Origin of the sequence: Corallococcus sp. AB038B (assembly GCF_003668955.1) — a bacterium.
Lineage (GTDB): Bacteria > Myxococcota > Myxococcia > Myxococcales > Myxococcaceae > Corallococcus > Corallococcus exiguus.
In genome coordinates, this window is the sequence record NZ_RAWO01000002.1 from 859,706 (window position 1) to 973,579 (window position 113,874).

Annotated in this window: 99 protein-coding genes (2 of these 99 only partly in view); 54 read left to right on the forward strand and 45 right to left on the reverse strand. The window is 68.7% G+C overall.

The features are described from left to right. The 4 genes from D7Y04_RS14550 to D7Y04_RS14565 form a co-directional block, all read left to right on the forward strand. Window positions 1-74: the final stretch of a serine/threonine-protein kinase gene (locus D7Y04_RS14550; RefSeq protein WP_368666418.1), read on the forward strand. The gene continues 1,768 nt to the left of window position 1, outside the view; only the last 74 of its 1,842 coding nucleotides appear in the window; the start codon falls outside the window, past its left edge; its stop codon occupies window positions 72-74. A gap of 27 nt (window positions 75-101) precedes the next feature. Continuing rightward, on the forward strand, window positions 102-1,025 hold the full coding sequence (locus tag D7Y04_RS14555; protein WP_120595521.1) for a DUF2381 family protein: 924 nt from the start codon (window positions 102-104) through the stop codon (window positions 1,023-1,025). 170 nt (window positions 1,026-1,195) lie between these two features. Continuing rightward, window positions 1,196-2,722 (forward strand): hypothetical protein, encoded by a 1,527-nt coding sequence (locus D7Y04_RS14560; protein WP_121759715.1) that lies wholly within the window; start codon window positions 1,196-1,198, stop codon window positions 2,720-2,722. An 82-nt stretch (window positions 2,723-2,804) separates the two neighbouring features. Then, window positions 2,805-3,341, forward strand: a complete 537-nt coding sequence (locus D7Y04_RS14565) for an AAA family ATPase (protein ID WP_121759716.1) — start codon at window positions 2,805-2,807, stop codon at window positions 3,339-3,341. A gap of 11 nt (window positions 3,342-3,352) precedes the next feature. Here D7Y04_RS14565 and D7Y04_RS14570 read toward each other — a convergent pair whose 3' ends face one another. Beyond that, window positions 3,353-4,603, reverse strand: a complete 1,251-nt coding sequence (locus D7Y04_RS14570; protein WP_233601417.1) for a hypothetical protein — start codon at window positions 4,601-4,603, stop codon at window positions 3,353-3,355. A gap of 343 nt (window positions 4,604-4,946) precedes the next feature. On the opposite strand from D7Y04_RS14570, the gene D7Y04_RS14575 reads away from it, so the two are divergent. Further along, window positions 4,947-11,297 (forward strand): RHS repeat-associated core domain-containing protein, encoded by a 6,351-nt coding sequence (locus D7Y04_RS14575; protein ID WP_158627522.1) that lies wholly within the window; start codon window positions 4,947-4,949, stop codon window positions 11,295-11,297. 82 nt (window positions 11,298-11,379) lie between these two features. On the opposite strand, the gene D7Y04_RS46760 is transcribed toward D7Y04_RS14575, so the two are convergent. Next, entirely contained in the window at window positions 11,380-11,586 is a 207-nt protein-coding gene (locus tag D7Y04_RS46760) for an RCC1 domain-containing protein (protein ID WP_121759905.1), read from the reverse strand. 46 nt (window positions 11,587-11,632) lie between these two features. On the opposite strand from D7Y04_RS46760, the gene D7Y04_RS14585 reads away from it, so the two are divergent. Further along, entirely contained in the window at window positions 11,633-12,157 is a 525-nt protein-coding gene (locus tag D7Y04_RS14585; protein ID WP_147477112.1) for a hypothetical protein, read from the forward strand. A gap of 2 nt (window positions 12,158-12,159) precedes the next feature. On the opposite strand, the gene D7Y04_RS14590 is transcribed toward D7Y04_RS14585, so the two are convergent. Together D7Y04_RS14590 and D7Y04_RS14595 are read right to left on the reverse strand one after the other, a co-directional pair. Next, window positions 12,160-13,752 (reverse strand): ADYC domain-containing protein, encoded by a 1,593-nt coding sequence (locus D7Y04_RS14590; RefSeq protein WP_147454523.1) that lies wholly within the window; start codon window positions 13,750-13,752, stop codon window positions 12,160-12,162. A gap of 204 nt (window positions 13,753-13,956) precedes the next feature. Then, window positions 13,957-14,604, reverse strand: a complete 648-nt coding sequence (locus D7Y04_RS14595; RefSeq protein WP_121759720.1) for a hypothetical protein — start codon at window positions 14,602-14,604, stop codon at window positions 13,957-13,959. Window positions 14,605-14,834: 230 nt separating this feature from the next. Here D7Y04_RS14595 and D7Y04_RS14600 point away from each other — a divergent pair, with 230 nt between their 5' ends. Together D7Y04_RS14600 and D7Y04_RS14605 are read left to right on the forward strand one after the other, a co-directional pair. Continuing rightward, window positions 14,835-15,590, forward strand: coding sequence for a hypothetical protein (locus tag D7Y04_RS14600; RefSeq protein ID WP_120595532.1), 756 nt, complete (start codon window positions 14,835-14,837; stop codon window positions 15,588-15,590). Then, window positions 15,587-17,047, forward strand: coding sequence for a putative metal-binding motif-containing protein (locus D7Y04_RS14605; RefSeq protein ID WP_121759721.1), 1,461 nt, complete (start codon window positions 15,587-15,589; stop codon window positions 17,045-17,047). The genes D7Y04_RS14600 and D7Y04_RS14605 overlap by 4 nt, the downstream gene beginning before the upstream one ends. A gap of 20 nt (window positions 17,048-17,067) precedes the next feature. Here D7Y04_RS14605 and D7Y04_RS14610 read toward each other — a convergent pair whose 3' ends face one another. Together D7Y04_RS14610 and D7Y04_RS14615 are read right to left on the reverse strand one after the other, a co-directional pair. Further along, window positions 17,068-17,346, reverse strand: a complete 279-nt coding sequence (locus tag D7Y04_RS14610; protein ID WP_121759722.1) for a hypothetical protein — start codon at window positions 17,344-17,346, stop codon at window positions 17,068-17,070. 168 nt (window positions 17,347-17,514) lie between these two features. Next, window positions 17,515-18,927 (reverse strand): hypothetical protein, encoded by a 1,413-nt coding sequence (locus tag D7Y04_RS14615; protein WP_121759723.1) that lies wholly within the window; start codon window positions 18,925-18,927, stop codon window positions 17,515-17,517. A 123-nt stretch (window positions 18,928-19,050) separates the two neighbouring features. On the opposite strand from D7Y04_RS14615, the gene D7Y04_RS14620 reads away from it, so the two are divergent. After that, window positions 19,051-20,430 carry a pyridoxal-dependent decarboxylase gene (locus D7Y04_RS14620; RefSeq protein ID WP_120595534.1) on the forward strand — a complete coding sequence of 460 codons (1,380 nt, stop codon included), beginning with the start codon at window positions 19,051-19,053 and terminating at the stop codon, window positions 20,428-20,430. A 50-nt stretch (window positions 20,431-20,480) separates the two neighbouring features. Here the strand turns inward: D7Y04_RS14620 and D7Y04_RS14625 are convergent, their stop codons facing one another. Next, the gene (locus tag D7Y04_RS14625; RefSeq protein WP_121759724.1) at window positions 20,481-20,903 is read right to left on the reverse strand and encodes a DUF3592 domain-containing protein; all 423 of its coding nucleotides are present in this window, start codon (window positions 20,901-20,903) and stop codon (window positions 20,481-20,483) included. Between the two features lie 118 nt (window positions 20,904-21,021). Here D7Y04_RS14625 and D7Y04_RS14630 point away from each other — a divergent pair, with 118 nt between their 5' ends. Beyond that, window positions 21,022-22,113 (forward strand): saccharopine dehydrogenase, encoded by a 1,092-nt coding sequence (locus tag D7Y04_RS14630; protein WP_121759725.1) that lies wholly within the window; start codon window positions 21,022-21,024, stop codon window positions 22,111-22,113. Between the two features lie 68 nt (window positions 22,114-22,181). Next, the gene (locus D7Y04_RS14635; protein ID WP_233601418.1) at window positions 22,182-22,787 is read left to right on the forward strand and encodes a TetR/AcrR family transcriptional regulator; all 606 of its coding nucleotides are present in this window, start codon (window positions 22,182-22,184) and stop codon (window positions 22,785-22,787) included. Here D7Y04_RS14635 and D7Y04_RS14640 read toward each other — a convergent pair. The 4 genes from D7Y04_RS14640 to D7Y04_RS14655 form a co-directional block, all read right to left on the reverse strand. Then, window positions 22,767-23,543 carry an SDR family NAD(P)-dependent oxidoreductase gene (locus D7Y04_RS14640; protein WP_121759727.1) on the reverse strand — a complete coding sequence of 259 codons (777 nt, stop codon included), beginning with the start codon at window positions 23,541-23,543 and terminating at the stop codon, window positions 22,767-22,769. The genes D7Y04_RS14635 and D7Y04_RS14640 overlap by 21 nt on opposite strands. Beyond that, window positions 23,543-24,214: an SDR family oxidoreductase gene (locus D7Y04_RS14645; protein ID WP_121759728.1), complete on the reverse strand. Its 672-nt coding sequence runs from the start codon at window positions 24,212-24,214 to the stop codon at window positions 23,543-23,545. Before D7Y04_RS14645 ends, D7Y04_RS14640 begins: the two co-directional genes overlap by 1 nt. Window positions 24,215-24,286: 72 nt before the next feature. Then, window positions 24,287-25,504, reverse strand: coding sequence for a cytochrome c family protein (locus D7Y04_RS14650; RefSeq protein ID WP_121759729.1), 1,218 nt, complete (start codon window positions 25,502-25,504; stop codon window positions 24,287-24,289). A 9-nt stretch (window positions 25,505-25,513) separates the two neighbouring features. After that, window positions 25,514-26,098, reverse strand: a complete 585-nt coding sequence (locus D7Y04_RS14655) for a hypothetical protein (RefSeq protein WP_121759730.1) — start codon at window positions 26,096-26,098, stop codon at window positions 25,514-25,516. 278 nt (window positions 26,099-26,376) lie between these two features. Here D7Y04_RS14655 and D7Y04_RS14660 point away from each other — a divergent pair, with 278 nt between their 5' ends. Continuing rightward, on the forward strand, window positions 26,377-27,981 hold the full coding sequence (locus D7Y04_RS14660; protein WP_233601419.1) for an alpha/beta-hydrolase family protein: 1,605 nt from the start codon (window positions 26,377-26,379) through the stop codon (window positions 27,979-27,981). A gap of 22 nt (window positions 27,982-28,003) precedes the next feature. Here D7Y04_RS14660 and D7Y04_RS14665 read toward each other — a convergent pair whose 3' ends face one another. After that, window positions 28,004-31,516: a hypothetical protein gene (locus D7Y04_RS14665; protein WP_121759732.1), complete on the reverse strand. Its 3,513-nt coding sequence runs from the start codon at window positions 31,514-31,516 to the stop codon at window positions 28,004-28,006. 501 nt (window positions 31,517-32,017) lie between these two features. On the opposite strand from D7Y04_RS14665, the gene D7Y04_RS14670 reads away from it, so the two are divergent. Together D7Y04_RS14670 and D7Y04_RS14675 are read left to right on the forward strand one after the other, a co-directional pair. Further along, window positions 32,018-34,096 carry a sodium-translocating pyrophosphatase gene (locus D7Y04_RS14670; protein ID WP_120594014.1) on the forward strand — a complete coding sequence of 693 codons (2,079 nt, stop codon included), beginning with the start codon at window positions 32,018-32,020 and terminating at the stop codon, window positions 34,094-34,096. 170 nt (window positions 34,097-34,266) lie between these two features. Further along, the gene (locus D7Y04_RS14675) at window positions 34,267-34,464 is read left to right on the forward strand and encodes a hypothetical protein (protein ID WP_120594015.1); all 198 of its coding nucleotides are present in this window, start codon (window positions 34,267-34,269) and stop codon (window positions 34,462-34,464) included. Window positions 34,465-34,519: 55 nt separating this feature from the next. Here D7Y04_RS14675 and D7Y04_RS14680 read toward each other — a convergent pair whose 3' ends face one another. Continuing rightward, window positions 34,520-36,049 (reverse strand): M28 family peptidase, encoded by a 1,530-nt coding sequence (locus D7Y04_RS14680; protein WP_121759733.1) that lies wholly within the window; start codon window positions 36,047-36,049, stop codon window positions 34,520-34,522. 61 nt (window positions 36,050-36,110) lie between these two features. Continuing rightward, entirely contained in the window at window positions 36,111-37,127 is a 1,017-nt protein-coding gene (locus D7Y04_RS14685; protein ID WP_121759734.1) for an alcohol dehydrogenase, read from the reverse strand. Window positions 37,128-37,311: 184 nt separating this feature from the next. On the opposite strand from D7Y04_RS14685, the gene D7Y04_RS14690 reads away from it, so the two are divergent. Next, window positions 37,312-38,196, forward strand: coding sequence for an NAD(P)-dependent oxidoreductase (locus tag D7Y04_RS14690; protein WP_121759735.1), 885 nt, complete (start codon window positions 37,312-37,314; stop codon window positions 38,194-38,196). On the opposite strand, the gene D7Y04_RS14695 is transcribed toward D7Y04_RS14690, so the two are convergent. From D7Y04_RS14695 to D7Y04_RS14720, 6 genes are all read right to left on the reverse strand, one after another. After that, window positions 38,193-38,975, reverse strand: a complete 783-nt coding sequence (locus D7Y04_RS14695; RefSeq protein ID WP_121759736.1) for a fatty acid desaturase — start codon at window positions 38,973-38,975, stop codon at window positions 38,193-38,195. The genes D7Y04_RS14690 and D7Y04_RS14695 overlap by 4 nt on opposite strands. A gap of 191 nt (window positions 38,976-39,166) precedes the next feature. Then, entirely contained in the window at window positions 39,167-40,045 is an 879-nt protein-coding gene (locus D7Y04_RS14700) for a flagellar motor protein MotB (protein ID WP_121759737.1), read from the reverse strand. A 145-nt stretch (window positions 40,046-40,190) separates the two neighbouring features. Continuing rightward, window positions 40,191-41,375, reverse strand: coding sequence for a right-handed parallel beta-helix repeat-containing protein (locus D7Y04_RS14705; protein ID WP_121759738.1), 1,185 nt, complete (start codon window positions 41,373-41,375; stop codon window positions 40,191-40,193). A gap of 117 nt (window positions 41,376-41,492) precedes the next feature. Continuing rightward, entirely contained in the window at window positions 41,493-42,674 is a 1,182-nt protein-coding gene (locus tag D7Y04_RS14710; RefSeq protein WP_121759739.1) for a right-handed parallel beta-helix repeat-containing protein, read from the reverse strand. Window positions 42,675-42,790: 116 nt separating this feature from the next. After that, window positions 42,791-43,972 carry a right-handed parallel beta-helix repeat-containing protein gene (locus D7Y04_RS14715; protein WP_121759740.1) on the reverse strand — a complete coding sequence of 394 codons (1,182 nt, stop codon included), beginning with the start codon at window positions 43,970-43,972 and terminating at the stop codon, window positions 42,791-42,793. A 114-nt stretch (window positions 43,973-44,086) separates the two neighbouring features. Continuing rightward, entirely contained in the window at window positions 44,087-45,235 is a 1,149-nt protein-coding gene (locus tag D7Y04_RS14720; protein ID WP_366934539.1) for a right-handed parallel beta-helix repeat-containing protein, read from the reverse strand. A gap of 379 nt (window positions 45,236-45,614) precedes the next feature. Here D7Y04_RS14720 and D7Y04_RS14725 point away from each other — a divergent pair, with 379 nt between their 5' ends. From D7Y04_RS14725 to D7Y04_RS14735, 3 genes are read left to right on the forward strand one after another with little or no spacing between them, the layout of a single operon-like run. Next, window positions 45,615-47,402 (forward strand): hypothetical protein, encoded by a 1,788-nt coding sequence (locus tag D7Y04_RS14725; RefSeq protein WP_233601420.1) that lies wholly within the window; start codon window positions 45,615-45,617, stop codon window positions 47,400-47,402. A 1-nt stretch (window position 47,403) separates the two neighbouring features. Continuing rightward, complete coding sequence (locus tag D7Y04_RS14730; RefSeq protein WP_120594023.1) at window positions 47,404-48,408, forward strand: hypothetical protein; 1,005 nt, start codon at window positions 47,404-47,406, stop codon at window positions 48,406-48,408. Between the two features lie 10 nt (window positions 48,409-48,418). Continuing rightward, window positions 48,419-50,011 carry a DUF1501 domain-containing protein gene (locus tag D7Y04_RS14735; protein ID WP_121759741.1) on the forward strand — a complete coding sequence of 531 codons (1,593 nt, stop codon included), beginning with the start codon at window positions 48,419-48,421 and terminating at the stop codon, window positions 50,009-50,011. Between the two features lies 1 nt (window position 50,012). Here D7Y04_RS14735 and D7Y04_RS14740 read toward each other — a convergent pair whose 3' ends face one another. After that, complete coding sequence (locus tag D7Y04_RS14740) at window positions 50,013-51,056, reverse strand: NAD(P)-dependent alcohol dehydrogenase (protein WP_121759742.1); 1,044 nt, start codon at window positions 51,054-51,056, stop codon at window positions 50,013-50,015. Between the two features lie 145 nt (window positions 51,057-51,201). Between D7Y04_RS14740 and D7Y04_RS14745 the strand changes: the two genes are divergently transcribed. Both D7Y04_RS14745 and D7Y04_RS14750 read left to right on the forward strand, forming a co-directional pair. Next, window positions 51,202-52,107, forward strand: a complete 906-nt coding sequence (locus D7Y04_RS14745) for a LysR family transcriptional regulator (protein ID WP_120594026.1) — start codon at window positions 51,202-51,204, stop codon at window positions 52,105-52,107. Between the two features lie 81 nt (window positions 52,108-52,188). After that, window positions 52,189-53,094 carry a LysR family transcriptional regulator gene (locus tag D7Y04_RS14750; protein WP_121759743.1) on the forward strand — a complete coding sequence of 302 codons (906 nt, stop codon included), beginning with the start codon at window positions 52,189-52,191 and terminating at the stop codon, window positions 53,092-53,094. Window positions 53,095-53,101: 7 nt separating this feature from the next. Here the strand turns inward: D7Y04_RS14750 and D7Y04_RS14755 are convergent, their stop codons facing one another. Continuing rightward, window positions 53,102-54,091, reverse strand: coding sequence for an aldo/keto reductase (locus D7Y04_RS14755; RefSeq protein ID WP_121759744.1), 990 nt, complete (start codon window positions 54,089-54,091; stop codon window positions 53,102-53,104). A gap of 292 nt (window positions 54,092-54,383) precedes the next feature. On the opposite strand from D7Y04_RS14755, the gene D7Y04_RS14760 reads away from it, so the two are divergent. Further along, window positions 54,384-54,680, forward strand: coding sequence for a hypothetical protein (locus D7Y04_RS14760; protein ID WP_121759745.1), 297 nt, complete (start codon window positions 54,384-54,386; stop codon window positions 54,678-54,680). A 46-nt stretch (window positions 54,681-54,726) separates the two neighbouring features. On the opposite strand, the gene D7Y04_RS14765 is transcribed toward D7Y04_RS14760, so the two are convergent. The 5 genes from D7Y04_RS14765 to D7Y04_RS44035 form a co-directional block, all read right to left on the reverse strand. After that, entirely contained in the window at window positions 54,727-55,410 is a 684-nt protein-coding gene (locus D7Y04_RS14765) for a tyrosine-protein phosphatase (protein ID WP_121759746.1), read from the reverse strand. A gap of 66 nt (window positions 55,411-55,476) precedes the next feature. Continuing rightward, entirely contained in the window at window positions 55,477-57,021 is a 1,545-nt protein-coding gene (locus D7Y04_RS14770) for a kelch repeat-containing protein (RefSeq protein ID WP_121759747.1), read from the reverse strand. Between the two features lie 137 nt (window positions 57,022-57,158). Then, window positions 57,159-57,779, reverse strand: a complete 621-nt coding sequence (locus D7Y04_RS14775) for a DUF1877 family protein (RefSeq protein WP_121759748.1) — start codon at window positions 57,777-57,779, stop codon at window positions 57,159-57,161. Between the two features lie 37 nt (window positions 57,780-57,816). After that, window positions 57,817-58,155 carry a hypothetical protein gene (locus D7Y04_RS14780; protein ID WP_121759749.1) on the reverse strand — a complete coding sequence of 113 codons (339 nt, stop codon included), beginning with the start codon at window positions 58,153-58,155 and terminating at the stop codon, window positions 57,817-57,819. 108 nt (window positions 58,156-58,263) lie between these two features. Then, window positions 58,264-58,704: a hypothetical protein gene (locus D7Y04_RS44035; RefSeq protein ID WP_147477113.1), complete on the reverse strand. Its 441-nt coding sequence runs from the start codon at window positions 58,702-58,704 to the stop codon at window positions 58,264-58,266. Between the two features lie 136 nt (window positions 58,705-58,840). On the opposite strand from D7Y04_RS44035, the gene D7Y04_RS14790 reads away from it, so the two are divergent. Continuing rightward, window positions 58,841-59,887 carry an alpha/beta hydrolase gene (locus D7Y04_RS14790; protein WP_120594035.1) on the forward strand — a complete coding sequence of 349 codons (1,047 nt, stop codon included), beginning with the start codon at window positions 58,841-58,843 and terminating at the stop codon, window positions 59,885-59,887. Here D7Y04_RS14790 and D7Y04_RS14795 read toward each other — a convergent pair whose 3' ends face one another. Together D7Y04_RS14795 and D7Y04_RS14800 are read right to left on the reverse strand one after the other, a co-directional pair. Then, window positions 59,888-60,310, reverse strand: coding sequence for a DUF4326 domain-containing protein (locus tag D7Y04_RS14795; protein WP_120594036.1), 423 nt, complete (start codon window positions 60,308-60,310; stop codon window positions 59,888-59,890). 71 nt (window positions 60,311-60,381) lie between these two features. Then, window positions 60,382-60,771 (reverse strand): hypothetical protein, encoded by a 390-nt coding sequence (locus D7Y04_RS14800; protein WP_120594037.1) that lies wholly within the window; start codon window positions 60,769-60,771, stop codon window positions 60,382-60,384. A gap of 219 nt (window positions 60,772-60,990) precedes the next feature. On the opposite strand from D7Y04_RS14800, the gene D7Y04_RS14805 reads away from it, so the two are divergent. From D7Y04_RS14805 to D7Y04_RS14820, 4 genes are all read left to right on the forward strand, one after another. Next, window positions 60,991-62,256 carry a CCA tRNA nucleotidyltransferase gene (locus D7Y04_RS14805; RefSeq protein ID WP_121759751.1) on the forward strand — a complete coding sequence of 422 codons (1,266 nt, stop codon included), beginning with the start codon at window positions 60,991-60,993 and terminating at the stop codon, window positions 62,254-62,256. A gap of 94 nt (window positions 62,257-62,350) precedes the next feature. Then, window positions 62,351-63,397 (forward strand): tRNA 2-thiouridine(34) synthase MnmA, encoded by a 1,047-nt coding sequence (gene mnmA, locus D7Y04_RS14810; protein ID WP_120594039.1) that lies wholly within the window; start codon window positions 62,351-62,353, stop codon window positions 63,395-63,397. Between the two features lie 186 nt (window positions 63,398-63,583). Next, on the forward strand, window positions 63,584-64,507 hold the full coding sequence (locus D7Y04_RS14815) for an SPOR domain-containing protein (RefSeq protein ID WP_121759752.1): 924 nt from the start codon (window positions 63,584-63,586) through the stop codon (window positions 64,505-64,507). Window positions 64,508-64,512: 5 nt separating this feature from the next. Then, window positions 64,513-64,899, forward strand: a complete 387-nt coding sequence (locus D7Y04_RS14820) for a cupin domain-containing protein (protein WP_223738386.1) — start codon at window positions 64,513-64,515, stop codon at window positions 64,897-64,899. Between the two features lie 57 nt (window positions 64,900-64,956). Here D7Y04_RS14820 and D7Y04_RS14825 read toward each other — a convergent pair whose 3' ends face one another. Beyond that, window positions 64,957-65,556: a hypothetical protein gene (locus D7Y04_RS14825; protein ID WP_121759753.1), complete on the reverse strand. Its 600-nt coding sequence runs from the start codon at window positions 65,554-65,556 to the stop codon at window positions 64,957-64,959. A 93-nt stretch (window positions 65,557-65,649) separates the two neighbouring features. Here D7Y04_RS14825 and D7Y04_RS14830 point away from each other — a divergent pair, with 93 nt between their 5' ends. From D7Y04_RS14830 to D7Y04_RS14870, 9 genes are all read left to right on the forward strand, one after another. Next, a complete protein-coding gene (locus D7Y04_RS14830) occupies window positions 65,650-65,832 on the forward strand; it encodes a ribbon-helix-helix domain-containing protein (RefSeq protein ID WP_120576540.1) in 183 nt (60 codons plus the stop codon). 24 nt (window positions 65,833-65,856) lie between these two features. Further along, entirely contained in the window at window positions 65,857-66,816 is a 960-nt protein-coding gene (locus D7Y04_RS14835) for a UDP-glucuronic acid decarboxylase family protein (RefSeq protein WP_120594056.1), read from the forward strand. Between the two features lie 71 nt (window positions 66,817-66,887). Further along, window positions 66,888-67,832 carry an NAD-dependent epimerase/dehydratase family protein gene (locus D7Y04_RS14840; protein WP_121759754.1) on the forward strand — a complete coding sequence of 315 codons (945 nt, stop codon included), beginning with the start codon at window positions 66,888-66,890 and terminating at the stop codon, window positions 67,830-67,832. Between the two features lie 162 nt (window positions 67,833-67,994). Continuing rightward, entirely contained in the window at window positions 67,995-69,806 is a 1,812-nt protein-coding gene (lepA, locus tag D7Y04_RS14845) for a translation elongation factor 4 (RefSeq protein ID WP_120594043.1), read from the forward strand. Window positions 69,807-69,850: 44 nt separating this feature from the next. Further along, on the forward strand, window positions 69,851-71,059 hold the full coding sequence (gene lepB, locus D7Y04_RS14850) for a signal peptidase I (RefSeq protein ID WP_233601421.1): 1,209 nt from the start codon (window positions 69,851-69,853) through the stop codon (window positions 71,057-71,059). A gap of 76 nt (window positions 71,060-71,135) precedes the next feature. Then, on the forward strand, window positions 71,136-72,029 hold the full coding sequence (locus D7Y04_RS14855) for an aspartate carbamoyltransferase catalytic subunit (protein WP_121759755.1): 894 nt from the start codon (window positions 71,136-71,138) through the stop codon (window positions 72,027-72,029). Continuing rightward, window positions 72,026-73,327: a dihydroorotase gene (locus D7Y04_RS14860; protein WP_199749666.1), complete on the forward strand. Its 1,302-nt coding sequence runs from the start codon at window positions 72,026-72,028 to the stop codon at window positions 73,325-73,327. Before D7Y04_RS14855 ends, D7Y04_RS14860 begins: the two co-directional genes overlap by 4 nt. Next, window positions 73,327-74,454 carry a glutamine-hydrolyzing carbamoyl-phosphate synthase small subunit gene (gene carA, locus D7Y04_RS14865; protein WP_121759756.1) on the forward strand — a complete coding sequence of 376 codons (1,128 nt, stop codon included), beginning with the start codon at window positions 73,327-73,329 and terminating at the stop codon, window positions 74,452-74,454. The genes D7Y04_RS14860 and carA overlap by 1 nt, the downstream gene beginning before the upstream one ends. 19 nt (window positions 74,455-74,473) lie before the next feature. Further along, window positions 74,474-75,139 carry a hypothetical protein gene (locus D7Y04_RS14870; protein ID WP_120594047.1) on the forward strand — a complete coding sequence of 222 codons (666 nt, stop codon included), beginning with the start codon at window positions 74,474-74,476 and terminating at the stop codon, window positions 75,137-75,139. A 34-nt stretch (window positions 75,140-75,173) separates the two neighbouring features. On the opposite strand, the gene pyk is transcribed toward D7Y04_RS14870, so the two are convergent. The 3 genes from pyk to D7Y04_RS45115 form a co-directional block, all read right to left on the reverse strand. Continuing rightward, the gene (gene pyk / locus D7Y04_RS14875) at window positions 75,174-76,574 is read right to left on the reverse strand and encodes a pyruvate kinase (protein WP_121759757.1); all 1,401 of its coding nucleotides are present in this window, start codon (window positions 76,572-76,574) and stop codon (window positions 75,174-75,176) included. Window positions 76,575-76,775: 201 nt separating this feature from the next. Further along, window positions 76,776-77,570 carry a bifunctional nuclease family protein gene (locus D7Y04_RS14880; RefSeq protein WP_199749667.1) on the reverse strand — a complete coding sequence of 265 codons (795 nt, stop codon included), beginning with the start codon at window positions 77,568-77,570 and terminating at the stop codon, window positions 76,776-76,778. A gap of 129 nt (window positions 77,571-77,699) precedes the next feature. After that, on the reverse strand, window positions 77,700-78,062 hold the full coding sequence (locus tag D7Y04_RS45115; protein ID WP_158620561.1) for a hypothetical protein: 363 nt from the start codon (window positions 78,060-78,062) through the stop codon (window positions 77,700-77,702). 95 nt (window positions 78,063-78,157) lie between these two features. Here D7Y04_RS45115 and D7Y04_RS14890 point away from each other — a divergent pair, with 95 nt between their 5' ends. After that, window positions 78,158-79,978, forward strand: coding sequence for a long-chain fatty acid--CoA ligase (locus tag D7Y04_RS14890; protein WP_172816954.1), 1,821 nt, complete (start codon window positions 78,158-78,160; stop codon window positions 79,976-79,978). 82 nt (window positions 79,979-80,060) lie between these two features. On the opposite strand, the gene D7Y04_RS14895 is transcribed toward D7Y04_RS14890, so the two are convergent. The 8 genes from D7Y04_RS14895 to aroF all read right to left on the reverse strand — a co-directional run bounded on the left by D7Y04_RS14895 (window position 80,061) and on the right by aroF (window position 88,239). Then, window positions 80,061-81,368, reverse strand: coding sequence for a citrate synthase (locus D7Y04_RS14895; RefSeq protein WP_120594050.1), 1,308 nt, complete (start codon window positions 81,366-81,368; stop codon window positions 80,061-80,063). Window positions 81,369-81,454: 86 nt separating this feature from the next. Next, on the reverse strand, window positions 81,455-82,750 hold the full coding sequence (locus D7Y04_RS14900; RefSeq protein ID WP_121759909.1) for a 3-phosphoshikimate 1-carboxyvinyltransferase: 1,296 nt from the start codon (window positions 82,748-82,750) through the stop codon (window positions 81,455-81,457). Beyond that, the gene (locus tag D7Y04_RS14905; RefSeq protein ID WP_120594051.1) at window positions 82,747-83,817 is read right to left on the reverse strand and encodes a 3-dehydroquinate synthase family protein; all 1,071 of its coding nucleotides are present in this window, start codon (window positions 83,815-83,817) and stop codon (window positions 82,747-82,749) included. The genes D7Y04_RS14900 and D7Y04_RS14905 overlap by 4 nt, the downstream gene beginning before the upstream one ends. Then, window positions 83,814-84,833 (reverse strand): chorismate synthase, encoded by a 1,020-nt coding sequence (aroC, locus tag D7Y04_RS14910; RefSeq protein ID WP_120576551.1) that lies wholly within the window; start codon window positions 84,831-84,833, stop codon window positions 83,814-83,816. Before aroC ends, D7Y04_RS14905 begins: the two co-directional genes overlap by 4 nt. Continuing rightward, entirely contained in the window at window positions 84,830-86,077 is a 1,248-nt protein-coding gene (locus tag D7Y04_RS14915) for a shikimate dehydrogenase (RefSeq protein WP_370457105.1), read from the reverse strand. The genes aroC and D7Y04_RS14915 overlap by 4 nt, the downstream gene beginning before the upstream one ends. Further along, a complete protein-coding gene (locus tag D7Y04_RS14920) occupies window positions 86,077-86,553 on the reverse strand; it encodes a shikimate kinase (protein WP_233601422.1) in 477 nt (158 codons plus the stop codon). Before D7Y04_RS14920 ends, D7Y04_RS14915 begins: the two co-directional genes overlap by 1 nt. Window positions 86,554-86,656: 103 nt before the next feature. Continuing rightward, window positions 86,657-87,346 carry a bifunctional demethylmenaquinone methyltransferase/2-methoxy-6-polyprenyl-1,4-benzoquinol methylase UbiE gene (gene ubiE / locus D7Y04_RS14925; RefSeq protein ID WP_121759760.1) on the reverse strand — a complete coding sequence of 230 codons (690 nt, stop codon included), beginning with the start codon at window positions 87,344-87,346 and terminating at the stop codon, window positions 86,657-86,659. Further along, window positions 87,343-88,239 (reverse strand): 3-deoxy-7-phosphoheptulonate synthase, encoded by an 897-nt coding sequence (gene aroF / locus D7Y04_RS14930; RefSeq protein WP_120594055.1) that lies wholly within the window; start codon window positions 88,237-88,239, stop codon window positions 87,343-87,345. The genes ubiE and aroF overlap by 4 nt, the downstream gene beginning before the upstream one ends. Window positions 88,240-88,386: 147 nt before the next feature. On the opposite strand from aroF, the gene D7Y04_RS14935 reads away from it, so the two are divergent. The 7 genes from D7Y04_RS14935 (at window position 88,387) to D7Y04_RS14965 (ending at window position 97,332) form a co-directional block, all read left to right on the forward strand. Continuing rightward, the gene (locus D7Y04_RS14935) at window positions 88,387-89,682 is read left to right on the forward strand and encodes an isochorismate synthase MenF (protein WP_121759761.1); all 1,296 of its coding nucleotides are present in this window, start codon (window positions 88,387-88,389) and stop codon (window positions 89,680-89,682) included. Further along, the gene (menD, locus tag D7Y04_RS14940; RefSeq protein WP_233601423.1) at window positions 89,679-91,451 is read left to right on the forward strand and encodes a 2-succinyl-5-enolpyruvyl-6-hydroxy-3-cyclohexene-1-carboxylic-acid synthase; all 1,773 of its coding nucleotides are present in this window, start codon (window positions 89,679-89,681) and stop codon (window positions 91,449-91,451) included. The genes D7Y04_RS14935 and menD overlap by 4 nt, the downstream gene beginning before the upstream one ends. Beyond that, entirely contained in the window at window positions 91,442-92,293 is an 852-nt protein-coding gene (menH, locus tag D7Y04_RS14945) for a 2-succinyl-6-hydroxy-2,4-cyclohexadiene-1-carboxylate synthase (protein ID WP_120596360.1), read from the forward strand. Before menD ends, menH begins: the two co-directional genes overlap by 10 nt. Continuing rightward, window positions 92,290-93,210, forward strand: coding sequence for a 1,4-dihydroxy-2-naphthoate polyprenyltransferase (locus D7Y04_RS14950; RefSeq protein ID WP_120596359.1), 921 nt, complete (start codon window positions 92,290-92,292; stop codon window positions 93,208-93,210). The genes menH and D7Y04_RS14950 overlap by 4 nt, the downstream gene beginning before the upstream one ends. A gap of 9 nt (window positions 93,211-93,219) precedes the next feature. Beyond that, window positions 93,220-94,374 (forward strand): o-succinylbenzoate synthase, encoded by a 1,155-nt coding sequence (menC, locus tag D7Y04_RS14955; RefSeq protein WP_121759762.1) that lies wholly within the window; start codon window positions 93,220-93,222, stop codon window positions 94,372-94,374. Window positions 94,375-94,437: 63 nt separating this feature from the next. Continuing rightward, complete coding sequence (gene menE, locus D7Y04_RS14960; protein ID WP_121759763.1) at window positions 94,438-95,901, forward strand: o-succinylbenzoate--CoA ligase; 1,464 nt, start codon at window positions 94,438-94,440, stop codon at window positions 95,899-95,901. Window positions 95,902-96,006: 105 nt separating this feature from the next. After that, on the forward strand, window positions 96,007-97,332 hold the full coding sequence (locus D7Y04_RS14965; protein ID WP_120596356.1) for a cytochrome P450: 1,326 nt from the start codon (window positions 96,007-96,009) through the stop codon (window positions 97,330-97,332). A gap of 69 nt (window positions 97,333-97,401) precedes the next feature. On the opposite strand, the gene D7Y04_RS14970 is transcribed toward D7Y04_RS14965, so the two are convergent. Next, window positions 97,402-97,602 (reverse strand): hypothetical protein, encoded by a 201-nt coding sequence (locus D7Y04_RS14970; RefSeq protein ID WP_014397314.1) that lies wholly within the window; start codon window positions 97,600-97,602, stop codon window positions 97,402-97,404. 107 nt (window positions 97,603-97,709) lie between these two features. Next, on the reverse strand, window positions 97,710-98,504 hold the full coding sequence (locus D7Y04_RS14975) for a class I SAM-dependent methyltransferase (RefSeq protein ID WP_126932977.1): 795 nt from the start codon (window positions 98,502-98,504) through the stop codon (window positions 97,710-97,712). A 456-nt stretch (window positions 98,505-98,960) separates the two neighbouring features. On the opposite strand from D7Y04_RS14975, the gene D7Y04_RS14980 reads away from it, so the two are divergent. Next, a complete protein-coding gene (locus D7Y04_RS14980) occupies window positions 98,961-100,601 on the forward strand; it encodes a bifunctional 3-(3-hydroxy-phenyl)propionate/3-hydroxycinnamic acid hydroxylase (RefSeq protein WP_121759764.1) in 1,641 nt (546 codons plus the stop codon). 6 nt (window positions 100,602-100,607) lie between these two features. Here the strand turns inward: D7Y04_RS14980 and D7Y04_RS14985 are convergent, their stop codons facing one another. Beyond that, window positions 100,608-101,351, reverse strand: a complete 744-nt coding sequence (locus D7Y04_RS14985; RefSeq protein ID WP_120576703.1) for a hypothetical protein — start codon at window positions 101,349-101,351, stop codon at window positions 100,608-100,610. Between the two features lie 11 nt (window positions 101,352-101,362). Further along, window positions 101,363-103,510 carry a hypothetical protein gene (locus D7Y04_RS14990; protein ID WP_171807723.1) on the reverse strand — a complete coding sequence of 716 codons (2,148 nt, stop codon included), beginning with the start codon at window positions 103,508-103,510 and terminating at the stop codon, window positions 101,363-101,365. Between the two features lie 402 nt (window positions 103,511-103,912). On the opposite strand from D7Y04_RS14990, the gene D7Y04_RS14995 reads away from it, so the two are divergent. The 10 genes from D7Y04_RS14995 to rlmN form a co-directional block, all read left to right on the forward strand. Continuing rightward, window positions 103,913-104,464 (forward strand): sensor histidine kinase, encoded by a 552-nt coding sequence (locus D7Y04_RS14995; RefSeq protein ID WP_120596353.1) that lies wholly within the window; start codon window positions 103,913-103,915, stop codon window positions 104,462-104,464. A gap of 181 nt (window positions 104,465-104,645) precedes the next feature. Beyond that, on the forward strand, window positions 104,646-105,941 hold the full coding sequence (icd, locus tag D7Y04_RS15000) for an NADP-dependent isocitrate dehydrogenase (protein WP_120596352.1): 1,296 nt from the start codon (window positions 104,646-104,648) through the stop codon (window positions 105,939-105,941). Between the two features lie 30 nt (window positions 105,942-105,971). Further along, window positions 105,972-106,913 (forward strand): malate dehydrogenase, encoded by a 942-nt coding sequence (gene mdh / locus D7Y04_RS15005; protein WP_120576707.1) that lies wholly within the window; start codon window positions 105,972-105,974, stop codon window positions 106,911-106,913. 229 nt (window positions 106,914-107,142) lie between these two features. Continuing rightward, window positions 107,143-109,020, forward strand: coding sequence for a succinate dehydrogenase flavoprotein subunit (gene sdhA / locus D7Y04_RS15010; protein WP_120596361.1), 1,878 nt, complete (start codon window positions 107,143-107,145; stop codon window positions 109,018-109,020). 95 nt (window positions 109,021-109,115) lie between these two features. Continuing rightward, window positions 109,116-109,922, forward strand: coding sequence for a succinate dehydrogenase iron-sulfur subunit (gene sdhB / locus D7Y04_RS15015; RefSeq protein WP_120576708.1), 807 nt, complete (start codon window positions 109,116-109,118; stop codon window positions 109,920-109,922). A gap of 262 nt (window positions 109,923-110,184) precedes the next feature. Further along, entirely contained in the window at window positions 110,185-111,345 is a 1,161-nt protein-coding gene (gene sucC / locus D7Y04_RS15020) for an ADP-forming succinate--CoA ligase subunit beta (protein WP_120596351.1), read from the forward strand. A 32-nt stretch (window positions 111,346-111,377) separates the two neighbouring features. After that, on the forward strand, window positions 111,378-112,274 hold the full coding sequence (sucD, locus tag D7Y04_RS15025) for a succinate--CoA ligase subunit alpha (protein WP_120576710.1): 897 nt from the start codon (window positions 111,378-111,380) through the stop codon (window positions 112,272-112,274). Between the two features lie 42 nt (window positions 112,275-112,316). Next, window positions 112,317-112,742, forward strand: coding sequence for a nucleoside-diphosphate kinase (gene ndk, locus D7Y04_RS15030; protein ID WP_120576711.1), 426 nt, complete (start codon window positions 112,317-112,319; stop codon window positions 112,740-112,742). 150 nt (window positions 112,743-112,892) lie between these two features. Continuing rightward, complete coding sequence (locus tag D7Y04_RS15035; protein ID WP_121759765.1) at window positions 112,893-113,708, forward strand: siderophore-interacting protein; 816 nt, start codon at window positions 112,893-112,895, stop codon at window positions 113,706-113,708. An 88-nt stretch (window positions 113,709-113,796) separates the two neighbouring features. Beyond that, window positions 113,797-113,874, forward strand: partial view of a 23S rRNA (adenine(2503)-C(2))-methyltransferase RlmN gene (rlmN, locus tag D7Y04_RS15040; protein WP_120596349.1) — the beginning only. Its footprint extends 1,053 nt past the window's final position; only the first 78 of its 1,131 coding nucleotides appear in the window; the start codon lies at window positions 113,797-113,799; the stop codon falls past the right edge of the window.

The window sequence follows — 113,874 nt, forward strand, 5'->3', positions numbered from 1 at the left end:
CTGGAGACGAATCATCAACCAGTGCTCGTATCTTCGGGCTCGCGACCCTGAAGGCGGTGAGCGAGTTCAAGTAGCCAGATGCTTCTGGGAGAAATCGCCGAGTGACCTCGTCCTCCATTGCCATTCTTCTGGGACTTCTGCTTGCAGGCGGAGCCGCGACCGCGCAATCCGAAGCCTTGGATTTCGGGCCCGTATCGCGCCGGATCGAGCTTTCCCCAGAGGAGGTCCAGGCCGCATCTGAGATTGTCATCAGCGCAGGGCTTTCAACGACGCTCCTCTTCGATGCCGGCTTGAGGCGCGAGGATGTCGAGTTGGAGGGGCGGGACCGCTTTGAACTGGTAGACCTGGGGCAGACCACGCTTCGTCTGGTGCCGTCCTCTCGCGTGACTGCCGCCGACACGTTTCGGCTGGTCGTGCACTTCAGGGACGGGGCTGCGCCAGTCAGCGCGTCCTTTCTTCTGCGAGTTCACCCCGTGAAGGCCCAGCCCCTCATCGAGATCTATCGGGGGAGGCGGACGGTCGCGACCTATCAGCAAGAGGTGCGGGAACTTCGGGCCGAGCTCACGCGCTTCAAGGAGGAGAACGCACGGGTGGTGGCGGAGCATGAAGCACCTGCCGGACTGGCGGGGCTCATCTCCACCACAGCCATGGATGAACACGGCGTGCTTGGAAGTAACGTGAGCGCCGCCGTCTCCCTGGATGCCGAGAAGTGGTTCACCTCATCCTTTGTCAGAACCTACCGCTCCACTGCGAGGGTCGCGGTGGAGACCCACCTGGCAGTAAAAGCCGGTGGTGCACCCTGGCGCGCGAAAGGGGCGATGCTTCGAAACAAGGCCGGAGCAGAGTTGAAGGTGCTTCGCATCTGGCAGGAGCAGCTCTTGCCAGACGAAGAGTTCAAGCGCCTTGTGGTCGAGGCAGTGGCCCCGGCGGCCTCCGTGCAAGGCCCTTTCTCACTCAAGCTGTGGGAGGCGGACGGACCACGGACCCTCACACTGCGGAACATCACGTTCCCTGAATGGCCCTGACGCCAGCGTCCACACGCGAAACACTGGGTCTATGTAGGTGAATGTCTGGCCTGGGCTCTCATGCCGCGGGCGCCGCAACCGGGGCGCGATGCAGGCGATAATCGCGGAAAACGAGGCGGAGCTTGCCTCGCCAACCAGCCGCCCCGAACAGGGGACGAGGGGGAACCCCCATGACGACGACCATCCAGCGCAACGCGCCCCGGCCCATCGAGACGAAGCCGGCGGAGCCCGTTGCGCCGCGGACCGCGACGCAGCCGCCCGCCCGGAATGAAGCGGTGCGTTCCGGAACGGGGACGGACGGGTTCCAGCCGACGGCGGGGACCGCGGGCACGCAGACGGCGAACCGCCTGGGCGCGACGCCCGCGGGGGCGGAGGAGGTGCGGACGACGAGCGCGACCCCAGTGGCGCCCGCGGCGCTGTCGCCCACGGAGCTGCGTTCGGCGCAGCAGGCCATCGCGAACTCCAGCGACGGCCGGGACGCCACCGCCGTGTCCGAGTGGCTGCGGAACAACCCGGACCCGGCCAAGCAGGCGGCGTTCATGGACATGATGTTCCAGTACGGCCCCGTGGCGGGCGGCATCCTGGACAGCGTGCAGCGGCTGCCGGAGGCGGACCGCACGCGGCTGTCCCAGGCGCTGGACAACGCCTACCGCTCCGGCGCGGTGTCTCCCCAGGAGCTGTCGGCGGCGGTGGCCACGTCCGGCCGCGGTGCGCTGCCCGGGGCGACGCACGAGGGACTGGCGGGCATCATCGCCGGCACGGGCAACCCGGACCTCATCGAGACGTATGCGAAGGCGGAGATGGACATCGTCCGCGCGAGCGGCGGGGATGATCAGCAGCGCAGCGCGGCGGTGGCCACGGCGCTGGGGGGCATGCCGCCGGACCGGCTCCAGTCGTTCCTGGCGACGAACCGGGAAGGCATGGCGGATGTCATCAAGAACATCAACGCCTCCGGCCCGGACGCGAGCTCCTCCCCCGCGCTGGGGCGCCTGCTGGACGCCGCCGGCCGCATCAACCCGCCCACGGCGGAGTCGGTGCAGGTGTTCACGGACTCCATCGACAAGCTGGGGGAGAACCGCGAGTCGCGCGCCGCCGCCGCCCGCTTCTTCACCCAGCATGGTGACGCGGTGCTGTCGTCGCTGCAGGACAGCTCGGGCTCCCTGGGGCTGGATGGCCAGAAGAAGATGTCCGAGTTCTTCGCCCGGGCGCTCTTCTCGCCGCCGCAGGACTTCGAGGGCAGCGACGCGTTCCGCACGAACGTCATGCAGCGCCTGGAGACGATGAACGCCGGGCTCGCGCAGCACGCCAACGAGAACCCGCCGTCGCAGGACGCGAAGCGCAGCGCGCGCCTCATGGGCAGCCTGGTGGGCTCGCTGGAGGGTGGCTTCCAGGTGTCCCTGGACGAACTGGGCAAGCGCAACGAGGCCGTGAAGGGCATGGTGGATCTGCTCTTCTCCGCCAAGGGGCTCCTGCCCAACCTGCCCATCCCCGGCGCGGGCAAGCTCAAGGACCTGACCATTGATCAGCTCCAGCGCTGGGTGACGTCCAGCCTCCAGGAGCGGGCCCAGCAGCCCTCGCAGGCCATCCCGTTCCACCGCACCTTCGGTGAACAGATCGCCAACCCGGACCTGCGCACCGACTATGATGCCGCCCGCGGCGACGCCTTCCTCAACCGCCAGCGCGGTCTGAGCCGGTAGCAGCGCGGTTGCTCCGGGGGGCGTGAAGGGGAGGGGCCGAGCGCCTCCTCCCCGTCAACGGAGGGCAAGGAGTCCGGCACGCATGCGCATCGCGATGAGTGGCACGCACCGCGTGGGCAAATCGACGCTCATTGAAGACCTGGGGGAAGAACTCCCGGAGTATCGGGTCGTCGACGAGCCGTACCACCTGCTCGAAGAAGAGGGTTACGAGTTCGCGTCTCCACCGTGCCTGGAGGACTTCCTCGAACAGCTCCGTCGCTCCCTGGATCTGCTCGAAGAAGAGGACACGCGAAACGTCCTGTTTGATCGCTGCCCCCTCGACTTTCTCGGGTACCTCCTGACGCACGAGGACTCCGATGCGTTCGACGTCGAGGAGTGGCTGACGCGGATCCGTTCCACCCTCAAGACCCTGGACTTCGTCGTCTTCGTCCCCATCGAGGAGCGCGATCGCATCCGCCTCCCCGCGCATGAAGATTCGAATCTGCGCAGGGAGGTGGACGAGAAGCTCGCCTGGCTATTGCTCGACGACCCTTATGACCTGGGAGTGGAGGTCCTCTCCGTCCACGGGGCTGGTGCCTCGCGGGTCTCCCAGGTCATCGAGCGCCTCAAGCGAGGCTGACGCCGTCTGGACTACCGGGCGGCGACCTGGTCCGCGGTGAGGCAGGGCTCCACCCGCTCCGGGACCACCAGGAAGGGCTCGCGGTCCAGCGTGCGGGACGTGCCCAGCGCGCTGTCGCCAATGGTGCCGCCACCGTCGAACATCAGCACCGACCAGTCGTTCTGCGACGCGGGGAACACCGTGGCGGTGCTGCCGTCGCGGTTGAGGTCCCGGGCGTAGGTGGCCGTCTGGATGGTGCCGTTGGCGTTCATGTCCAGGTTGGCGCTCGCGGTGCCAGCAACCTGGACGTTGACCATGCGCAACCCGCCAATCTTCGCCAGGTCCGTCTCCGTGGTGGGGGCCACGGGCGTGAACGCGGCGACCTCGTTGATGGTCGCCTCGCTGAAGGACGCCACTCGCACGCGCGAATAGTCGAACACGTTCGCCGCGCCGCTGATGGTGAAGCCATACACCTGATACTCGTAGTTCATGATGCTCAGGTAGTTGGGCTTGTAGTTGGCGTTGTCCGTGCCGCCGTGGCGCAGGCCGATGTTGTGCCCCAGCTCATGCATGATGGTGCCGGCCTGCTGCAGCTCCGTGCCGCCCGGCGTGGACCAGCCGCCCAGCGTCACCACGAAGTCGTGGGCCGGGATGCCTCGCGAGATGCCGCTGGAGGTGCCGCCGCTGTAGGTGTTGGCGAACAGCATGTAGTGGAAGAACGGCGCGCGAGCGGCGGCGAAGTACTTCGCCTTGATCTTGTCGAAGTCCGTCCACACCGGGTTCAGGTCCGTGTCCGCGTCCGCGGCCGCGATCTGCTGGTCCAATGCCAGATGCAGCGTGATGCCCGTACTGCCGTCCGGGTTGGACACGGGCGCGTTGGCGAACGCGGTGATGACCCGATTGAGCGCGCCCTGCGTGGGCTTGCGGTTGGCGTAGTAGTCCGCCTCGATGAAGATGTCCTTGCGGCGTGCGTTGGCGCCCAGCGTCGGCAGGTCCACTCCCCCGGAACCGAACAGCTCCGCGTAATCACTCAGACGGTCGCCGTCCGTATCGGTGCTCTGAGGGTTGGTGCCGTACTGCGCCTCCACCTTGTCGCAGACGCCGTCGCCGTCCGTGTCCACGTCGGAAGCCAGACACCCGGGCGCGGCCTGTGCGACCACGCCCTGGGACATCGCTGCCTCCGCTGGCAGCCCGTCCACCGACCCCTCCAAGCCTTCACCTCCACCACACCCGTTCACTCCCAGCAGGACCACGGATGCCGTCAGCCAGCGCTTCTGGAGCATGGACATAGCCTTCCCTTGGGGGCATGGACCGGCGTCAAGCCAGCCCGAACCGCCTTGGGATATTTACTAGATATTCTGCTTTTACGTCTATGTCCTGATGTCCTGTGCTGGGGTCTGGAGCTTTCTCTTCGGAGCGGACTCGCGGAGCGCCGTCACGCTCCCGTCACGCCACCGGGACTATCCAGGGGGCCTGCCAGGCCGGAGGCATGAATCATCGCTCCTCTCCACTCCCGGAACGTCCATGCCCCTGAGACGACGACTTCCTGTCGCGCATCGCGCGCGCATTCCCTTTCTTCCTTCCCCCGGAGCCTCACGTGGACGCAGATGGCGAGCTTCTCTCCTGGTGGGCGCGCTCGCGTCCCTTCCGCTGCTCCACTGTGCTCCCGCCCCCGCGAGCCCGCACCCGGTCGCGGCCCAGGCGGCCTCGCTGGGCCTTCCGTCCGATACGGTCCTGGCGACGGAGACGGTGAACGGGTTGGCCGTTGGGACACTCCCTGGAGAGGGGCTGGTCCGTCATAGCGGCACGGCGGCCTACTCCATCCCGTTGTGGGTGCCGGACGGCCGCGCGGGCATTCAGCCCGGCCTGGCGCTCCAGTACGACAGCGGCGTGGGCAACGGGGAACTGGGCGTGGGCTGGTCGCTGTCGGGCCTGTCGCGCATCACCCGCTGCCGCCGGACCACCCTCCACGAGGGCGCGGACCGGGAGATCCGGTTCGACAACGGCGACGCAGGCGACCGCTTCTGCCTGGATGGTCAGCGGCTGGTGCTGACGGGCGGGCCCACGGGGACCGCCAGCCCCTACGGCGGCCATCAGTCCGAGTACCGCACCGAGCAGGATGCCCACATCAAGGTCGTGTCCTTCAGCCCCGACGCGCGCGGCCCCACGTCCTTCAAGGTCTTCCTGAAGGACGGCCGCATCCTGACGATGGGCGGGGGCGTCAACGCCTCGCTGGAAGGCCCGCGCGCGAGTGTGACGCTGAGCTACCAGAGTCCCTCCGTGCCGCGCTTCTACACGACGGACTACAGCCAGCAGGTCCGCTGGGCGTGGGGCGTCTCGCGAGTGGAGGACCGCTCCGGGAACTACCTCCGGGTGGACTACCGCCTCCAATCCCATCCGAGCGATCCCTCCGCCATCGAACAGCTCCCGGACCGCATCGACTACACGGCCTCCACGGCGGATCCGCAGGGCACGACGACGCGGTCGGTCCGGTTCCAGTACGAGGCGCGGCCCGACCCGAGCGACGCCTTCGTCGGCGGGCTCAAGCAGAAGCACACCCAGCGGCTGAAGCGCATCGAGATGTGGGGCCCGAACCCGGCGACGCCGGGCCTGCTTCGCTCCTACACCCTGACCTATGGCCTGGCCACGCTCAGCCAGCGAAGCCGGCTGGACGCGGTGCAGGAGTGTGATGGCGCGGGCGTCTGTCTGCCTCGCACGCGCTTCACCTGGACCCCGGGGGACGCGACCTTCACGGAGATCGACACGAACATCGCCCACAGCGAGGGCCACCTGCTCACGGGCGACATCAACGGAGACGGGCGCGACGACCTCATCCAGGGCGCGTCGTTCTTCTTCCTGAGTACGGGGACCGGCATCGACGCCACGCCCCGCACCGTGAAGTACTACGACAGCCTTTGCCCCGACGGAGAGGAGCGGTACCTGGACATCGACGGGGATGACCGGCTGGAGCTGGTCATCACCGGGAAGAAGTTGTCATCGCTCGGCGGCTATCAGTACCGGAACTGTCTCTACCGTCCCACGGCCTCCGGTTCCCCCACGGCGTTCGAGTTCGTCGACGACCCGCAGGAGCCCTGGGTTCACCAGGCCCGTGGCCTGTACGTGCTCGACCTGAACGGCGACGGCTTCGCGGAGTGGGTTCGGGGCGTGGGTGTCTACGGGCAGGGTGGCACGCCGGGGCAGACGCTGGGCTACCGGTTGAACAACGCGGGCACGCTCGCCAGCTACGTGGCGACGACGCCGCGGCACGAGAACAACGTCCGGGGTTACGCCGTGGACGTGAACGGCAGCGGGAAGTCGAGCCTGCTGCTCCGCTCCACGGGCGTGGGCTTCCAGGCGTACGGGCTGGAAGGCACGACGAACACCGTGGTGACGCAGCCGCTGTCGCTCGCCCAGGACGACGGCAAGCAGTACTACTTCGCGGACGTCACGGGCGACGGCCTGATGGACGCCGTGGCCGCGCAGGTGGGGCAGGGGCAGCTGCGCGTCGCGGTGAACACGGGACATGGCTTCGCCGAACCGGTGGCCTGGAACGTGGGCGCCCAGAACCACACGGTGGGGACGCTCAACCTGGATGACTCGGGCGTCCGGGTCGTGGACTACAACGGCGATGGCCGGCATGACCTGCTGCTGATGGGCGGGAGCTCGGATCCGCTGGCGCCCGCGCTGCCGCGAAAGGTCACCGTGCTCGTGTCGACGGGCACGAGCTTCACGCAAGTCCGGCTGCCGTTCACGGTGGGCAGTCAGTTCCCCGGCACCGCCACCGAGCCCGCGGGTTGGGACTGGTCCAACGTGCTGGACGTGAACGGTGACGGACAGCTGGACTTCGTCCAGGTCGTCAACGGCACCCTCCACGTCTACCTGCGCCAGGGAACGCCCGGCGACCTGCTCACGCGCGTGGATGACGGCCTGGATGCGTTCGAGCGCTTCGAGTACGCGCCGCTGTCGGACGCCAGCGTCTACACCCCGGCGCAGAGCTGCGCGTATCCCACGCGGTGCGCACGCACGGGGCTGTGGCTGGTGCGGCTCCACGAACAGGACTCGGGGCTCACCCAGCCTCGCGCCATGAAGTTCACCTACCAGGATGGCCGCTTTGACCGGAAGGGACGCGGCTGGCTGGGGTTCGCCCGGCGCGTCGAGCAGGACCTGCTCCGCCTGTCGACCCGCACCGCGACGTACGACAACGTCACGCGCGAGGGCACGTTCTACGTGAAGGCCGGGCTCCCGCTGGAGCTGCGGACCGTGATCCCCCTGGAGGACGGCGGCACCTACGAAGTGGTGACCTCCAGCACCTACAAGGCGGACTCCCGTCACGGTGGCAAGGTGCTGGACGTGTACCCGGAGACGCTGGCCTGGCAAGAGAAGGAGGGGGGCTCTCTGCTGTTCCAGGGCCAGAAGACGCGGGCCCAGGATGCCTACGGCAACGTGACGAGCCTGGAGGAGCTCACGGACGAAGTTGTCAGCGGTGCCGCCAGTGGGAACCGCTACCGGATGCTCACGACCGCGCAGTTCGACACCTCCGAGTCGGACTGGCTCATCAGCCAGCAGCGGCGGCTCAGCCAGACCGACACCGTCCTGGACGGAGGGACGCGGACGCGGGTCGTCGAGCACGACTACTCCCCAGCAACGGGGCTGCTCCATCGGACGCGGGTGGAACCGACGGCGCCCGCGGGCGTCGTCGACGGTGGTTCGGAGATGCTGCTCACGACGACCTACGAGCGGGACGCGGGTTTCGGGCTCGTCTCCGCCGTGGTGTCGGAGGGCTCGGGCCAGGTCCGCACCGAGCGCATCGCCTATGACGACCTCGACCAGACGTACCCGAAGACATTCACCAATGCGCTGGGGCACACGCAGGAGGTCGCCCGTCATCCGGGGCTCGGGGTGGTGGGGGCCGTGCAGGATCCGAACGGGGTCCAGGTGAAGTACCGGTATGACGGGCTGGGCCGGCTGCGCTTCGAGGACTCGCCCGACTCCGCGGACGTGACGTACAGCCACCTGGCGGATGCGACAGGCCGGCCAAAGGTCTCCGCTTCCGTGAAGACGGGGCCCACCACGTCGCGGAGCGCGGAGCTCACCTACGACCGGCTGGGGCGGGAGGTGCTCCGCCGCTGGCAGGGATTCGACGGGGCGTATGTCGGCATGGAGCAGGTCTACGACGCGAAGGGGCGCCCGGTGTCCCGGGCCCTGCCGCACGTGGAGTCCGCGCCCGCGGCGTCGTTCATCAGCACGTACGACAACCTGGATCGTCCGCTGCGGGAGCAGCACCCGGACGGCACGTTCAAGGAGCGCAGGTTCTCTGGCCGCTACGTCACCAGCTTCGATGAAAAGCGGAACACCACGGTCCTCCAGTTTGACGACCTGAAGCGCGTGAGCGGCAGCGCCGACTTCGAGTTGGAGGGCGGCGGGCCCGGTGTCTACACGTATTACACCTACGGCCCCTTCGGAGTGACGACGGGTGTCCGGCAGCCTGGCGGCGTGAACATCACGTCCTTCGAATACGACGTGCGCGGACGCCGGATCCGCATGGTTGATCCGGACGCGGGCGATCGCCGGTTCAACTTCAACGCGTTTGGGGAGCTGAAGGACACGCGTGACGCGATGAGCGCGCTGACCACGTACACGCGAGATGCCCTGGGACGGATTACCCAGGTGGACAAGTCCGACGGCCGCTCCAACTTCACCTGGGACACCGCGCTCCATGGCATTGGCAAGGTGGCGGTGAGCACCAACGCCAGCCATTACGCGGTGGTCCGGATGGAGACGACGTTCGACGCGCTGTCCCGGCCGAAGCAGACCTCGTGGATCGCCAACAACCTGGGCTTCCTCGCGGACATCGACCGTGCGTACGACGCCTATGGCCGACTCCAGACCCTGACCTATCCCGCCGTGACAGGCAGGGCACGGCTCCAGGTGGAGCGCCTGTACAACGACCGGGGCTACCTCCGCGCAGTGCAGGACCCGGCCAACCAGCACGTCTACTGGGAGGCTCAGTCCTACAACGCCCATGGCCAGCTCACGGCCGAGCGGATGGGCAACACCGCGGAGACGGTTCGACAGTACGACCTTGACGGGAAGGTCCGCTCCATCCGGACCACCCTGGGACTGACGACACTCCAGGACCTGGCCTACACGTACGAGTCCAACGGCAACCTGTCCCAACGCGAGGACCTGTTGGCCCAGACGGTGGAGAACTTCACCTACGACCGGTTGGATCGACTGACGACCTGGAAGGTGGCGCAGGGCGGGAGCCTGTCCGAGCTGCGCTACCACCATGCACCGAACGGCAACCTCCTGGACCGGACGGTGGTGTCCGGTCCGGGCTCGACGGTGACGTATGGGTATGGTGCGGGAGCCGGGCCGCATGCCGTGACGAGCATGACCCAGGGAGGCGTGACGTCGTCGTACAGCTACGACGCCAACGGCCGGCAGCTCACGGGGGCGGGGCGGCAGGTGTCCTATACGTCGTTCGACCTTCCTTCCACCCTCACCGTGGGTGGCCAGCCGACGCTGTATTTCTACGACGCGAACCGGCAGCGGGTGGGCAGGTCCACGCAGGGCAGCACGACGGATCAGACGCTGTACGCGGGCGAGGTCTACGAGCAGCGGCGGAAGAGCTCCACCGTCGAACACGTCTTCAAGATCCACGGCGCGGACCGGCAGGTGGCGCAGGTGGTCTGGACGCAGAGTGGCGGCACCTTCCAGCCGGACCGGGAGCTGTTCCTGCATGTGGACCCGTTGGGCTCCACGGAGACCGTCACCAACGCGCAGGGGGCCGTGGAGGAGCGGATGAAGTTCGATCCCTTCGGGAGCCGCCGCTCACCGACGTCGCTCACCACGCCCATCTCGCCGCCCTTGGGTGCCGTGCACCTGGGCTTCACGGGGCACGAGCCGGACGCGGAGTCGGGGCTCATCAACATGAAGGGGCGCATGTATGACCCCGTGTTGGGCCGGTTCCTCAGCGCGGATCCGCACGTCACGTATCCGCGCTTCGGGCAGTCGTACAACCGGTACAGCTACGTCTTGAACAACCCGCTCGCGTTCGTGGATCCGACGGGGTTGGACTCGGCCGGACCGGGTGATGGCCCATCGGGCGGAGGAGATGGCTCGTCAGGCCCCGGTTCGTCCTCGGGAGGCGGGAGCTATTCGAGCGGCGGCCCGACCTATGGGCCGCAAGGCGATGGCTCCCGTGGGTGGGGAGAGACGTCAACCGTCACGGGGCCCAGCACCAGCTGCGGAGGGTGTGGGCGCGGGAGGGGCGCGGAGGCCGACTCGGACCCGACCGGCAAGGAGAGCTCCAGCGACGACAGCGGGGTGAACATGTCCGTGGAGCTCACGCCCGAGGAGGCCTGGTTGTTGAATGGGAGCGGGGGACCGATCCTCCCGGTGACCGCGAATCCTCGGGGGCCCACCCCGACAGCGTTCCGGCCGGACGTGACCCTGACGCAGTCCGAGCGGGTGGAGAGCTGGGCCTGGGCGTTCGAGATTGCCTTCTCCTGGGCAACGGGCACGGGGGCCCGGGAGCTTCATTTCGACGCGGACTCCGTCCCCGCGAAGGCCATGCGCTCCAGCATGTCCTATGTCAGCGCCCGCAATGAATGGATGGAGGCCGTGGACATGGCGGGAGGCAAGTATCATCCCATGCGGGTCCAGGGGAGCAATGACAGTCAGGGTGTGTTCGCGTTCGTCATTGGCCACTACCGCGCGACCTTCAGCCCGAACCCGGACGGGAAGACGATGACGGTCACGCTCTTCAACAGGTCTTCGTGGACGTCCTACCTGCACAAGGCCTTCAGTGGAGCCTTCGAACCGCCGAATGAGGCGCCGAGCTGGGATCGCAGTGAAAGCGAAGGCACCAACTGGAGCATCGAAGGGTATGAGCTCTGGGGGATGCCCTTCTCCAACGTCTACCAGACCTTCTCCTGGCAGGAGCCACTGCCACAGATGGGCGAACTCCCGTAGCGGGGTCATCCGCGGGACTGAGCCTCCATCGGGAGACCAGACGCGACCGCCTGGGCCTTGTCACGGGGCCCAGGCGGTCGTGTCAGTCCGGGCAGGGCAGTTGGACGCGCATGGGGCGCGCGCTGGAGTTCTTGCGCTTCGTGCCGAGCTGTCCTTCGGTGCCGCGGCCCCAGCACCAGGCGGAGCCTTCAGCAGGATCAGGGTCCCCAACAGGCCGCTCACGCAGGCTCTCGGCACGGATAAAACCTCTCGACGGTCCGCGCGTATGAACGGGCGGGGGTGACCCCAGGGTCTATCCCCCGAGCGTGTTGCTGTTCTCTTCAGAGGTCCCGGTCATGAGACGCAGGTGGATTCCCGCGGGCATCGCCACGATGGCCTTGCTCGGGGTGGGCTTGTCGGGCTGCTGTCCGGGGCCGCGCCAGTTCGGCGCGGGGCTTCAGTCCTTCGCGAAGGCGCGCGTGGACAATCGCATCCTCGCGGTCCTCCGCCTGGACCGCACGTTGATTGCCTTTCCTCCCGAACAGGATGAAGGGACGCGGGTCGCCAGTGGGAGTGTGTCGGTCATCGAGACTTCGCTGCAGGTGGAGTTCCCGTCCGGGCAGGAGCGTCAGAAGGGGCTGCGCGTGGCCGGGATCCTGATCCGGGACCGTGAGGGCTGGGTGGTGAGCCGGCAGTCATTCGAGCAGGAGCAGGTCGTGCAGGCACAGACCCTGCGCTCCCAGCTTGAACTCAAGGGACCGGAGGGCAATCCGTTGCCGCCGGGGGAATACACCGTGGAAGCCCTGCTCTTCAGCGAGCCGGAGAGCGAGCCGACCGTGGTTCAAGCCCGGTTCCGGCTCGCCTCCTGTGCGTTCTACTGAAATCAGAGGTCGCGGCCTGGCAGCTGTCCCACCGCGGGCAGGAAGCCCAGGTCCCGGACGTGGACGAACCCGGCCGGGGCCTGCGTGGACGTGGCGAAGACGCCCACCAGCTGCGCGTGCTTCCACAGCTTCAGCGGCCGCCGCTGCCCCGGGCTGTCGCTGTCCACGGCGCTGTACAGGAAGCCCTCGATGCCCTGGTCCCCGTTCACCATCTTGAGGGAGTAGCCGGAGGCGCCGTCGCAGGTGGACGTGTCGGTCAGCAGGTAGCGCCCATGGGTGTTGGCGCAGCGGTACAGCGGCTTGATGAGGGTCCCCATGCGCTTGCGGATGTTCGCGGGCAGCTTCGGGGTGAGCAGGGGCCCCTCCATGCGCAGCGCGCCGAACGACGTCGCATCCGCCACCCCGTTGCCATCCAGGTCCGGGGAGTACCCGGACACGTCCGCGCCACCGGGATGCTCCTGGAGGTCCACCGTCACCGCGGTCGTCGTCAGGTAGCCCGTCTCCCCGCTCTTGAATCCCACCAGCGCCCGGTCGATGAAGAGCGAGTAGGACACGAGCATCGTGGCCGTGCCCATGTTCGCCACGTTGAAGTCCTCGCAGGACCGCATCATCCGGCTGGGCTGCATGACCGCGCGGTTCACGCACGTGGCCTCCAGTGACAGCGTGTCCCAGCGCGCCTTGCCCAGACACAGGGGACGGACCTCGCCGCAGTCACTCATCTCCCAGATGGCTTCCAGCGCGTAGCCCTCGGTGCCCACCGTCTTGGGCAGGCGTCCGCCAGGGCTCATCGCCACCGCGGCTTGCGGCCCCCGGAAGGAGATGGGCGTCCCGTCCAGCGTGTTGCTGCGGCCCTCGCCGCAGTAGTCCGCCCGGGCCATGCGCGTGCACAGTTGGTGGTACGCGAGCGCCTGGCCCTCCGGGTACTCCGTGGCCCAGGGCGGATATCCCCAGTCGACGCACTTGGCGATGACGCCGCCTCCCACGAAGAACGGTTGGGACGCGGAGCCCTCGTTCTTCGGCGCGCACGCGAAGGTGAAGTAGTCCGGGTTGCGGATCAGGTCGCCGCCCGCGGACCAGGCGTGGGGCACGGGAATCGCGAAGCCGCTGCCGGTGGGGCACAGCGGCTCGGGCCGCTTGTCCTCCGTGGACGCCGTCACGCGGTACTCCCAGCGCGCCTTGCCCGCGTAGAGGTTTTCAGGAGTGCACTCAGCAGTGGGCGGCGTGATGTCCTCGTGACAGCGGGCCTCCGCGATGACGAGCTTCACCGTGCGGCCCTCGAACGGCGCCTGGAACGTCGTGTTCACCAGCGACGGACCCTCCAGGAACCGCGCTGTCACGGGAGGATTTCCGCCCGAGCAGCCCTGCGCCGTGATGACCCGGCCGTTCAACGTCAACGCCTTGGCCGGCGCGCACGTCACGCCAGCGGGGGGCTCTGGCACCTCCACGGTCGCCAGCGGGATGTTGATGGATTCGAAGCGCCCCGTGCCGTGCAGCTGCGTGCCCTGCGCGCTGTTGCTGGGCGGTGGCTCCGCGCTCGCGCCCGCGGCCGTCAACATCACCGCGCCCAACAACGCGCGCCTCCAGGTCTTCACCATGTGTCCGTCGCTCCCCGCGTTCATGCGGCTTCACGGCGACGCCCCAACGCGTCCCCCGCAATCACATGAACGCTGGAGTTGTCGGAAATTCGCGCTGGAAACACGGTTTCCTGGAGGTGTGCAAACCTTGCCGTGCATGCAAGGTTTGCACGGTCGCGTGCGCGCCCGGATGCGCAAACATTGCACATCCGGACGGCACTCACTTCAGCAGGGGTTGCCTTCGAGGACCTCCGCGCCCGCGCGCACGCGGATCCGGATCGAGCCGTTCTGCGTGGCGATGCCGGTCACCCGCACCTTGGTGTAGACCGAGCCCGAGCTGTCGGGGACGTAGAGGCGCAGCTTGCAGGAGCCCGGAAGCCCGAAGAACGGCGGGGTCCAGACGCCCGAGCCGCTCACCGTGCCAATCGTTTCCCACGCGGTGTTGACGATTCCCCAGGCGTTTGCGGAAGCGAAGAGGGCGTTGCAGGCGGCCTGGGTGGTGGGCGCCGTCGCCGGGACCGCCTCCACGAAGGCTCGGGACGGCCTGCCCCCGATGTTCGTTACGTCGACCACGAAGCGGTCCGTGCACGAAGGCTGGCCATACGTGGCGTCATTGGACGTCGCGTAGACGGGGACATAGCCCGTCTTGCGGCAGTTCCAGACGTAGGGAACCGTTTCGCCGTCCGGCTGCGCCAGCACGGTGCTGCTGGTCAGGCACGGGAGGACCGGGGGGAGGGTGATGCCCAGCGCCTCGCTGGTGCCGCCGACCTCCGCCTCCTGCCCTGGCAACGGGGGCTCTTCCTCCAGCGGACCGCCACAGGCGGTGACGAGCGAGGCGGCGAACAGGAGGGCGGCGGACGAGGTGAAGCGCATGGGACGACTCCGGAAGGGGCGAGGGAGAACAACGCGGTGTTGCACCCCGTGCTGTTACGTCCGGTACCGCGCATATTCCCCCACCATTTCCACGGCCTTTTCAGGCCCGGGCGTGAAGGGGCCACGCACCTGCCAGACAGGGGTTCCAGTACCAATGCCAAACACGCCGTGGAATCAAAACAGCACGGCACGACACTCCGGGCCTGGAGTCGGGTGTATCTTCCGTGCCCATGGACCTGCGAATCGTGCTCGGCGTCTCGTTGATGCTGGTGTCGCCCGCTTGGGGCCAGCCCGTGGTCTCCCCGGGCCCTGACTTCCAGGCCCGGATGTCCGCCGCGTCCCGGGCCTACGAGGAGCTCGACTACGAGCATTCGCTCGAGCAGCTCGACTCGGCGAAGGCCGTGGCGCGTGACGGTGGAGAGCGGGGCAGGGTGGCCATCCTCCGGGGCATCGTGCTCGCGGACCTGGGGCGTCGTCAGGAGTCACTGGCCGCCTTCAAGGAGGGATTGTCGCTGATGCCTGATGCGAGCCTTCCGGTGAAGGTGTCCCCCAAGGTGTCTCGTGACTTCGAGGAGGTGCGCCGGAATGTGCAGCGGGAGCTGGCGCGCAACCCCCGGCCGCCTCCGGACGCACCGGTCGCGTTAGCGGATGTGCAGCCGGAGCCCGCTCCGTCACCCGGGCTCGTGCCAGCACCGGCGCGGGAGGAGGTGCGCCGCACGCCGGTGCTTCCGCTGGCCTTGCTGGGTGGAGGCGTGGTGCTCGGGGGCATTGGGAGCTACGTGGGCCTCCAGTCGCGGAGCAACGTGAACGCCGCGCGCGAGGATGACTTCTACAGCGACCGGACGGCGCACCTGGACAGCGCGCGGGGACAGGCGCTCGCGGCCAACATCCTGCTGGGCGCGGCCGTCACCGCCGCGGCTGGCGCCGCCGTCACCTGGCTTCTCACTGGCGATTCGCCGTCGCCGCGGACGGAGGTCTCTCCATGAAGCGCGCCGTGGCCGTGGGACTCGGACTGCTCTGCATCACCTGCACGGTGCCGGACATCGATGAACTCGAAGCGGAGCGCCCCAGCGGATGCGACGCGAGCCATCCCTGCCATGTCCAGGTGCGGCTGACCTACGACGGCTTCCGTCCAGGCTGCGTCACGCTGCGAGTGGTGGACGCGGAGGACGCCTCCAGGACCTTCGAGCTATCGGTGCCCGAGGGAGCGGGCGAGACAGGCTTCGTTCGTCGCAGCGGGTGGAGCGACACGGCGAAGGTGACAGCCTCCGCCAGGGAGCGCTCGTGCGCGGGGCAGGAGGTAGCCACTGCTTCCTCGCAGGTGGAGGTTCCCGAGGGGGACACCGCCCGTGTCGAGCTGACGTTGAGTGCTCGGGATGATGACGGGGATGGCTACGTGAGCACCGCCACCCGGGGGACGGACTGTGACGACCACTCCGTCTCCATCTCACCGGGGGTGGAGGAGCGCTGCGACTTCCTGGACAACAACTGTGACGGCCGCCAGGACCCGGTGCCCGTCTGTGAAGGCGTCGACTGGAGGACGACCGAGCGCCTCCCGCTAGCGAGCTTCCGGGACGTGGCGCCCCATGTGCGCGGTCAGGCCTGGCTCGTGAGTGACAACAACGACGTGCTCGCCCACGTTCGCCGGCAGGCCGATGGTGGCTTTGACGTACAGCCTTTCACCGACTGCCACGGAGCCTGGTCCACCGCGTGGGCGCGGCCGAGCGATGGGCGTGTGTTCATGGGCTCCTGGATGGGGCAGCTCGCCACGCGGTCGCTTGTCTCCGAGGAGCCCTGCACGCTGACGTCCTTTGACGGGGGCGGAGCGGCCATCCAGGACCTGGTGGGCTTCGAGGCGGACGGAGGCACGACGCTCTACGCGGTGAGCGAGACCGGGGACATCCTCCGCTGGGACTATCCGGCGGAGCCCCAGCGGGTGGAGCACGTGGATGCGGACCTGCGCTCCATCCACGGCCTCGACTCTCGAACGCTCATCACCGTGGGCACCAACGGCAAAGGGCCCGTCGCCTACCACGTCAACGCGGATGGAGGTCCGTGGCTGCGGGAGCCGCTGCCACAGGCTGCTTCGGGGCAGGACGCCCTGCAAACGGTGCACGTGGTGGCGCCGGGCCTGGCCTACGCGGGCGGAGACCAGGGGCTGTTCCTGGAGCGTTCAGCGGGCACCTGGAGCACGAAGCCTCCGTATCCCATCTACGTGGATGGCGGCGTCGCGCCCGATCTGCTGGACGTGGTGTCCTTCGGACAGGGCGTCGTCTTCGCGCACCTGGACTCGGATGACCTCGTCCGCTTCGACGGAGTGGCGTGGCAGGACTTCCTCTTCGGCACCCAGGGCTTCACGACCCTCAAGGGGCTGACGTCGGACGAGCTGTGGAGCGCCACCTTCGATGGAACTGGGTTCTACTGGGGCCCCTGGGCGCCGTAGGCCATATCGAAGACACGCGTCTAGATATCGATGAACTCGCAGTCCTGTACGAGGACATTCATCATCAGCCCCTGCACCCGGCCACGCACTCCGATCTTCGTTCTTTTGGAGAGGACGAAGCACTGGATCTGCGGAACCTCGAACTGCTTCCCGGTCCCGAGGGTGACGTAGACGGAGTTGGTGATGTCCTTCTTCACGTCATCCACGATGCCAGCGGTCTGGATGGTTTGACCCTTGAAGTTCGAGTCCGCGCGAACCTCGTTGTCGGCGTACTCCGCAAGAAGGGTGCGACGCGGCACTGGGGAGCCACACTTCGGGCAAGCCGCTGCATTGCTGGCGACATCGTTTCCTCACTGCTTGCACTTCACCAAAGCCATCGAGGTCTCCCTCCAGAAGCCTGTCGGGTGCTGGTCCGACGCTGGATCAGGATTGGACGTTTGAATGTCCAACACAATCCCTCTCAAGGATTAGGTGGGTTCGTCTCGATGCGGCAGTGGCCTGCTGGGAACCAATGCCGGGCTGTCCTGGGCAGGCTGGACCGCGTCCGATGCTGCTTGAGGCTCAGTGGCCGCCACGCCTCCACGTTCGATACGCGTGGTCGTCTGGCCGTTTCCCTTGAGGGTGAAAACCACTTTGTCGCCTGAATTCAAGTCGCGGATGGTGCCCAGTCGCACCAGCGACCTGGCGGGTCGTCGGGTTTCACCACGGAGTGGCTCTTCGCCCGGAGCAGGTGGCCTGAGCCTGGCTGCGGGGCGGGTGGACGAAGCGCCGACAGCGTCCGCTAGCTCCAGCTCGGCCTTCCGGAGGCGTCGGTATCCATGGGGCGAGAAGGCATGAAAGATGGGGAACGAGGTCTGGAGACGGCTCGTGCCCGGAGGGTCGTTGAGCGTGTCCCGGAGCACGACCATCTTGCAGCGTCCAAAGGCGTCGTCGTGCCTGGCAGCCTTCAGCACCAAGTGTTCAACCCAGAAGGGGTTCGCGAAGCGGGAGAGTCCAACGACGAGAACGCCAGAATGCGTCCCATCGAATTGCGAGAGCCCTTTTCGGACGAGTCGGAGTACGCGCTGGGCCTTCTTCTCTTCCGAGAGATCGGGTAGCACCAGATCCGTCATCACTCCCTGTCCATCATGGGCTTCCGCGAGAATGCTGCCGTATCCCGCGACCTCGTACGTTCCCACGACAGGCGATGCCCGGATCCGGGAGGCGATGCGCCCAAATGCATCCGCGATGTCTCCCAGGCGCTGGCGGACGCCCTTCGGATCATCAAGCGCCTGTTCGGCAAAGGACTCCGAGCCACACAGCGTGAGCCTCAGTCCCGGAAGAGTCAGGTCCCGGCCAGAGAGCAGCCAATTCAAATCCTCCGCGATGCCATCGAGCGCCGAGCTGTTCAGCAGTTTCAGCTCCATGTCGAAGGTGACGCCGCGCCGGGTCACCTTGAAATCAGGCGTGCGCCGAGAAGAAGACTCCGGAACGCGCTGGACCGCGAACCCTGCGCCGAGGAGTGCCGCATGGACATGGACCTCGAATGCGGCTTCGTCATGTCCATCGCGAAGGCGCAGACGGTGGATGAGCCCTCGGTCCTCCCAGGGATTGGACTTCCTGGCAGCCAATCCCAACTCCAGCATCGGGGCGACGAGGGTCGGTGACCGCACCCCATCGAACAGAGCGATGACCCGCCCATACCCGGAACGACTGGCGTCATCGCGGATGACCCTGCAGGCTTCAGGCGAGAAAATGCGCCGCAGTCCTTCGACGGCCTGTCGCCGGATGTCCAAGGGCAGGCCCATCACCCGCCATTCTTCGAGCCACCCTCCATCGGACCTGAGGAACCAGGGCTCGATCGTCCAATCGCCATCGCTTTTCCACCGCTCAAAGCTCACTGGCCGTCTCCTCGCCTGGGCCTTGGACCGCACGGCATCCGTGACATCGGCCCCAGTCGAACCTATTCGACCTGTGGAGCGCCACCTTCGATGGAACTGGGTTCTACTGGGGCCCTGACGCCCATGAGTGACCTGTTCTCCCGTGACATCTCCCTGCTCCCGGACCTGCTCGAACAGGCCCGCGCGAGCGCCCTTGAGTTCCTCACCGCCCTGCCTGAGCGCCCCGCGGGCATTCGCCTCGCACCGCCCGCGCCGCTCGGGTTGCCCGAGGCGGGCCTTGGCGCCGGGGACGCGCTCGCGCTCTTCCGCCGCCGCTACGAGGCTGGGCTCTCCGGGTCCGCGGGGCCGCGCTACCTCGGCTTCGTCACCGGCGGTACCACGCCCGCGGCACTCGTGGGCGACTGGCTCGTTTCCGCGTACGACCAGAACCTGAGCAACGATGGCGACTCACTCGCCACCAGCGTGGAGCGCGAGGCGCTGGGACTCCTGCGCTCCCTCTTCGGCCTGCCGGAGTCATTCGAGGGTGCCTTCGTGAGCGGTGCGACGGCGGCGAACCTCGTCTCGCTGGCCACCGCGCGGCAGTGGGTGATGGAGCGGCTCGGCCATGACGTGAGCGAGGAGGGACTCTGGGGGCTTCCGCGGCCCGTGGTGCTGGGCGGCGCACCGCACGCGAGCGTGCTCAAGGCGCTCTCCATCCTCGGCATGGGGCGTCGCGTGGTGCAGGACGTCCCCTGCCTCCCGGGCCGGCCCGTCATGGACCCGGAGGCGCTCGAGTCGCGGCTCGCATCATTGGGCGGCGCACCAGCCATCGTGCTCGCGAGCGCTGGAGAGGTGAACACCGGGGACTTCGACGACCTGGAGTCGCTGGGGCAGTTGTGCCGGCGCCACGGGGCCTGGCTTCACGTGGACGGCGCTTTCGGCATCTTCGCGGCCTGCAGCCCGGCGCATGCGCACCTGCTGCGGGGGCTCGCGCACGCGGACTCGGTCGCGGCTGACGGTCACAAGTGGCTCAACGTCCCCTACGACTCCGGCATCGTCTTCACTCGCCACCTCGCGTTGCAGGAGCGCGTCTTCCGCGCGGTGGCCGCCTACCTGGGCCAGGGGCCGGATCTGCTGCACCGCACGCCTGAGAACTCGCGCCGCTTCCGGGCACTGCCCGCGTGGATGACGCTCATGGCCTACGGCCGCGACGGGCACCGCGCACTTGTCGAGCGCGGTTGCTCGCTCGCCCGTGGTTTGGGGGACGGACTCGCGTCGTCACCGCACTACGCGCTGCTTGCCCCTGTGACGCTGAACATCGTCTGCTTCGCGCTGCGCTCAGGGCATGCCGCGCGGCGCGACCGCCTCCTCGATGTGCTGCGGGCCGACGGACGCGTTCACTTCACGCCCACGCACTACGCCGGTCGCCCTGGCCTGCGTGCGGCCTTCTCCAACTGGCGGACAGCAGATGCGGACCTCTCCATCATCCTCGCGGCGCTAGAAGCCGCCGCCTCCAGGGTCTAGCCACGCCAGTCGACTTTCGCCAGGAGGTTCATGCGGGCGTGGATGCGGCACTACCGCTGGGTGAAGTAGGCGTGCAGCACGCTCAGGACGCCCATGATGGAGAAGCCCACCAGGGGAACCATCAGCAGCAGGTAGAGCCCTTGGGTGAAGCCCATGCCCACGGCCATGTGCTGTTCCGGAGCTTCCGCCAGGTAGAGGATGTCGACGGGAGAGCCCGGGGTCCGCTTGGAGGCCACCGAGGTCGCCTCATCGAACTTGCCGCTGAGCTCCGGGCCGTCCGGTGGACTGAAGGCATAGTAGACGGTGCTCGGCTTTCCCCGGCCCTCGTTGACCCTGACCACCTTGCCCTGGACGCGCAGCCCATGCTGCTCCAGCCGCACGGTCAGGCGGCGGTAGTGGGAAAGGACTCCCAGGAAGAGGGCGGGGCCTCCCGTGAAGACCGCCAGCAGGAAGAGCAGCATCGTCAAGCTCATGGTGTCCTCAGGATGGCGTGTGCTCGGAGGTCGAATCAACCACCGGCGCGAAATCGAATGTCGTGAAAAAATAGGTCACTTGACCTATATCCGTGGCCGGCCTTGAAAGGGAGTCGCCATGGAGTCGGACGGTCGTGTCGTGCTGGTGGGGGGCTATGGGGTGGTGGGGGCGCAGCTCGCCTTGTTGCTGAGGGAGCGTCACCCGGACCTGCCGCTGCTCATCGCGGGGCGCCGGGATGCGCCCGCCAGGGAGCTGGCTGCGCGGCTGGGGCGGGCCGAGGGCGTTGCTCTGGATGTCCGCTCGCCTCAGGCGTTGGCGGGACTGGGCGGGAAGCCCCGGGCCGTGCTGTCCCTGGTCAACGATCCGGAGGACACGCTGCTGCTGGCTGCGTCGCGCGCCGGGGTGCCCGTGCTGGACATCACCCGGTGGACGTCCCGGTTGAAGGCCACGGTGCTGCGGCTCTCCGGTGCGACGCCGGGCGCGCCGGTGTTGCTCGGGTCCGCTTGGATGGCGGGGCTGGTTCCTCGGCTCGTGGCGATGGCGGCGCGGACGGTGGGGCGCCTGGAGCGTGTGGAGGTGGCCATCCGCTTCGCGCTCGCGGATCAGGCTGGGCCGGACTCTTTGGAGTACATGGACCGGCTCGGCCTGTCCTTCGAGGTGACGGAGGACGGACAGGAGCGGCAGGTGCTTCCGCTGACGGACGGCCGGCGGGTGCGGTTCTCCGACGGACGCCACACCCGCGTCTTCCGGCTCGACACGCCCGAACAGGCGACGTTGCCCCGCGTGCTGGGCGCGCGGACGGTGACGACGCGGCTGGGCTTCGACTCGGGCTTCGCGACGTGGACGCTCGTCGCGCTCCAGCGGCTGGGGATCCTCCGGCTGCTCCAGCACCCTCGCTGGACGCCTCTGCGACGGACGCTGCTCACTGGCAGCAACACGGGGGGCGAAGCCGCGTGGGTGGCGGATGTGGAGGGCGAGCGGGGGCACGTCCGCATCGAAGTCGTGGATCCCCTGGGACAGGCCCACCTCACCGCCGTCGGAGCGTTGCTGGGCGCTGAGCGACTCCTGGGACTGGATGGCGCGCCGCCGCCACCGCCAGGCGTGTGGTTCCCGGAGCACGAGTCCCGGCCCGACGAGACGCTGGCCACCCTGCGGGCCTGCGGCGTCGAGGTCCGGATCGACGAGCGTCTGGCGCGCGAGGCGGCGTGATGGCCCGCCGCTCGAGCACGAAGGCTCCTGGGACACTTCCCTCGCCGAGCCCCCGGAAGGGAACCGCGGTGCATGCCAAGGGCACCGAGCGTGTGGAGCGCATCCTCGACGCGACCATGGAGGTCCTGGCCGGTGAGGGCTACGCGGGACTCAGTTTGCGAGTCGTGGCCCAGCGCGCGGGCGTGAGCCTGGGGAATCTCCAGTACTACTTCCCCACCAAACAGGACGTGGTGCGGGCACTGCTGGCGCGCTACCTGGAGCAAGCCCTCCAGCGGGTCCGCGAGCGGATGGCGGGTGGAGGCAGCGAACCGGCGCAGCGGCTCCGGCTCGCCGTGGACGCCATCCTGGAGGACCAGGACTCACCGCACGCCTGCCAGTTCTTCGCGGAGCTGTGGGCAATGGCCGCGAGGGACCCCATGGTCGCCGACGCCCTCACGGTCTTCTACGCCGGCTATCGCGCGGGCGTCGTGGAGCTGCTGCGGGAGCTGTCACCTGACCTCACCCCGGCACGCAGGGACCGGAGAGCGGCGCTGCTGGTCGCCCTCTTCGAAGGCCTGTCTCTCTTCCGGGGCGGCGGCAACCTGCGCGGCGCCTCGGTACCGGGGCTGGAGCAGGAGCTGCGTGTGCTGCTGGAGCAGGTGCTGCTTCCAGGCTCAGAACGACGGCAGGTCTGATGCCAGATGGGATGACAGCCCACCGTCCATCACCAGGGCACTCCCGTTGACGTAGCCGCCAGCGGGCCCCGCGAGGAACGCCACCAGACCCGCCACCTCTTCGGGCGTTCCGAAGCGCTTCGCCGGGATGCGCTCCTGCAATCGCTGGCGTGAGGCGGAGGGTGCCTTCGCCAGCATGTCCGTCTCGATGTAGCCGGGACAGACCGCGTTGCAGGTGATGCCGTAGGCTCCCCACTCCGCGGCGATGGCCTTCGAATAGCCCACGAGCGCGTGTTTCGTTGCCGCGTAGGTGGACGACTGGGCGCCACCGAAGAGACCCATGATGGACGCGACGTTCACGATGCGCCCATGGCCTTCCGCCTTCATTCGCGGCAGCGCCCACTGACACAGGTTGCGCACGCCCTCCACGTTCACGCCGAACAGCAGGTCCCACTCGGCGACGCTCACCTCGTCCGCGCGATGAAACGGCCCACCCAGGCCCGCGTTGTTCACGAGCACTTGGGGCACGCCCACCTTCGCTTCGAGCCGGCCGAGCGCTGACTCCACCTCGTCCCTGTTCGCGACGTCGCAGGCCAGCGGCCACGCGCGGCCTCCGGCCAGGAGCAGCTGCTGCTGGAGTTGCTCCAGCGCTGCGACATCGCGGGACACCAGGACCACCTCGAACCCGTTCCGGGACAGCAGGGTGGCGATGGCCGCTCCAATCCCTCGGCTCGCCCCGGTGACGACGGCGACAGGTGCCTTCGGCTGCGTCTCCATCAGAGGACCCCCTGAGGTGGGACGAGTCGCATCTCGTCGATCCGCACGTTCGGGGGCTTGATCGCGATCTCCCAGATGCACTGGGCCACGTCCTCCACGGCGAGCATGTCGGCCGGACTGAACTCCGGCCGCGACTTCCAGAAGGCGGTGTAGACGGCACCGAGCGACAGCAGGGTGGCGCGGATGCCGAACGCCTTGCCCTCCTCGTTCAGGACGCCAGTCAATCCACGGACGCCATGCTTCGTCGCGGCGTAGGCCCCGTTCATGGGCAGCGTGAGGTGGTCGCTCACGGACCCGATGTGGATGATCCGCCCACCGCCTCGGGGCTTCATCCGCCGGAAGGCCTCACGCGCGCACAGGAACGTGCCCGTGAGGTTCACGTCCATCATCCGGTTCCAGTCCTCGAGGGATGTCTCATGGAGCGGCGTGAAGACTCCGACGCCCGCGCAGTTGACCAGGACCTCGATGGGGCCCGTCTCTGCCTCCGCCCGCTTGAACAGCGCCACCACGGAGTCCTCGCGCGTGACATCCACGTGCAGGCAGTCCGGCGTCTCCGTCGTCACGTCACTCGCGGCGCACACCACGCGCAGGCCCTCCGCGCGCAGCTTGTGGACGACGGCGCGTCCGATGTCGCCCGTGCCTCCGATGACGATGACATTCCGAATGCTCAAGCGCCGTACCTCTCCCCCGGGTTCATCCCCATGGCCAGGGTAGTCCATGGAAAGCGAGCCAAGGGGGAATACTCAGAGGCGCGGTGCGAATTCGGGAATGGGCGGCAGGCCCAGGGGCATGCCCAGCACTCCCGGCTGGAAATGCCCGTCCAGCTCCCCCTGCCGTGCGAGCAGCGCGGCCACCAGTCGTGGCGTCCCGTCCTCCAGTCGATCCGGGAGCCCGCGAAACTGGCCGTCGCGTTGGATGCCCCGGACGATGCCGGCCCGCGTGGCCATGTCGAGCGAGGCGCCGTCGTAGCCGAACCCGCCCGTGTTCCCAGGCCCCTGATCTCCGGGCCGCCGCATGTCGGAGTGGCAGTGGAAGCAGAGGTGCCGTGAGAGCTTTTGCGCCACCTCCGGATAGTGGACCTCGCGCTCCAGCCTCCGGGGTTGGTAGCGGGGGACTGGCGCTGCCGCCACCTTCGGCAGGGGCTCGCGCAGGAAGGCCGCCAGATCCTCGACCTGCTTTGGCGTGAACGAGAAGGTGGGCATCTCCGTGTCAGGGAGGATGCGGTGCGGATCCGTCAGCCAGTTCCGCAGCTGCGCCAGGGACATGCGGTCGCGCACGTGGCGCAGATCCGGGGCCCGCCTCCGGGACGAGTCGCTGTGGAACTCCGGCGCGCCGTAGCGCAGGGACGCGAGCGGGAAGTCCCCCCGGTAGTGACAGCTCGCGCATGGGTGCGCCGCGTAGAGCGCCCGGCCCGCCTCCACATCACCTCGCGCGGGTTCCTCCGACTCCTGCTCGGTCACCGCGAAGTAGTCCGCGAGCAGCTCCGCATCCTTCGGGCCCACCTTCATCCGGGGCATGGTGGCGCCGTAGAGCGGCCTCACCACGTGCGGCGCCTGGAGCCAGGAGACGATCCACTCGCGCTTGACCCGCTGGCTCAGCGAGCCGAGGTCCGGGGTCCTCACCAGGTGGGTGATGTGTCTCTTCCATCGCTCGACCTCCGCCTGCTTGTACCAGAGGTCCATCCGTCCGGCGCTGATGGCCTGGTGGCACGTGACGCAGTTCTCGCTCAGACGCGCGGACATCGGTTCGAGCCCGGGGACGACGTGACAGCGATTGCACTGGAAATGCTCCACGGCCTCCCGTGGCGTCGCCGGTGAGGTCTTCGTGGGGGCGAGCACCCGCGTCGGCAGGCGCAGCGCCAGCACGTCCGCGTCACGGATGAGCACGGAGCCACCACCCGCCGCGGCCACGACGAGCGCGACGCCGGCCAGGGTGCCGAGGGGAGGGGCGCGCAATGCCACGAGGGTCGCTCAGTAATAGGAGGCGGGGGACCAGTAGCTGAGCCGCGTGTTGTGGCAGAGGAGCTCCGGGAAGATGAGGGACTCGCGGGCCATCCCCAACCCCAGCACCAGTACGGCCGACGTGAGCACCAGGCTCATGATGGCCTTGCGTCTTGTGCCACAAAACCGCCGCCGGCCCGGTCCATGGAAGTAGAGGGCTTGCAGGACGAAGAGCGCGATGGGGCTGGCCACCAGCACCACCAGGCCGGAAGGGCTGATCGCGCAATAGCCGAGAGCCTGATCACTGACGTCCATGAAACTCCCGCCCACCCAGGCCGCTCCCAGCAACAGGACGAGGGCGACGCCGAAGACGAGGAAGAAGTTCCGGCGCGCGGCCGTTGGCCGGGGCTGTCCCTCCGCGGTCGGTCCCCAGACGTTGTGGATGAAGACGCGGTTCATGACCACCGCGCCCGCGCTCCAGAAGAACAGCTCCGCCAAAAAGGGCAGATGGAAGTCCCTCGCCGCGGTGTCCATCGCGTTGATGCAGGCGAGCGCACGCAGCGGCCACAGGAACAGGGCACCGAACAGGATGGGAGCAAGGGCGCGGGGAAGCATCCGGTAAGGCTATCAGGCACTTCGCCGCGAGTGTGAGTGGGCCCACCTGGCGGCTGAACCCATTGGCAGTCGCGGAGCCGGCACGGCGTGCGCACGCTGCCGGGGAGCGGTCATGGGGCCTACCCTTTGGAGTGCGTTCTGGAGAGCCGGCGCACCTGCGGGGAGTTCGAATGGAGCACTTCCTCACCCACGCCGAGCAACCTGTCGCAGCGAGCCATGCCAGACGTGCCAGCAGGGCCTGGCCTCGCTGGCTCCGCTACACCTTGCCGGGGGCCTGGGTGGCGCTCCTCTTCGCTTGTCTGGCTTTCACTCCGTCCCTGCTGCCGCGCAGCGGGCCCTTCCAGGGATTCGTCAGCGGCCTCAGCGCGGCCATCGGTTATGGGCTCGGGTGCCTGGGTGCCTGGCTGTGGCGGGAGTTCGCGGACCGCCCCGCGAGGACGCCCCGTCGTCGCGCATGGCAGGGCTTCTTCATCGTGGCCGCCGTGGCGCTGGCGGGCGCGCTGGTGCTCGGCTGGCATTGGCAACAGCGCCTGCGGGAGCTCATGGGCATGCCCTCACCGGGCCGCGCGGGATATCTGCTCGCTCCCTTCGTCGCGGCGCTTTTCTTCTTCGTGATCATCGCCGTGGGGCGTGGCCTGCGGGGCGTGTCCCGCGCGTTGGCCACTCGGCTCGCACGACACATCGGGCCTCGCGCGGCCCGGGCGACGAGCGGACTGGCCGTGGTGGTGCTCACCGCGTTGGTGGCCAGCGGCTTGCTCTGGGACGGGCTCATCGCCGCGGCGGACCGAACCCTGGGGGTGCAGGACACGATGACCGACGAGGGCGTCGTCCAACCACGTACGGCGTTGCGCTCCGGCGGCGCGGGCTCGCGCATTCCGTGGGACTCCCTGGGAAGGGAAGGGCGCAACTTCATTGGACGTGGGCCTTCGGTTGAAGAACTCTCCCGCTTCCATGGCACGGCGGTGAAGGAACCCATTCGCGCGTACGCGGGCTACGCCTCCGCGCCGGATGCGGAGGCCCGCGCGGCGCTCGCGGTCGACGACCTGGAGCGGGCTGGCGGCTTCGACCGCGCGTACCTGCTGGTGGTGACGACCACGGGCAGTGGCTGGGTGGTGCCGGAGGCCGTGGACGCGTTCGAGTACATGACCGGCGGCGACTCCGCGATCGTCGCCATGCAGTACTCGCATCTGTGGTCGTGGCTCTCCGTCCTGGTGGATCAGGCGCGGGCGCGGGAATCAGGCCGGGCGCTCTTCGACGAAGTCCATGAGCGCTGGTCCAGGCTTCCTCCCGGCCAGCGCCCGAAGCTGCTCGTGTTCGGAGAGAGCCTGGGCTCCTACGGCGGGGAGACGGCGTTCAGCGGCGAGCGGGACCTGGCCAACCGCACCGACGGAGTGCTCTTCGTGGGGCCGCCGAACTTCAACACCCTGTATCGAGCGTTCACCGACCACCGGGATCCGGGCAGCCCCGAGGTGGAGCCCATCTATCGGCAGGGCCGCATCGTCCGCTTCAGCCGCCGGCCGGGGAAGAACATCCCTCCCGCGTCCGCGCCGTGGGGAGACTCGCGCGTGCTGTACCTGCTGCATCCCTCCGACCCCATCATCTGGTGGAGTCCCCGGCTCCTGGTGAAGCGGCCGGACTGGCTGCGCGAGCCGCGAGGCGATGACGTCCTGGGGCAGATGGTGTGGATCCCCTTCGTCACGTTCTGGCAGGTGACGGCGGACCTGCCCCTGGGCATGGAGGTGCCCGCGGGCCACGGTCACGTCTACACCGCCGAGCACGTGGACGGCTGGGCCGCGCTCCTGCGGCCCGAAGGCTGGAGCGCGGACCAGACGGCACGGCTGCGGGACCTCCTCCTCGCGCGGGATGCATCGAAGAACGACTGAGCGGAAGGAGGCCCCACCGCGCTCACGGCGCGTTGAGCCAGTCGAAGTGGTGATCCAGCGTGAAGGTGCCGTCCGGCTGGTCAATTCGCACGAGCAGCCAGGGCGGCACGGTTCCGCCCAGGACCGCCGGAACGTTCATCGGTTGGCGGCGTGGATCCTGATAGCGGTTGACGCCGCCCGCGGTGAGGGCGCCCATCCGCAAGCCCGGCAGCGGCGCGCTGGACGTGTGGCACGACTGACAGAAGGCGTTGCTGCTGGAGTCCGGGCGAGGCAGGTCCGCCTCCAGATGGGGCATGACCATCATCGACGGACGCAGGCAGCGCTCGCGCCACTGCTGCACGGAATGGGGGTTCTTGTGCACACGGTCGATGCACAGGTGCTCGCCCGACTGTGCCGGGTAGTCCAGCGGCTCCACGTAGGACTGCAGCCGCAGCTGCTCACACAGAACCCGGCCCGACGAGAGCGGGTATTGGTACGAACGTGAGCGCAGCGTCTCCAGCACCGGCGAGTACACCTCCGGAGGGCGGTAGGTCAGGTCCACGGTCGTTCCCAGCGCCTGATTGCACAGCAGCTCCTCCACCCAGGGCCGCACCGAATCCCCGGGGGAGAGCGCGTAGATGCGCAGCTCGTCCACCCAGCCATGGAAGGGCAGCCGCGTCTGGCCCCGGACGAAGTCGGGACCCGGGTCGCCGACCGTCATCCACGTCCAACCATTCATGGAGTTGTACATCGGGTCGAAGCCCACGTCGTAGGGCGCCACGGTCAGCGACGAGTGCGCCGTGCCGTTGATGTAGAACGTGAGCTTCCGCTGCCCGGCGAGGGTGTAGACCTTCATGCCGAAGTGAAAGTATTTGCCGGGCTGCACCAGCGAACCCAGGTTGACGGTGAACGTGGAGCCCGTCTGGCCGTTGTAGCCGGTGAGCTCGTGCCACGTGTTGGAGTAGCCGTCGACCGCCTGCACCAGGCCCACCCATGAGTTGTCGGAGAAGTAGAACAGCGTGCGAGGCACCGTGCGTGAGACGCCGCCGGGCCGGGGGACGAACGGCGCATCCATCCGGGAGTCCAGCCAGATGCCGAACAGCCAATCGCGGCGCGAGCCGTCCACCGGGTAGCCCATGTCCATGAAGTCGTTGCGGCCATCCAGCCAGACGCCCTTGCCGCTGACGCCGCCCAGGGCCACCGGTTCGATGCGCGCGCCGCCCCGCAGCCGCACGGAGCCCGGAGGCTGGGGCCCATCCGTGCCGAACAGCGGGCTGCCCGTGGCCGCGTTCTGCGCCAGCGGGTTGCGCATGAATTGGAAGTCCGCGATGTCGCCTCCGCGCACGTAGGCCCAGGCGTTGCGGGTGGGCATGAAGCCATCCTGCGGGAAGGTCTCCGCGCGCAGCGGGCCTTCCGGAGATACGTCCATGCGCATGGACGCGTTCATGTGCGCCACCACGAAGGCTCGCTTGTTGAGGTAGTCGTCGAAGGCCACCTCGGAGTTGCGCTGGGTGTTGGATTGGAAGTTCCACACCACGTCGAACGGGAGCGTGGGCCGCAAGGCATTGAAGGTGTTGAGCTGGTTCTCGAACGAGAACAGCTGCGAGCTGCCCTTGGGCGACAGCGACAGGTCCGCGCCCGCGTAGAGGCGCAGGGAATAGGTGCGCTGGTAGCGGTCCTCGCCGTTGCCCCCCAGGTCGGTGATGCTCATGCCGTTGTCCAGGATGACGGCCTTGCCGTGCGTCCAGGCCCCCAGCACGCTGATGGCCTGCGCCGGCGCGCGGTCCGGGTTGAAGCGGGCCCGGTCCGCGTCGGATGCGGGCGCGCTCCACAGCTGATCGAGGTAGGAGGCGGGCGCGGAGCGATCCTCCCTCACCACCTGTCGCGCGTAGTAGCCGTCATGGGGGTTGTTCTTCGCCGCGAAGAACAGGTTCTTGCCCTCGCGGTCCAGCCACGCGTACGCGCCCTGGTTGCGCACGCCGAAGGGGATGGGGTTGCCCATCGTGTCGCGGAAGTTGCGCGGCTGGCCGTTGATGACCTGCGAGCGGGCCAGCTCGTAGCGGGTGTTCACCGCCGGATCCATGGGCATCATGCTGATGGGCTTGAAGTGACTCCAGCTCGCGGCCTGGCAGATGGCGTCCGAGGACGCGTAGAAGAGGCCGCCCATGTTCAGGATGAGCATCCGGCCATCGCCGCTGGTCGCGGGTTCGAACATCGCCAGGTGCTTCTCATCCGGCCCACTTCCAATGATGCCGTTCCAGGTGGAGCCATTGCCGATGACGGCGTCCTCGTCGTCCTCCACCTTCAGGTCACCCGCGAAGCTCTGACGGTCGAAGAACTGGCACCACTTGGGGGCGCTGGCGGCGGTGTTGCGGACGTAGAAGGTGATGCCGAGGATCTTCTTGGGGACGTAGCACTGGAAGCTGGGGTTCTGCGTGAACAGCCGCCGCCAATCGATGGTGTCCGGCGTCCCGGGGACGCTGTACGCGGAGCCGGAGCTCATGTCGCCCCAGTTGGAGTCATGGATGTTGAAGGGCTGGTAGGGCGGCAGGTCCCAGGTGGGCAGGGACTTGACCTCGCCCTCGGGGTTGCGCGGGTAGACCCACAGGCCCCAGTTCGCGGTGCCTCCACCCACGTTGTCTCCCGCCATCGCGCGTTTGGCATTGCGCACGAACACGGTGAGCGCCGTGGAGCGCAGCTCCCAGCGCTTCCCGTCGGACGCGACCATGCCGTAGACGAGCGAGATGTCGTAGCAGTCACCGGAAACCCACGGAGAGGTGGCCTCGTAGCGGGCCCTGCACGCCAGCGGGTTGCGGCCGCGGCCCCCCGCGTTCAACGACGACACGGAGTCCTCGCACATCGTGCTGTGGAGCATGTCCGGAAAGTCGCCGTTGTTCTTCGCCGCGAGCCGGCTGTAGCCGGGCATCGGGTTGAAGGCGACGAAGGGATGGAGCCCCGGCTGCCAGCCAGGCTGCACGTAGGCGGTGCCCTTCTGCGCGAAGTCGTAGCGGAAGTCCTCGCCCAGCAGCTCCGGCCGGAAGGTGTAGAGGAGGGAGCCCTCCCCGCAGCCACGGCAGCCACCGCGCACGAAGAGGCGACCGTCGTTGCTGCCCCGGTTGAAGGGCAGCACCTGGATGGCCTGCGACGCGTTCGCGGACTCAGGCGTGCGCGGCGTGTTCCAGCCGTTGTCGTATTCGAACGGCGGAAAGGGCTGCATCACGTTGGTGAGCGCCGAGGGCCGCACGGACAGCGGCGTGGTGCTGGACGCGCGATAGGGACGCCACGCCGCCGACAGCTCACGGAAGATGCTGGGCCGCTGGGGGTTCTCCGCGTTGTAACAGTTGTCGATGCGGCTGTAGTCGTTGGAACACGCGGCGGTGCCCACGAAGGCCACTTCGCGGAACTGCGTCGGCGGATCCAGCCGGGCTTCGGACGTGGCGAGCGACGAGGGTGGCGACGGCTCCGCGGCAGGCAATGAATCACATGCCACGTTGATGCAGAGCAGGGCCAGGGCGCTGGCCCGCCAGGGAATTCGCGACGCGGGGTGAGGATGCATGAGACGCGGTGTTGCTGTCTCACGCAGCCTTCCGTCAACTGGGGCTACTGCGACTGCGTCGACGACGCGGCCGGGGCGGGGACGCACTTTCCGCCGTGCCTGGCGGGTCGAAGCCCGCGCCCCAGGCCAGCAGCCGCGCCCGCCGGACAACCCGAGGAGCCCCAAGGGAATGCCCATGGCCGCGGCTTCGGGCACACCCACCCGGTGAAAGGACTGCGGCCCCCGGCATGGTGAAGGAGCGCTCCGACCCTCACGGGGGCCCTTGGATTGCGGTGAATCACCAGTGAATCCGGGTACTTCGATTCACTCGACGGGCCCCGGCGGACCCCCTGGGTGCCCGGGGGGCCCTCCCGCGTCAAGGACCCCGGTGGGGGCGACTGCTCCGAGGAGGCTCCCCGCTCGGCCTGAAATCACGTATAGGCCTCCGCACATTTCGCGCGGCACGCGAGCGATCCGCAGGGTGAGCGGTCAGGAACCCCCGGGACTGCTCTGGAGGAACGGATGGAGTTGTCGAGTCTCGAATCGGATTTCTGGGCGATCGCACCGAGCGTCATCGGCGCCGTCGGTCTGCTCTTCGCTGCGTTCTTCTACTTCCGCGTCAAGGGTCTCCCCGAAGGTGACGCGACGATGAACCGCATCGCGGGCTACATCCGCGAAGGCGCGATGGCGTTCCTCGTCCGCGAATACAAGGTGCTCGCGGTCTACTGCGTGGTCGTCGCCATCGTCATCGGTCTGGCGCTGGGCCCGATCGCCAGCGCGAGCTTCGTGGCGGGCGCGTTCCTGTCGCTGCTCGCGGGCTACATCGGCATGAAGGCCGCGACGTTCGCGAACGTGCGCACCGCGCAGGCCGCGCGCACCGGCTCCAAGCCGAACGCGCTGCTCGTCGCCCTGGATGGCGGCGCCGTGATGGGCCTCGCCGTCGCCGGCCTGGGCCTCATCGGCATGGGCGTCGTCTACTACGCGTTCCGCTCCAGCCCGGAGCTGTCCCCCGTCCTCCACTCGTTCGCCGTGGGCGCCAGCTCGATCGCGCTCTTCGCGCGCGTGGGCGGCGGCATCTACACCAAGGCCGCGGACGTGGGCTCCGACATCGCCGGCAAGGTCATTGAGAACATCCCCGAGGACGACCCGCGCAACCCCGGCGTCATCGCCGACAACGTGGGTGACAACGTGGGCGACGTGGCCGGCATGGGCGCGGACATCTACGAGTCCATGGTGGCCGCCATCGTCGCCGCCATGGCCATCGCGCTGACCGCCAACGCGACGGAGCTCTCCCGCCTCGTGGTGGACACGAACGCGACGGGCAACGCGAAGCTCGCCGGCGTCATCCTCCCGCTGGTGCTGTCCGCCATCGGCCTGGTGGTCAGCCTGCTGAGCATCTTCATCGCCCGTGCGCTCAAGCACATGAACCCCGCGCAGGTCCTGCGCAGCGCGCTGATCATGCCCCCGGTCATCCTGGTGGGCCTGTCGTTCGTGCTGATGAACGTGTTCGGCCTGTCCCAGAACATCACCATCGCGCTGGCGGCGGGTGCCTTCGGCGGCGCCATCATCGGCCTCGTCACGGACTACTACACGTCGTCCACGCCGGTGCAGCGCATCGCGGAGTCCTCCATCACGGGCGCGGGCACCAACCTCATCCGCGGCCTCGCCGTCGGCATGGAGAGCGTGGGCATCTCCATGGCCACCATCGCCCTGGTGGCCTACATCGCGGACCGCGCGCTCGGCCTGTACGGCATCGCGCTGTCGGCGGTGGGCATGCTGGGCGGTACGGCCGTCGTGATGACGGTGGACGCGTACGGCCCCATCTCCGACAACGCGGGCGGCATCTCCGAGATGTCCGGCCTGGGCCCGGAAGTGCGCGCCATCACCGACGAACTGGACGCGGTGGGCAACACCACGGCCGCCATCGGAAAGGGCTTCGCCATCGGCTCGGCGACCCTCACGGTCATCGCGCTGTTCTCCGCGTTCAACCTGGAGGTCAACCACACGCGCGTCGCCAACGGCCTGGCGGAGATGAACCTGGAGTTGACCAACCCGAACGTCATCGTGGGCATGCTGCTGGGCTCCATCCTCCCGTTCCTGGTGGGCGCATCCACCATGCTCGCCGTGGGCCGCGCCGCCGGCGCCATCGTGGAGGAGATTGGCCGCCAGTTCCGTGAGATCCCCGGCCTGATGGAGCTCAAGGCCGAGCCGGAACCCAAGAAGATCGTCGACATCGCCACCCGGAGCGCGCTGCGCGAGATGATCTTCCCGGGCCTCATCGCCATCGTCGCCCCGCCGCTGGTGGGTTACCTGCTGGGCCCTGGCGCGCTGGCGGGCCTGCTGGCCGGTGCGCTCGTCGTCGGCGCCACCATGGCCCTCTACATGGCCAACGCGGGCGGTGCGTGGGACAACGCCAAGAAGTTCATCGAGAAGGGCAAGCTGCCGGGTCACGCCAAGGGCTCGGCCGTCCACAAGGCCGCCGTCGTCGGCGACATGGTGGGCGACCCCTTCAAGGACACCTCCGGCCCGGGCGTGGCCATCCTCATCAAGGTCATGAGCGTCGTGTCGCTGCTCGTGGCCTCGCTCATCGCGCTGCGCTGAGTTGAGCTGTCCCTGGGGTGCGGCCACCCGGCTTCGGGCGCCGCACCCTGGGTGTAGGAGACCAGACACCCGGCCAGGCAATGTCGGCCGCGTCAGAGGGCAGTGGGCGAGCGCGTGCTTACACTTCGTTGTGTGTACCGCTCGCTGTTCTCCTGACGATGAGGTGTCCCATGGTCCTGGAGTTCTCCCAGCAGCAGATTCACCTGCTCGACGTCGTGCTGGCCGAAAGTGCCGATGCGCTGCGGGATGAAATTGTCCGCACCGACAAGCTCGAGCTGCGTGAGGAGCTGAAGAGCAGGCTCGACCAGCTCCTGGTCATCCAGCGCCAGGTGGAGGCCCGGATGCATCAGGAGCAGCCGGCCCTCTGAGCCTGGCCGTCGCGGTCCCCAGGTGAGCGGCATGGGGCCCGGATGGCTGCCTTCTTCAGCGCGGTGCCGGGGCGGGCTTCCCTTCGAGCGGATGTCCCCGGGTTCCGGTGGTCCATTCCTCCCAGACGTTGAACGACTTCATCTGCTGGCCCAGGTCGGTGTCGCGCACGAGCGCCTCCACCTCCGCGCGGCTCTGCCGGGGCAGCTTCTCCTCCATGGTGGCGAAACCCCACGCGAGCGCGCCCACCACGGCCGCGTTGGCGCGCAGCGTGCGCGCGTCGCACTGTTCGAACTCATCCGAGCGTGCGTGGTAGTTGGGCCCGTACGTGGCGGGCTCCTGGTTGGCGATGAGGTTCGCCACGCCGTGCATCATGAAGTCGAAGTTGTCGGTGCCCACCACCGGCACGTCCACCTGCGTGAAGGGCCCCAGGCCCGCCACCGGCTTCAGGGCCTGATCCACCAGCGGGACCAGCGCGGGCCGGCCGTTCGTGTAGAAGCCGGTGATGCGCCCGCAGCCGATGTCCACCGACAGCGCCAGGGTGTGTCGATCCAACTCCGCCGCGTGCGTGCGCGCATAGCCGGCCGAGCCGTACATGCCCTGCTCCTCGCCGTTCCACAGCGCGAAGCGCAGGGTGCGCGCGGGCTTCAAGCCCAGGCGCTGCATCTGCCGGGCGAGATCGATCAGCATCGAGACGTTGGCGCCGTTGTCCAGCGCGCCGCCGCCCAGGTCCCAGCTGTCCAGGTGCGCCCCCAGCACGACGACCTCCTCGGGGTGCGTGGTGCCGCGAATCTCGCCGATGACGTTGCGTGATTCGTAGGGGCCGCCCGTCCGCAGGTCCAGCACCGCGGTGAGGTTCAGCACCTTGCCGGCGCGCAAGAGCCGCAGCGCGCGCTTCGCGCCGTCGCGCTCCATCACCATCATGGGACGGGTGTTCCTGGGGCCCACGGAGACGCCATGCCGGTAGAGCTGGTTGCCGGGCCGGCTGCCCATGTAGACGACGCCGGCCACGCCCGCTGCGAACGCGCGGGACTCGATGCCATCCGCCAGGTCGTACTCACGGAAGAGCCCGTCGACGTCCTTGAGTTCGTCCGTCTCCACCAGCAGGTAAGCGCCGCGCGCCTGGGTGCCCACGCGCTTGAAGTCCACCTCGGTGCCTCGGCCCACGTCCAGCAGCGGCGCGGTGAGGCCTCCCTTGGGCGTGGCGGTGGAGAAGGGCATCGCGGCCACGCGTGGGGCGAAGCGCACGTCCTGGCCCTGCACGGACGCGCTGGCGGAGCGCTCCAGCCACAGCGCCGGCATGCGGAAGGGCTCCGCGCGTGCCGTCACGCCCGCGGCGCGGAAGCGCTCCAACGCCCATGACACGGAGCGCTGGTTGGCTTCGGAGCCCGTGGCCCTCCCGCCCACTTCATCCACCAGCGAGCGCAGGTCCTCGATCATGGGCGTTGCCCCCAGCACGCTCCCCATGAGCAGCGCGGCTTCGCGCTCACGCACGGAGGGCGGGGCCTCCTCGGCCCTGGATGGAGCCGGGAGGGCCAGGGCGAGGGACAGCGCCGCGAGGCGGAGGAGCGGACGGGAAGGGGACATGCGGAGGGCACCGGGGAAGAGGATGGCGCCAGCATCCCCACCCCGGCGGCTCCCCGGCAAGTCAGCGCATCTTGAGCACCACCCGGAAGCGGGCCTTGTTGCTCATCATCCGCTCGTAGGCCTCCGCGGCGCGGTCCAGGGGGAACACCTCGTTGCGCGAGCGCACGCCAGCGAGCGCGCTGAAGGCCATGGCCTCCTGCGAGTCCTGGGGAACGCCGCTGGGCCAGCCCTGGATGCGGATGCGCTTCATGATCAGTGGCAGGCTGTTGACGGGGATGGGCTCCGAGCCCGCGCCCAGCAGCAGCAGGGTGCCGTTGCGTCCCAGGCCACCGACCAGCTCGCCCGCGAGGCTGCTGCTCGACGCGGTCATCATGATGACGCGCGCGCCCCCGAGCTTCTGGAGGGCCTCCGCGGCAGGGCCCTTCTCCGTGTCGATGTATTCGTGCGCGCCCAGCTCCATGGCCAGGGCCTTCTTGTCCGCGCCGCGCGAGATGGCGGCGGTCCGGTAGCCGAACTTGCTGGCGTATTGGACGGCCAGGTGGCCCAGCCCGCCAATGCCTTGCACCGCCACCAGGTCCCCCGGCCGCGCGCCCATGTTGCGCAGGGAGTTGTACGTGGTGACGCCCGCGCAGAGCAGGGGCGCGGCATCCTCGGAGCTCATCCCCTCCGGGACCCGGGCCAGAGCCTCCTGGGGCGCGACCAGATACTCCGCATAGCCACCGTCGTAGCTGATGCCGCAGATCTGCTGCTTCTCGCAGGTGACGAAGTCGCCGCTGCGGCACGCGACACACTGGCCGCAATGGCCCCCGTGCCAGCCCACACCGACGTGCTGTCCTTCCTTCCAGGCCGTGACACCAGGGCCCACCCCGTCGATGCGGCCCACCACCTCGTGGCCCGGCACCCGGGGGTACTGGATGGGCATCCAGCCTTCCTTGGTGACGGCATCGCTGTGGCAGACGCCACACGCCTCCACCGCGATCCGGACCTGCCCGGGACCGGGCTCGGGGATCGTGCGCTCCACGATTTCGAGCGTGCCGCCCCCCTTCTGCACCTGCACTGCCTTCATCTTCCTGGCCATGGCGTCTCCTCGGGGGGAGGGATGGGGATGACGCGGCGCGGGCGCACACGGAGTGAGGAAGGACGCCAGGCTGGTAAGCGGACAGGGAGGACAGGCCCTGACTGGATGATCGTTCAGCAAGCGTCCGGGTTGACGCCGGAGGGTCGCGCTTCGAGGCTGGGCGCCTCACAACAGGAGCGTGAAGATGACGTCCATCCATTCGACGAAGCTCGCGGTGATTGGCAGTGGTCTCATGGGCAGCGCGCTGGCGCGGGCCTTCGCCTCGGCGGGGCACGACGTCGCGGTGTGGAACCGGACGCCGGGCAAGGCCAAGGCCGTGGGCGGGGGCACTGTCGCGTTCGAGAACCTGGTGGAGGCCGTCACCGGGCGGGCGCTCGTGGTCGTCTCGCTGTCCAACTACGCGGCGTGGACGGAGTGGGTTTCTTTGCCGGCCGTCGCGTCGGCACTCGCCGGAACGACGCTGGTCCAGCTCACCAGCGGCTCACCGGCGGACGCTCGTGGAGGCCTGGAGTGGGCGAGGGCCCACGGCGTGGACTACCTGGATGCGGCGATCCTCGCCTATCCCGCGTTCGTGGCCACCGACTACGCGACGGTCTACTACGCCGGGTCCCGCGCGGTGTTCGACCGGCACCAGGAGACCCTCCAGGCCATCGCCAAGAACTCCGTCTATGTCGACGAGAAGATCGGCTCCGCGGCGACGCTCGACTGCGCGATCCTGGAGGCCTACTACGGAGGCTCCCTGGCGGTCCTCCACGCCGCGGCGATGTGCCAGGCCGAGGGTTTGGATCCGAAGGCCTTCTTCGCCCAGAAGAACTCCTTCCTCGGCTTGATCTCCGTCACCGCGGACGCCGCGCAGGACATGATCGAGCGCAATGACTTCACCGGCCAGCAGTGCAGCCTCAATACCCACGTCGCGGCCATCGAGCACATCGTCCGGCTGAGCACGGACGCCCGCATCAGCGACCGCTTCCCCAGGGAGCTGCTGGAGAACTACCGGCGGGCCCTGGGCGCGGGGCTGGGTGAGCAGGAATTGCCCGCCGTGTTCCGCACGCTGAAGGCGGTTCCCTAGAAGGTTTCACGCTTCTGCATTTCGGGAAGCGCCGCGTCCAGGCGCTTCGCCAGTTCCGGCAGCTTGATGGTGGGGACCGCCGGGAAGAGGTGGTGCTCCAGGTGATAGAACATGCTGAACGTGAGCAGGTTCTTCCAGCCGGTGCGCTGGGTTCTCGCAATCGTGGGGTCGTCCTGCGTGTCGTGATGCACGGTCCACACGGCGAAGAAGGCCATCAGGCACTCGCCAAGGACCATCACCCCGACGTGGTAGATGAGGAAGTGAAGCCGCAGGTGGAAGACTCCGGTGACGAAGATGGCGATGGAGGCCAGCTCGAAGAGGACGTTCCAGCGGTACTTCGTGTCTCCCTTCTGGAGGGTCACCTTGTGGATCAGGAACATGTGGACGGGGCCGTACAGGATGGCGCCGTACCACGACATGCCCGCTGACTTTCCTTCGTAGTCACCCTCCGCCAGGGTGTACCGGTGATGTCTCAGGTGGTTGAACTTCACCGCGTGGAGTGAGGCCACCATCAGCACGCTGTTGAGATACAGCGTGAGCCACGTCAGGAACTTGTTCGTACCCAGGGCGCGGTGGAAGCCGTTGTGCACCTGTCTCAGGCCCGTGAGGAAGTAGAAGGCGGAGAAGGGCAGGGCGAGCGCGTAGTGCTCGAAGTACGCCAGCACCATCGAGAACACGAACCAGGGAATGGTCAGGTTGTTCTCAATCAGCAACTCCCGCGTCGAGAGCGTCCGCAGGTCCTTCCACTTCACGCTGCGCAGCAGTTCCAGATGTGCCATGTCGAGGGCGAAACCCGACGACGAGGGAACAGCGACAGCACCACGGCCAGGTGCTCGCGGCTGTTCTAACAAGCCCTGTTCCCCCTCAGCAGGACGCGGTCCTCCGGGGCATCAGCTGGCGGATTCATGGGTAGAAGACAGGACAGGGGCAGGCAGGGCCCGCCCCCTCTCCGAATAACGCCCGCGCGCCTCTACCGGCCGGACGAGGATTTCTTCCCGACGGCGGGCTTCGTGGCCGCAGCCTTCGCGGGAGCACCCTTCACGGGCGTCGCCTTCGAGGGGGCCGCTGCTTTCGCGATGGCGGTGTTTCTCTTCGCGGCCAGCTCCGGAATCAACAGCAACTCGATGCGGCGGTTGCGCGCACGGCCCTGCGGCGAGGCATTGGCCCCCAGGGGCCGCGTGTCGCCGTAGCCGGCCGCGAGCATGCGCTTCGCGGGCACGCCGCCCTTCTCCTGGAGGAAGCGGACCACGTTGACGGCGCGCGCGACGGACAGCTCCCAGTTGGTGGGGAAGGTGGCCTGGAGCTTCTGCGTGGGCGGCGAGTCGTCGGTGTGGCCTGACACCTGGATGAGCTTGTCATCCACCTTGGACAGCACGCCGCCCAGACGGGTGAGGACCTCCTGTCCGCGCGTGCTGATGCTGGCGTCGCCTGAATCGAAGAGGACCTTGTCGACCAGGTCCACCTGGAGGCGGCCTCCGTCCTGGGACAGGCGGATGGCGCCCTCGGCGATCTCCTTCTTCAGCTTGTCCTGGAGGTCCTCGTAGGTGGCCTTGAGCCGGCTGAGCTCCGCTTCCTGCTCCTGCACCGTCTGGCTGAGCTGTTCCTTCTCCGTGTTGAGCTGATCCTTCTCCGTGGTCAGCTTCGTGTGTTCCGCCTCCAGCGCGGCCAGCTTCGCCTCTAGCTGCTGCTTCGCGGTCTCTGCTTCGTTCGCTTTAGCCGTGGCAGCCGCCGCCTCCGCGTCCGCGCGGGTCGTGCTGCGATGCGACAGATAGAGCACCAGGCCCGCGAGCACCGCCACCAGCGCCGTCACCAGCCAGGGCCCCCAGGCCCTTCCGCGTTCCTCTTCCATGTCGCGACCTCCAGGGTGGAATGGACGGAGGCCACGCTAGTGAAACGCCCCAGGTGCGCCTCAAGGCGCCCCGGGTGTGTGCAGGTATCTGGAGGTGAATTGTTCCAGCCAGGACAGCCGAAGTGCGCCGCCACGGGCTGGGACGTCAGTACATGGCGCAGACGATGCCCACGCAGTCGCCCGCGGTGTTGTTTCGCGCGACGTTTCCGCCGCCGTCAAAGGCGGTGGGCGCGTAGATGCCGAAGCCCGTGTTGTTCAGGGCCAGGTTGTTGATCACCGTGGGGGTGCTGGGCGGCTCCACCCGGAGTCCGTCCCCGTCGTTGGACAGGAACTGGTTGCCGCGGACGATGCCCGTGAGCGGGCCAGGGGTGGTGGGCCCTTCGCGGGTGGACAGGGTCAGGCCGCCCGCGTTGTCATGGAAGGTGTTGCCGTCGATGTAGACGGTCTGGGCCGCGACCTGGAGCTCCGTGCCGTTGTGGACGGCCAGCGAGTCGAGCATCGACAGCTTGAGCGGCTCCCAGACCGGAGTCGTGGCGGGCGCGAACGCGGTGTTGTTGGCGATGAGCGTGTTCTCGAACCGCATCTCGCTGCAGACGCGGGCGTCGGCGCCGTCGTTGGGGATCGTGCTCACGGCGTCATTCCACGCGAGCGTGCTCGACCTGAAGCGGACCGTTCCGTGCCAGCAGTAGACTGCGCTCCCGTTGGCCGTGAACGTGGAGTCGAGCACGTCGATGCCATGGTAGTCCGCGAACATCGCGATCTCGTTGTGGGTGAACACGGACGACCTCACATCGAAGTTTCCGTTGGACGCATCGAACTCACCACTCAGGCCTCTGACATTCCCGCTCAGGCGGCACTCCGTGATGAGGAAGGTCGCAAATGATCCCCAGTGGTAGACGCCGACGCCGTTGTCGAGGAGCGCGAGCTTGTGGAGGCGCACGTACGTCGTGTTCGAGTCTTCAGGTGTGCTGATGGCCCGGCCGAATCCCTGAACCGTGCCATTGCGCACCATGCTGTTGGACCAGAGCGCAATGCCCTGTGATGCGGAATTCGCCGGCCCCGTGCGGCGCACGGTGTGGCCACCCAGGTCCAGGACGATGCCTTCGCCCACGACCTGGAGCGCGAAGGGCGCCGAGCTGGGGCAGTAGAGATCGCGCGTGAGTCGCGTGTGCTCGGTGATGGTGTCACCGCACCGGACGTGGGAGCCGCCTTTGAACGTCACCTCCGCATCCGCGTCGAAGGGGACCGTGTCACGGGCCTGGGCGTCTGGCGCTCCCGTGAGCAAGCTGGTCACGGCCATGGCGACGACGAATCCGCGTGTCTGCTTCATGCAGCCTCCCCGAGCCGGAGACGTCCGGCCACCGGCGGAAGAGGCTAGGCACGGTGCTCCAGACGGCTTCCCCCCCAGAGGGAGCAGCACGCCGCCTGGAGCCGGACACGGCGGTGCTTAGAAGGGCGAACAGACGATGCCCACGCAGTCGCCCGCGGTGTTGTTTCGCGCGACGTTCCCGCCGCCGTCAAAGGCGGTGGGCGCGTAGATGCCGAAGCCCGCGTTGCCCAGGGCGACATTGTTGATCACCGTGGGCGTGCTGGGCGGCACCACCCGGAGGCCGTCCCCGGCATTGCTCAGGAACTGGTTGCCGCGGACGATGCCCGTGAGCGGGACGGTGACGAAGCCGGTGCGGTCCGACAGGGTCAGGCCGCTCGCGTTGCCATGGAGGGTGTTGCCGTCGATGTAGACGGTCTGGGCCGCGACCTGGAGCCCCGCGCCGTTGTGGACGAGCAGCGAGTCGAGCATCGACAGCTGGATCGGCTCCCAGACCGGAGTCGTGGCGGGCGCGAACGCGGCGTTGTTGGCGATGAGCGTGTTCTCGAACCGCATCTCGCTGCAGACGCGGGCGTCAAAGCCGTCGTTGGGGATCGTGCTCACGGCGTCATTCCACGCGAGCGTGCTCGACCTGAAGCGGAACACTCCGTGCCAGCAGTAGGCGGCGCTCCCATTGGACGTGAACGTGGAGTCGAGCACGTCGAAGCCATGGAAGTCCGCGAACATCGCGATCTCGTTGTGGGTGAAGATGGATGACCGGATGTCGAAGGTTCCCGTGGACGCATCGAACTCGCCGGCCATCCCTGTGCCATTCCCGCTCAGGCGCGAGTTCGTGATGAGGAAGTTCGCATAGGACGCCCGGTTGAAGACGCCGACATTGTTGTCGAGGATCGCGAGCGCATGCAGCCGCAGGTTCAGCACGGGTGAGCCGTTGGTGGTAGAGATGCCGCTGGCGAATCCCTGGACCGTGCCATTGCGCACCATCCTGCCGTTGGCGACCACGATGCCATGGGATGTGAAGTTCGCAGGACCCGTGCGGCGCACGGTGTATCCGCCCAGGTCCAGGACGATGCCCGGGCCGTCGACTCGGAGCGCGAAGGGCGCCGAACTCGGGCAGTAGAGATCGCGCGTGAGTCGCGTGTGCTGAGTGATCGTGTCGCCGCACCGGACGGTGGCGCCTCCGGTGAACACGACCTGGGCTTCCGCGTCGGAAGGCTCCGTGTCACGGGCCTGGGCGTTGGACACTCCCGTGAGCAAGCTGGTCACGGCCATGGCGACGACGAATCCGCGTGTCTGTTTCATGCAGCCTCCCCGGCCGGAGACGTCCGGCCACCGGCGAAAGAGGCTAGGCACTGCGCTCCAGACGGCTTCCCTCCCAGTGGGAGCAGCACGCCGCCTGGAGCCAGACACGGTGGTGCTTAGAAGGGCGAGCAGATGATGCCCACGCAGTCGCCCGCAGTGTTGTCGCGCGCGACGTTCCCGCCGCCGTCAAAGGCGGTGGGCGCGTAGATGCCAAAGCCCGCATTGCCCAGGGCCACGTTGTCGAGCACCGTGGGGGTGCTGGGCGGCACGACCCGGAGTCCATCCCCGTCATTGCTCAGGAACTGGTTGCCGCGGACGATGCCCGTGAGTGTGCCACCGGAGGGCCCTGCTCGGTCGGACAGGGTCAGGCCGCTCGCGTTGTCATGGAAGGTGTTGCCGTCGATGTAGACGTTCACGGCAGCGGCCTGGAGTCCCGTGCCGTTGCTGACGACCAGCGTGTCGAGCATCGACAGATCGAGCGGCGACCAGACCGGTTCGCCAGGAGGCGCGAACGCGGCGTTGTTCGCGATGAGCGTGTTTTCGAAGCGCGTTTCGTAGCAGCGGCGGGGGCCTTCGCCGTCATTGTGGGCCGTGCCTACGGCGTCGTTCCACGCGATGGTGCTCGACCTGATACGGATGAGGCCTTCCCAGCAGAAGAAGACGCTCTCATTGGACGTGAACGTGGAGTCGAGCACGTCGATGTCATGGTAGTCCGCGATCATCGCGAGCTCGTTGTGGGTGAAGATGGATGACCGCACGTCGAAGTTTCCCGTGGACGCATCGAACTCGCCTCTCAGCCCTACTGCGCTCCCGCTCAGGCGCGAGTCCGTGATGAGGAAGTTCGCATTGGACGCCCGGTTGTAGACGCCGATGCCGTTGTCGAGGATCGCGAGCGCATGCAGCCGCAGGTTCAGCGAGGTCTCGCCGCTGGTGGTGGTGATGCCACTGGCGAATCCCTGGACCGTGCCATTGCGCACCATCCTGCCGTTGGCGACCACGATGCCTTGCGAGGTGAAATTCACCGGACCCGTGCGGCGCACGGTGTATCCGCCCAGGTCCAGGACGATGCCCGGGCCGTCGAGCTGGAGCGCGAAGGGCGCCGAACTGGGGCAGTAGAGGTCGCGCGTGAGTTTCGTGTGCTCGGTGATGGTGTCACCGCACCGGACGGTGGTGCCGCCGGTGTACACGACCGGGGCCTCCGCGTCCGTAGGGACCGTGTCACGGGCCTGCGCCTCGGGCACTCCCGTGAGCAGGGTGGTCACGGCCATGGCGACGACGAATCCGCGTGTGTGTTTCATGCAGCCTCCCCGGCCGGAGATGTCCGGCCTCCGGCGGAGAGGCTAGTCACGATGCTCCAGACGGCTTCCCCACCAGAGAGGCAGCGCTCCGCCTGGACGGCGACACGGGGGCAATCAGAAGGGCGAACAGACGATGCCCACGCAGTCGCCCGCGGCGTTGTCTCGCGCGACGTTGCCACCGCCATCGAAAGCCGTCGGCGCGTAGATGCCGAAGCCCGCGTTGCCCAGGGCGACGTTGTTGAGCACCGTGGGTGTGCTGGGCGGCTGCACCCGGAGTCCATCCCCGTCATTGCTCAGGAACTGGTTGCCGCGGACGATGCCCGTGAGCGGGACGGGGACGGGCGCCGGGAGGTCGGACAGCGTCAGTCCGCCTCCGTTGTCATAGAACGTGTTGCCATCCACGTACACCGTCAGGGCCGTGACCTGGAGACCCAGACCATTGCTGACGGCCAGGGTGTTGATCATCGCGAGCCTGTTCGTTTCCCAGACCGGCCGGTCGGCGGGCGCGAACGCGGCGTTGTTCGCGATGAGCGAGTTCTCGAACCGCATCTCGCCGCAGGTGTAGGGGCCGCCCTGGTCGACCTGCATCCTGCCCACGGCGTCGTTCCACGCGATCGTGCTTGTCCTGAAGCGGAAGGAACCACCGAAGCAGTTGCTGACCAACCCATTGGACGTGAAGGTGGAGTCGAGCACGTCGATGTGATGGAAGTCCGCCACCATCGCGGTCCCGTTGTCAGTGAAGATCGATGAGCGCACGTCGAACATTCCCGTGGACGCATCGAACTCGCTGCTCAGTCCCCGGCCATTCCCGCTCAGACGACAGTGGGTGATGAGGAAGTTCGTTTGGGACTCGCTGTAGACGCCGTAACCATTGTCGAGGAGCGCGAGTTCGTGCAGTCGCAGGTTCGCCGTGGTTGAGCTGAAGCTGATGTCGATCCCGTACCCAAAGCCCTGCACCGTGCCATTGCGGATCATCCTGGCGTGGCTGACCACGATGCCGAATGAGCCCGGGACCTCCGGGCCGGTACGGCGGATGGTGTATCCGCCCAGGTCCAGGAGGAGGTCCGCGCCATCGAGCTCGAGTGCGTAGGGCGCTGAACCCGGACAGTTGAGGTCATGCGTGAGGATCGTGCTTTCGGTGAGGGTGTCACCGCACTGGACGGCGTGACCGGACTTCAAGATCACCTTGGGTTCCACGTTGGATGGAACCGTGTCACGGGCCAGGACGTCGGGCGCTCCCGTGAGCAGGGTGGTCACGGCCATGACAACGGCGAATCCGCGTGTCTGCTTCATGCTGCCTCCCCCGGGGCCGGAGACGTCCGGCCACCGGCGGAGAGCCTAGAGAAAGTACCCCCCGCATCATCCCGCCCAGGGGTGGCAGCGCGCCGCTGGCAGAGCGACAGCATGAAGGCGCGGCGGGGTGACGTGGATCACCACGATGGGATGGGGGGCGCGGGCCTCACTGTGTGGGGAAGATCCATCGCCAGTCATCGAGGTTCCCTCGGCGGCGCGCGCTCTCGCAGAGTGAGAGAGGGACTCCGCGCTGTGTCGGGTATCTGGCACACGCATTGCCTTGCGGCGGCGCATGACTTCGCGCGACGCGACGGCACCTGGCACCTGGCGACGCTCCACGGGATGGGCCTTGATCCTCGTCCTCTGGACGGCCTGCACCGGTGTGGTGGGCGGGCCGTCCGACAATGACGTGGATCCCTCGGGCTCGCCGGACGCCGGCTGTGAGGACCCCACGCCTTCCGGTGACCCCGACGCGGGCGAGAAGAACGACATGCTCGCTCCCAGTCGGCTGCTGCGGCGGGCCTCGCTCGCGCTGCGCGGGACGCCGCCGACGGACGAGGAGTTCACCGCGCTCGAAGCCTCGGGAGACGACGCCGCGCAGCGGGCCTTCGTGGAGCACTTCGTCGACGAGACGCTCGGGCAGCCCGTGTTCTACCGGACGATGTTCGAGCAGGCGCGCGACTGGTTCAACATCCCGCCTGTCCCTCTCACCGCCGACGCGCCCGAGTACGGCCTGCAGCAGCAGCGGTCCATCCAGCGCTGCGCCGCGGGCACCGCGAAGGCCGGCGCGTGGAAGTACTTCCGGGGCGACGACGCCGCCTGCAGCGGGGTGAAGTCGGATGGCTCGCCCGTGGATGAGCGCGCAGTGGAGCCGTGGTGGGCCCCGGGGACCACGGTGACGCTGGTGGGGTACGCGGCCAACGCCTCAGCCACGGGCACCGGATCCGTCAATGGCAATCCCGTGCCCATCACCTGCGCCAGCGCGGGTCCGGTTGGCACCTGCGGCTGCGGGCCCAACGCCGTGCGCTGCCACGCCGACTTCCAGCAGTACGCCGGTTGGGAGGACTACCTGCACTACCACGAGCAGGGTCAGCGGCGGCTCGTCGCGGAGGAGCCCGCCCGCCTCTTCGCCCACCTCGCGTGGCACGACCGGCCGGTGACGGACCTCATCCTCGGGAGCTACTCCGTCGCGCCCACCCGGCTCCAGGCCGCGTACGTGATGCAGGGCATCGAGGGCGGCGCGACAGGACTGCTCGATGATGACTCCTGGTGGCGGCCGTCGCGCTTCTCCGCCGCGCCGGTGGATCCGGAGCACGCACCGGGGGACCCGCTCGCCTGGCGCGAGTATCAGGTCCCCGCGCGCGACCCCTTCCTCCTGGCGGAGCGCGACTATCGCTATGACCCTCGCACGACGGTCATTCCGGCACGGGGGATTCCCGCCGCGGGCATGCTCACCAGCATGGGGTTCCTCGCGGGCTATCCCCGCGAGCGCGTGCGCGGTGCGCGGGCCCTGGAGACGCTGGCGTGCGAGGTCCTCGCGCCGCCCCTGGGTCAGAAGTTCAACGAGTACCGCCGCGATCCGGGCACCGAGGGCCCTTGCCAGCACTGCCACCGCCGGCTCGACCCCGCGGCCATCCACTTCAAGCGCTTCGCGAAGGAGGGCTCGGCGACCGAGGGCCATGGCGCGAAGTACCTGATGCCCGGCGTGGGCACCGCCTGGCATTGGCCCGTCTCGTGGCGCCGGGGCGAGTACCCCTACGGTGGGGATCCGTTCAGCCACTGGAACCGGTGGTACGTGGCCGACACGATGCTCACGCCCATCACCGAGGCCCAGGCGCAGGCGAACCCCGAGGCGCTCTTCATCGACTTCCTCCCGCCGGAGCAGACGCTGCTGGGGCAGGTGGGGGACGGGACGGTGGGGCCGCTCGGCTTCGCGAAGCTCATCGTCGCGGCGGGGGCCTTCGACCGCTGCGTGGTGAGACACCTCCATGCGCAGGTGCTGGGACGGGACATCGACCCGGCGCGCGAGGCGGGCTACCTGGACGCGCAGGTGGAGCGCTTCGTCGCGGGGGGCCGCAAGGTCCGCCCGTTCGTCAAATCCCTCACGCAGTCCCACCTCTTCCAGCGGGGGCGCTGACATGAACCGCTTCGCACTCCTCCTGCTCGTGCTCCCCGTGTCGCTCGCGTGCGGCAGGGATGGCACCACGGCCGTCCCGTCCTCGCAGTCCCAGAAGGCCTGTGGCACCCCGGCCAGCTCCGAAACCGTGCGCATCATGCAGGGCCTCCAGCCGCACTGTGAGGGCTGCCATGCGCAGGGCGCGCGCGGGTACTTCGCGTCGGTGGACGCGTTCCAGAGCTTGATGGTGTCCGACCCGCGGCTGGTGAAGGCGGGCAGCCCGGAAGAAAGCGAGCTGATCCGCTTGCTGGAGGGCCGGGGCAGCGCCGCGTTCAAGCAGATGCCGATTGGGGAGAAGTCCTACGCGCAGCTCGTCTCCGACGGCACGGCGAAGCTGTCTGTCGCGGACGTCCGCGCGTGGATCCAATCGCTCTCCACCCAGCAGCGCGACGCGCGCCCGGACCCCGAGGCGCCGCGCATCACGCGCATGAGCGCGACGCAGGTGCAGCGGGCGCTGTACCAGCAGCTGGGCCTCACGCATGACGACTTCTTCTCCTCCGCGACGGAGTTCGGCATCCCGATGGCCGAGTCCTACGAGGATGAGCGCTACCCGATGCAGCCGCCGGACGCGGTGCCTGCTCCCCGGCAGCACACCACGGGCGAGCGCTTCTACGGACTGGGCGGAGGCTCGGTGTTCAACCAGTCGACGCCGGACCGGACCGCGTCCCCCACGTTCGCGCTCACGCTGACGCAGGTGTCGCAGCGCTGGTGCCGCCTGGCCCTGGCGAAGACGGGCAACACGGCGCTCTTCCCCGCGGGCTCCAAGCGCACCGCCGATGCAGTGGACGTGAAGGCCACGCTGCGCCGCTGGTCGCTGCGCTTCCTGGGGGAGCGCTTCACGGATGCGCAGGTGGACGCGCTCTACGCGGATGTCTTCGTGCCGCTTTCGACCCCGACGGACACCGAGCCCGCTTACGTGGGCGTGTGCTCGTACTTCATCCGCCACCCGCATTGGATCTTCTACTGAAGGGGCAACCATGAAGCTCTCGCGTCGCAAGCTGTTCGAGCTGGCCCTGGGGGCCACGCAAATGGGACTCATGGCGCGCTACGGGTTGTCCACGGCCTCGGCCGCGCCCACGCCGGGACGTCCCACCAAGCTCCTGGGCATCTGGCTGGATGGAGGCCTGCACTGGGAGAGCTTCTTCTCCCCGCTGTCGAGCGCGGGCATCACGAAGTTCATCCCGGCGCCGCTGGGCGGCCTCATCCCCGTGGGCTACGCGCCCGGACAGGTGGAGAACTTCGACCGCTCGCCGGCGGACCTGGACGCGCCGGGGCCCGTGCGGAAGCTGCGCGGGCCCATCTACTGGAACTGGGCGAACCCCTCCGACTCGCAGGGCACGAACCCCGCGGCGAACAACAACCAGCGGTACCGGCCGTGGGGCTATTCGTGGGCGGATCCCACGTACAAGCTCTATGAGAAGGCCGCGCTGCTGGTGGGCGCGGACCAGAACACGGCCGCGCACGCGAGCGGCATCGTCGCCAGCATGTGCGGCGTGGCGGGTTCGAGCTTCCGGGCTCCGGCGGTGCAGGCGGTCATCGCCAACGCCATGGCCCAGCGCTTCCCGGACCGGTCCATCCCCAACGTCAGCCTGGGCGGTGCGCTGCCGACCGCGTTCGGGTTGCCCGCGCGCGCGAACCCGACGGTGCTGCGCTCCGCGTCGACGGTGGAGCCGACGCTGTCCGACCGGCGCGGCGGTGCCTGGAACGGACTGCGCACCCGCGACGACGTGCCCGACCTGGCCTTTGACGGCTCGGCGCTTCCGGGGACGGTGCCCGCGACGGCGGTGGACGCGGCGATCCTGAAGGCCCTCCGTGAGGAGCGGGGCATCTCCACGAGCGGCACCGACGCGATGCTCGAACAGCTTTACGACACCTACAAGGGCGCGAGCCGGACCATCCGCCGCGACATCCTGTCGGTGCTGGCCGCCACGCCGTCGTGGGAGAAGCTCAAGGCGGACCCGCGCTACCCGGTGGACTGGTCCGCGTGCATCGGCTTCGCGGACTCGTGCGGCCAGGGCTCGTCGATGGGTTCGTATGACTTCGCGTTGCAGTTGTTGAAGTCGGACCTGGTGACGTCGGTAAATCTGCGGGCCACGAGCTTCAACAACAACTCCTTCGACACCCACACCGCGAACGGCGTCCAGATGCACACCAACCACCTGCGCATCGCGCTGGAGATGGTGGGGCGGCTGTGCCTCGAGATGAGCCTCACCCCCAGCAAGTCCGACCCGTCCCGGTCGCTGCTGGATGAGACGCTCGTGTATGTCTACAGCGACTTCGGGCGGACGTTCCCGAAGCAGGGGAGCGATCACCACCCGGCGACGTGCGCGCTGCTCGTGGGCGGCGGCATCCAGGGCAACCAGATGCTCGGCGGCTACGACGAGACGATGAACGGCTCGCCGATGGGGGCGCCGGTGTCGCTGGTGGAGGAGGACGGGAGCCGCGGCTCCCGTGCGCCGCGCTCGCAGGACATCGCGGCGACGGTGATGAACGCCTTCGGTCTGGAGCCGGGGAAGGACTTCTTCATCCCCGGTGGCTACGGCGTCTTCGACGGCGTCGTGAGGTCCTGAGCTACTTCAGCGTCGACGTGTCGATGACGAACCGGTACCGGACGTCGGAGGCAAGCACGCGCTCGTAGGCGTCGTTGATCTTGCTGGCGGGGATGACCTCGATGTCCGCGCCGATGTGGTGCTGGGCGCAGAAGTCCAACATCTCCTGCGTCTGGGGGATGCCGCCGATGAGCGACCCGGTGAACACGCGGCGGGGCATGAAGAGCGAGAACGCGTTGAGGGAGAGCGGCTCCGGAGGCGCGCCCACGCTGACCAGGGCGCCGTCCAGGGCCAGCAGGGACAGGTAGGCGTCCACGTCGATCTTCGCGCTCACCGTGTTCACGATGAGGTCGAACGTGCCCGCGAGCTTCTGGAACGTCTCCGGGTCCTTGGTGGCGTAGTAGTGGTGCGCGCCCAGTCGCAGGCCGTCTTCCTTCTTGCTCAGCGACTGCGACAGGACGGTCACCTCCGCGCCCATCGCGCGAGCGAGCTTCACGCCCATGTGCCCCAGGCCGCCCAGGCCCACGATGGCCACCTTCTTGCCCGGGCCCGCGCCCCAGCGGCGCAGCGGCGAGTACGTCGTGATGCCCGCGCACAGCAGCGGCGCGGCGGCTTCGAGCGAGATGCCTTCCGGAATTTTGAGGACGAAGTCCTCGGTCACGACGATGTGGGTGGAGTAGCCGCCCTGCGTGAGCTGGCCGTCCCGCCCGGTGGCGCCGTAGGTGCCGACCATCCCCTTGAGGCAGTGCTGCTCCTCCCCCTTGCGGCAGGACGAGCAGTCGCCGCACGAGTCCACCATGCAGCCCACGCCGACGCGGTCGCCGACGGCGTGCTTCTTCACCTCGGCGCCGACGCTGGCGACGATGCCGGCGATCTCATGGCCGGGGACCAGGGGGTAGGTCGCCGCGCCCCACTCGTCGCGGACGGTGTGGATGTCGGAGTGGCAGATGCCGCAGAACTTGATCTCGATGAGCACGTCGCGAGGGCCGAGCTCCCGGCGCTGGACGGCCAGGGGACCGAGCGGTGACTTCGCGGAGGTGGCGGCGTAGGCGTTGGCGGTGGGCATGTGTCTTCTTTCCAGGAGCAGTGGGCCGGTGAGCCCCGTTCACGTGCGGAGAGAGATACGCGCCAGCCCCGTGGATGACTACGCGCGAGGAGCCAATAGGCTATTAACGCGTGCTTAACAGTGGCCTCGGATACGGTCCTCGCGAATGAATACGGCCCCCTTCACGCAGCTGCAGGTGTTCCTCGCCGTGGCCCGGCTGCGCAGCTTCAGCGGCGCGGCGCGCGAGATGGGAGTCTCCACGGCCGCGGTGAGCCAGGCGGTGCGGCAGCTGGAGGAGCAGCTGCGGGTGGTGTTGCTCACGCGTACCACGCGCAGTGTGGCGCTGACGGACGTGGGCCGGCGGCTCGTGGAGGGAGCAGGCCCGGCGGTGGGGCAGACGCTGGCCACGCTCCGCGAGGTGTCCGCGCAACCCGGAGAGGCCGTGGGCCGGGTCCGGCTGACGGTGCTGACGGCGGCGGTGCCCTACGTGATCACTCCGGTGGTCCCCATCTTCCGTGAGCGACACCCGCGCGTGGAGGTGGAGGTCGTCATCGAGGATCGCTTCGTGGACATCGTCGAGGAGGGCTACGACGCGGGTGTGCGGCTGAGCGAGTCCATCCAGCGCGACATGGTGCAGGTGCGGCTCACGGAGGCGTTCCGCTTCGTGGTGGTGGGGTCGCCCGGCTACCTCGCCCGCCACGGCACGCCCCAGCGCCCAGAGGACCTGCTGAAACACGAGTGCATCACCTTCCGTTCGCAGACGACCGGAACGCTCTATCCGTGGGAGCTGGAGCGCGGGCGCAAGAGCTGGCGCGTGCCGGTGCGCGGGGGCGTCGTCACCAATGACATCCATCTGCCCTCCAGCCTGGCGGAGCAAGGCGTGGGGCTGGCCTATGCCTTCGAGCCGGCCGTGGAGGAGCGGCTGCGCACCGGGAAGCTCGTGCGGGTGCTGGAGGCCTACGCGCCCACCGTGCCCGGTTTCTTCCTCTACTACCCCAGCCGTGCGCAGCGGTCGGTGCCGTTGCGACTCTTCGCCGAGGCGGCCCGGGAGCTGGCGGCCAAGGCCGTGTGAGCGGGCAGGGTGACTCCGCGCGGAGAAGGCCCTAGCTTCGCGGCGCGTGCTGAACAGTGAAGCCCCAGAGGGTCGTCGCGAATGAACACAGCACCCTTCACCCAGCTCCAGGTGTTCCTCGTCGTGGCCCGCCTGAGCAGCTTCAGCGGCGCCGCGCGCGAGCTGGGCGTCTCCACTGCGGCTGTGAGCCATTCGGTGCGGCAGCTGGAGGAGCAGTTGCGCGTGGTGCTGCTCACCCGCACGACTCGCAGCGTGGCGCTGACGGACGCGGGCCGGCGGCTCGTGGAGACCGCGGGACCCGCGATGGGTCAGGCGATCGCCGCGCTCGGGGAGGTGGCCGCGCAGCCGGGAGAGACGGTGGGTCGGGTCCGGCTGTCCGTGCCGCGGGCGGCGGTGCCTTACCTCATCACCCCGGTGGTCCCCACCTTCCGCGCGCGTCACCCGCGCATCGAGGTGGAGGTCGTCATCGAGGAGCGCTTCGTGGACATCGTGGCGGAGGGCTACGACGCGGGTGTGCGGCTGAGCGAAGCCATCGAGCGCGACATGGTCCAGGTGCGCCTCACGGGAGAGTTCCGCTTCGTGGTGGTGGGCGCCCCCAGCTACCTGGAGCGCCACGGGACGCCCCAGCGCCCGGAGGACCTGCTGAAACATGAGTGCATCACGTTCCGCATGCGCTCCACCGGGGCGCTCTACGCATGGGAGCTGGAGCGGGGGCGCAGGAACTGGCGTGTTCCCGTGCGAGGGGGCGTGGTCAGCAATGACAGTCACCTGACGTTGGACCTGGCGGAGCAGGGCCTGGGGCTGGCGTATGCCATGGAGCCCCTGGTGGCGGAGCGGCTCCGCACGCGGCGGCTCGTGCGAGTGTTGGAGGCCTACGCGCCCACCGTGCCCGGCTTCTTCCTCTACTACCCCAGCCGTGCGCAGCGCTCCGCGCCGCTGCGACTCTTCGTCGAGGCGGCGCGCGAGCTGGCACTCAAGGCCGTGTGAATGCGGATCAGCGGCCGGTCATCTTCTCCAGGGCCTCGGGATAACGGGCTCCCTGCGCCGTGAGCTTCGCGGCGGCATCCGTGAGCTCGCGGACCTCGTCCACCGTCAGCTCTACCCGGGCCGCGCCCAGGTTCTCCTCCAGCCGGTGCGGCTTCGTGGTTCCCGGGATGGGGACCATCCACGGCTTGCGCGCCAGGACCCATGCAAGCGCGAGCTGCGCCGGCGTCACCTTCTTCCGGGCCGCGACACTGCCCAGCAGATCGACGAAGACCTGGTTCGCCGTGCGTGCCTCCGGCGTGAAGCGCGGAAGGATGTTGCGGAAGTCGTTCTTGTCGAGCTGGGAGGTGTCGGGCAGCTTGCCTGTCAGGAAGCCCTTGCCCAGCGGGCTGAACGGAACGAACCCGATGCCCAGCTCTTCGAGCGTCGGGAGGATCTCCTTCTCCGGTTCACGCCACCACAGGGAGTATTCGCTCTGGAGGGCCGTCACGGGCTGGACCGCATGCGCGCGGCGGATCGTCTTCGCGCCCGCTTCGGACAGGCCGAAGTGCCGGACCTTGCCTGCCTGGATGAGTTCCTTCACGGCGCCCGCGACGTCCTCGATGGGCACGTCCGGGTCCACGCGGTGCTGGTAGAACAGGTCGATGACGTCGGTCTTGAGCCGCTTGAGTGAGGCCTCGGCGACCTGCTTGATGTGCTCGGGCCGGCTGTCCAGGCCCTCCTGCTTGCCGTCGCTGCTCAGCTTGAAGCCGAACTTCGTGGCGATGACCACCTGAGCGCGAACCGGGGCGAGGGCCTCACCGACAAGCGCCTCGTTCGTCCAGGGGCCGTAGACCTCGGCGGTGTCGAAGAAGGTGACGCCCTGGTCCACGGCCGACCGGATGAGGGCAATCATCTCCGTCTTGTCCGCGGGCGGGCCGTAGCCATGGCTCATGCCCATGCAGCCGAGCCCGATGGCTGAGACCTCCAGGTTGCTGTTTCCGAGTCTGCGCTTCTGCATCGTGTTCTCTCCGTGAGGTTCGTCGCACGAAGGAGATACGGCCCGGACCCGGATGGGACTAGACGCCCTGGAGGCAACGGCCTGTTAAACCCACGTTGAAAGTGAAGGGTGGGCATGGGCATCGTGGATTGCCACGATTGACTCGCGTCAGGCATGCACCCCTGGTGGGTGTAAGCGTTTGGTTGCCGACGGTCGTGGGCGTGGATGTCTGTTGTTGGTGGCAGCCGTGGCGTCTGCTGACGGGCGTGCCTGCCTTTCGCGCGGGCACATTTCCCTCACAACAGGAATGCCGATGAACGCGCTGAGGAAGTCCCTGATGGCCGTGTCCGCCGTCCTCGCCGTGGCCCCCACCGCCGCGTTTGCCTATCCGCCGCAGTGCGATGAGGTCTGCCTGGTCCACTGCGCCGGGCCCTGTTACGAGGGGACCTACCGTACCAGCTGTGAGGAGTCGGGATGGTGCTCCGGGTCCGCGCCTTCCAAGGAGACCGCGTCCGTCTCCTCGGAGCAGAGCCAGCAGTCCGAGGACACCGCGCCGGTCTGCGACCCCGCCCATCCGGGCGTGGAGCAGACTCCGTCCGCGGAGAGCTGAGCCGTCCTGAGCACCCGCGGGGCCTGCCGTGTCCAGGCCTCGCGGTTCAGACGCCTCCGGGGCGGAGCGCCGCGGACAACGCGTCGAGCGCACGCTCCTGCAAGGCGGAGAGCCGCACCCCGGGCCGAGCCTGCCGCACCCGCGCGAGTGCCGCCTTCGCATCCGGAGCATCCCCCCTCGCCACGAGGAGCGCGGCGGCGATCATCCCGGTGCGCCCATGTCCCTGCGCGCAATGGACGTAGAGAGACCCCGGGAGGGCGGCCAGCTCGCGAAGAATCGGGACCACGTGCTCCACGGGCAACGTCGATGCGTCCAGGATGGGCAGCGACACGTACCGGCAGGAGGCGCGGATGGCTTCCGGTTCGATGAACTCGGAGGTCAGGTCCAGCACGGCCGTGACGCCCGAGGGCAACTCGCCGGGGAGCAACCGCCGTCCCACCAGCACCCCAGGCACCACTTCGTCAAAGGCACGCTCTCGCGAGGAGCGCCGCGCCAGATGCCAGGTGCCCCACGTGAGCAGCAGATAGGGCAGGAGCGCGAACACGGCCCACGGCCGCATGCGTCCATCCGGCTGCTTCCCGAAGGCCCTCGCGCCTGGTCCGGCGTAGGCGAGCGCCACGACCGCGAAGCTCAGCGCGGGCCACAGCAGCAGCCAGCCGAAGCCCTGGAGCCGCTGCGCCAGGAAGGTGAGGAGTGCCGCCGCGGTGGTGAAGACGAACGTGTACTTCATGCGCGGCGCAGCGTAGCCGAAACCCGGGTGGCCTCCATGCGGCGGAGGCCGACCCGGAAGTGACTGCTACTGACTCACGACACAGCCCGGCTGCGCGATGGCACACCAGGAGGAGGCCTCGCTGACGCAGATGCTGTCCCAGGCCGTGGTGCAGCAGTACGGGTCGCGGTTGCACACCGAAAACGTGCAGGAGTTGCAGTCCTTGTTCAGCGACGAGCCCGTCGTACAGACGTTGTGGGTGCAGGTCGCGGCGGTACAGACGTTGCTGCTGGAGCAGGCCTGTCCGGCGCCGCAGGTGCCGCAGGCGAGGGTGCCACCACAGCCGTCGGAGATGGTTCCGCAGGTCTTGCCCTGGGCTGCACACGTCGTCGGGGTGCAGGCGGCGGTACAGACGTTGCTGGTGGAGCAGACCTGCCCGGTGCCACAGGTGCCGCAGGCGAGGGTGCCACCACAGCCGTCAGAGATGGTTCCGCAGGTCTTGCCCTGGGCCGAGCACGTCGTCGGGGTGCAGGTGGCGGAGGCGTCGAAGACCTCGATGCTCGCCACCGCCTGCATGTTGCCCTGGGCGTTGTAGGTCGTCCCTCCGAGGAACAGGACGCGGCCATTCGGCAGCGCGACCGTGGGGTGGTCCACGCGGGACTGGGTCAGCGTTCCCACCGTGCTCCAGGTGCTGGTCGTGGGGGAGAACAGCTCCACCTGCATCGTGTTGTAGGAGCCACCGGCCATCAGGATGGTGCCATCCGGCCGCGTCACCGACGGCGCGGAGAAGTGCTGGACGGCCGTGGCGCCAGTGTTCGTCCAGGTGTTGGCGGACGGGTCATACAGCTCCGCCGCGGTGACATAGCCCGTCAGCAGCACCTTGCCGCTGGAGAGCAGCTGCAGGGTGTGGCCATTGCGGCCCGTGTTCATCGACGCGACGGTCGTCCACGTCCCCGTGGTGGGGCTCCAGATCTCCGCGTGGTTGCTGGAAGACGTGGAGCCATTGCTTCCACCCGCCACGAGCACGCGGCCGTCCGCGAGCCGCACCGCGGCCTGGCTCATCATCCCGGCGTTGAGCGAGCCCGTGGCCGCCCAGGTGTTCGTGGACGGCGTGTAGACATAGGTCGAGGTGACGATGCTCACGCCGCCCGCCACGAGCACGCGGCCGTCCGTGAGCAGCGTGGCGGTGTGGCCATAGCTGATGCGGGGCAGGGGGGCGGCGGCGCTCCAGGTGTTCGTCGCGGGGTCGTAGCGCTCGGCGGACGAGAGCACGCTCGAGTTGATGCCGCCCACGATCAGCACGGTGCCGTCCTGCAACAGCGTGGCGGTGTGAGCGCGGCGTGCGGTGAGCATCGACGGACCGCTGACGGAAGTGGCCGTCGCCGGGTCATACAGCTCCGTGGTGGCGTACGAGCCAGAAGGCGTCCCTCCGCCCGCGACCAGCACCTTGCCGTTGGCGAGCAGCGTGGCGGTGTGCTGGTAGCGAGCGGACAGCATCGAACCGCCGGATACGACGAGCGCGGACGACTGGGAGGACACGACGTCGTCCCCGGGTAACTCACTCTCGGGACTGCACGCGAGACACAACAGCAGGGGGACGACGGCCAAGGACATCCAAGAAGAAGTGCGCATGTGGGCTCCCGGGAAATGGGCCCGCGACCATGGCACGCGGTGTCTGGATTCCTTTCATGAAACATGAACACAAATCAGGTGTCTCAAGACACCCGGACTTGTCTCAGGAGGCGGGAAAAGCCGGTCCTGAGCTGGAGTCAGTCCACGCAGACGAGGACGCCGTCCCGGTGTTTCGCGGCCGTGACATAGAAGGCTCGGAAGCGGTCGAAGCGCTCGGTGAGCCACTGCCAGTCCTCGTCGATGGAATTCTCGTGCGGGCACTTGTAGACGCTCGCGTCGCTCATGCTTTCGTAGGTGAAGTGCTCACGAAGGGTGTCGAACCGCACGGCCTCCAGCATCCGGGCGATCCGCTCCACCGTCTCCGGCCGCGTGTAGCGCAGGGGCACGCCCTGACCCGCCACCACGTGCGGAGCGATCTTCGCCTCGCCATGGATTGCGATTCCGGCCAGGGAGTCGTCCTCGGCTCCCGGCTCGTTCCGGCGGCGGTCGGAGAGGACGAAGTGCAGATGATCCCACCTCCGGTCGAGTTCCACGTGTTGCGTCGCCAGGTCGGGGCGGATGCGCAACAGCTCTTTCACGGCCCCCAGGAGCTGGAGTTCGCCGGGATCCGGGCCGCCCGGTGCCAGCCGCTCCTCTCGGGGATCCTGGAGCAACCGGGTGACGGACCCCAGCCATTCGCCCACGCCGATGTTTTGCCGCGCCAGTTCCAGAAGCGGGGAACCGCTGGGAAGGGCCTGGTAGCTCGCATCGAGTCCCATGGGCCCCGTCCTAGCAGCTCCGACGCAAGCGCAGCAGCTAGCTCGCGCGGTTCACCTGTTCGGTGGAGACAGGCGGCACCACTGCGAGCGCTGCCTCCGCGGCCCTCCGCGTATTGGCTTCCGTGGCGACCTGACACAACGCCACCTGCGCTTGAAGCTGGAGCGTGAAGGCCCGGCCCCGGCCGAACATGACGCCGATCAACGCCGCAACCAGACCGCCGATCAGGACGAAGAGGCCTTGCGCGTTCATCGCCTTCGTCACCACCACACCCACGATGAAGGCCATGAAGCCCCACGCGAAGATGATGCCGGCGGCCCGGTCGTACAGCGCCTGGGCATGTTTCGTGATGATGCTGGGATCGTAATGCACTGCCATGGTGGCTCCGCGGTCTGGGGATGAAGGGCCCGTGGATCAGGCCCGCGCGGCTCCATCCCATTGCGCGAAGCGCCCGGGCATCCCCCATGAGAGGAATGCCCGGCGGCATCAGGCCCGTGCTACTTCGGCACCCAGACCGCGACCCAGTCGATCTGCACGTTGCCCGCGGCGCTGTTGCTCGGCGGCGTGCCGCTCAGGTCGGTCTCCGTCTGGATGACCCAGTTGCCCTTGCGGCGCGTTCGGGATGCCGCTCTGCGCGCCGTCCAACGAGTACATCGTCGCCGCACCGCTGACCGTGACGCGCGCGACGTACTGCCCGTCCGGTGCTCCCGTGCGCGCCTCTCGCGTCAGCGTTCCCTGCCAGCCGGACCAGCCGCTGGTGTTCGTCTCGAAGGACATGTTGGTGATGACGGACGCCAGGTTCGACGTGGCCTGGACCGGCGCGTCGGCTCCAGGCTCCGGGTTGCATGCGGACGCCAGGGGGAGGGCCAGCAACAGCGCCAGGGCGGTGCGGAATCGCGGCCTGCGAAACACAGCGGACTCACTCATGGCACTCTCCGTGAAAATCTTGAAATAACTGCCTAATCATAAATACCAGATGCGGCGCATCGAACAAGCCCACCGTGTGCCTGCGTCTCCCACTCCTGTCGGCCATGGACATCCTCGGCCGAGGAGGAGAGACGCCATGCCCACCGACACGAAGCAGCCTTCCGACTCCGGATTGGATCCCCACGCCCGAACCTTTCTGGAGCAGCTGAAGAAGGCGGGCGGGCCCGCGCTCGAAACCCTGTCTCCCGCGGAGGCGCGCGGCGTGCTCCGGAGCGTGCAGGCGGGAAAGAGCGCGCGGAAGCCGGCCCGCATCGAGGACCGCTCCCTGCCGGTGGGCCCTGACGGCCAGGTCTCCGTCCGCATCGTGCGGCCCGCGGACGCGTCGGAGACGCTCCCGGTGGTGCTCTACCTCCACGGCGGTGGCTGGGTGCTGGGCGACAAGGACACGCACGACAGGTTGATCCGTGAGCTGGCCGTGGGCGCGCGGTGCGCGGTCGTGTTCGTCAACTACACGCCTGCTCCGGAAGGGCAGTACCCCACGCAGCTCGAACAGGCCTACGCCGCGCTGCAATGGGTCGCGAAGAACGGCGGCGAAGCGGACCTGGATGGACAGCGGATCGCCGTGGTGGGAGACAGCGCTGGCGGGACCCTGGCGGCGGCGCTCACGCTGGTGGCGAAGGAACGCGGCGGTCCGCGCATCCTGCAGCAGGTGCTGTTCTATCCCGTCACGGATGCCCGCTTCGACACGGGGTCCTACGCGCGCTACGCGGACGGCTACTTCCTCACCCGCAGCGGCATGCAGTGGTTCTGGGACAACTACGCACCGGATTCCACCGTCCGCACGGAGCCCACGGTCAGCCCCCTTCGCGCGACCGACGTGCAGCTGCGAGGCCTGCCCCCCGCGCTGATTCTCAACGGTGAATGCGACGTGCTCCGCGACGAAGGCCAGTCCTACGCGAAGAGGCTCGTGGACGCGGGCGTCCCCGCGCTGGCCCTTCAGTACGAGGGGATGATCCACGACTTCGTGATGCTGGATCCGCTGGCGGACTCACTCGCCGCGCGCAACGCCATCGCCCAGGCCTGCGTGACGCTGTCGGAAGCCCTGGGCACGCGGAGACAGGTGGAAGCGACGCTCACGTCCCAGCCCGCGCAGGTCCGCGAGCGGGAGAGCGCGCGTCACTGATCAATCCCCTGAGTCCAGCCACGCGGCCAGCACGTCCGCGTGGCACGGTCCCGGCTTGCACCAGCAGCCCAGCCGCTTGCCGCGCAACGCCCGCACGTCGCGCAGGAAGTCCGGGTCGTGCTTCGTGCGCAGCTCCAGGTACCAGCGGAAGGATTCGAATGCGTCCGGGCCGGGCGCCATGCGCCGCTGGGCTTCGTCGCGGATCCGCTCGGCTTCGTCCGCGGGCAGCTTCGCCAGCCACGGTTCGAAGTACGTGCGGATCATCGCCTTCCAGGTCTTCACACCCCCGGGCTTGAACGGGTTGCCGAAGCGGCCCGGCACGGGGTTGAGCGGCCCGGGCTTCGCCCAGGCGCGGAAGGCACGGCCCACGTACACTTCACATGCGTCGTGAACGTGCACCGCGGTGGTTCGGGATTCGGACATGGCGGGCGCATCGTTAACAGATGCACCCGCCAGACGCCGTGCGTGATGCCTGGCCCGTCAGCAGGCAGGGGTCACCAGGGGTCGATGCCCTGCTTCTCGTGCGGCGTCGGCGTGTACGTGGACTTGAACCCCGAGGCCGCGGCGTTGAGCCCCGAGCCGAGGGCCTCCACCGCGCCCTGCTTGAACTGGCCCTTGCTGAAGCTCACGAAGGCGTCGCGGCCGAAGTTCAGCGCCTCGCGCTGGTGCGCGTTGACCTCGCTGCGCGCGCCCGTCTCCACCTTCTTGACGTTGTCGATGACGCTGTTCTTGGAACGGTTGGAGATGCCGAAGTTGCCCTTGTCGAGGATCTGATTCACGCCGCTGACCGCGTGGCTGTAGTCGCTCGTCTTGCCCTGCGTCGTCTGATCAATCTGCAGGCGGGAGGGGTTCTTGAACGTGTGGTTGCTGGTGACCTTGAACATGGTTTGCCTCGCTGGGGGCGGCGGCCCGTTGGCCCCTGCCCGCGGTAGGTGATGCGTTGAAATGATTGTCGGGGCATGTGGGCTGGAGTTTCCTGAAGACTTTCATTTGCACACGTATACGTCATTTGTCGTATGCCGGCCTTCGCGAGGGCCATCGCAGTGGCAAGGCCCGCCGGAAGACGGCAACGTACGGGCCCGTCTCCTCCCACCCTCGCGGACATGATCGCCAACCTCCACGACGCCGACATTCCGAAGCCCGTGCTCGAAGTCATCACCCGCCTGCGCGAGCTGGGCCACCCCACGTACCTGGTGGGCGGCTGCGTGCGGGACATGGTCCGCAAGGTCCATCCGAAGGACTTCGACGTCGCCACCAGTGCGCTGCCGGAAGAGGTCCAGCGCGCCTTCCGCAAGGTCATCCCCACCGGCATCCAGCACGGCACCGTCACGGTCGTCACCGGCGGCAACCACGTGGAGGTGACGACGTTCCGTTCGGAAGGGGACTATCTGGATGGCCGGCGCCCCAGCTCCGTGTCCTTCGAGCGGGACATCGTGAAGGACCTGTCGCGGCGCGACTTCACCATCAACGCCATGGCGTACAACCCGCTGGACCGCGAGCTGGTGGATCCATTCGGCGGACAGGTGGACCTGCCCGCGAAGTTGATCCGCTGCGTGGGCTCCGCGCAGGAGCGCTTCTCCGAGGACGGCCTGCGCCCCCTGCGCGCCGTGCGCTTCGCCGCCGTGCTGGGCTTCACGCTGGACCCCGACACCCGCGACGCCATCCCCGCGACCCTGGCCGTGTTCCGCAAGGTCGCGCTGGAGCGCGTGCGCGAGGAGTTGCTCAAGCTGCTGCTGTCCCCCCGCGCGGAGATGGGGCTGCACCTGCTGGCGGACACGGGGCTGTTGGAGGTCTTCCTTCCGGAGGTGGCCCACGCGGACGCGGAGGCCGCCCGGCTCGCCCGTGCCGCCGTGCAGGCCGCGCCACTGGACGCGGACCTGCGCGTGGCCACGCTGCTCGCGGACATCGACACCGCGACGCAGGCCCGTGAGCTGTGTCTGCGTTTGAAGTTCCCCAACAAGTCCGCGGACCTCATCGGCATGCTCGTGGAGCACGTGAAGCTGGAGACGCGCGTGGACGACGCGGACCCCGCGCTGCGCCGGCTGCTCGCCCGCGTGGGCCTGGTGAACCTGCCCGCGCTCCTCTCCGTGGCGAAGGCCCGCGTCCAGGTCCGGGCCCCGGAGAGGCTGCCCGCGGTGGAGGCGCTGGCCTCACGGCTGGAGGCGCTGGCCGCAGCGAAGCCCCCGCTGTCCGCGAAGGAGCTGGCGCTCACCGGGGGCGACATCATGAAGACGCTGGGCATCGGCCCCTCGCCGAAGGTGGGCGAGGCGACCCGGTACCTTGTCGAATCCGTACTCGATGACCCGTCGCTGAACACCGCGGACGCGCTCCGCTCCCTGCTCACGGCCTGGGCGGCGCGCGGTTCATGACACGGGGGCCTCTTCCCGGCCGGAGGGCAGGGGAGGGGGCCTGGAGCGCCTCTGGCCGTGCGTCGCGGCCTGGGGGCGTGTAGGAAGGAGTCCCATGCGAGTCGTCGTTGCAATGAGTGGCGGAGTGGATTCCTCGGCCGCCGCCGCCCTGCTCAAGGAGCAGGGCCACGAGGTCATCGGCATCACCCTGCGCGTCTGGTCCTACGAGGGCGCCGCGAAGTGTGGCAGCTGCTGCAGTCCGGACGACATCGACGATGCCCGTGCGGTGGCCCAGACGCTGGGCATCCCGTTCTACGTGGCCAACGCCGAGGAGATCTTCCAGGACCGGGTCGTCAACCCGTTCGTCCAGTCGTACCTGGGCGGCAAGACGCCCATCCCATGCGTGAGCTGCAACCGCGACGTGAAGTTCAACTTCCTCCTCAAGCGCGCGCGCGCCCTGGGCGCCCGGCTCGCCACCGGCCACTACGCCCAGGTGGAGGAGGTGGACGGCCGCTTCCACCTGCGCCGCGCCGTGGACGCCGCCAAGGACCAGAGCTACTTCCTCTTCACCCTGGGCCAGGAGGAGCTGAAGGACGTCCTCTTCCCCGTGGGCCACCTCACCAAGCCGGAGGTGCGCGCCGTCGCCGAGCGCCACAACCTGCCCACCACCCACAAGCCGGAGAGCATGGAGATCTGCTTCGTGCCGGACGGCGACTACGCCGGGTTCGTGGAGAAGGTCGCCGGTCCCCAGCCGTCCGGCGAGGTCGTGGATCCGGAGGGCAAGGTGCTGGGCACGCACAACGGCATCCACCGCTTCACGGTGGGGCAGCGCAAGGGCCTCAACCTGGGCGGCGGCGAAGTGCGCTACGTGCAGCGCCTGGAGCCGGAGACGAACCGCGTCGTCGTGGGCCCCGCGGAGGGCACCGGCCGCGCGCAGTTCGGCCTGCTGCAGCCGCACTGGGTGGACGGTCCGCCTCCGCCCGAACAGGCCGTGGAGGTCCGGATCCGTCACCGCCACGCGGGAGCACAGGGACGGATCCACATCTCACAGCACGGGCTGGTGTCCGTGAAGCTCGACGAGCCCGCGCGCGCTGTCACGCCAGGGCAGGCCGCGGTGGTCTACGACCGGGACCGCGTGCTCGGCGGCGGGTGGATCGTCTGAGCCGACCTGACGCGTCCTCCGTCATCCACTGATGCCGCCGGGGCCGGACTTCCGGCCTCGCGCGCGCCGCGTGTTCCACTGCCTCCGCGAATTTGACCCGCCTGGGGGTGGGGCGTAGCTTGCGCGCACGCTGTCGCTACAGGCCGTTACACGGGCCGTGAGCGCGCGATCGAGGTCTGCCCCGCCATGCGTGACGCCCATCGGATGAAGGAGAAGTTCGACGTCTCGCTGGACAACCGGCAGATCGTCAGCCTGTTGATCGCCGGCATCGTCGTGATGGGCGCCGTGTTCGTGCTGGGCGTGGTGGTGGGCAAGAAGCTCTCCAGCGACGCGCAGACGGCCGAGGCCCCGGACCTGCTCTCCGCGCTGGACGCCAACGCGCAGGTCCTCAACGACGCGCGCCAGGATCCGCCGCTCACCTTCCCGGACGAGCTCACCCGAAAGACGGGCTCCGAGCCCCTGCCGCCGATGCCCAAGCCCGCCGCGAAGCCGGAGGCCCCCAAGGTCGCCGCCGCCGCGAAGCCCGAAGTGAAGCCGGAGACCAAGCCTGCGGCGAAGCCCGCCGCCCTGGCCCCCACGCCGGACCCCGACACGGGCGAGCTGCCCGCGATGGATGCCGCCGAGGAGGACGCCATCGCCAACGGCAAGCCGCTCGCGAAGCCGGAGCCCAAGCCCGAGCCCAAGGTCGAAGAGCCCGCCAAGGTCGCCGTAGCGAAGCCGGAGCCCAAGGTGGTGGAGCCGGTGAAGGGAAAGGTGGAGGAGACGCCGGTCGCCACCCGCACCGCCGCGCGTGACGGAGGCATGAAGGAGGCCATCGCCCGGGCCCAGGCGCTGCCCGCGGAGCCGCCGCGTCCGTCGGAGGCCGTGAAGGGTGGGGCGTTCACGCTCCAGCTCTCCGCCTTCCAGAGCCGCCAGGACGCCGACCGTTTCGCCGCGCGGTTGCGCGACAAGGGCTATGCCCCCTATATCCTGACGGCGGAGGTGCCCGGAAAGGGCACCTGGTACCGCGTCCGGATGGGCAGCTTCGCCAGCAAGGAAGCCGCGGGTCGGTACCTGACGGACTTCAAGCGCGAGACCCAGCTCGACGCGTACGTGGCCGGCACGAACTAGCGCTGCTGGGCAAGGAAGAGACGAAGCAAATGACGACGACGAAGCGGGTGGAGAAGCCCTGGGGCCACGAGCTCATCTGGGCCCACACGGAGCGCTACGTGGGCAAGCTCCTGCACGTGAAGGCCGGCCACAAGCTGAGCCTCCAGTTCCACAACGTGAAGGACGAGACCATCCACGTCCAGAGCGGCAAGCTCCTCTTCGTCGTGGACGAGGGCCAGGGCCTCATCGAGAAGGAGATGAACCCCGGTGAGAGCTACCACATCAAGCCGCTGACCAAGCACCGCATGGTCGCCATCACCGACTGCGACATCCTCGAGGTCAGCACCCCCGAGCTGAATGACGTAGTGCGCCTGGAGGACTCCTACGGGCGCACGGGCACCAGCGCCCCGTAGTCCCCGCCGTGAAGCCCGCTGGCGCGCCTTCATGGTGCGCCGGCCGGGCCTCCGACGTCACTCCTTGGACTTCGCCGCCGCGTTCGGATTGCGGGTCCACTGGTCCACGGTGCCGTCGCCGTCCAGGTCCTCGCCAATGCGATCCACCTGGCCGTTCTCCCAGTACTCCCAGTAGTCCACCCGGCCGTCGTGGTTCGCGTCGCGCTCCTTCCGCACGAGCGTGTCCTTCTCGTAGTACAGCCACGAGTCCGGTCGTCCATCGCCGTCCAGGTCGCGCTCGCCCTTGGTGCGCTTGCCCTCGGCGTAGTGGTACGTGGCGTCCACCTTGCCGTCGTAGTCCAGGTCCATCACCTCACGGACCTTCGCGCCCTGCGGATCCAGGTACTGGGTGACGTCCACGCGGCCGTCCCAGTTCAGGTCCAGCTCCTTGCGCACCAGCATGTCCTTGAGCCGGTACTCCCAGACGTCCGTGCGGCCGTCGCCGTTGGCGTCCAGCTCCGTGACGGTCTCCCCCGGGTCCTGTTTCCCCCGGACGCCCTCCGCCTCGGGACGCTTGCGCGATGCGTCAATGGGCTCCGAGGCCTTCTGGGAGGCGCAGCCCGCGAGCGCGCCTACAGCCAGGAAGCCCAGGAAAATCAAGCGGTTGCTAGAAGCCAAGGTGCCTCCGGAGCAGGTGGGGCGCCATGTTCGCGCCGCTTCACTTCCGTGCTTTCGCAGGCCACGTCATTCCATATATTTTCACGTATCGCCATGGCCCGAAAGAAAGTCAGCACCACCATCTACATCACTCCGGAGCAGAACGAACTGCTCAAGGCGCTGAACCAGAAGTCGAAGGTGCCCGTGGCCGAATACATCCGGCAGGGCATCGACCTGGTGCTGGAGAAGTACAAGGCGCAGCTGCCGGGCCAGGCAACCTTCGACGAACTCTCCTGACGAACGAGGCGTGACGTGACGAGCATGCGTGGCAAGCGGGCGGTGGTGTTGGGTGGGGCCGGATTCGTGGGCTCGCATCTGTGTGAGCGGCTGCTGGACGACGGCGCGGAGTCCGTCCTCGCGGTGGACAACCTCATCACGGGCAATGAGGCGAACGTCCGCACGCTCAAGCCGCGCGCGGGCTTCCAGTTCGTGAACCAGGACATCACCGAGGGCCTGGAGGTGGATGGGCCGGTGGACTTCGTCCTCAACCTGGCCTCGCCCGCGTCGCCCATCGACTACGCGAACCTCCCCATCGAAACGCTGCGCGTGGGCTCCATCGGCACGGAGAACGCGCTGAAGCTGGCGGAGAAGAAGAAGGCCGTGTTCCTCATGGCCTCCACGTCGGAAGTGTACGGCGACCCGCTGGTGCACCCCCAGAAGGAGGATTACTGGGGCAACGTGAATCCCATTGGCCCGCGCTCGGTGTACGACGAGGCCAAGCGCTACTCGGAGGCCATCAGCGCCGCGTACGAGCGCAGCCGCGGCGTGAACGTCCGCATCGTGCGCATCTTCAACACCTACGGCCCGCGCATGCGCCTCAACGACGGCCGCGTGGTGCCCGCCTTCGTGGGCCAGGCGCTCAAGGGCGAGGACTTCAGCGTCTTCGGGGACGGCAGCCAGACGCGTTCCTTCTGCTACGTGAAGGACCTGGTGGACGGCCTGGTGCGGCTGGTGCTGTCGGACGTCCGGGGCCCGGTGAACATCGGCAACCCGCGCGAGATGACCATCAAGCAGTTCGCGGAGGCCGTGCGCGAAGCGGCCGGTGGGGGTAGGCAGATCGTCTACCACCCGCTGCCCAAGGATGATCCGAAGCAGCGTCAGCCGGACATCACCCGCGCGCGCACGCTGCTGGGGTGGGAGCCCCAGGTGAAGCTGGAGGATGGTTTGCGGGACACCATCGCCTACTTCCGTGAGGTTGCCGGTCGCCCCTCTGGGACTTAGGTTGGCCGCGCGCGAGTGAACGCGAGGTAGTCGGCCCGGCCCTCGTGGCGGCCGGGCCTGGGGAGAACGGCGTGAAAGTCCTGGTAACGGGCGGCGCGGGCTTCATCGGCTCGCACGTGTGCGATGAGTTCCTGCGCAATGGCCATGAGGTCATCGCGCTGGACAACCTGTCGAGCGGCAAGAAGGAGAACCTGGATTCGCGCGTGCGGCTGGCCGTGCACGACATCCGGAGCCCGGAAGCCGCGGAGCTCATCCGCACGGAGAAGCCCCAGGTGCTCTGTCACCTGGCCGCCCAGATGGACGTGCGCCGCAGCGTGGAGGACCCCGGCTTCGACGCGGACGTGAACATCCGCGGCATGACGAACCTGCTGGAGGCCGCGCGCCAGTCCGGCGTGAAGAAGGTCATCTTCAGCTCCACCGGCGGCGCCATCTACGGCGAGCAGGATTACTTCCCCGCCCGGGAAGACCACCCCCAGCGGCCGGTGTCGCCCTACGGCGTCTCCAAGGCGGCGGGCGAGCTGTACCTGGGCTACTACCGCGCGCAGTACGGCATGCCGTACGTCGCCCTGCGGTACGCCAACGTGTACGGCCCCCGGCAGAACCCGCACGGCGAGGCCGGCGTGGTGGCCATCTTCAGCCAGCGCGTCATCGCGGGGCAGGGCTGCACCATCTACGGAGAGGGCAAGCAGACGCGTGACTTCGTCTTCGGTCCGGACGTGGCCCGCGCCAACTACCTGGCCTTCCAGAGCGACTACGTGGGCGCCGCGAACATCGGCACCGGCGTGGAGACGGACATCAACCGGCTCTACGAGCTCATCGCCCAGGCCGGCGGCAGCTCGCTGAAGGCCGCGCACGCGCCGGGCAAGCCGGGCGAGCAGCTGCGCTCCTGCATCGACGCGGCGCACGCGAAGAAGGTGCTGGGCTGGGAGCCGTCCGTGCAGTTGGCGGAGGGCCTGCGCCACACGATCCAGTTCTTCCGCGAGCAGGCCGCGGGCCCCGTCCGCGCCCGGGGCTGAAGTCCGGGCGTCACGCCGCCGTGTCCCCCTGGCCTGGATGCCGGGGGGAATGCGGGGCGTCAGGCGGGTGGAGTGCCCGGCGGGCAGGTGTGCGCCGGTCGTGGATTTTCAGGCGGTTCGGTGTTACCTACGCCCGCTTCGCGACCGACGAGCGCCCTGACCATGCCGGCTGAAAACGCGCACATCCGCAACTTCTGCATCATCGCCCACATCGACCATGGAAAGTCGACGCTGGCCGACCGCCTCCTGGAGAAGACAGGCACGCTGACCAAGCGTGAGGCGCAGGCCCAGTTCCTCGACAACATGGACATCGAGCGAGAGCGGGGCATCACCATCAAGGCCCAGTCCGTGCGGATGACGTACACCGCCAAGGACGGCCAGAACTACGTCCTCAACCTCATCGACACGCCGGGACACGTGGACTTCGCCTACGAGGTGAGCCGCAGCCTCGCCGCGTGCGAGGGCGCGCTGCTCGTCGTGGACGCGACGCAGGGCGTGGAGGCGCAGACGCTCGCCAACGTCTACATGGCGTTGGAACACGACCTGGAGATCATCCCGGTCATCAACAAGATCGACCTGCCCTCCGCGGACGTGGAGCGCACGCGCGGGGAGATTGAAGACGTCATCGGCATCGACGCGTCCATCGCGGTGCCGGCCTCCGCGAAGGAGGGCATCGGCATCCACGACATCCTGGAGTCGGTGGTCAAGCGCGTACCGCCGCCCACGGGTTCGCCGTCCGCGCCGCTCAAGGCGCTCATCTTCGACTCCTGGTACGACAACTACCGGGGCGTGGTGACGCTGGTGCGCGTGCTGGAAGGCACGCTGAAGCTGAAGCAGAAGATCAAGATGTTCAGCAACAACAAGGTCTTCGAGGTGCAGGAGCTGGGCGTGTTCAGCCCGTTCTCGCGCCCGGTGACGCAGCTCATGGCGGGCGAGGTGGGTGTCCTCGTCGCCAACGTGAAGGAGCTGCAGGACGCGAAGGTCGGCGACACCGTGACGGAGGAGGCGCGGCCCACCGAGCAGCCCTTCCCGGGCTTCAAGGAAGTCAAGCCGATGGTGTTCTCCGGCATCTTCCCGGTGGACTCGTCCGACTACGAGAACCTGCGCGACGCGCTGGCGAAGCTCACGCTCAACGACTCCGCCTTCACCTACGAGCCGGAGTCGTCCACGGCGCTGGGGTTCGGCTTCCGCTGCGGCTACCTGGGCCTGCTCCACATGGAGATCGTCCAGGAGCGCCTGGAGCGCGAGTACAACCTCAACCTGATCACCACGGCCCCGTCGGTGGTCTACCGCATCACCACCACCAAGGATGAAGTGCTCCTGGTGGACAACCCGGCGAAGCTGCCGCCGACGCAGAACATCACCAAGTTCGAGGAGCCCATCCTCACCTGTCACATCCACGTGCCCAACGAGCACCTGGGCGCCATCCTGAAGCTGTGCCAGGACCGGCGTGGCGTGCAGAAGGACATGAAGTACCTGGGCTCCAGCGGCACCCGCGTGCAGGTGACGTACGAGATGCCCATGGCGGAAGTCGTGTTCGACTTCTTCGACCGCCTGAAGAGCGTGTCGCGCGGCTACGCGAGCCTGGACTACGAGCTGTCCTCCTACGCGGAGGCGGACCTCGCGAAGCTGGACATCCTCATCAACGGGGAGCCGGTGGACGCGCTCTCCGTCATCGTGCACCGCGAGCGCGCGTACCTGCGCGGCCGCGAGGTCTGCGAGAAGCTCAAGGAAGTGATTCCCAAGCAGATGTACGAGGTGGCCATCCAGGCCGCCATCGGCGCGAAGATCATCTCCCGCGAGACGATCTCCGCCATGCGCAAGAACGTCCTTGCCAAGTGCTACGGCGGCGACATCAGCCGCAAGCGCAAGCTCCTGGAGAAGCAGAAGGAGGGCAAGAAGCGCATGAAGCAGGTGGGCACGGTGGAGATTCCGCAGGAAGCCTTCCTCGCGGTCCTCAAGACGGAGCAGTAAGCCCTATGAGCACGGCCAGTCCTTCCATGAAACTGGGAGCGGCCATGGCCGCGCGCCGCACTCCGGAGCAGCTCAAGGCCCGCCGCCAGCTGATGTGGCGCGAGCTGCTCACCAGCCTCTGGGCTCCGCTGTGCGGAGTGGGCCTGGCGTTCATCCCCTACGTCACGCTGATTGAAATGGCGCCCGGGACCGCGTCCTGGGCCCAGCCGCTGATCAAGGGCTTCGGCCTGCTGATGGTGCTGGCCTTCGTGGGCCTGCTGGTGTGGCGCAACGCCTCCCGGAAGGAATCGCTGCTGCGCACGCTGCGCCACGAGGCGCACGAGCTCATCTCCGAGGACGAGCGCATCCTCGCGCGCCTGGGGACGAAGGTGTCCCCGGCCGTGGCGGATCGCATCACCGAGCAGGCCCTGCGCGTGGAGTCCGCGTCCGTGGCGGCCAACGCGGAGCTGCTGCGCACGGAGACCCAGGCGCTGGAGAAGCTCACCCAGGAGCACCTTGGCGCGTACCGCAAGCAGTCCGTGTGGGACTTCCTGGGCGGCTTCGGCAAGGCGCTGCTCATCGCGGTGATCATCCGCACGGTGCTGATCGAGCCGTACCGCATCCCGTCCGGCTCCATGCTGCCCACGCTGCAGATTGGCGATCAGGTCTTCGTGAACAAGTTCATCTACGGGGTGCGCATCCCGTACACGAACTTCGTCCCGTTCCGCATCGTGCGCGAGCCCATGCGCGGGGACGTCATCGTCTTCAACAACCCGGTGGACGAGTCCAAGGACTTCATCAAGCGCGTCATCGGCATCCCCGGCGACACGGTGGAGATCGTCGACGGGGTGGTGCGCATCAACGGCGAGCCGCAGCCGCGCACGCTGGTGACGCCGGACTACGTGGTGCACAACCAGGACGACCTGACGGGCCGCTGGTTCGACCAGGAAGAGGTGCTCTACCGGGAGACCCTGGGCGACGTGGTGCACTCGTCGCTCCAGCACCCCATGCGCCTGCCGGGCCGCGAGCACGAGGGGCCCTACACGGTGCCCGCCAACAGCGTCTTCGTGATGGGCGACAACCGGGACAACAGCGCGGACAGCCGCTACAACCTGGGCGGCCCGGGCGGCGCCGAGGTCGCCTACGTGCCGTACGGCCACATCAAGGGCAAGGCCATGGTCGTCTGGCTGTCGCTCGGTTGGGGTGGCCTGCTGGGCAATCTGTTCGGCGGCACGGGCCTGAGGGTCGACCGCTTCTTCGAACCGGTGCGCTGACGGACGCTGGACGGATTGCCGCCACGCGCCGTGCTTGACGCAACGTGCGGCGCGCGGTACGCGGCGGCCCCGGCCCATGAGACATCTTCTCGGAATCGCAGGCTGGCGGCGGGACGAGCTGGAAGTGCTGCTCGACCGCGCCCAGGCGCACCTGCCCGGCGGACCGGATGCCTCGCACGTTCTGCGGGGCCGCGTCGTGGCGAACCTCTTCTTCGAGGACTCCACCCGGACGCGCTCCTCCTTCGAGGTGGCCGCGCGGAAGCTGGGCGCGGACGTCCTCAACTGGAGCTACGCAGGCTCCTCCGTGTCCAAGGGGGAGACGCTCCTGGACACCGCGCGCAACATCGAAGCCATGGGGCCGGCGGTCATCGTCATCCGCCACCGCTCCTCTGGCGCGCCGGGGCTCGTGGCCCGCCACGTGAAGTGCGCGGTGGTCAACGCGGGCGACGGCGCGCATGAGCACCCGTCCCAGGCCCTGCTGGACGCCTTCACCCTGCGCCAGCGCTGGGGCCGCCTGGACGGGCGCACGGTGCTGATTGTGGGCGACGTGCAGCACAGCCGCGTGGCGCGCTCCAACCTCTTGTGCCTGAAGGCGCTGGGGGCCCGGGTCGTGCTCTGCGGACCGCCCACCCTCCTGCCGCCAGGGCTGGAGGAGATGGGCGGAGAGGTGACGCATCAGCTGGACGCCGTGCTGCCCCAGGCGGACGCGGTGATGTGCCTGAGGCTGCAGACGGAGCGCATGTCGGAAGCCTTCCTGCCGTCCCAGCGGGAGTACTCGCGGCTGTTCGGTATCACGCCCGCCCGCGCGGAGCGGATGAAGCCGGAAGCCCTCGTGCTGCACCCGGGCCCCATCAACCGCGGCGTGGAGTTGTCGCCGGTGGTGGCGGACGGGCCTCGCAGCGTCATCCTGGAGCAGGTGGCCAACGGCGTCGCGGTGCGCCGGGCCGTCCTGGAGGCGTGCGCATCATGACCACGGTGCTCTTCCAGCGGGCGCGCGTCATCGACCCGCGCAATGGCGTGGACGGCGTTCGTGACGTCCTCGTGACGGACGGCCGGGTGGCCCAGGTGTCAGAAGGCCCGCTGCCCGCGCCCAGGGACGCGCGGGTGGTGGACGCCACCGACAAGTGGCTGGTGCCGGGCTTCATCGACCTGCACGTGCACCTGCGCGAGCCGGGAGAAGAGGGCAAGGAGACGGTCCTCACGGGCTGCCGCGCGGCGGTGGCGGGCGGCTTCACCGGCGTGGTCGCCATGCCCAACACCAAGGTGGTGAACGACAGCGCGCTCGTCACGGAGCTGGTGCTGTCGCGCGCCCGGGACGCGGCCCTGTGCCACGTGTACCCGGCCGGCGCCATCACCAAGGGGCTCAAGGGCGAGGAGCTGTCGGAAGCAGGCGAGCTGATTGGCGCCGGCTGCGTGGCCCTCACGGACGACGGCCGCCCGGTGATGAACGCGGGCCTGATGCGCCGGGTGCTCCAGTACGCCACCCAGTTCGACGTGCCGGTGATGGTGCACGAGGAGGACCTCACCCTGTCCGCCGGCGGCGCCATGCACGAGGGCGCCACGTCCACGCGGCTGGGCCTGCGCGGCATTCCGTCCTCCGCGGAGGTGGCCATGGTGGCGCGCGACCTGGTGCTCCTGGAGGAGACGAAGGGGCGGCTGCACGTGGCGCACGTGTCCTGCGAGGGCAGCGTGCGGCTCATCCGCGAGGCCAAGCAGCGCGGCCTGCGCGTCACCTGCGAGGTGGCGCCGCACCACTTCACCCTGGATGACCGGGCGGTGGGGGACTACGACACCCACGCGAAGATGGCGCCGCCCCTCCGGAGTGACGTGGACGTGAAGGCGCTGCGCGAGGCGCTGGTGGATGGCACGGTGGACGCCATCGCCACGGACCATGCGCCGCACGGCGTGTCCGACAAGCTGGTGGAGTTCGAGAAGGGCATCAACGGCATCGTCGGGCTGGAGACGGCCCTGGGGCTCACGCTGGCGCTGGTGCACGAGGGCGTGCTCACCCCGCGCCGGGCGGTGGAGCTGCTGTCGGACGGGCCGGCGAGGGTATTCGGCCTGCCGGGCGGTCACCTGGCGCCTGGTGCCCCGGCGGACATCACTCTTTTGTCCCCTTTGGCGGAGTGGACGGTGGATGCCCACCGGTTCTATTCCCGCAGTCGCAACACGCCCTTCCACGGGCGCACGCTGAAGGGTCGCGTGACGCAGACGTGGGTGGGCGGCCGGTGTGTGTTCGAGGACGGTCAGCTCAAGGAGTCGCGGTGATGACGAAGCGGGCGGTGCTCGCACTGGCGGATGGCACCACGTTCGAGGGACGCGCCTTTGGCGCTTCCGGCGAGACGGTGGGCGAAGTGGTCTTCAACACGTCCATGTACGGCTATCAGGAGATCCTCACGGATCCCTCGTACGTGGGGCAGATCGTCACCATGGCGTACCCGGAGATGGGCAACATCGGGGCGAACGCGACGGACGAGGAGGCGGGACTGCCGCACGCGGTGGGTATGGTGGTGCGCTCGCTGACGAAGACGCCCTCCAACTGGCGCTCGCAGGAGACGCTGGACGCGTACCTCGCGCGCCACGGCCGCGTGGGCATTGAAGGCGTGGACACCCGCCGGCTGGTGCGCCACCTGCGCACGCACGGCGCGCAGACGGGCATCATCTCCACGGAGAACGTGACCGCCGCCGCCCTGTCCGAGCGCGCTCGCACCGCCGTGGGCATGGAGGGCCTGGACCTGGCCACGGGCGTGTCCTGCAAGGAGCCCTACCTCTTCACCACGCCGTCGCCGGACGTGTTCCTGGCCCCCGGTGACAAGCGCCCGGAGCCGGAGCTCAAGTTCGACGTCGTCGCGTACGACTACGGCCTCAAGCGCTCCATGCTCCAGTACCTGGTGGACGTGGGCTGCCGCGTGACGGTGGTGCCCTCCCACTTCACGGCGGAGCAGGTGCTGGCGAAGAAGCCGCACGGCGTCTTCCTGGCCAACGGCCCGGGCGACCCGGCCGCGGTGAAGGGCGCGGACCGCACGGTGGCGGCGCTGCTGGGCAAGGTGCCGGTGTTCGGCATCTGCCTGGGGCACCAGATCATGGCGCTGGCGCTGGGCGGCCGGACGTACAAGATGAAGTTCGGCCACCGTGGCGGCAACCAGCCCGTGAAGGACCTCACGACGGGCAAGGTGGAGATCACCGCGCAGAACCACGGCTTCGCGGTGGACGACGCCAGCCTCAAGGGCAAGGCCGTCGTCACGCACATCAACCTGAATGACGGCACGGTGGAGGGCCTGGCCGTTCCGGACGCGCGGGCCTTCAGCGTGCAGTACCACCCCGAGGCTTCGCCCGGCCCTCACGACGCGCGCTACCTGTTCAGCCGCTTCGCGACGCTGATGGCGGGTTCGTAGGAAGAGGCACGCACCGGCCATGGACACCGCGCTGACCCCGATGTCGTACCAGCCCTACCTGGACCAGCTCATCGCCTTCGGCAGCTCGGAGGCGCGCAAGCCGGACCTCCTGGAGGCCAAGGCGGAGTACTTCCGTCTCACCGGCGAAGTCTTCGAGGACGACAAGCTCTTCGAACTGCGGATGGCGTCGTTCCTGGACTACTACCTCTACGACCGCGTCTCGCCGCTCACGGGCAAGACGCCGGCCGCGGAGCTGTACGAGCAGCGCCTGCAGTCCGCGCCGCCGGAGGAGGCCAACGCCTTCCGCAGCTTCACGGAGACGGTCCACGGCCTCTTCGAGGTGCGCAAGCTGGCCAAGGGCATGGTGCGCCTGCGCGAGCTCTTCTCCGGCAAGGACTTCGACGTGACGGAGCGCCGCCACATCGCGGGCCTGGAGACGGGGGACGTGCTGGAGGCGCGCCTGGTGCCCTTCGGCGGCCACCTGCTGTTCTCCTCCGCCTTCTGCTACCACCCGGCGCTGGCCCTCAAGTCCATCAAGGCCGAGGTGAAGCGCCGCAAGAAGAAGGAGCCGGAGCGCCCCGCCAAGGACCTGGTGTGGGAGTGCGCCCGCAGGGCCCTCAACGTGGAGCGCTACCGCCAGCTGTCGGTGGAGAAGCTCTACGACTTCGAGCAGAAGGTCCTGTAGGCCTTCTGCCCGGAAGCCTCCACCGCGGGCTCTTTCAGATGCGGTGGATGCTCATCATGTTGGTGTTGCCCGGCACGTTGAGCGGCACGCCGGCCACCAGGATGAAGGGCGCGCCCGGTTCGCAGAAGCGCAGCTCCTGGCAGAGCCGGCGCACCTGCTTGAGCATGGCCTCCGTGGTGCTGACGCGCTTCACCAGGTGGCCCGTCACGCCCCAGTACAGCGCCATCCGGTTCACCGTCTCCGCGTTGGGCGTCAGGCCGAGGATGCGCGCGCCGGGGCGGAACTCGGAGATGAGCCGCGCGGAGTGGCCGCTCTCCGTGTACGCGATGATGGTCCCGATGTTCAGCTGCCGGGACGCGGCCACCGCCGCCGCGGCGACGCCGGTGCCCAGGTCCTCGGAGCGCTCGAAGGGGGAGTGGGGCAGGGTGATGAGGCCGGTGCGCTCCGTCTCCTCCACGATGCGCGCCATGGTGGCCACCGCGTCCACGGGGTAGCGGCCCGCGGCCGTCTCCCCGGAGAGCATCACCGCGTCCGCGCCGTCGAGGATGGCGTTGGCCACGTCCGACACCTCCGCGCGCGTGGGCCGGGCGTTGAGCACCATGCTCTCCAGCATCTCCGTGGCGACGATGACGATGCCGCCCATGCGGTTGACCTCCCGCACGGTGCGCTTCTGGATGGCTGGCAGCTGCTCCAGCGGCATCTCCACGCCCAGGTCGCCTCGGGCCACCATCACCCCGTCCGACTCCGCGGCGATGGACTCCAGGTTCTCCACCGCCTGGGGCTTTTCAATCTTGGAGATGATGGGCGTCTTGCCCTTCGCCACCAGCGTCCGCGCCTGGCGCACGTCCTGGGCGGAGCGCACGAAGGACAGCGCCACGTAGTCCACGCCCACCTCCTGGCCGAACGCCAGGTCCACCTTGTCCTTCTCCGTCAGCGTGGGCACCGACATGGCCGTGCCGGGCAGGTTGAGCCCCTTGTGGTCCTTGAGCAGCCCGCCCACCTCCACACGGCAGGACACATCCTGGCCGCTCACCTTCAGCACGCGCAGGCGCACCCGGCCGTCGTCGAGGAGCACCTCGTGGCCCTTCTCCACGTCCCGGGGCAGCGTGCGCACCGGGGTGGGGATGACTTTCCCCTGGCCCAGCACCGCGCGCGTCGTCACCGTCACCGTGTCGCCGGCCGTGACCATCAGCTGGCCGCCCTCGAAGCGCCCCAGGCGCACCTTGGGGCCCTGCACGTCCTGGAGGATGGCCACCGGCACGCCCAGCTTCTTCGACACCGCGCGGATGCGCTGGACGCGCTGGCGGTGCTCGTCGTGCGTTCCGTGGGAGAAGTTGAGCCGGGCCACGTTCATGCCCGCCTTCACCAGCCCCTCGATGACTTCCTTGGAGTCCGAAGCCGGACCCAGCGTGCAGATGATCTTCGCCTTGCGCATAAGGCGGCCCATCCTAGCGCCACGGGGTGGGCGTCTTGACAGGCTTGCGCCCGAAGGACTAACTCTTCGCTTCACGCGCTGGACGGAAAGTTACCGCAGGCCGGCGCACGCCATTCGTGGCTCTCAGACGCTTGAGACGAAGAAAGCCCGGCTACCCTGGGAGGGGGGGCCGGGCTTTTTTCGTTCCGAGTTCCAGGATGGCTAGAGGTTGATCTCCTGGCCCTTGCCCATGGGCTCCATCAGCGGACGCGTGGAGTGGTCCATGCCGATGTCCTCCGAGTGAGGCTTCGGTTGGCCGGCGCTGGGGCCCATGGGAGGCGGCGGGGGCAGGGGACCCATGTCCTCCTCACCCAGGCCGCCGCTGCCGCCCACGCCCAGGTCCTGCTGCTTCTGGAGGGCTTCAATCTCCGAGCGGGTGATGCCCGCCATGGCCAGCACCTTGCGCGTCACGCGGATGCGGGCCTGGCTGTGCATGGCCATGGCGATGGAGTCCGAAGGGCGCGCGTCCAGCGCCAGCTCCTTCTTGCCCTGCTGGAGGAAGACGCGGCCGGAGTAGACGTTGTCGCGCAGGTCGTCGATGCGGACCTCGGTCACCTTGCCGCCCAGCTTGTTCACCACGTCGTCCAGCAGGTCCTGCGACAGCGGCTGCGGGGGCGGACGCTCCGCGAGGCGGAAGGCGATGGAGACCGCCGCGCCCTCGTCCACGAAGAGGGGCAGCACCGTCTCTCCGTCCTTGGTGGTCAGCACGACGGCGTGCGTCTGAGCCTCCATCAAGGGCACCACGTCCTTCACTTCCAGCTCCACCAGCTCCGAGCAGGCCTTGGGGTCGCTGCCCTTCTCCGTGATGCAGGGCCTCTCTTTGCCTGCCGCCGCTGAGTCTGCGGCGGCGTTGGCGCCGGGGATCCCGAACGCAGGGAGGAACAACGCTCCCCCCAGCGCCAGCACCACAGCCGTGAACGGAGCGACGAAGAAATTGGCGCGGTTGGACGTTTTCACATCCCTAAGCTACGCACCTCCCCTTTCACCGGGAGGGCACCGCCCCTCCGCCGTCGCGAGCAGCCCCCGGGCCCTGGCCCACCCGGTTGGAGGGCGGGCGGGCAGCCGGGAACAAGGGGCGCCAGGCGACTAGCGGTCGCCGTCCTCGGGCTCGTCGTCGTAGTCCTCGTCGTCCTCGGACTCTTCGTCGTCCTCGTCCTCGTCCTCGTCGTCATCCTCGTCGTCGTCGGACTCTTCCTCGTCTTCGTCCTCGTCGTCGAGTTCGTCCTCGAGCTCCTCGGCTTCGAGGGTCATCGTCACCGCGAACTTCTTGCTCAGGGTGGCGATCTGCGCGCGCATCTCCGTGAGCGCGGCGACGAAGTCCTCGGAGAGGTTGGCGGGCGCCTTCGCGTCGCAGTGGGGGCAGACAATCTTCTCCGTCCCCTCGATGAGGTCCTGGGCTTCCAACTCGAAGCTGGCCTCGCACTTCTGGCAGGTGAAGTCGATGCTCATGGTCGGGCGCGGCATACAAAGCTGGTGAACATGCTGTCAACGCCTGAGACGCGGGGACGTGGAACGGGCGGGGAGCTTCCACTACGTTTCGCCAGATGGACCTGCCCAAGACGATGCTGCATGCGCTCCATGACCAGGCCGCGCGGCTGGAACACCGCCCGGCGCTCTGGTCCCGACATGGAGGCGCCTATGTCCCCACCTCGTGGTTCGACTATGCCCAGCGCGTCAAGCGCTTCGCCCTGGGGCTGCATGCGCTGGGGTTCCAGGAAGGCGACCCGCTGGGCATCCTGAGCTTCAACCGCGAGGCGTGGCACGTCGCGGACCTGGGGGCCATGTCCCTGGGCGGCATCCCGGTGGGGCTCTACACCACCAGCAGTGTGGACCAGCTCGTCTACATCCTGGGCCACTGCGAGGCGCGCTTCCTCCTGGTGGAGAACGCGAAGCACCTGGCCACCGCCCTGGAGGTCCAGAAGCGGCTGCCCGCGCTCCAGCACCTCATCGTGATGGACGCGCCCACGCCGCTGCCTGAAGGCGTGCTGCGCTACGCGGACGTGCTGGCCTCCGGCGCGAAGGCGGATGAAGCCCCCTACTGGGACGGCGTCCACGCGCTCCACCCGGACGCGCTGGCCACGCTCATCTACACGTCGGGTACCACCGGCCAGCCGAAAGGCGTGGCGCTCAGCCACCGCAACCTCGCCTGGACGTCGAAGCAACTGGGCGACACCATGGGCTTCCGGGACATGGAGGACGAGCGGCTGGTGTCGTACCTGCCGCTGTCCCACATCGCGGAGCAGATCGTCTCCCTGCACAGCCCGCTGCTCATGGGCACGCAGGTGTACTTCGCGGACTCGCTGGACGCCCTGGGCAAGAACCTCACGGAGGTGCGCCCCACCGTCTTCTTCGCGGTGCCGCGCGTCTGGGAGAAGTTCAAGACGAAGGCGGAGGAGGGACTGGCCGCGCAGCCGCCCCTGAAGCGCCGGCTGGTGGAGTGGGCCCGCGCCACGGCGCTGGAGCGCAACACGCGAGTCCTGAGCCAGGAGCGCGTCCCGTCGTTCATGGAGGCCAAGTTCGCGCTGGCCCGGCGGCTGGTGTTCGAGCCGTTGAAGACGCGCATCGGCCTGGAGAAGGCGAAGCTGTTCTCCACCTCCGCGGCGCCCATTGGCCGGGACGTGCTGGACTTCTTCGCCTCCATCGACGTCGTCCTGCTGGAGGTCTGGGGCATGACGGAGGTGTCCGGCCCCGCCACGGTGAGCACCGCCGAGTGCGCCCGGATGGGCACGGTGGGCCGCCCCATGCTGGGCGTGGAGGTGCGCATCGCGCAGGACGGGGAGATCCTCGTCCAGGGCGGCAACGTGTGCCTGGGCTACCACCGCAACCCGGAGGCCACGCAGGAGCTGCTGGCGGACGGGTGGCTGCACACGGGCGACGTGGGGCAGCTGGATTCCGAGGGCTTCCTGCGCATCACCGGGCGCAAGAAGGAGATCATCGTCACCTCCGGCGGCAAGAAGACGTCGCCCGCCAATATCGAAGAGCTGCTCAAGGGCGTGTCCCCCGTGGGGCACGCGCTGGTGGTGGGCGACCGGCGCAACTACCTGGTGGCACTGGTGACGCTGGACCCGGACCGGGTGCGGAAGCTGGCGCGGGAGAAGGGCTGGCCGGAGGACGTGGCCACGCTGGTGAAGGACGCGCGCCTCCATCAGCACCTGTACGAGGCCTTCGAGCGGGACGTGAACCCGAAGCTGTCGCGCTTCGAGACCATCAAGCGCTTCCGCGTGCTGCCGGGGGAGTTCTCCATCGACGGCGGGGAGCTCACGCCCAGCATGAAGATGCGCCGCAAGGTGGTGGAGCAGAAGTACGCGGACGCCATCGAAGCGCTCTACAACGAGCCGGCCGCGCCTGGCGTCGCCCACGGGTAGGGCGGCAAAGCGAAAGGGGCGGGGGACTCGATGTGAGTCCCGCGCCCCTTCGTGCTTCAGTGGCTGCTACCGCCCGCGGTGACTACTTGCCGCCGGGGGTGCGCTTGTCCTGGGCCACGTAGTCGCGGCGCGCGGCGCCGGTGAAGACCTGACGGGGACGGGCGATCTTCTGCTCGTTGTCCGTCACCATCTCCTCCCACTGCGCGCACCAGCCCACCGTGCGGGGGATGGCGAACAGGACGGGGAACATCTCCGCCTGGAAGCCCATCGCCTCGTAGATGAGGCCCGAGTAGAAGTCGACGTTCGGGTACAGCTTGCGCTTCACGAAGTACTCGTCCTCGAGCGCGATGCGCTCCAGTTCGAGTGCAATCTCGAGCAGCGGGTTCTTGCCCGTCACGTCGAAGACCTCGTCCGCCACGCGCTTGATGACCTTCGCGCGCGGGTCGTAGGACTTGTAGACGCGGTGGCCGAAGCCCATCAGCTTCTTCTCGCCCTCGCCGCCCTTCACCTGCTTGATGAACTCCGGGATGTTGGCCTTGCTGCCAATCTCGCGGAGCATGCGGAGCACCGCCTCGTTGGCGCCGCCGTGCAGCGGGCCGTAGAGCGCGCCCACGCCCGCGGCGACCGCGGAGTAGGGGTCCACCTGCGAGGAGCCCACCGTGCGCACGGACGTGGTCGAGCAGTTCTGCTCGTGGTCCGCGTGCAGGATGAAGAGCACGTCCAGCGCCTTCTCCAGCGTGGGGTGCACCTTGAAGGCGCTCGTGCCGATGCGCTTGATCATCGCCAGGAAGTTGGCGACGTAGGACAGGTCGTTGTCCGGGTAGACGAACGGCAGGCCCATGGCGTGGCGGTACGAGAACGCGGCCAGGGTGGGCATCTTCGCGATGAGGCGCGTGATCTGGATCTCACGGCTGCGCGCGTCCTTGATGTTCTTCGCGTCCGGGTAGAACGCGGACAGCGCCGCCACCGTGGAGCCCAGCATGGCCATGGGGTGCGCGTCGTAGCGGAACCCGTCGATGAAGGACTTGATGTTCTCGTGCACCAGCGTGTGGTGGGTCACGTTGAACGTGAAGTTCTCCAGCTCCTTCTGCGTGGGCAGCTCGCCCTTCAGCAGCAGGTAGGCCACCTCCAGGAAGGAGGACTTCTCCGCGAGCTGCTCGATGGGGTACCCGCGGTACTCGAGGATGCCCTTGTCGCCGTCGATGAAGGTGATGGCGCTCTTACAATTCGCCGTGTTCAGGAACGCAGGGTCGTAACCCATCAGACCGAAGTCGTCGCTGCCGGTCTTGATCTGGCGCAGGTCGGGGGTGCGGATACAGCCGTTCTCGATCGGGATCTCGTACGTCTTCCCGGTCCGATTGTCGGTGACGGTCAGCGTGTCCTTGGGCATGGGCGGAGATTTCACAGGGCGGCAGACGCTTTCAACAAAAAAGATCGATAAGTCTTAGAGGCGAAGTTTCCGGTCCGCGCGCCCGCTCAGGAATAGCGGACGCCAACCCGCGCGAGCTGCCGCCAGAATCCGGGGAAGCTCTTCTCCACGCACTCCGGCCCCGTCAGATCCAGAGGCACCCCGGACAGCACACACAGGGTGGCCGCTGACATCGCCAGGCGGTGGTCACCCCGGCTGTCCATGGCGAAGCGCGCGGGCTTCACCTTGGGCGGGAGGATTCGCAGCGTCTCACTGTCGGCTCCGGCCGACAGTTCCGTGGTGCCGCCGTAGGCGGACACCAACGTGCGGATGCCCTCCAGCCGGTCGCTCTCCTTGACCCGCAGGATGCCCACGTCGCTGAGCGTGGTGGGCCGGGGCAGCACGCACGCGAGCGCCGCCAGCGTGGGCAGCAGGTCCGGGCACTCCTTGCCCGTCGCGCGCAGCTCGCCCGTGGCTTCACCCTCGAAGCGCCAGGTGTTGGGCGCGCCCGACGGGAGCATCTTCAGACCCACTTCAGCGGCCAGCCGGAGGATCGCCTGGTCCGGGTGGGCGCTCTGGGGCTCCGCGCGCTCCACCGTGCCGCCCGTGCGCCAGGCGATGAGCACCAGGTAACCCAGTGAAGACCAGTCGCCCGGCAGTGATGGGACGGATTCGGGCGCCTGATAACCCGTGACGGAATAGTGACCTTCGGACTGTTCCACGGTGAAGCCGAAGCGGCGCAGCCACGCCACCGTGAGGTCCATGTACCCGGCGCTGGTGAGCGTGCCTTCAATCTCCACGCTCCACGCGCGCTTCTCTCGGAGGAAGCGCTCGGCGCAGCCCAGCAGCAGGCTGGAGGCGTACTGGCTGCTCTGCGCGCCCGGCACGCGGAACACCGGCGCGACCTTCGTGGTGTCCTGGGGCGCGTGCAGCTCCACCGGCCACGGGGTGCCTTCGGTGAGCGTCAGGCCCGCGGGGCCCAGGGCCTGCTTCAGCGACGTGAAGAGCGGGCCGTGCGGGCGCTCACCCAGGCGGGGCGTGCCGGTGAAGCGCACGCGAACGCCGGGAGTCACCGCGGCCTGCGTGGCGAGGATGCGAAAGGGGGCGCCGCCGTCCGCGCAGTCCACGTCGCGCACGGGGCCTGGGGGAAGGCGCAGGGCCTCCACGCCCCGGCGCAGCACGCGCACGTCAGCGGGAAGGTCCTCGTCCGATTCCGCCTGCACCGACGGCAGCGGCCAGGCGCCCGTGAGGTGTCCCAACACCAGGGCTCGCTGGGCGTCCGACTTCGACACGGGCGGGGTGAGCGGTGAGGCGCTCAAGGCGCTCGGGTCGACGGTGAGACGGCTCGGCGAGGCGTGGCTCAAGGGCGGGCTCCACGGGTCCAGGCGGGCCACAGGGCCCGCCACGTCTTCGGCATCACATCCACGACTTCGGTGGTTCCCACGGCGGTGAGCAGCACCATGCGCAGCTCGCCGTTGGCACCGGCCTTCTTGTCTGCGTCCAGGAGCGCGACCACGTCCTTCAGCGACGCGCGCTGGGCAATTTCCGCGGCGCGGTCGCGGCCGAGCACGCCCGGGCCTCGGGCCAGCGCGCGCTCCACCTCGTGCGCCACCGGCTCCGGAGTGATGCCCAGGTGCCGGCCCACGTCCAGGGCCCAGAGGATGCCCAGGCCCACCGCGTCGCCGTGCGACAGCTTGAAGCGGGACAGGCTCTCCAGCACGTGGCCGAAGGTATGGCCGAAGTTGAGCACGCGGCGCAGGCCCTGGTGCTCGTACGGGTCCTTCGCGCAGACGCCTTCCTTCAGGCCGCGCGCGTCCTTCACCAGCTTCTCCAGCTTCGGCGGCGTGCGCACGTAGCGCTTGAAGAGGGACGCATCCAGCGACGCGACCATCTTCCACGCCTCCATGGAGCCCTCGCGCACCTGCGCGTCGGACAGCGTGGCGTACAGCTCCGGGCACAGCCACGTCTCATCCGCGTAGTGGAAGACGCCCGCGGGGTTCTTCACCACGCGGCCGCGCACGACGAGGTCCACCGCGCCCTTGCCGCCCAGGCTGCTGTCCACCGCCGCGAGCAGCGTGGTGGGCACCTGCACCAGCCGCACACCGCGCTTGAGCAGGTGCGCGGCCACCGTGGCCACGTCGCCCACGGTGCCACCGCCCACGGCGACGAGCGTGCCGGAGCGCGGCAGCGTGATGCCGCCCGCGAGCACCTTCTGGAGCGAGATGAGGCTCTTGGCGCGCTCACCGCCGAGCAGCTGGATGATGGCGCGCGGCTTGCGGGCCTCCAGCGCGGGGATGAGCGTGGGGTGGAAGCGCGCGACGGTGCGGTCCACCACGGCGACGCTGCCTTCGGGCAGCTTCGCGGCGAGCTTGGTGAAGGAGCCCCAACGGTCGTTCGGGGGGCGGTAGGAACCGGGAGGAAGCGAGCTCATGCGGAGTGGGGGCGGGCGTTGAGTTGCTGGACGAGGTCGGCGATGACGAGCGACACCATGGCCTCCAGCACCGGGACGGCGCGGGGCATGATGCACGGGTCGTGACGGCCGCCCTTGGCGTGATCCGCCAGCGTCGCGGGCGGCTTGAAGAAGGCGCGCACCTGCATGGGCTCACCGTTGGCGAGACCCCCCTGGATGCCGCCGTACGCGTCCTTCACGGCGTGGAACTTCGTGCCGGGCTGGCCGAGGCGCTGGATCAGATCCGGCGGGCCCCACACGACACCGGTGACGGCGCCAATGCTGCCCAGCGCCTGCGCGATGAGCGCCTTCAGCTTGCCGAAGATGGGCTCGCCCAGGCCGACGGGCAGGCCCTCCACGCGCACGTCGATGGAGCCGCCCAGGCTGTCCCCGGCCTCCTTCGCGGCGAGGATCTGGCGGGCCATCTCTTCGCGCACGGCGGCGTCGGGGCAGCGGGTGGGGTGCGCGTCCACCATGGCGCGCGTGAGTCCCGGCGACGGAACGGGGGCGACCAGCTCACCCACCTGGGAGACGTAGGCCACGGTGCTGATGGAGGGCAGGTCGCGCGCGAGGTACGCCTCCGCGATGGCGCCACCGATGACGCGGCAGAGCGTCTCACGTCCGCTGGTACGGCCGCCGCCCCGGTGATCGCGGTGCTTGTAGCGCTCGCGCCACACGGCGTCCGCGTGGCCCGGCCGGTCCACGCTGGCCAACTGGTTGTAGTCCTGCGAGCGCTGGTTCGCGTTGCGCACGATGGCCGCGATGGGCGTGCCCAGCGTCTTGTCCTCGAAGACGCCGGAGAGGATTTCGACGGTGTCGGGCTCGTTGCGCGGGGTCACCAGGGCGGACTGCCCGGGACGCCGGCGGTCCAGGGCCGCCTGGATCATCTCGCGCGTGAGAGGAACGCCCGCGGGGCAGCCGTCGATGACGGAGCCCAGCGCGGGACCGTGGCTTTCGCCGAACGTGGTCAACCGGAAGAGGGTGCCAAAAGTATTCATGTCGCCGTTTCCCAGAGTTGTCGCTGCCGCCGGGCCTGGGCGACGAACCACGCCGCACCTAGCAGGAGAGGGGTGCCCCCGCGGCGAACGATCTCCGCGGCGACGCGCCGGCCGGGCGCACCGTATGCGATCACCGCCACGCGTGCCCCCTGGAATCTCAGGTTTTCGGGGGTGGCCACGCGGTCCGGCCACGTCCAGACCCAATCCCCGGTCAGCGGTGCTTGAATCTCCGCGCGCTTGACGACCCGCAGGGCGAGTCCTTGTTCAGCGGCCACCAGCCGCAGGGCCTGCGTGGAACCGCCGTCGCCCAGCACCGCCACGTCCTTCGCGCCCAGTCGCTCCAGCACTGCGCGCGCGCCTTCCGTGTCGGTGTTGAAGGACTCCCACCGGGAGCCCCGGCGCACCAGCGTGTTGATGGCGTCCAGCTTCGAGCCCGTGTGCTTCGCGAGCCGCATCTTGAACGGGCTCGTCACGGCGAAGCCCGCGTAGTGCGGCAGCAACGCGTCCACCACGGACTCCACCGGCGCGTCCTCGGCCAGGTCGATGCGGTCGAACGGCTGACGGTGGATGCGCGGCGAGCGCGAGTGCGGAATGGCCGTGCCCAGGATGCCCAGGCGGAGCGCGTGCGGATCCTTCGCCTTGCGGTGCTCGCGCACCACGTCGTCCAGGAGGCGCTGTCCCGGGGCCGCCGTCCACGGGCCGCCCATGGCCACGTACTCCAGGCCGTTCCTGCGTGAGAGCACCGCGCGCGCCGGAATGGCGACAGGCCCCATGCCCAGTACGGTGACGCGCTCGGCGCCGAAGCGCTGGGACAGCGCGGCCTGCGTCTCCAGCAACACGTCCAGGTGTGCGGGCCCATCCATGGGCTCCACGTGCTTCACCAGCGCGTCCGGCGGAATGGGACGGGACCAGCGCTTGAGCGCCTCAGTCGTCGTCAGCGGCCCTTCCGCGTGGTGCGACGCGAGCAGCTTCCCCGGCGGCGCGTCCATGTCCTGCGCGCGCTCCACGTCGCGGTCCACGCGCCACGCGGCCTGGACCCACGGCGCGGGCACCGGCTTGCCCCGCTCGGAGACGAGCAGCGGCATCACGCGGGCGAGGGCGCCCGGATCGATGTCAGCGGGCGCGTGCAGGTCGGTCCGCACCTCGATGACGTCCGCGCCACGCTTGAGGCCGTCGTGCGCGAACGCAACGGCGTCCGCGCCGGTGAGGGTGGGGGGCAGGGTGATGATGCGCCGGGTGGCCATCACGCGGGCTCCTGGGCAAGACAGCCCCGGAGGAAGTCCGCCAGGGAGATGGTGGGGACGCGGGCGTGCATCGCCTCGCGTTCGTGGAACAGCGAGTGGAGCTCTTCCTCCAGCGACACATCCGTGCGCAGCCGCGGGCGCGTGGTGTCCGCCATCAGCCGCTCGCGGTACGTGTCGAAGGTGACGGGGACGACGAGCGTGAAGTGTCCCGCGAGCGCTTCCGGATGGTGCGACAGGAAGCCGCCGCCCACCGCCACCACGCTGCCCGAGGGCAACAGGCCCAGCGTCTCGCGCTCGGCGGTGCGGAAGGTGGTGGGGGACTCCGCGACCCAGGAGCGGAGCGGGCGCCCATGTCGGCGCTCCAGCTCCGCGTCCAGGTCCAGGCCAGAACGCCCGAGCAACTTCGAGACGAGCGGCAACAGGCGCGTCTTGCCGGCCGCGCGGTGTCCCGCGATGACGACGGTCTGCGCGCCCACGGGGCGAGGGCAGGGCCCCGGGGACGAAAGCGCCCCCTGGAGCACCTGCTGGAGTCTGGGATCTACCGACGCAACGACTTGCGAGACAAGGAGGCGCCGGGCCTCAACGGACGGTTCCGACATAGACGTAGGCGGTTCCAAACAGCAGGGGGTGGGCGGCGCGCTCAGCGTAGGCGCCGGCCTGGTCCATCAGGGAGAGGAAGCGGTCGCCAGCGGGGAAGGCCGCGGCGGTGCGGGGCAGGTACTGGTACGCCGCGCGGTTGCCCGTCAGCAGGCCGCCAATCGCCGGCATCACCGTCTTGCTGTAGAAGCGGAACAGCGCGCCGTAGGGGCCCGTGGGCTGGCCGAACTCCAGCACCACCACGCGGCCTCCGGGGCGCACCACGCGCGCCATCTCCTGGAGGCACTTCACCGGATCATCCACGTTGCGGATGCCGAAGGAGATGGACGCCACGTCGAAGCTGTTGTCCGGGAGGGTGAGCGCCATGGCGTCCTGCACCTGGAACTCCACGTCCAGGCCCGCCTTGGCCGCCTTGGCCGGCGCGCTCTGCAGCATCTCCGGGCAGAAGTCCGTGCCCACCACGCGGCCCGTGGAGCCCACCTTGCGCTTGAACGACAGCGCCAGGTCGCCCGTGCCGGTGGCGCAGTCGAGCACCTGGCTGCCTTCCTTCGCGCCGCTGAGCTTCACCGCCGTGCGCCGCCACAGCCGGTGGATGCCGAAGGAGAGGACTTCGTTCGTCACGTCGTAGCGCGTGGCGATGGAGGAGAACATCTGACGGACTTCGGTGCTCATCGCGCCCCCGCGATCTGTGCCGGCCCCGCCGGCGTCCAAAGGTGACGGTCCACCGCGGCGAGCACGCCCGGCAGCCGTTGCATCAACGTAGCGAAATCCCCGGGCGACATCGCCTGCTGCCCGTCGCACAATGCCTGCTCCGGCCGGGGGTGGACTTCAATCAACAATCCATCCGCCCCGCAGGCCGCGGCAGCCAGCGACATGGGAGTGATAAGCGACGGGATGCCCGTCGCATGCGAAGGATCCACGATGACCGGCAGGTGCGTGCGCTCCTTCGCCCACGCCACCGCGGCCAGGTCCAGCGTGTTGCGCATCGCGGTCTCGAAGGTACGGATGCCGCGCTCGCAGAGCATCACCTGTTCGTTGCCGCCCGCCAGGATGTACTCGGCGGCGTTGAGCCACTCCTGCACCGTGGCGGACAACCCGCGCTTGAGCAGCACCGGCTTGCGCAGCTTCCCCAGCGCGCGCAGCAGCCCGAAGTTCTGCATGTTCCGCGCGCCCACCTGGAGGATGTCCGCGTGCTGCGCCATGAGGGGCAGCTGCTCGGTCTCCATCACCTCGCTGATGATGGGCAGTCCGTGGCGCCGTCCGGCGTCCACCAGCAGCTTCAGCCCCGGCTCCCCCATGCCCTGGAACGCGTACGGACTGGTGCGCGGCTTGAACACGCCTCCGCGCAGCAGGTGCGCCCCCGCCTGCGCCACCGCGCGGGCCGCTAGTTCCAGCTGCTCCGTACCCTCCACCGCGCACGGCCCCGCCATCACCACGAAGCCGGGCCCGCCCACCTCCACGGCCCCCACCTGGACGCGCGTGCCTGCTGGACGCGCTGCGCGAAGGACGCGGTGTGCACCCGGGTCACGCCGCCCGGCTGGGTCGTCTGGTTGCTGGCCTCCCACGGCGGCTCCCTCGCTGGAGTTACTGGAATTCGGATTCCATGGAGTTCAAGCGGTTTTGAACTCCTTGGTGCATGTATAGCCGAGATCGCTTAGAAGACAATCGAAGGTGATGTCACTCGCCTCCCCCGAGGTGCAGGAGAATGGCTGATGACGCCGCTCAGTCCCGCTGAGGATCCGCGATGGGTCGCCGGGATGATGCCCCTGCCTGGAGTGGATCCATTGGCTGGGGCGGGCAGCCTCGGCGTCCCCTCCGTGTACTGGGAGCGGCCGGTGGCGCGCGAGGCGGTGGCGGGGTGGGGCGAGGCGGGCGTGCTCGAGGCGCATGCGCCCGGTGAGCTGCCCTCGGTCCTGGGCGCGCTCGGGTACGACAGCGTGCGGTGGCTGGACGCGGTGTCCCCTCAAATGCCGGGCCCCTGGTTCGGCGGGATGCGTTTCAGTCCCACGCAGCCGGTGGATGGCGCGTGGCGCTCGCACGGGCTGGCCCGCTGGACGCTGCCGGAGGTGCTGGTGTGGCGCGAGGGCAGCGCGCTGGCGGTCGCGGTCTTCGCTCCAGAGGGGCCGGGCGCGGAGGACGTGGTGCGCTCGCGGCTGGAGCGCGTGCGGGCGTCCTTCCCCCAGTCCTACCGCCATCCGTTGGGCGCCCCGGTCGCGCTGCGCACGGCTTCGTCGCGGCCGGACTTCGAGGCGCTGGTGGACCGCGCGGTGGAGGCCATTGGCGCGGGCCAGTTGCACAAGGTGGTGCTGGCCCGGGCGCTGGAGGCGGAGGGACCGGAGCCCTTCGACGTGGTGGACGTGCTGGCGCGGCTGCGCGAGCAGAACCCGAGATGCGCGACGTTCTTCTTCCGCGCGCCGGACGGCACGGGCTTTCTGGGCGCGACGCCGGAGACGCTGTGCCGGGTGGATGGGCGCAGGCTGGAGACGGAAGCGCTCGCGGGGTCCGCGGCGCCGGGTGGCGCGGATGCGCTGGACGCCAGCGACAAGGACCGGCGCGAGCATGATGCGGTGGTGCGCTACATCCTCCAGGCGTTGACGCCGGTGGCGGCGAGTGTGTCCGCGGACGCGCAGCCGTCGGTGCTCGCGCTGAAGAACGTGGTGCACCTGCGCACGGGCATCCGCGCGGAGCTGGCGGACGGTGTGGATACCGCGACGGTCGTCACGGCGCTGCACCCCACGCCCGCGGTGGGCGGCACGCCGCGCGAGCGCGCGTTGTCATTCCTGGTGGAACACGAGTCCCTGGACCGAGGCTGGTACGCGGGACCGGTGGGCTGGGTAGGCCCCGGGCGTGCGCATCTGGTGGTGGCGTTGCGCTCGGCGCTGGTGCGCGGTGCGAAGGCCCGGCTCTTCGTGGGCGCGGGCATCGTCGCGGGCTCCAGCGCGGAGTCCGAGTGGCGGGAGACGGAAATGAAGAGTCTGGCGATGTTGCGAGCGCTGGGGGGCCGGTGAAGTCCCTGGACGCCAACCTCAACGTGCTGTGGTCGCGAGCCCTCCTGGAGGAGTTGGTGCGGGGCGGCGTGCGGCACGCGGTGGTGTGTCCGGGCTCGCGCTCATCGGCGCTGGCGCTCGCATGCGCGCACACGCCGGGCCTGCGCGTCTGGTCCGTCATCGACGAGCGGAGCGCGGGCTTCTTCGCGCTGGGCATGGCGAAGCAGTCGCGTCAGCCGGTGGTGCTGGTCGCGACGAGCGGCTCGGCGGGCGCGCACTTCTTCCCGGCGGTCGTCGAGGCGGCCATGGCCCAGGTGCCGCTGGTCATCCTCACGGCGGACCGGCCGCTGGAGCTGCAGGGCTGGGGCGCGCCGCAGACAGTGCCCCAGGCGCGCTTCTACGGTGACTTCGCGCGGCTGTTCGCGGACGTGGGCATGCCCGAGGCGAGCAGCCCCGCCATCGCGCACCTGCGGGCCACGGCCGCCCGCGCGGTGAGCACCGCGTGCCGAGCGCCCCGAGGCGCCGTGCAGATCAACGTGCCGTTTCGTGAACCGCTGGCGCCCATCCCGCAGGACTTCGGCGCGGAGAAGCTGACAGCGCTCGCGAGGGAAGGGCGGACGGACGCGCCCCTCACCCGCATCGCGCAGTCGTCGCGGGCTCCGGATGCGGCGGTGCTGGAGGACGTGCGCGCGCGCATCGCAGCCACCGAGCGCGGCGTCATCGTGTGCGGCCCTCGCGATGAGGACGACGGCTTCGCGGAGGCCATCACCGCGCTGAGTCTGGCCACGGGCTACCCGGTGCTTGCGGAGGCCACGTCGCAGGCGCGCTACGGAGGCGGCCCGCTGACCGTGTCGCTCTACGACGCGCTCCTGCGCCATGAGCCGTTCGCGCGGAGCCACACGCCGGAGTTGGTGCTGCGCTTCGGTGGCGGCCTGACGCCCAAGTCGCCGCAGCAGTGGCTGGACACCTCCGGCGCGGACATCACCGTCTTCAGCGACGAGGGCGCGCTGTACGACCCGGCGCACCGGGCCACGCGGGTGGTGGAAGGCAACGCGGTGCTCGCGTGCCGCACGTTGACGGAAGGACTGTCGCGAGGCGCTGGCCGCTGGGCGCAGGACTTCGTCAACGCGGAGCGGGTGGCGCGCAACGCGCTGGAGCAGGCGATCGGAGAACAGCCCGACGTGCTGACCGAGCCCCGGCTGGCGCGCGAGGTGGTGGCGGCGCTGCCGGCGAACGCGCTCTTCTTCGTGTCCAGCAGCATGCCCATCCGCGCGGTGGACGCGTTCGCGCACGGTGGCGGTGTGCCGCTGCGCGTGCTGGCGAACCGCGGGGCCAATGGCATCGACGGCATCGTGTCCAGCGCGGCGGGCATGGCCGCGGCGGCGGGCAGGCCGGCGGTGCTCCTGTCCGGCGACCTGGCGCTGCTGCACGACGTGGGCGGGCTCGTGTCCGCGGCGCGGGCGCGCGTGCCCCTGACGGTCGTGGTGGTGAACAACGACGGCGGCGGCATCTTCTCCTTCCTGCCGCTGGCGCAGGTGGCGAAGCCGGACGAGTTCGAGGCCCTCTTCGGCACGCCGCACGGCGTGGACCTGTCGCACGCGGCGGCGCTCGCGGGCGCCCGCTTCGAGCGGCCCACGACGCCCACGGCCCTGCGCGCGGCGGTGCGAGCCGGGCTGGAAGGAGGCCTCCATCTGGTGGAGGTCCAGGTGGACCGGGCCACCAACGTGGATGCGCACCGACACCTCTTCGCGCGGATGGCCGCCGCACTGGGAGAAGGACCATGGGCGTGACGCTCGCTTACGACAGCTGGGGTGAAGGACCTCATACGCTCCTGGCGCTGCACGGCTTCACCGGCAGCGGCGCTACGTTCGAGCACCTGCGTCCGCTGCTCGGCCGCTCCGTGCGCGTGGTCGCGGTGGACCTGCCCGGGCACGGCCGCACGCCGCTGCCGGAGAAGGCAGGCCGCGACGGCTTCCTGGAGACGGTGGAGGCGGTGGTCGGACTGGCGCGTGAGCTGGGGGGCCAGGTGGATCTGCTCGGCTATTCGCAGGGCGCGCGGGTGGCGCTGGGCGCCGCGGTGCGCGCGCCGGAGTGCTTCGGCCGGCTGATCATGGAGAGCGGCTCGCCCGGGCTGCACCGCCGCCAGGAGCGCTCCGAGCGGCGCGAGGCGGACTCGAAGCTCGTGGACTTCATTCGCACGAAGGGCGTGGACGCCTTCGTGGAGCGGTGGGAAGCGCTGCCCCTCTTCGACGGACTGCGCCGCCTGCCGGATCCGGAGCAGGCCTCGCTGCGCGAGCGACGCAAGGCATGCACGGCGCAGGGACTGGCCGGAGCGTTGGAGACCCTGGGCCTGGGCGTGCAGCCGGACTACTGGCCGGCGCTGCACCGCCAGCGACTGCCCACGCTGCTGCTCACCGGTGCGCAGGACGAGAAGTTCACGGCCCTGGCAAGGCGCATGGCGGCGGAGCTGCCGGTGGTGTGGCGCCACGCGTTCGCCGGTGTCACCCACGCCCCGCACCTGGAGGCGCCGGAGGAGTACGTGCGCGAAGTGCTCTCGTTCCTCCAGACGCCCTGGTACGAAGCGCCGCAGTTCGAACACGCCATCCTGGCGCGAGAGGCGACCCACTCGTGACAACCCTGGTGAGCACCCCTCCCGATGCGGCGCGTCCCCGGCCCACGCTGAAGACGTGGCTGATGGCCGTGCGTCCGAAGACGCTGACTGCGGGCGCGGTACCGGTGCTGGTGGGCACGGCGCTCGCGTACGGCAACGGCGTGGGGCGCCTGTTGCCCGCTCTGGCGGCGCTCGTGGGCGCGGTGCTGATCCAGATCGGCACCAACTTCATCAACGACTTCTATGACTACAAGAAGGGCGCGGACACCGAGGAGCGCCTGGGGCCCAAGCGCGTGACGCAGAGCGGGCTCATCGCGCCGGGCACGGTGCTGCTGGGCGGCCTCGGGTGCTTCGCGCTGGCGACGCTGGTGGGCCTGTACCTGGTGGCGGTGGGCGGCTTGCCCATCGTGGCCATTGGTGTGGCCTCGCTGCTGTGCGGCTACGCGTACACGGGAGGCCCGTTTCCGCTGGCCTACCTCGGCCTGGGCGACCTGTTCGTGCTCATCTTCTTCGGCATCGTCGCGGTGACGGGCACGTACTACGTGCAGGCCGGCTTCGTGAGCCCAGCGGCCTGGTGGGCGTCGGTGCCGGTGGGCGCCATCGGCACGTGCCTCATCGTGGTGAACAACCAGCGCGACGCGAGCACGGACGTGAAGGCCCACAAGCGCACGATGGTGGTGCGCTTTGGCCAGGGCTTCGGCCGCGCGGAGTACGTGCTGCTGCTGGTGGCCTCCTACGTCACGCCGTTCGTGCTGTTCGCCAGGGGCTACGCGAGCGCCTGGGTCTTCCTGCCGCTCCTGAGCCTGCCGCTGGTGGTGCCGCCGCTGAAGCTGATGCTGAAGGCGGAGGGCGCGGCGCTCAACCCCGCGCTAGGCGGGACGGCGAAGCTGCAGATGCTGTTCGGGTTGCTGTTCGCGGTCGGCCTGTACCTGCGCTGAAGGAGCGTCATGCGCATCACCGAAGCGACGCTCACCCCGCTGCACCTCACGCTGGCCCACCCCCTGAATACGGCGAGGGGCACCTACGCCACGCGCGACGGATTCATCGTGCGGCTGCGCGACGAGGAAGGTCGCATAGGGCAGGGTGAAGCCATGCCGCTGCCGGAGTTCGGCACGGAGTCCCTGGCCACCACGCACACGGTGCTGCGCGGGTGGCTGAGCTCCCTCAAGGGCCAGACGCTGGAGGACAGCATCGAGGGCATCGAAGCCACGCTCGTCCCGACCGCCAGTGAGGAGGTGCGCCAGCGCGGCGCGCGGATCCGAGGCATCGATCCGGAGGAGCCCGTCCCCGCCGCGCAGCATGGCCTGGAGCTGGCGCTGCTGGATCTGGTGGCCCAGCGCAAGGGCATCCCCCTGTGCTGGCTGCTCGCGGAGGAGGCGCGGCAGGAGGTCCTGGTGAACGCGCTGCTGAGCGCGGAGGAACCGGAAGCCCTGGCCCAGGAAGCGCGAGAGGCGGTGGAGGAGGGCTATCAGACGCTGAAGGTGAAGGTCTCGGGTCGCTCGCTGGACGCGGACGAAGCGCGGGTCCGGGCCGTGCGCGAAGCCGTGGGAGCCCGCGTGCGCCTGCGTCTGGACGCGAACGGTGGCTGGACGGAGCCCGAAGCCAACCGCGCCCTGGATCGGCTGGGTTGGTACGACCTGGAACTGGTGGAGCAGCCCACGCCGCCGGAGGATCTGCAGGCGCTGTGGCGGGTGCAGCGCCGAGCCCCGTGCATCATCGCCGCGGACGAGACGCTCGCCACGCCCGCTGCGGTGCGCACGCTCCTCACGATGGACCTGGGCGGTGGGCCGGCGGTGGGCGCGGTGGTGATCAAGCCGATGGTGCTCGGGGGGCTGCTGCCCTCCATGGTGGTGGCGCTGCGAGCGGCCCACCTGGGCATGCACGCGTACGTCACCAGCTCCATCGACGGCGTGGTGGCCCGAGCCGGCGCCGCGCATCTGGCCTCCGCGCTGCCTTCGGGCGAAATGGCATCCGGCCTCGCCGTGGGGCGGCTCTTCGCGGACGAGCCACGGGATCATCCGTATCAACCCCGGCGGGGACTCGTGCGGCTGCGCGACATGCCCGGGCTTGGACTGAGCCCGGACTTCAGCCGGGAACACTGAGCCATGCGCTTGGGCCTTCGTCGCGAAGGCCCGCGGGATCCAACTCCTGGGAGGAGCGAGGCCATGACCTACGACTGCCCCATCCGCGAAGGCGCGCGACTGCATCCCCATGCGGAAGCGCTGCGCTTCACGGGACAGACCTGGACCTTCCACGCGCTGGACGAAGAGGTGACGCGCTGGACGCAAGCCCTGGCCGCGCGAGGAATAGGGCAGGGCGACCGCGTGGCGTTGCTGTCCACGAGCCACCCGTCGGTGACCTTCCTCTTCTGGGCGCTGGGTCGTCTGGGCGCGATCTTCGCCCCGCTCAATGCCCGGCTCACGCCCGCGGAGCTGCAACCCCTGATGGAGGACATCGAGCCCCGGCTCACGCTGGTGCTCGGAGCCCTGCGGGACCGGCTCCCGGATGCAGAGGTCCTGGAGTCCATCTCTGACGGAGTGACGACCCACGCAGTGCCCGCCCGCGCCTGGGACGCGGACACGTCCCGGGTCATCCTCTTCACCAGCGGAACGACGGGAAGGCCCAAGGGCGCCGTGCTCACGGAAGGTGCCTTCCGTGCCTCATGCCGCGCTTCCGCCGCGAACCTGGGCGCACACCCCGCGCCGCGCTGGCTGGGCACGCTGCCCCTGTTCCACGTCGGCGGCCTGGCCATGCTCACGCGCACTGCGTACGAGGGCGGCTGCCTCCTCCTGCACGAGCGCTTCGACGCGGACGCCGTCAACCGCGCCATCGACACAGAGGGCGCGTCCCACGCCAGCTTCGTCGCCACCACGTTGGAGCGGGTGCTGGACGCGAGACAGGACCGCACGCTGCCCGCGACCTTCCAATGCGCCCTCATCGGCGGAGGCCCCGTCCCCACAGCCCTACTCACGAGGGCACGCGCTGCGGGACTCCTGGCCCTCCAGACCTACGGACTCACCGAGGCCTGCTCCCAGGTCACCACCGAGCGTCCCTCGGAAGCGGATGGCCGCACCGCGGGTCCGCCCCTGCCAGGACTGGAGGTCCGCATCGTCGGGACGGAGGGTGAGACGCTCGGTGAAGGGCACGAGGGGGACGTGGAGGTCCGCGGCCCTACGCTCATGGCCCGCTATTGGCGCCAGCGCGATGCCACGCGCGATGCCTTCCATGACGGCTGGCTGCGCACCCGCGACGTGGGCGTCCTGGACGCGAAGGGGCGACTCACCCTCCTGTCGCGCCGCACGGACCTCATCGTTCGGGGAGGGGAGAACCTCTATCCGGCCGAAATCGAAGCGGTCCTCGCCAACCACCCAGCCATCGCGGAGTCCGCCGTCGTCGGCGTGCCGGAGCCGCACTGGGGCGAGGTTCCCGTGGCCTTCGTCGTCATGCGCCCCGGCCACACCCTCCCGGAGGACCTGGACGCCTGGTGCCGCCAGTCCCTGGCGCGCTTCAAGGTGCCCACACGCTTTGTTGCAGTTGAAACATTGCCCCGGAACGCCATGAGCAAGGTGGAGCGCTCCGTCCTGAGAAAACAGGCTCTGTCTCATCCCCCGTATCAGCCTGGGTCCTAGCAACCCTGAATTCCTGATGGATGGGGTTCGCAGGACTCGCTGAGAAGACCTGTCAGGTTGGGTTATAATATTCCGCTGTGGGGGGATCCTGAGAGGAAGCTCAAGGTGAGTACCGCAGTGGAAGCAGTGAAGGTGGAAGGGCAGTCTGAAGCGATCCACATCGATGCGCACGCCAGCAAAGCCGCTGGCGCGATGAAGTGCCCCCATCTGGGCGCCCAGTACAACCCGTTCGCGGGACCGCACGTCGAGGATCCACATCCGTTCTATGCGGAGCTGAGACGGGACGCGCCCGTCAGCTACAACCCCATGTTGGGGATGTGGCTGGTGAGCCGTTACGAGGACATCTGCCACGTGCTCAAGGATCCGACGCGCTACTCGTCGGCGGACCTGGGCAACATGGGTTCGGTGCTGTCTCCGGCGACGCTCGCGGTGCTCGCCGAGGGCTATCCCCTGGCGGACAGCCTGATCAACTCGGATCCGCCCGCGCACACCCGGCTGCGCAAGCTGCTGGGCCGCGGCTTCTCCGCCCAGCGCATCGCCGCGCAGGAAGCCCCCATCCGCGCCGTCTCCGAGGAGCTCATCCAGGCCTTCGCGAGCAAGGGGCACGCGGACCTGGTGACGGAGTTCGCGTACCCGCTGCCCGTGCGGGTCATCCTGGGCATGGCGGGCGTGCCCCAGGAGGACATGGCGGACATCAAGCGCTGGTGTGACGACTTCTTCCGGATGATCTTCACCCGCGTTCCGCCTGAAGAGCAGCCGCCGCTCGCGCGCAGCTGGGTCACCTACCAGCACTACGTGGCCCGACTCATCCGCGACCGCACGGACGACCCCCGCGACGACCTGATCAGCTACCTGGTCACCACCGACGCGGACGGCGAAGCGCTCACGCTGCCGGAGCTGATCATCGCCATCGCCGGAAGCATGCTGGCGGCAGGCCACGAAACCACCACCGCGCTGCTCGCCCAGTGCTGGAAGCAGGCCCTGCTCCAGCCCGGCCTCTGGCAGCGGCTGCGCGAGGACCGCTCGCTGGTGCCACACCTCATCGAGGAGACGCTGCGCTTCGACTCGGTGGCGCACGGGATGATCCGCACCACCACGGAGGACGTGGAGCTCGCGGGCGTCGCGCTGCCCAAGGGCTCGCGGCTGCTCCTGCTCTACGCGTCCGGAAGCCGTGACTCCGCGCTGCTTGCGGACGGGGAGCACTTCGACGTCTCCCGGCACCACCCGACGCACCTGGGCTTCGGCCGGGGCATCCACTTCTGCATCGGGGCGCCGCTCGCGCGGCTGGAGGCGCTCATCGCCACCAACCTGCTGCTGGATAAGCTCCCGGACCTGAAGCTGGAGGAGAACCCGGACTTCGGTCACACGCAGTCGCTGACCATCCGCACCATCCAGCACCTGCGCGTGAACTGGACCCCCACCGGGACCTGAAAGCCACCCTGGAGGCTCCCGTCCCGCCCGTGGTGCCCCCACGGACGGGCCGGGTGCTTCATCCGCGTCTCAGCACTCCGACGCGGGGTGACCCCAGGGGTTGGTGCGCGGGTACTGGCGCAGCAGCGTGCACAGGCGGTGCGCGGCGAGCATCGTCGCGGACGGCCGCGGCGGCTCGGCGTGCATCGCCGTCTGGCCCAACCGGGCCGCCTGCAGTGCCAGCGCGTGCTGGACTTCGGGTGACCAACGCTTGAATTCGAGCCATTCCATGAGCCTGCTCCTCGTTGAAGGAGCGGTCATTGAACCCCCTTCAAACCTGGAAATCACGACGCCCCGCGTCGGCCCGGGGCGTCAGTGACCTCCTGCTGACAGGCCACTCAGGCCTTCGAGGGGGTGGCGGGTCGGCCAATGAGCATCATCAGGCCGAAGGGGTTCCCGGGGTTGGTGAGCCGGTCGATTTCCCAGATGTAGTCGTCGCTCAGGCCGTGGGTGAGCTCGCGCATCTCCTCCACGGAGTACGTGCGCAGACAGGACACCACGCCGTCGAACGCCGCCGCGATGGGGATGAGCGGCATGAGGTAGGTGAGGGCGAGCCTGTCCGCGCGAATGGGGCGGATGAACGGCGTCGTCAGCGGCACGTTGATCAGCGCCGCCGCCGTCATCGCGATGGCCGGCCCGCGCCGCTCCACCAGCTCCATGATGGCGATGCCCCGGCGCTGGGCCACGGCGTCCGCCAGCACCTTGCGCGCCATGTCCGGCGGCAGGTGGTGGAACGAATTGCACATGATGCGGAAGCCCTTGTACGTCGCGGGCACCGCGGTCGCGTCCACCGGCGTCGTCACGTAGTCGATGCGGCCGGGGTTCGCCGCCTTCGCCTTCTCGAACGCGGAGATCTCCGGGTACAGGTCCGTCAGGAGCGCCGTCGCCTGGTAGCCCTCCTGCGACTCCAGCATCTCCAGCAGCTTCGGCACCGGCCCCGCGCTGCCGGACGCCATGTCCAACAGCTGCGTCTCGCCCATCTCCGCCATCGCGCCCTTGAGCCGCTTCACGAACTCCGAATAGCGGTCATCCGACAGGCTCCACACGTACGCGAGGAAGTCCGTCACGCCCCGGCGCAGCACCTTCGGGAACCAGGGCTGATCCTCTAATTCAAAAAGTTGCAGTCTGGGCATAATCGCTGGGCGCTCCAAGGGGCTCAGTGGGGGAGACAACTCCCGCACTGTCCCGCAGTCCCGAGCGACGTACAAGGGGCGCCTTCCAGGGGCATCCGCACACATCTGGGGGCCGTGAAACACGGACAAAACCCAGAATCCCTGCCGCCTCCGTGAAACTTTGAAGCCTTTCAGGAAATCACTGCGCGAAAGGCAGACAGCGGACCGCGCGTGCTGATCAGCCCTGCAAGGTTTCTGGAGGGGTGCGTTTGATTAACAGGCGGTCAGAATGACGCAGACCGGGTGTTTCTGACTCGGGGGGGCAGGCAGCCAGGATCGCGTCGAAACAGCGTATCCAGAGTGGGGTTGCCGGAGTTTATAGGTATTATTACTTACGACACTTGCGACCGAGGGGGGCTTCGGTCGTCCGGTCGCTCGGTTCAAAACGGATCAGCTCGCACACAACGGGAGGGAGTAATGGCTCCGGAATCTGTTGATGTGATCGTCGTCGGAAGCGGCCCGGTAGGGGCCATGGCGGCGAACCTGCTCGGCCAGTACGGCTTGCGCACCGTGGTCATCGAGAAGGAGACCACCGCGCACACCCAGTCCCGCGCCATCAACGCGGACGACGAAGCGCAGCGCATCTTCCAGTCCGCCGGTCTCACGGGGGAACTGGGGCCGGGTTTCCACCCGTGCCTGAAGATGACCTACGTGGATGACGAGATGCGGATGCTCGCCGAGGTGGACTTCACCAAGGTGGAGCGCCCCAACGGTCACCCCATCGGCTCGCTCTTCAACCAGCCCCGCCTGGAGGCCTCGCTGCACCGGGGCATGGAGCGCTTCGCGCACGTCAGCATGTGGCGCGGCCATGAAGTCGAATCCTTCATGCAGGACGACGAAGGCGTGTCCGTGCGCGTGAAGGACAACGTCAATGGCCGCACCATGACGGTGCGCGCGCGCTACCTGCTCGCGTGCGACGGCGCCAAGAGCGGCATCCGCCGCCGGCTGGGCCTGAAGCTGGAGGGCACCACGGCGCTGGAGCACGCGCTGGCCGTCTCCGTGGAGACGCAGTCGTCCGCGCCGGACTTCACCTACTACCCCTGCGGCCCGGAGCGCGTGGGCATCGTGACGCGCACCGCGCACGACGAGATCCGCTTCGACACGCTGGTGAAGCCGGGGCAGGACCTGGAGTACGTGAAGACGCCCGAATACGTGCGCGGCATCATCGCGCCCTTCATCGACCCGGACACCGTGAAGGTGAAGAGCGTCAACCTCTACGCCTACCACAGCCGCATGGCGGAGAAGTGGCGCGTGGGCCGCGTGTTCCTGCTCGGCGACGCGGCGCACCTCATGCCTCCGTTCCTGGGGCAGGGCCTGTGCTCCGGTCTGCGCGACGCGGCGAACCTCACCTGGAAGCTGGCGCACGTGCTGGGCGGCGCCGCGGACGCGTCGCTCCTGGACACCTACGAGGTGGAGCGTCGGCCGCACGCCGCGGAGATGATGCGGATGTCGGACGCGCTGGGCTCGATGCTGGCGTCGGGCGGCCCGTTCATGGCCCGCGCGCGCAACGCCTTCATCAAGCTGCTGTACCACATGCCCGTCACCGGCCCGTTCATCCGCGAGTACAAGATGAAGCCGAACCTCTTCCACGCGGAGGGGTTCGTCTTCGGCGGCAAGCGCGGCAAGTCCAAGCAGGCGGCGGAAGGCGCCTACTTCCCGCAGCCGCGCGTGGAGCACGGCGAGGAAGGGGAGCGCCCGTTGGATGACGTCATCGGCCAGCGCTTCGCGGTGCTGACGCGGCCGGGTGCGCCCGCGGACGTCCAGCAGGCGGCCAAGGCGCTGGCGGAGGACATCGGCGGTGTGTGGCTGTCCGTGGCGCCGGCGGCGCGCTCCGGCGCGGGCCGCTCCGGCGAGGTGGTGGACCTGGAGGGCAAGCTGGGCGAGTGGTTCGCCCAGCACGGCGCGGACCTGGTCGTCCTGCGCCCGGACCGCTACGTCTACGCGGCCACGAACAGCGCGGGCGTCGCGCAGGTCCATGCTTCGCTGAAGCAGGCCGTCCGCGCGCTCACCCGCTGGGGCAACCGGGGTTCCCGGCGGGCGGCGCAGCTCGGGGCCTGAGGCTTCTCAGGCGGTGGCGGCCTGGAGGATCTGCCGGGCCTTCGCCATGCAGTCGCCGTAGAAGCGCAGGTAGATGTCCAGGGCACGGGCGCCCGTCTTCGCGATGGTCGCCGCGTGCTCGGGCTTCTGGCCCAGCAGCTTGTTGAGCATGACCTCGTTGAGCGCCGTGTGGCCCACGTCCAGCTCCACGTGCTCCTTGATGAACGACAGCGAGTTCATCACGTCCGGGCCCAGCACGGCCTTGCACTGCTCGATGAGGCGGGGCGCGAACACCACCGACAGGTTTTCGATCTCGTACTCGATGGCGACCTGGCCGCCCGGCATGGGGCCCGCGATGGTCTCCTCGTGGATCTGCCGGTACTCCTGCATGGCCGGGGTGGGGGCCTGCGCCATCAGGGCCTCCGCGTCCAGCTTGGGAAAGCGGCGCGCGTTCCAGCTGGCCACCAGGTTCTTCGTGTCCTCCACCATCATCAGGTGGTGACCGGCCTCGTGCTTGGCGTGGGTGATGAGCTTCTCGCCCACGTCCACCATTCCCGCCTTCACACACGCCTCACCGGCGCGGCGGATCCACCCGTCCACGGGCTCCGTCATGTAGACGCCCAGGGCACACAGCTGGATGAGGAAGGCCTCCAGCAGGGCGGGCTCCACGTTGGGGTCCAGCAGCGTCGTCACGTGGGGACCGGTCGCCAGCATGTGACGGACGTCGGTGACGTGGGGGAGGTACTGCTCTTCGACGAGGGGCTTGGTCATGGGGGGAATCCTCAACGGGAGTGGGCACCACGGCGCCCGATGGTGAGTTCGCTGATGTGCTCCAGGAAGTCCGGAACGAGCTTGGCGGAGATGATCCACAGGTAGGGATCCGGCCCGTCGTGCAGGCCGCACTCCTGCACGTAGTCACCGCCCTCGTCCTCGCGCAGATAGAGGAAGGAGGGGCGGTTGCGCGCGGCGTACCAGCGGCGCGCCGCGTCCAGGAGCGCCGAGTACGCGCGCGGTCCATCTCCCAGCAGGGAGAACAGGCGGGTGTTGTCCAGCAGGCGGAAGAGGTTCGCGCCCAGCTGGCCCAGCTCCACCACGGCGGCGGCGTGAGGGACGCCGTCGCGGCGGGCGACCAGGACGGTGCGCTCGCGCTCCATGCCGAAGCTCTTCCACTTCGCCGTGACGGGACCCATGTCCAGCCGGTCGCGGGTGAGGTCCAACGACTGCACGTAGCACTCGGGGAACTGCTGCGCGATGGTCGCCGCCAGCAGGCTCAGCTCGCTCGCGGTGGCGGGGCCCACCGTGTACGGGTGCACGCGGCCGGTCAGCTCGTTGCTGAAGGCCTTCATCTTCTGGATCTTCCGGGTGAAGGCCAGGGGCGAACCGGCCTCCATCTGGCGCTGCGCGTACTTCACGTGCGCCTTGTTGATCCACGGGTTGAGGGCCTCCACGTAGGCCACCACCCAGTGGAAGTCCGGGTCGCTCTGCGGGTGCTCGAAGGTGCGCAGGTAGAGGTCGCGCATGATGGCGCCCGCCTCCTTCAGCCCCTCCGGCGGCTTGCCGGGCCGCTTCGCCACCTGGTGGCCCAGCCACGCGTTGCGGTACGGCTTGGTGAAGGACAGCGTCGCTTCAATGCCGCGCTCGGACGGCCACACCGCGTTGCAGAACAGCTGCGGCACTTCCGCGGCGCGCTTCGCCAGCGACGCGAAGTTCTGCTTCAGCTCCTCGAACTCCGCGGGGGTGCTGCCACCCAGGCTGAAGAAGCCGGAGCGGTTGAACAGGTCCCACAGCTCATCCACCAGGCCCTCGCTGGTGCGCGTGGCCGGGGACATCGTCTGGGACACGAAGCGCACCCAGCGCGCCTCGTCGGAAGAGTAGGGCAGCACGCTCAGGCCGCACAGCACGGTGCCGTCCGCGCGCATGCCGCTGACGTAGCGGATCTCCCCGCGCACGCTCACCCGCTGACCGTCGCCCAGCTCCAGCTCGATGAGGGGCGGCAGCAGGCCGGGGAAGAGCAGGTCCTGCGGCTGGCAGCGCATGCACAGGCCGGAGAAGGACAGGTCTAGCACCTCGCGGCGCATCAGCCCCTGCTCCCGCCAGAGCGGGTGGTGGAACCGGGCGTGCACGCCCTCGGGGGCGGCGACGCGGCGGTGCCAGCGGTGGCGGATGCGGAACAGCTGCTCGGGCAGGGGGGTGAAGAGGCGGTCACCCTCGGTGCGGCCCGTCTCCACGCGCAGGCGGTACGCGGAGTTGTAGCCGATGACGTCGATGTCGTACGCCGGCTCGCCGAAGTCCGGGGTGGACTCCTCCGTGCGCCACTCCAGCTGACCGGAAGAAGAGTGGAAGCGCTCCAGCACCATGCGCACCACCCGGCCCTGGCGGCGCAGCACGCCCTTGTTCCCGGACGCGCAGATGGCGGTGAAGATGGAGCGGATCCGCTCCCCGTCCGTGATGATGTCCTGCACGGGCAGCGCGGAGGCCGCCGGCACCGCCACGCCCTGGCGAAGCGCGTCCGACAGGAAGCCCAGGATCTGACGCCCCTGCTCCAGCGTCACGCCCACCAGCTGCAGCCCCACCGGCGCGTTCGGGGCGTCCATGTCCGTCCGGATGAAGGCGCCGTTGAGCGGACCAATCGTGGCGCCGTTGCACGCCAGGTACACCGGGAAGGTGCGCGACTCGGTCGCTTCCGCCAGCGGCTGCCGCGGGGCCACCCACACCACCGTCGGAGACAGCCGCGTCACCTCACCCAGCACCGCGTCCGGCCGGCCCACCGCGCAGGTGATGGCCGTGGGGCCGCTGCCGTGCAGCGAGTAGCCCGAGTCATCCAGGGCGGCTTCAGCGGGGGGCAGGGGAATCACGTTGCGCAGCGCGTCGCCACTGCCGAATTCGATCGCATGCCGGAACTTCGAGGATGCCGGGATCCCTCCATCCATCGTCAGGACTCCCCTCTTGCGGGCAGCGCTACCGTTCGTGGTCGGCGATGTTGCGAGCACAACACTTCCTCCCTGATTCACTGGAGACGCTGACGGCTCTGGATTCTGGGAAGACATATTGAAGGTCTCGGCCGTAACAGTCAAATCGAATTTATATGCCTGGGCTGTTTTTTCGTCCCCGCCACTGACTCACCCTGGGTCACAGTTGACCGTCTATATACGGGTTTTCCGAGGAGCAATCAGGACCCAGCGTGCGCATCCATATCAGCAAGATGGCGCAGGGCTGTAACCCTCCTTCACGTGAATAAGCGGTGGCAGGCCGGGGCTGACGGGCAATGGACCCTGTCAGGGGGGGCCGTTATGGTCGGTACTTCTGGGACTGGCTGGGGATGGGAGCCGCGAATGAGCGCAGCGCTGGATGTGAAGGGATCGCCGGGGGACGCGGGAGCCTCCTTCGGTGGCCAGGGGCTCGAGTCCGTGGACCTTCCAGACGTGTTCCAGGTGGACGTGGCGGTGTGCGTGCGTGACGCGCTGGGGCTGCTCGGCGCGACGCGGCGACTGCGCGGCATGGAGGTGGCGCTGGAGCTCCCCGAGGATCCGGTGATCGTCCGGGTCAGCCGGCGCCGCCTGGAGCAGGTGCTCCTGTTGCTCGTCGCCCACGCGGCGGATGTGGCCCCTCAGGAGGCGCCCTCCGTGCGGGTGGTGGTGGATCCGCCGGACGACTTCGGGGACGTGGGGCCCCGCTTCCAGGTGGTGATGCCGGGCGTGAGCCTCTCTGAGCGGGAGACGCGCTCGGTGGTGCTGTCGCCGCTGCGCGTGGGCAGCACCCAGCGGCGGCTCGCCCGCGCGCGGGAGCTGGTGGACGCCATGGGCGGCGAGCTCGCGGTGGAGCGCCTGGAGGAGGGGACGGCCGTGAGCGTCGTCCTGCCGGCTCCCGGGCTCGCAAGCTTCTAGGGCGCGCCCGAATTCCGGAATAACGATCCTGCTTTCCGGACCATTGGCTGCGATAAGCGCGGCACGCCCCGGGTGCGTCCAACCCGGGGGGACGTGCGGCCAAACTCCTTGACGACCGGGGGCGGGTTCCCGACTATCCGCCGCCTCTCAATACCCCGGTCTCAATCAGGAGTTTGCGTTCATGGCGCCTCCCTCTGGCGAGAAGATCACCCTGCAGAACGGCAAGCTGACCGTTCCGAACAACCCGATCATCCCCTTCATCGAGGGCGACGGCACCGGCCGCGACATCTGGAAGGCCTCGCAGGCCGTGTTCGACGCGGCGGTGGAGAAGGCGTACGGCGGCAAGAAGAAGATCTCCTGGTACGAGGTGCTGGCCGGCGAGAAGTCCTTCAAGCAGGTGAACAACTGGCTGCCGGACGAGACGGTCGCCGCGTTCCGCGAGTACCTGGTGGGCATCAAGGGCCCGCTGACGACGCCGGTGGGCGGTGGCATCCGCTCCCTGAACGTGGCGCTGCGCCAGATGCTGGACCTGTACGTCTGCCTGCGTCCCGTGCGCTACTTCAAGGGCGTGCCCAGCCCGGTGAAGCAGCCGGACAAGGTGGACATGGTCATCTTCCGTGAGAACACGGAAGACATCTACGCGGGCATCGAGTTCGAGGCCGGCACCGCGCAGGCGGAGAAGTTCCTGGGCTGGCTGAAGCAGGAGTTCCCCAAGGAGGCGGGCAAGATCCGCTTCCCGGCGAACGTGGGCATCGGCATCAAGCCCGTGTCGCAGGAAGGCACGGAGCGCCTGGTGCGCGCGGCCATCCAGTACGCGGTGGACCTCAAGCGCAAGAGCGTCACGCTGGTCCACAAGGGCAACATCATGAAGTTCACCGAGGGCGCGTTCCGCAAGTGGGGCTACGACCTCGCGGCGCGTGAGTTCGGTGACAAGGTCTACACCTGGGACCAGTGGGAGGCCACCAAGGCCGCCAAGGGCGAGGAGGCCGCCAACGCCGAGCAGAAGGCCGCGGTGTCCGCCGGGAAGATCATCATCAAGGACTCCATCGCGGACATCACCCTGCAGCAGGTGCTGACCCGTCCGGACGAGTTCGACGTCATCGCCACGCTGAACCTCAACGGCGACTACCTGTCGGACGCGCTCGCGGCGCAGGTGGGCGGCATCGGCATCGCGCCGGGCGGCAACATCAACTACGTCTCCGGCCACGCCGTCTTCGAGGCCACCCACGGCACCGCGCCGAAGTACGCGGACCTGGACAAGGTGAACCCGGGCTCCGTCATCCTCTCTGGCGAGATGATGCTCCGCCACATGGGCTGGCACGAGGCCGCGGACCTGATCATCAAGGGCATGGACAAGTCCATCGCCGCGCGCACCGTGACGTACGACTTCGCGCGCCTGATGAAGCTGGAGACGAAGGAGACCGTGTCCGAGGTGAAGTGCTCGGAGTTCGGTCAGGCCATCATCAAGCACATGTAGTCCCCACCCCCAAAGCAGGAGGGCGAAACCATGGCTCACAAGAAGAAGAAGATCGGCCTCATCGGTGGCGGTCAGATCGGCGGCAACCTGGCGCTGCTGGCGGTCCAGAAGAACCTTGGCGACGTGGTGCTCTACGACATCCCGGCGGCCGAGGGTCTGGTCAAGGGCAAGGCGCTGGACATCAACCAGCTCTCCGCGGTGGACGGCTACGACAGCCGCGTCACCGGCTCCACCGACTGGAAGGACGTCGCGGGCTCGGACGTGATCATCATCACGGCCGGCGTGCCCCGGAAGCCCGGCATGTCCCGTGAGGACCTGCTCGAGGTCAACCTGAAGATCATGAAGGACGTGGCGGGCAACATCAAGCAGCACGCCCCGGACGCCTTCGTCATCAACGTGGCCAACCCGCTGGACGCGATGGTGTTCGCGCTCCACAAGATCGCCGGCCTGAAGGACAACATGGTCGTGGGCATGGCGGGCGTGCTGGATACCAGCCGCTTCAAGTGCTTCGTGGCCGAGGCCCTGGGCTGCTCCATCCGTGACGTGGAGGCGCTCGTCCTCGGCGGCCACGGCGACGACATGGTTCCGCTCGTGCGTCACAGCACCGTGGGCGGCGTGCCCCTGACCCAGCTCATCGCCAAGGACAAGCTGGACGCCATCATCGACCGCACCCGCAAGGGCGGCGCGGAGCTGGTGGGCCTGTACAAGACGGGCAGCGCCTACTTCGCCCCTGCGTCCTCCTCCATCGCCATGGCGGAGAGCTTCCTCTTCGACCGCAAGCGCGTGCTGCCGGCCGCCGCCCTGCTCAAGGGCCAGTACGGCATCAGCGACTTCTTCTTCGGCGTCCCCGCGCAGATCGGCGCGAACGGCGTGGAGAAGATCATCGAGGTGGAGCTGAACGAGGCGGAGAAGGCCGAGCTGAGCAAGTCCTTCACCTCCGTCAAGGGCACCGTCGACCTCGTGAAGCTGTAGTCCCCGGTCGTCGGTCGGGCCCGCCGGAATGCTGCTGGCGGGCCCCGCCTGATGCCGTGAATGATCCGGGCTTATCCCCGGGCCCACCGTCCTTGCGGCGGTATTTTTCCAAGTTAACTAGCGTGTTGGACTCGCACCTGGCACGGGAGCGGGGCAGCGTCGCGAAGCAGGACTTCAGCGGCCCCCCGTGAAGGCACCCCCCCGGCTGCCGGTGGTCAAGGAGACGATGATGGCGGCAGCAGCGCGATTCACGGTGGTGGGCGGCGGTCTCGCCGGGCTGATGACGACGATCAAGCTGGCGGAGGCGGGTCACCAGGTGGACGTGCTCTCGCTCGTCCCCGTCAAGCGTTCCCACTCCGTCTGCGCCCAGGGCGGCATCAACGGCGCGGTGAATACCAAGGGTGAGGGCGACCACCCGGACATCCACGTGAAGGACACGCTGCGCGGCGGCGACTTCCTCGCGGAGCAGGTGTCCGTGAAGGGCATGTGCTACGCGGCGCCCGGCATCATCTACCTGCTGGATCGCATGGGCGTGACGTTCAACCGCACGCCGGAAGGCCTGCTGGACTTCCGCCGCTTCGGCGGCACCCTGCACAACCGCACCGCGTTCGCGGGCGCCACCACCGGCCAGCAGCTGCTCTACGCGCTGGACGAGCAGGTCCGCCGCTACGAGGCGGAGGGCAAGGTCACCAAGTACGAGTACTGGGAGTGGCTGGGCACGGTGAAGGACGAGTCCGGCCGCTGCATCGGCAGCGTGGCCATGGACCTGCGCACCATGGAGATCCGCACCTTCCCGGCGGAGGCGGTGTGCCTGGCCACGGGTGGCCCTGGCATCGTCTTCGGGCGCTCCACCAACTCCATCATCAACACCGGCACCGCCGCGGGCCGCGCGTACATGGAAGGCGCGCTGTACGCCAACGGCGAGTTCATCCAGGTGCACCCCACCTCCATCCCGGGCGAGGACAAGCTGCGCCTGATGAGCGAGTCCGTGCGCGGCGAGGGCGGCCGCGTCTGGGTGCCCCGGAAGAAGGGCGACACTCGCAACCCCCGGGACATCGCGGAGAGCGAGCGCTGGTACTTCCTGGAAGAGAAGTACCCCAAGTACAAGAACCTGGTGCCGCGCGACGTGGCGACGCGCGAGATCTTCATGGTCTGCCGCGACCTGGGCCTGGGCCTGGGCGGGCGCGACGGCGTGTACCTGGACGTGACGCACATCCCGGCCAAGACGCTCGATGCGAAGATCAAGGGCGTGATGGAGATCTACGAGAAGTTCGTCGGAGATGATCCGCGCCACACGCCCATGGTCATCTTCCCGGGCATGCACTACTCGATGGGCGGCCTGCACGTCTCCTTCGAGGCCGACTCGCGCACCCAGACGCCGCTGGATGGCAGCCCGGTGAACCAGAGCACGCGCATCCCCGGCCTGTACGCGGCCGGAGAGGCGGACTCCGCCTTCCACGGCGCGAACCGCCTGGGCGCCAACTCGCTGCTGTCCTGCATCTACTCAGGCATGATCGGCGGCCCGGCGATGGTGTCCTTCGCCAAGAACCAGGAGACCAGCGCCGCGGCGATGCCGGAGAAGTACTTCGCGGACGCGAAGAAGTACTGGCAGGACCGCTTCGCCACCATCAAGGCGATGAACGGGCAGGAGAACCCGTACCAGATCGCCAAGGAACTGGGCGAGGTGATGACGGAGAACTGCACCGTCGTCCGCTACAACGACCGCCTGAAGAAGACCATCGAGCGCGTCCGCGAGCTCAAGCAGCGCTGGAACAACGTCAACGTGCTGGACACGGGCGTCGTCGCCAACCGCGCGCTGTCGTACACCAACCAGGTGTGGAACATGCTGGAGCTGGGCGAGGTCATCGCCACCAGCGCGCTCCTGCGCGACGAGAGCCGCGGCGCCCACTACAAGCCGGACTTCTCCCTGCCGGAGCCCAAGGTGAAGGACCCGACCAAGGATCCGGAGTGGATGGACCTGTGGCGCAAGCGCCACGAGAAGTGGGCGAAGACGACCATCGCCACCTACGCCGCCCAGGGCCCGCAGATCTCCTACCAGGACCTGCCCACGCCCGTGCTGGACCCCGAGCCCCGCTGGTACGCGTAAGGCGTTCGTTTTCTTTCCGGGCCCGCGCGCGTCGTCATCCGGCGCACGCGGGCACCGCCACCTGATTTGGCAGTGAAGGGAAGGGCAGCCGCACCATGGACACCGCACAGGCCAGCGCCGTCAGCTCGAAGACCATCGCCTTCCGCATCTGGCGGCAGGATGACCCGAACAAGCCCGGGCACTTCGAAGAGTTCAAGGTTCCCTATGCGAAGGGCGCCAACGTCATCTCCTGCCTGATGGAGATCCAGCGCAACCCCGTCACCGCGGAGGGCAAGAAGGTGGCCCCCGTGGTGTGGGACTCCGCGTGCCTCGAAGAGGTGTGCGGCAGCTGCGCCATGAACATCAACGGCCGGGTGCGCATGGCGTGCTCCGCCCTGGTGGACAAGCTCCAGCAGCCCATCACCCTGGAGCCGATGAAGAAGTTCCCGGTGGTGCGCGACCTCACCGTGGACCGCGACCGCATGTTCGAGTCGCTCAAGCGCGTGAAGGGGTGGATCCCCGTCGACGGCACGTACAACCTGGGCCCCGGCCCGCGCCAGTCGCAGAAGGACCACTCCGTGATGTACGTGCTGTCCACGTGCATCACCTGCGGCAGCTGCCTGGAGGCGTGCCCCCAGGTGACGCTGGACAACGACTTCATCGGCGCCGCGCCCATCAGCCAGGCCCGCCTGTTCAACATGCACCCCACGGGCAAGCTGAACGCGGAGGAGCGCACGCGCGCCCTCATGGGCCCCGGCGGCATCCAGGACTGCGGCAAGGCGCAGAACTGCGTGAAGGTCTGCCCGAAGGAGATCCCCCTCACCACCTCCATCGCGGTGATGAACCGCGAGGTGAGCAAGCTGATCATCAAGGACATCTTCTTCAAGGAAGAGGAGCAGAAGGCCTCCGCCGGTCCGGGCTAACCCTCCCGGACGCTGACCTGGCTTCCTCTCGGCCCCGTGCCTGCGCCTCCTGTCACGGGGGCGCCGGGCGGGGCCGTTTGCGTGAAGGCCGCCTCATTCGCCCGGACACCGGGTGTTATCCCTGGAGGCACACGCCTGTGTCCCGTCGCGACGCTGGAGGCCAAACGGCCTTGCCATCCGTCGTTTTCTGCGCAATGAGGGCCCGCGTTGACGCCCCGTGTAGGGGTTGTCCTCGTCTCCCCTCGTCCCACCCGGAGATTCGATGAAGATCCACGAGTACCAGGGCAAGGAACTCTTCCGGAAGTATGGCGTGCCCACGCCGCGCGGCATCCTCGCGCTCTCTCCCGATGAGGCCGAGGCCGCGGCGAAGGAACTCGCCACGCCCGTCGTCGTCGTGAAGGCGCAGATCCACGCGGGCGGCCGCGGCAAGGGCGGCGGCGTGAAGCTGGCCAAGAGCCCCGCGGAGGCCAAGGCGCTCACCCAGCAGATCCTGGGCATGATGCTCAAGACCATCCAGACCGGCCCGGAAGGGCAGAAGGTCCACAAGGTCTACATCGAGGAAGGTCTCGACATCGGGCAGGAGCTGTACCTGGGCGTGACGCTCGACCGCGCCACCAGCCGCGTCACCTTCATGGCGTCCACCGAGGGCGGCGTGGAGATTGAAGAAGTGGCGGAGAAGCACCCGGAGAAGATCCTCCGCGCTGTCGTGGACCCCACGGTGGGCTTCGCCGACTTCCAGGGCCGCGAGCTGGCCTTCGGGCTGGGCCTGTCGGGCCCCACGGTGAACAAGTTCGTCCAGTTCTGCACCGCGCTCTACAAGATGTACGTGGAGACGGACGCGTCCCTCGTGGAGATCAACCCGCTGGTCATCCGCAAGAGCGGCGGCGTGGTGGCGCTCGACGCGAAGGTGACCTTCGACGAGAACGCGCTCTACCGGCACAAGGAGCTGCTGGAGTACCGCGACCTGGCGGAGGAGGAGCCCCGCGAGACGCAGGCCAAGGAGCACGACCTGGCCTACATCGCGCTGGACGGCAACATCGGCTGCATGGTGAACGGCGCGGGTCTGGCCATGGCCACCATGGACACCATCAAGCTGGTGGGCGGCGCTCCGGCCAACTTCCTGGACGTGGGCGGCGGCGCGAGCAAGGAGAAGGTGACGGCGGCCTTCAAGCTCATCCTCGCGGATCCGCAGGTCAAGGCGGTGCTCGTCAACATCTTCGGCGGCATCATGAAGTGTGACGTCATCGCGGACGGCATCATCGCGGCGGCGAAGGAAGTGCAGCTGAAGATCCCGCTCGTCGTGCGCCTGGAAGGCACCAACGTGGAGCAGGGCAAGGAACTGCTCCGCAACTCGGGCCTCGCCATCACCCCCGCGGACAACCTGCGCCAGGCGGCCGAGAAGGCCGTGGCGGCCATCAAGTAGGGCCTTCGCCCCCTCTTTCCTGAAAGAACGCCATGAGCATCCTCGTCAACGAGAACACGAAGGTCCTCGTCCAGGGCATCACCGGCTCGGCGGGCTCGTTCCACGCCAAGCAGATGCTGGAGTACGGGACGAAGATTGTGGGCGGTGTCACGCCGGGCAAGGGCGGCACCTCCTTCGAGGGCAAGGTCCCCGTGTTCAACACGGTGGCCGACGCGGTGAAGCAGGCGGGCGCGAACACGTCCGTCATCTTCGTGCCGCCGCCCTTCGCCGCTGACTCCATCATGGAGGCCGCGGACGCCGGCATCTCCCTCATCATCACCATCACCGAGGGCATCCCGGTCAACGACATGGTGCGCGCCAAGCGCTACCTGCAGGGCAAGCCGGGCGTGCGCCTCATCGGGCCGAACTGCCCGGGCGTCATCACCCCCGGCGCCAAGTGCAAGATCGGCATCATGCCGGGCCACATCCACAAGCCGGGCCGCATCGGCGTGGTGTCCCGCTCCGGCACGCTGACCTACGAGGCCGTGCACCAGCTGACGCAGCTGGGCCTGGGCCAGTCCACCGCGGTGGGCATTGGCGGCGACCCCGTCAACGGCACCAACTTCGTGGACGTGCTGAAGCTCTTCCAGGCCGACCCTGAGACGGACGCCGTCATCATGATCGGTGAGATCGGCGGCAGCGCCGAGGAAGAGGGCGCCGAGTACGTCAAGCGCGAGTTCACCAAGCCCATCGCCGGCTTCATCGCCGGTCAGTCCGCGCCCCCGGGCAAGCGCATGGGCCACGCGGGCGCCATCATCTCCGGCGGCAAGGGCACGGCCGGGGAGAAGATCAAGGCGATGGAGGCCGCGGGCATCCTGATGGCCGCCAGCCCCGCCGAGCTGGGCACCACGCTGCAGGAGGCCGTCAAGCGCGGCCCCCCGAAGCGCTAAGCCGAACCTTTCACACGACACACACACGAGGAGCCAACGACCATGGCCATCGAGCGCACGCTGTCCATCATCAAGCCGGACGGGCTGAAGAACCACCACATCGGGGAGATCATCGCCCGGTTCGAGAAGGCGGGCCTGACGCCCGTCGGCATCCGTCTGCAGCAGCTGTCGCAGAAGGAAGCGGAAGGCTTCTACGCCGTCCACAGCGCCCGGGGTTTCTTCAAGGACCTGGTCTCGTTCATGACCTCCGGACCGGTGGTCGTGATGGCGCTGGAGGGTGAGAACGCCGTCCTGAAGAACCGCGACCTCATGGGCGCCACGGATCCGAAGAAGGCCGACAAGGGCACCATCCGCGCGGACTTCGCCCAGAGCATCGACGCGAACACGGTGCACGGTTCGGACAGCCTGGAGAACGCGAAGAACGAGATCGCGTACTTCTTCCGCGAGACCGAGCTCCAGAAGTACTGAGCAGCGTCCAGCCTGGTGACAGCGGCCCGGTGTCCACGCCCCACGAGGCGCGGACCCGGGCCGTCGTCTTTTCCGGGCGCCGTATCCGGTTGCCCTGCCGGGCGGTCCTTGCTACCGATAATGAAAATCACAATCGGCAAGGAAGCACGCATGAGCGGCGATTCAGAGCGCGTGGCCCGTCGTGGGCCGTTCCCGGTGAAGTTGCGGTTGCTGGAAGTCCTTCGCGTGACGCGGCTGTCGCCGCACATGGTGCGCGTGACGCTGGGCGGCCCGGAGCTGGAGGGCTTCACGTCCCCTGGCGCGGATGACCACGTGAAGTGCTTCTTCGCGAAGCCCGGCGTGAAGAAGCCGAACATGCCGGTGGTGGGGCCCCACGGCCTGTCCATGCCGGAGGGGCTCGAGAAGCCCGCCTCGCGCGACTACACGCCGCGCCGCTTCGACCCGAAGGCCGGGGAGCTGGACATCGACTTCGTGCTGCACGGCGAGGGCCCCGCGTCGCTGTGGGCGCAGCAGACGAAGCCCGGCGACTACATGGGCATTGGCGGTCCGCGCAGCACGCATGACGTGGCGGACGACTTCGACTGGTACCTGCTCGCGGGGGACCAGAGCGCGCTGCCGGCCATCGCGCGGCGCCTGGAAGAGCTGCCTGCGGGCAAGCGCGCGTTCGCCTTCATCGAGGTCGCGGACGCCGCGGAGGAGCAGCCCCTCGCCAGCAAGGCGGACGTGAAGGTCACCTGGCTGCACCGGGGCAACGCGGAGGCCGGTACGACGAAGCACCTGGAGGACGCGCTGCGCGCCTGGACGCAGCCCTCGGGGGACGGGTTCGTGTTCGTGGCGGGCGAGTCCACGTCGCTCAAGCCCATCCGGGAACACCTGGTGAACGAGCGCGGTCTGAACAAGAGCTGGATGCGGGTGACGGGCTACTGGAAGCGCGGCGTCGCCGAGCACCACGACTCGAAGGGGTAGGCAGGGAAGGGGGCGGGCACTCCTTTGACTTGCCGTGCCTTCTTGTGGGAAGCACGCCCCATTGCCCTCCGTTAGCCCCGACTGAACGATGTCCGAGCCTACCGCTACAGCCCTCCCTGTCACCGAGCCCCTGCCGATGTCGGCCCCCGCGAAGCTGGTCGACGTG

Excerpts from the sequence above, each read along its gene's own strand:
- D7Y04_RS14560 (WP_121759715.1), top strand. The coding sequence starts at position 1,196 with ATGACGACGACCATCCAGCGCAACGCGCCCCGGCCCATCGAGACGAAG.
- D7Y04_RS14990 (WP_171807723.1), bottom strand. The coding sequence starts at position 103,510 with ATGGATGGAGGGATCCCGGCATCCTCGAAGTTCCGGCATGCGATCGAA.
- D7Y04_RS14870 (WP_120594047.1), top strand. The coding sequence starts at position 74,474 with ATGGACACCGCGCTGACCCCGATGTCGTACCAGCCCTACCTGGACCAG.
- D7Y04_RS14860 (WP_199749666.1), top strand. The coding sequence starts at position 72,026 with ATGACCACGGTGCTCTTCCAGCGGGCGCGCGTCATCGACCCGCGCAAT.
- D7Y04_RS14595 (WP_121759720.1), bottom strand. The coding sequence starts at position 14,604 with ATGCGCTTCACCTCGTCCGCCGCCCTCCTGTTCGCCGCCTCGCTCGTC.
- D7Y04_RS14995 (WP_120596353.1), top strand. The coding sequence starts at position 103,913 with ATGAGCGCAGCGCTGGATGTGAAGGGATCGCCGGGGGACGCGGGAGCC.
- D7Y04_RS14690 (WP_121759735.1), top strand. The coding sequence starts at position 37,312 with ATGACGTCCATCCATTCGACGAAGCTCGCGGTGATTGGCAGTGGTCTC.
- D7Y04_RS14570 (WP_233601417.1), bottom strand. The coding sequence starts at position 4,603 with ATGCTCCAGAAGCGCTGGCTGACGGCATCCGTGGTCCTGCTGGGAGTG.
- mdh (WP_120576707.1), top strand. The coding sequence starts at position 105,972 with ATGGCTCACAAGAAGAAGAAGATCGGCCTCATCGGTGGCGGTCAGATC.
- lepB (WP_233601421.1), top strand. The coding sequence starts at position 69,851 with ATGGCCGCGCGCCGCACTCCGGAGCAGCTCAAGGCCCGCCGCCAGCTG.
- sucC (WP_120596351.1), top strand. The coding sequence starts at position 110,185 with ATGAAGATCCACGAGTACCAGGGCAAGGAACTCTTCCGGAAGTATGGC.
- D7Y04_RS14700 (WP_121759737.1), bottom strand. The coding sequence starts at position 40,045 with ATGGAAGAGGAACGCGGAAGGGCCTGGGGGCCCTGGCTGGTGACGGCG.
- sdhB (WP_120576708.1), top strand. The coding sequence starts at position 109,116 with ATGGACACCGCACAGGCCAGCGCCGTCAGCTCGAAGACCATCGCCTTC.
- D7Y04_RS44035 (WP_147477113.1), bottom strand. The coding sequence starts at position 58,704 with ATGAGTGAGTCCGCTGTGTTTCGCAGGCCGCGATTCCGCACCGCCCTG.
- D7Y04_RS14765 (WP_121759746.1), bottom strand. The coding sequence starts at position 55,410 with ATGAAGTACACGTTCGTCTTCACCACCGCGGCGGCACTCCTCACCTTC.
- D7Y04_RS14935 (WP_121759761.1), top strand. The coding sequence starts at position 88,387 with ATGACGCCGCTCAGTCCCGCTGAGGATCCGCGATGGGTCGCCGGGATG.
- D7Y04_RS14675 (WP_120594015.1), top strand. The coding sequence starts at position 34,267 with ATGGTCCTGGAGTTCTCCCAGCAGCAGATTCACCTGCTCGACGTCGTG.
- D7Y04_RS14830 (WP_120576540.1), top strand. The coding sequence starts at position 65,650 with ATGGCCCGAAAGAAAGTCAGCACCACCATCTACATCACTCCGGAGCAG.
- D7Y04_RS14755 (WP_121759744.1), bottom strand. The coding sequence starts at position 54,091 with ATGCAGAAGCGCAGACTCGGAAACAGCAACCTGGAGGTCTCAGCCATC.
- D7Y04_RS14680 (WP_121759733.1), bottom strand. The coding sequence starts at position 36,049 with ATGTCCCCTTCCCGTCCGCTCCTCCGCCTCGCGGCGCTGTCCCTCGCC.
- D7Y04_RS14730 (WP_120594023.1), top strand. The coding sequence starts at position 47,404 with ATGAACCGCTTCGCACTCCTCCTGCTCGTGCTCCCCGTGTCGCTCGCG.
- D7Y04_RS14710 (WP_121759739.1), bottom strand. The coding sequence starts at position 42,674 with ATGAAACAGACACGCGGATTCGTCGTCGCCATGGCCGTGACCAGCTTG.
- D7Y04_RS14835 (WP_120594056.1), top strand. The coding sequence starts at position 65,857 with ATGCGTGGCAAGCGGGCGGTGGTGTTGGGTGGGGCCGGATTCGTGGGC.
- D7Y04_RS14625 (WP_121759724.1), bottom strand. The coding sequence starts at position 20,903 with ATGAGCTTGACGATGCTGCTCTTCCTGCTGGCGGTCTTCACGGGAGGC.
- carA (WP_121759756.1), top strand. The coding sequence starts at position 73,327 with ATGACGAAGCGGGCGGTGCTCGCACTGGCGGATGGCACCACGTTCGAG.
- D7Y04_RS14605 (WP_121759721.1), top strand. The coding sequence starts at position 15,587 with ATGAAGCGCGCCGTGGCCGTGGGACTCGGACTGCTCTGCATCACCTGC.
- D7Y04_RS14905 (WP_120594051.1), bottom strand. The coding sequence starts at position 83,817 with ATGAGCTCGCTTCCTCCCGGTTCCTACCGCCCCCCGAACGACCGTTGG.
- D7Y04_RS15035 (WP_121759765.1), top strand. The coding sequence starts at position 112,893 with ATGAGCGGCGATTCAGAGCGCGTGGCCCGTCGTGGGCCGTTCCCGGTG.
- D7Y04_RS14620 (WP_120595534.1), top strand. The coding sequence starts at position 19,051 with ATGAGTGACCTGTTCTCCCGTGACATCTCCCTGCTCCCGGACCTGCTC.
- D7Y04_RS14815 (WP_121759752.1), top strand. The coding sequence starts at position 63,584 with ATGCGTGACGCCCATCGGATGAAGGAGAAGTTCGACGTCTCGCTGGAC.
- D7Y04_RS14640 (WP_121759727.1), bottom strand. The coding sequence starts at position 23,543 with ATGGAGACGCAGCCGAAGGCACCTGTCGCCGTCGTCACCGGGGCGAGC.
- D7Y04_RS14775 (WP_121759748.1), bottom strand. The coding sequence starts at position 57,779 with ATGGGACTCGATGCGAGCTACCAGGCCCTTCCCAGCGGTTCCCCGCTT.
- D7Y04_RS14970 (WP_014397314.1), bottom strand. The coding sequence starts at position 97,602 with ATGGAATGGCTCGAATTCAAGCGTTGGTCACCCGAAGTCCAGCACGCG.
- D7Y04_RS14745 (WP_120594026.1), top strand. The coding sequence starts at position 51,202 with ATGAATACGGCCCCCTTCACGCAGCTGCAGGTGTTCCTCGCCGTGGCC.
- D7Y04_RS14705 (WP_121759738.1), bottom strand. The coding sequence starts at position 41,375 with ATGAAGCAGACACGCGGATTCGTCGTCGCCATGGCCGTGACCAGCTTG.
- D7Y04_RS14800 (WP_120594037.1), bottom strand. The coding sequence starts at position 60,771 with ATGTTCAAGGTCACCAGCAACCACACGTTCAAGAACCCCTCCCGCCTG.
- sdhA (WP_120596361.1), top strand. The coding sequence starts at position 107,143 with ATGGCGGCAGCAGCGCGATTCACGGTGGTGGGCGGCGGTCTCGCCGGG.
- sucD (WP_120576710.1), top strand. The coding sequence starts at position 111,378 with ATGAGCATCCTCGTCAACGAGAACACGAAGGTCCTCGTCCAGGGCATC.
- menC (WP_121759762.1), top strand. The coding sequence starts at position 93,220 with ATGCGCATCACCGAAGCGACGCTCACCCCGCTGCACCTCACGCTGGCC.
- D7Y04_RS14695 (WP_121759736.1), bottom strand. The coding sequence starts at position 38,975 with ATGGCACATCTGGAACTGCTGCGCAGCGTGAAGTGGAAGGACCTGCGG.
- D7Y04_RS14750 (WP_121759743.1), top strand. The coding sequence starts at position 52,189 with ATGAACACAGCACCCTTCACCCAGCTCCAGGTGTTCCTCGTCGTGGCC.
- D7Y04_RS14740 (WP_121759742.1), bottom strand. The coding sequence starts at position 51,056 with ATGCCCACCGCCAACGCCTACGCCGCCACCTCCGCGAAGTCACCGCTC.
- D7Y04_RS14665 (WP_121759732.1), bottom strand. The coding sequence starts at position 31,516 with ATGCATCCTCACCCCGCGTCGCGAATTCCCTGGCGGGCCAGCGCCCTG.
- D7Y04_RS14670 (WP_120594014.1), top strand. The coding sequence starts at position 32,018 with ATGGAGTTGTCGAGTCTCGAATCGGATTTCTGGGCGATCGCACCGAGC.
- D7Y04_RS45115 (WP_158620561.1), bottom strand. The coding sequence starts at position 78,062 with ATGAGCATCGACTTCACCTGCCAGAAGTGCGAGGCCAGCTTCGAGTTG.
- D7Y04_RS14585 (WP_147477112.1), top strand. The coding sequence starts at position 11,633 with ATGAGACGCAGGTGGATTCCCGCGGGCATCGCCACGATGGCCTTGCTC.
- D7Y04_RS14655 (WP_121759730.1), bottom strand. The coding sequence starts at position 26,098 with ATGCTTCCCCGCGCCCTTGCTCCCATCCTGTTCGGTGCCCTGTTCCTG.
- D7Y04_RS14780 (WP_121759749.1), bottom strand. The coding sequence starts at position 58,155 with ATGGCAGTGCATTACGATCCCAGCATCATCACGAAACATGCCCAGGCG.
- D7Y04_RS14565 (WP_121759716.1), top strand. The coding sequence starts at position 2,805 with ATGCGCATCGCGATGAGTGGCACGCACCGCGTGGGCAAATCGACGCTC.
- pyk (WP_121759757.1), bottom strand. The coding sequence starts at position 76,574 with ATGCGCAAGGCGAAGATCATCTGCACGCTGGGTCCGGCTTCGGACTCC.
- D7Y04_RS14980 (WP_121759764.1), top strand. The coding sequence starts at position 98,961 with ATGGCTCCGGAATCTGTTGATGTGATCGTCGTCGGAAGCGGCCCGGTA.
- ubiE (WP_121759760.1), bottom strand. The coding sequence starts at position 87,346 with ATGAGCACCGAAGTCCGTCAGATGTTCTCCTCCATCGCCACGCGCTAC.
- D7Y04_RS14600 (WP_120595532.1), top strand. The coding sequence starts at position 14,835 with ATGGACCTGCGAATCGTGCTCGGCGTCTCGTTGATGCTGGTGTCGCCC.
- icd (WP_120596352.1), top strand. The coding sequence starts at position 104,646 with ATGGCGCCTCCCTCTGGCGAGAAGATCACCCTGCAGAACGGCAAGCTG.
- D7Y04_RS14715 (WP_121759740.1), bottom strand. The coding sequence starts at position 43,972 with ATGAAACACACACGCGGATTCGTCGTCGCCATGGCCGTGACCACCCTG.
- lepA (WP_120594043.1), top strand. The coding sequence starts at position 67,995 with ATGCCGGCTGAAAACGCGCACATCCGCAACTTCTGCATCATCGCCCAC.
- D7Y04_RS14795 (WP_120594036.1), bottom strand. The coding sequence starts at position 60,310 with ATGTCCGAATCCCGAACCACCGCGGTGCACGTTCACGACGCATGTGAA.
- D7Y04_RS14770 (WP_121759747.1), bottom strand. The coding sequence starts at position 57,021 with ATGCGCACTTCTTCTTGGATGTCCTTGGCCGTCGTCCCCCTGCTGTTG.
- D7Y04_RS14855 (WP_121759755.1), top strand. The coding sequence starts at position 71,136 with ATGAGACATCTTCTCGGAATCGCAGGCTGGCGGCGGGACGAGCTGGAA.
- D7Y04_RS14895 (WP_120594050.1), bottom strand. The coding sequence starts at position 81,368 with ATGCCCAAGGACACGCTGACCGTCACCGACAATCGGACCGGGAAGACG.
- D7Y04_RS14735 (WP_121759741.1), top strand. The coding sequence starts at position 48,419 with ATGAAGCTCTCGCGTCGCAAGCTGTTCGAGCTGGCCCTGGGGGCCACG.
- D7Y04_RS14985 (WP_120576703.1), bottom strand. The coding sequence starts at position 101,351 with ATGACCAAGCCCCTCGTCGAAGAGCAGTACCTCCCCCACGTCACCGAC.
- D7Y04_RS14760 (WP_121759745.1), top strand. The coding sequence starts at position 54,384 with ATGAACGCGCTGAGGAAGTCCCTGATGGCCGTGTCCGCCGTCCTCGCC.
- menE (WP_121759763.1), top strand. The coding sequence starts at position 94,438 with ATGACCTACGACTGCCCCATCCGCGAAGGCGCGCGACTGCATCCCCAT.
- D7Y04_RS14630 (WP_121759725.1), top strand. The coding sequence starts at position 21,022 with ATGGAGTCGGACGGTCGTGTCGTGCTGGTGGGGGGCTATGGGGTGGTG.
- D7Y04_RS14975 (WP_126932977.1), bottom strand. The coding sequence starts at position 98,504 with ATGCCCAGACTGCAACTTTTTGAATTAGAGGATCAGCCCTGGTTCCCG.
- D7Y04_RS14915 (WP_370457105.1), bottom strand. The coding sequence starts at position 86,077 with ATGGCCACCCGGCGCATCATCACCCTGCCCCCCACCCTCACCGGCGCG.
- D7Y04_RS14590 (WP_147454523.1), bottom strand. The coding sequence starts at position 13,752 with ATGGTGAAGACCTGGAGGCGCGCGTTGTTGGGCGCGGTGATGTTGACG.
- D7Y04_RS14685 (WP_121759734.1), bottom strand. The coding sequence starts at position 37,127 with ATGGCCAGGAAGATGAAGGCAGTGCAGGTGCAGAAGGGGGGCGGCACG.
- D7Y04_RS14890 (WP_172816954.1), top strand. The coding sequence starts at position 78,158 with ATGGACCTGCCCAAGACGATGCTGCATGCGCTCCATGACCAGGCCGCG.
- menH (WP_120596360.1), top strand. The coding sequence starts at position 91,442 with ATGGGCGTGACGCTCGCTTACGACAGCTGGGGTGAAGGACCTCATACG.
- aroC (WP_120576551.1), bottom strand. The coding sequence starts at position 84,833 with ATGAATACTTTTGGCACCCTCTTCCGGTTGACCACGTTCGGCGAAAGC.
- D7Y04_RS14790 (WP_120594035.1), top strand. The coding sequence starts at position 58,841 with ATGCCCACCGACACGAAGCAGCCTTCCGACTCCGGATTGGATCCCCAC.
- D7Y04_RS14720 (WP_366934539.1), bottom strand. The coding sequence starts at position 45,235 with ATGGCCGTGACCACCCTGCTCACGGGAGCGCCCGACGTCCTGGCCCGT.
- mnmA (WP_120594039.1), top strand. The coding sequence starts at position 62,351 with ATGCGAGTCGTCGTTGCAATGAGTGGCGGAGTGGATTCCTCGGCCGCC.
- D7Y04_RS14805 (WP_121759751.1), top strand. The coding sequence starts at position 60,991 with ATGATCGCCAACCTCCACGACGCCGACATTCCGAAGCCCGTGCTCGAA.
- ndk (WP_120576711.1), top strand. The coding sequence starts at position 112,317 with ATGGCCATCGAGCGCACGCTGTCCATCATCAAGCCGGACGGGCTGAAG.